This window comes from Vibrio sp. 10N.261.54.A5, assembly GCF_041471145.1.
Classification (GTDB): Bacteria; Pseudomonadota; Gammaproteobacteria; order Enterobacterales; family Vibrionaceae; genus Vibrio; species Vibrio crassostreae_C.
In genome coordinates this window covers 57,316-172,658 of record NZ_JBFRNU010000023.1, presented here as the reverse complement: position 1 = coordinate 172,658, position 115,343 = coordinate 57,316, and the positions used below count along the sequence as shown (strand labels likewise).

Here is a 115,343-nt window from a genome sequence, read left to right as displayed (position 1 = left end):
TGTCGGCTTAGATTACGAGAGTAGTGATGCTGCGGATTATACTAAGTACTTATAATGTGAGCTTACAAAAAAGGAGCCATAATGGCTCCCTCTCGATTTTAATTATTCTTCCCAAACCACCAATTTATCTTTCGGCCAGTTATGACCAACTTCATGGTATTTCTGCTCAAGGATATGTCGCTTGATTTTGAGAGTCGGGGTTAACACGCCATTCTCAATGCTCCATGGTTCCTTAATCATCAATACACCTTTGATCTTCTCGTGTGAACCAAGCTGCTCGTTCATTTTCTCGATAACGCGCTTTGTCGTTTTCTCATAGCGAGCTCGATCGAAATTAGGGAAGTCATGCGGTACCACAAGTAGGATTGGACCAGGTAGGCCAAGACCTATCAAACACATCATTTCTACGCGGCTGTACTCAAACAGTTTGTTTTCGATTGGTACAGGGGCAACAAACTTACCTTTAGCGGTTTTAAAGGTATCTTTCTTACGCCCACGAATCGTTAGGTAACCTTCACTATCGATATCACCGATATCACCGGTATGAAGCCAACCATCCGAGTTAAAAGACTCTTGGGTTGCAATATCATTCTTGTAGTAACCAGAGAATAAGCCTTTGCCTCGAACTAGAATCTCTTCATCTTCAGCTATTTTGAGTTCGATCCCTGGACCTGCATTACCAACCGTACCAATTTTATCGGCTCTGAATGGGTAGTTGAGCGTGCTGTAGGCGAAAGACTCTGTCATGCCCCATGCCTCGGTAATGTGCAGGCCAACACTCTCATACCATGCGAGTAGAGCGGGTGATACAGGTGCAGAACCACATCCAAGAACGCGAGCTTGGTCTAACCCTAAGCCATCAGCAAGTTTCTTCTTAATGATGTTGTTGATAAACGGAATCTTCAGTAAGAAGTTCAGTTTCTTCTGTGGCAATTTGTCTTGGATCCGCTGCTGGAACAGAGTCCATAAGCGAGGAACTGAAATAAACAGCGTAGGGCGATGCATTTTCACATCATCAATAAAGGTGTCTAAAGATTCAGGGAAAGCCGTAACCACGCCCCCCATTACTGAAGAACCAAAGATGTAAACGCGTTCTGTAATATGAGCAAGCGGTAGGTAAGAAAACAGGCGATCGCCAGGTTGGATCCCAATATGGTCAATCAACCTTTGAACAGACCAAGTAAACGCGCCGTAGGTGAGCATTGCGCCTTTTGGTAACCCTGATGTACCCGATGTATAAACAAGTGACATCAGCTTATCGTCGTGATGCTGAGGGCGTTTGGTTGATGGTTCATGTGTCTCAATGAGCTTCTCGAAAGTGTGTTGGCACTTCGCTGCGCTGTCGTATGGCAGTGAAATACTCACCAAGCTCGGATTGTCATCAAGTACTTTTTGAGTGGCTTTAGGATCGTCAAGCTTACCCGCAATCACAATTTTACTTTCACTATGCTCAATACAGTACTGAATGGTATCTGCACCCGCTGTTGGAAAGATTGGGACGCTGACAAAATCTCCTAACATCATTGCAAGATCGCAGATGAACCACTCTGCACAGTTTTTTGATACGAGAGCGACTCGATCGCCTGGTTGGGCTCCGAGTCCTTCTAATGCTGACGCCAATTTCAGTGCTTTGTCGGCTACTTCTTTATAAGTAAATTCGACAAATTGGCGGTTAATAATCTGTTTCAAATAGACTTCATCTGGGCGATCTTCTGCCCATTTTAAAATCATGTCATTGGGTGTAGGGAGAGCTGTTGCTTGTTCTTGGCTAAACTCGTTAGGCTGAATCATTGTCTAACTCCATGTTTTTCGCTAAGTTATTTTTGGTTATTTTTGTTAAAATCATGTTAAATGTACCATGATTTTTTCTTTTAGGGAGTAAAATTAGCGTTTTCTGTTATCTGTGCAGGCACGTCTGTAGCTTGCAGGGGTTACGCCCGTCCTTTTCTTAAAAATTCTTGAAAAATACGACACATCCTTGTAGCCACATTGATAAGAAATTACAGCTATTTTTGATTCGGTATCCGCCTCAATCAACTTTTTGGCTAACAGTATTCGTTTATCGCACACAAAGTCTCTAAAGCTTACTCCAAAGTGTAGATGAAACTTTTTAGAAAAATAGGTTGCTGAACAGTGACATTTTTCAGCTATGTCCGTTTCTCTTATTTCCTTGTTAATGTTATCCATAACAAAATTAACAACTTCAGAAGTAAACTGCTTGGTCGGCTCCTGGTTGTTGCTATTCATGTCTCTATCGAGGTCGAAGTGTGCTTCAAAGATATGCTGTGTTTTACTCTTTAATTCTTCCAAGGCACTGGTCAGATGATTGTTACTCGTTTCTATAATGAAAAATATATTCTTATGATTTCGAATGATATTAGGTATCTCAAATGGAGAAATTAAAACTATCCGCTTGTTTAGGTTTTTACAAATAGATAATGCCATGGTAAGTAATTGAATTTCACTTTCTCTATTTAAAATGAAAAATACAATTCTTACATCTAAGTTACTGATAACTGATATATCTTGTTGAAAATTTTCCACAGGGAAGTAGCGACTAATTTTATTTATAATAATTGAATTAAACTCGCTATCTATATCTGATAGCAGTGGTGTTATTAATTTCATTTCTACTAAACCTGTATCATATATAAAGGGCCAGATGTGAAAATTTAGAAATAAGGGAGTTATTACAGAGATTAGAAGTACAACAAAAAAGTGCAAGTAAATGGCAAAAAAATCCTAACCGAATGTGTGACTCACCTCTAGATTTACTTTACAGGTAAACGAAGCCTGTTATGAAAATCAAGGAGAGGTTGTCATGGGTAAGTTTTTGAATAATTGCAAAGAATTCATGAAAGATGAAGAAGGGTTGACTGTAATCGAGTATGTAATCGGTGCAGCATTATTGGTTTTAGGCTTAACAACTGTATTTTCTGGCCTAGGTAATACTCTGGCAAATAAATTAAACGCTATTGTTGCTAACGTTGGTAACACTACGAGTAGTGGTTGATACGATCATGGATAAGAAAAGAGCAAGACAGCAAAAAGGGCTTACTACGGTCGAATACGTGATTGGTGCTGCTTCACTTGTTCTTGCTGTTGGATTTATTTTTTCTGGAATGGCAACAGCCTTACTTAGTAAGTTCCAGAGTATTATATCGAGTGTATAAATAGAAAATATGATTAATGAGCCTTCTGCTTTTTGGGCGCTGCTAATTGCAGTTTCGGTATACGATGTTGAGAAGCATCGTATACCTAATAAAATATTGATACTTCTTTTGTTTGTTTATTTTTTGTCAATGTTTGATAGCAATTATACGTTGGGCTTTTTCTTGTCTTCATTAGCAGGGTTTGCAGTACTTTTTGGGTTTGGTTTGCTTTTGTATTTTATGAGAGCAATGTCTGCAGGTGATGTGAAGTTATTGGGCGTTGTTGGAATGTATCTTGGGTGGGGACAAATACTTGATGCATCGTACTTTATCTTACTTGCTTCTGGGATGATCGGATCCTTTTATTTACTGTATAACTACGCTAACTCAAGTAGTGTCAGCATTAAAGGTTATTTCCAAAATAAACTTATTTTATTGAGTGGTGTTTCACCAGTCAAAGATGAGCGTACTAATTTTCATAATCGATACTTAAATAAAGTGACAATGCCTTTTGCCCCCTCTGTTGTCATAGGATTAGCGATGTATAGCTATTTTAATTAAAGCTGTTGTTGGTAAGCTTTGTGGAGAGGAATAATATAATGGATATTATAGGGCATACGGCTTCAACAACATTAAAACCGCAAATATCAGCTCCTGTTGTCCCAACATCACTTGATACGTTGGGAATTCCTGAAGTCGTGATTGAAAATCTCGTACTTAAGCATTTGTCTGCATACCCTAAATCGGACGTTTTAGAACTTTCCAACCATATATGTGTTGTGACTCATATTGTGGAAAGTGCTTTGGCGGTATTGAGGAAAAAATCTCTAATTGAGGTTTTTCAACCTACCTCAGATCTTTCTCTCTCATCTGCATCACATAGTCATGTTCGTTATTCTCTCTCAGAGAAAGGGCTAGAAGAAGCCGATTTAGCTTTCAAGCGTGATGCTTATTTAGGTCCAGCCCCAGTTTCTCTTGAGCAATATAGTGAGGTGGTCAAGCAGCAAGACCTTAGGGCTGAGCTCGTGACTCGTCCACATGTCGAGGCGGCGTTAAGTGATGTCTATGGCATCGATAAAATGATTTCCGTCCTAGGGCCGGCAATAAACTCAGGGCGAGCCCTTTTGTTATATGGGCATGCTGGTACTGGTAAAACCTTTGTTGCTAGCCGTATTGTCAACGCTTTGCACACTTCGGTGTTTATTCCTTATGCCGTCTATGCGCTTGGCAATATCATCAAGGTTTTCTCTGCACAACACCATAAACCTTTAGATAGAAACGGCAGTACCAAAGCTATCTCGCTAAAAGATCAATACGATAAGCGCTGGCTTAACTGTGAGAGACCGAATATCCAGGTCGGTGGTGAGCTCACCATGGATATGCTTGAGGTGAATCACTCAGAAAACAGTCGAGTCTGGTTAGCCCCGGTACAGATGATGGCAAACAATGGAATTTTCGTGATAGACGATCTTGGCCGTCAACCTATGCCTGTAGACACATTGCTGAATCGATGGATAGTGCCGATGGAGTACGCTTTTGATTATCTATCGCTGCCCAACGGTCAGCAAATTACGATGCCATTTGTATTAACTCTTGCCTTTTCTACCAATCTAAACCCCAAGAAAATAAGCGATCCTGCCTTTTTACGTCGTTTAGGTTACAAGATTGAATTCAAGCCACTTAATCAGCGAGATTATGAAGCTTTATGGATGAGCGTCGTTGCTGATAAAGAGGTCGAGCTTCAAGACGGTTTTTTTGAGCGTTTGTCTCAAATGCACACGCTGCTTAAGGTGCCACTTTTCCCATGTTTACCGAAAGATCTCGTTGGTATAAGCAAAGATATTCTTTCGTTTGAGCAGCTACCACCTGTTATCACATTCGATATTCTTTCCATGGCATGGGAAGTTTATTTTACCTCTGATGGACACGAGGAAGAGAATAATGAATAAGAGTCAAGTTTTCCTACTGTTTTTACTGTCCGTAGTATTCGGCTTAGCGGCTGTATTTTTTGCTAAGCAGTGGATGGATGATCAAGTTCAGCCAACCGTTGAAGTTGAAACGGTCGAGCGTCACCCCGTTGTTGTCGCCTCACAAGAAATCGAAGCTGGAACCATAATTGAAGAGCAGTATTTAACGACGAAGTTGATGGAAGTTGATTGGATCAATGAAAACAACTATTCGGATCAATCTGAGCTAATCGGTAAGGTTGTCGCTAATACCATTTATGCCGGAGAGGTGCTTCACAAGTTACGATTTACTGTACCAGGAGAAGGGTCAACGCTTGCAGCTCTTATCCCTGAAAATAAACGTGCGGTAACGATACGTGTTGATGATGTTATTGGTGTGGCAGGTTTCTTATTACCGGGTAACAAGGTTGATATTCTCAATACGGTTTCTTACGGAAAAAATTCTGCAGCTACTCAAACGGTTCTTAAAGATATTAAGGTTTTGGCTGTAGATCAAACGGCTAAAACGAATGAAAACAGTCCAATTATTGTACGAGCGGTAACTCTTGAGATGACGCCGAAAGAGGCCGAGAAACTTCTCACGGCTAAAAGCAAAGGCAGTATTCAGCTGACTTTGAGAAACCCACATGAAGTTGAGAAAAAAGTGGTTCGTCGATATGTGCCTAGACCAAGTGTCACCATTATCAAAGGTACAGAAACATCTAATGTGCGCGTCAAGGATTGAGGTGAAATATGAGAATATTAATTGCGTGTGTTTTGAGCCTAATTTGTATTTCGACGGCCAGTGTTGCGGCGTTACAAACGGGAAAAACAGTCACGGTTCCACATCATAAATCTACGCATGTCGTGCTGTCGGGAAAAGCGGCGAAGGTTTCTCTTGGTGATCCTGAAGTTTTAGATATTGTAATTTTAAAATCAAATGAAGTGTTTTTAATTGGTAAAAAATTAGGTGCGACAAACCTAATGGCTTGGGACTCTCGAGGTCGGTTGATTGAGTCTATTAACATTGAGGTTACTCATGATCTTAATAGTTTAAAGGCGAAGTTATATGAGTTCCTTCCTGATGAAACTATCGAAGTACATAGTGCGCAAAACCGTTTGTTGCTGAGCGGTCAGGTGAGCAACCAACAGCAGATGAATGTCGCGATGAGAATTGCAGAAACTTACTCCTCCGGGCAAACCGCAGATGAGTCAAAAGAGAGTGGTAGTGAGCAAGCTGCGGCGACTGGGGTCATCAACTTAATGTCGATTGGTGGTGCTCAGCAAGTCATGCTAGAGGTCACTGTCGCTGAAGTGCAAAGAAGCTTAGTTCGAAAATTCGATGCTAACTTCCATTTCTTCCAAACCAGTGGTTCTGATTTTTCATGGGGAGCGTCTTCTGTGCCTGCTGGTGTATTGGGTGCAACGCCGATTTTTGATATTCCCACCTCAACAGATTATGGGATTTTAGGTTCTTTTATCGATAGCAATACATTGTTTACCTTTGCTTTGGATGTTGCAAAGCAGAATGGTGTAGCCAAAGTTTTGGCTGAGCCGAATCTAACCGCGTTAAGTGGTTCAAAAGCTGAATTTTTAGCGGGCGGTGAGTTCCCAATCCCTGTGCCTGATGAAGACGGCATCACCATTGAATACAAAGAATATGGTGTAGGGCTGAAATTCATCCCAACGGTTCTTAGTGATAAAAAAATCAACCTGAACTTGGCTGTTGATGTGAGTGAAATTGCGAATAGTAGCTCGCTAACGATTGATCCTGGTACTACCAACGCGACTTACTTCATTCCACCTATTACGCGTCGTAGTGCATCTTCAACTCTTGAGTTAGCAGATGGCCAGACTATCGGTATTGCAGGTTTACTGAGTGAGAATGTGAGAGATATCAGCAACAAGATGCCAGGCTTTGGTGATGTGCCGATTTTAGGGCAGCTTTTCAACAGCCAAGAGTATGTATCTGGCGAAACCGAACTGGTTATTCTTGTGACTCCAAGGCTTGCCAAGCCAATCGACCGCACGAAAGTGACATTACCAACAGATGCTTTCGTCGACCCTAATGACTTGGAATATTATTTGTTAGGCCGAAGCGCTTACATTGCTGAACCGTCTGAATCCACTTCAGAGCAATCTCAATCAGCACAGGCCGTATCGCCAACCGACGGCGGTAGTGAAGGCTCATTTGGTCATGATTTATAAGGAGATAGATATGATTAGAATAATGATGGTCTTTCTCGTGATGGTGCTAGTTGGCTGTGCTAATGATGCCCGTTTGGGACATTCAGTAGCACTAGTGAAAACAGAACAAACATATAACCCTAATGCGACCCAAGAGAATCTACTCGAAGTACCGGACGGTACAGGGGAGCGGATGCAGGCTGGTTACGACCGATATGTTGGCAGAGGTGAAAATGATCTGTCCGGAAGCAGTAGTAGCCAGATCCTAGAAGAGTTTAACTAAATCTGGAGGTACTCACATGTTGTATCGAGTATCACAAAGCCCCAAAAAGCAACAAGGCTTAGTCGTAGTCATGATTACAGCCGCTTTGTTGGTTTTTTTAGCTGTCTCAGCGTTAGCTGTAGATATCAACCATATGGTTGTGAACAAAACACGGTTACAAAATGCGGTAGATTCAGCTGCTTTAGCTGCCGCAACTATTTTGGATAATAGTAAGGATAAAGATGCAGTAGATGCCGAGGTTGGCACTGCATTAAATGCCATGGCTGGCTCGACGGGAAACCACGAGTTTGATTTTTCAACCGCTTCAATCAGTATCGATTACTCTAATGATCCTCAAGACTTTACGGGCACGGCTACTTTTGGCATCGACGATGATGTTTATGTGCGTGTTCGAGTAGATTCATTGGGTATGAGTGAATTCTTTATTCAATTATTTGGCCTTGATAAAGAGGTATCTGCTAGTGCTGTTGCGGGCCCCAGTTCAGGGCAAGAAGTTGTAAATAACGTTGTACCAATAGGTGTATGTATTGGTGATGGGACATCTGACAATGATATAGATCCTGAAGATGGCTTTCATGATGTAACTGGTGAAGAAATAACGAATGTTTTTGGCTATGAAGTCGGTACCGTTCATGCTTTGAAAGTTGGAGATAACAAACTATCTGAAATGGGTAATGGAAATTACCACCTATTGGACTTTGGCTCTGGTGGTAAAACGGTAAAAGAAGGTCTAGGGGGGGACTATAGTTATCCTGTTGCAATAGGTGACGATATAACCACCAAACCAGGAGGAACGGTTGGTCCTACCGGTGATGGCTTAAATACTCGATTTGGTGATTATGGTGGAGGATTATCGGCATCAGATTACCCCACTGATTATGTAACGACTGAGCCTACTAATGAGATTACGATCGATGCTAGTACGGGAGATATCGATTTTGACGGCAGTTATACCTATGCTCAATATGAATCAGCGACTAACACATGCATAGCTAATAATGGTTCTGGGTGTGCGGCTAATGGTGTTGCTTGGCGTCGTATATTACCTATACCTATGGTGGATTGTTCAGGTAAAAGTGGCGGTGCGACTGAATTTACGGTGAACAAAATTGGTTGTTTCTTCTTGCTACAAAAAGCGCCGACCAATAACTCAGGAACGCCTGCAGTTTTTGGTGAATTTATACACTCTTGTAGCGTAGCTAGCGGATCTGGCAGTACTAACTCGACTACGGAAGGGACATACAAAATCGTATTGTATAAGGACCCAGATAGTGGGGAGTCGTAACCATGAAACTATTCAATAAATTACAGGGTGGTTTTGCAGCCATTGAGGTGGTTATAGCGACCCCGGTATTACTGTTCTTTCTGATATTGGTGCTGGAATTTGGCAATATTTTAGTCCATTACAATGTGATATCTAAATCTGTGCAAAACGGTGCTCGTTACGCAGTTAGTGAAGTCTATGGAACGATCGGTGGAACTATTGCGCCGACTTCCGAAATTCAAAATGTGGTGGTTTACGGACAGAATAGTGTAGGGACTGCGGTGTTATCTTCATTGACGACTGCAGATGTTACCGTTACGCCACCGTCAGGAGATAGTTATGTACGGGTAAGTGTTACCTATGATTATGTTCCACATTTCTTGTCTATTCCCTTTTCCTCGGAGAGTTTTTCGATTCCGTTAAGCGTCACTTCGGTTATGAGGGTGCTGTGATGAGAAAGTCAAAAAGGTGTATTGAAGGGCTTGCTATCATAGAGTTCACATTAGTGTCATGGCTGATTTTTCTCTTGATTTTTATAATCTTGGCATTGGGTGCCTATATGTTTTCGTTGCAGATGGTAAGTGAAGCCACGAGGAAAGCAGCAAGGTTAGCAACGGTTTGCTATGTAGCAGATAGAGATAATATTGCCGCAATGGTTGTGGGAGATATTCCTCTTGTAGGATTTACCGCTGCCAATTTAGAAGTTGCTTATTTAGATATTGATGGGAATGAAATTACGTCAGGTTACGACACTGATCCAGTATTTAGTACCATTAAATTTGTAAGGGCGAGTGCAACTGGATATGGCGTTCAGTTAATCGGAGATTTGAGTTTTTTTGGTACTAGTGGGTATCTTACAGCTCCTTCGTTCGAAACTATTTTGCCAGCTGAGAGTTTAGGAGTTGTTAGAGCTGATTCCGAAACAAGGAATAGATGTCCATGAGTTATTTTATACAGGAGTTGTAGCATGGGGGAAGCAATTAAAATAACGCCAAATGAGAGTGATATTGTGCGTTTGAAAACAAACCTTAAGGTCTGGTTAATATACAGCTCAGAAGGTTTTCTTTCACATATGAGTCTTGAATTAAAGAAATGTCGAAATGTACATGTTACATCATTTTCTCTCGCAGCAATGAGCGAGGAATACCTAAAAAATGCTGATGTTCCAGAGCTTATCTTTGTAGAAGCAAGTGGAAGTTGGGCACAAAAAATGGTGGAGTTACAGGGGTATGATTTATCGCTCGAGGATAAGGATTTATCTTTAGTTGTACTCGGGGACGAAAGTGATAACGGGTCATTAAAAATTGCGCTTCGCTTAGGAGCCTCAGATTTCTTATCTCATAATGTCACTATTTCAGACTTACTCCCTTTGCTTAAGAAAACGGCTTCCGAAAAGCTTGAAAACTCCAGTTATGGAGAGTTTATCTTGTTTTTGAACACCAAGGGAGGGATGGGAGCAACCACTTTAGCGTTAAATACCGCTATTGAGATGGCTAATCAACACCCAAATGAAGTTCTCTTACTCGATATTGATCTCCAATTTGGAGTAATTCCTGATTACTTAAATATTATTCCCACCTACAGCGTTTCTGATGCAATAAATAGCGCGAATGACCTAGATGAAATCTCCTTAGGTACTTTGGTCAATAAACATGAATCTGGTCTTCATGTTCTAAGCTTTAAACATGAAAACAATGCTGATGATTTCGAGCAGGCACAAAAAATAGGCAGACTGCTGCCTATATTGCGCCGTTTTTACCCTTATGTGGTGATCGACCTATCTAGAGGGTTAGATCATGTATTTGCATCTGCTATATCACCTGCAACGAAAGTGCTTCTGGTTTTACAGCAGAGTTTAGTGTCAGTAAAAAACACAAGTAGATTAATTAAGTCTCTGAAGTTTGAGTACGGCTTACAAAGCGACGCAATAGAGGTAATCCTTAACCGTTACGAAAAACGACATTCTATAAAGTTAAAAGACATTGAGCAGGCGGTGGGCAATCACGACATCCACCTGATGCCTAATGATTTTAAAGTGGCACTAGAGAGTGCCAATTTGGGGCAACCGTTAGTTCAGTCGAGAAAGAAAAGCTCAATTACTCGTTCTATCATCGATTTGTCTCACGTTCTTTCACCACCAGAGCAAGAAGAAAAAGGCTGGTTGAAAAAGTGGTTTTCATAACGGGTAGATGAATAGTGAACACGAGGGATTGTGATGTTCTTTAAACGAAAAAATGTAAATCCAGAGTTTGAAAAAAGAGTAGAACAGATTTCGCATGACTCAGAAGATACCAACCCTGTTGAGCGTTTATCCAGTGTTGATACGTCTAGTCAATCTCGCAGTTCTGAAGCGAATGTAGAAAAGGAAAAGGCGATTGATGAAGCTCGAAAAGTGTTAGAGCAAGAGTTATCAATCAAACACTTTTTTCATAAGCAACTGCTTGAGACCCTAGATTTAGGATTACTCTCAAGTTTGGAAAAAGAGCGGGCTAAGGTTGACTTGCATGAAGCCATTTTACAGTTGATGGCTGACGATGGTAGTCATGCGCTGAGTGCTGAAGGGCGAAAGCGGGTTATAAAGCAGATAGAAGATGAGGTGTTTGGTCTTGGGCCGTTGGAGCCTTTACTCGCTGACCAAACCGTTTCAGATATCTTGGTCAACGGTCCTAAAAGCGTTTATGTCGAGCGAAGAGGTAAACTTGAAAAGACGCCGTATACTTTTCTTGATGATCGCCACTTAAGAAATATCATTGACCGTATCGTAAGCCAGGTTGGTCGCCGAATCGATGAAGCATCACCTATGGTAGATGCGCGCTTGGTTGATGGCTCACGTGTGAACGCTATTATCCCTCCTCTCGCACTTGATGGCCCTTCTGTTTCTATCCGCCGTTTTGCTGTGGATCGCTTAACGATGGATAACCTTATTGACTACAATTCAGTTTCACCCCAAATGGCTAAGTTTGTTGAAGCTGCAGTAAAAGGCGAGCTCAATATATTGATTTCAGGTGGTACAGGTTCAGGAAAAACCACCACGTTAAACATATTCTCTGGCTTTATTCCACGTGATCAACGAATAATTACCATTGAGGATTCTGCGGAGCTTCAACTTCAACAACCTCATGTTATTCGATTGGAAACTCGCCCAGCAAACCTTGAAGGTAAAGGCGAAATCAACCAGCGAGAACTCGTAAAAAATACCCTGCGTATGCGCCCCGACCGAATCGTGGTTGGTGAGGTTCGTGGTAGCGAAGCGGTTGATATGCTGGCTGCGATGAACACGGGCCATGATGGATCTCTTGCTACTATTCACGCGAATACCCCCCGTGATGCTTTGAGCCGTGTCGAAAACATGTTCTCGATGGCTGGGTGGAACATATCAACCAAAAACTTACGAGCTCAAATAGCTTCGGCTATCCACCTCGTCGTACAGATGGAACGACAAGAAGATGGTAAGCGTCGTATGGTGAGCATCCAAGAGATCAATGGTATGGAAGGTGAGGTGATTACGATGTCGGAAATTTTCCGTTTCCAACGTCAAGGTATTGATGAAGATGGCAATATTATCGGCTATTACACAGCAACGGGGGTAGTTCCTCAATATCATGACCAGTTAGTCAAACGTGGACTCGACCTGCCTTTCGAGCTCTTTACTGAGACTCACGGTTAAGGAGAGGTTATGGATAATGTAAGCGTTTCATTAGGTCTGTTATTCATTGCGGTGCTTTTTATCTCTCAAGCTTTGTTATTACCTGCTGCAGGGAAAAAAGCGAAGCATAAAGAGTTGTCTCGGCGTTTGAAGGAGGCGCAACGTAATATCGATGAAGAGAGTCTATCTTTATTAAAAGAACATTATAACAAAGAATTATCTCCTATAGACCGTAAGTTAATAGTTATTCCATACTTTGCTGGATTAAAAAAAATGTTGGAATTAGCTGGTTTTAAATTAGCATTGAGCCGGTTTTTACTTATTGTTTCTCTTTGTGGTGTCTTGCTCACATTGATATCAATAATGACCAATCAAGAATGGTTTATTAGTTTAGCAGCATTCATTTCTGTTTGGGTTATATCTTATCTGTATGTACAAAATCGAGTGGCTTATAGAATGGCTCGATTCGAAGAGCAACTTCCAGAGGCTTTAGATATTATCCGACGAGCACTGCAAGCAGGGCAACCGCTTGTTCAATCATTTAATGAAGTTGGTGAAGAACTTCCTGAACCTATCGGTGCTGAGTTTAAAAATACCTACAACTTACTTAATTACGGTTATGACTTACGTTTAGCTATTTTACAGATGGCAGAGCGAGTTCCCACCGTATCAATGTTGGCTTTTTCTAGTGCAGTAATGCTACAAAAAGAAACTGGGGGGAATCTATCAGAGAACCTGCAAAAGGTATCTGAAGTACTAAGAGCCCGCTTTAAGTTAGAAAGGAAAGTAAAAACGCTCTCTGCTGAAAGCCGTCTGTCAGCATGGATCTTAACCTTATCCCCTTTTGGTTTATTTTTTGCCTTAAAGGTAGCCAGTCCTGAATATATCGAGCCACTTTACAAAGATCCTCGCGGTCTATCGATGGTCAGTGTCGGTATTGTTCTCTTGGCGATCGGAGCCTTGTGGATTAAAAAGATCATCAGTATAGAGATTTAACTTATGGAATTATTAAATATTGAAGTCTGGAAGCAGATGTTAGCAGAGTTTGGGATCAGCTCTCAGGCTGTTATCTATGCGATGATTTTGCTCACTACTGTCTTATTAACATTGACTATTGGGTTCTTGTTTTTAGGTGCTAGATCTCCTTTAGATAAGAAGCTAAGACAAATATCTGAAGAGGGGAGTACTGGTGGTCGAAAACCTTATGATTTTTCTAATACGTTAGAATCATTAAGCCCCTTTATAAGTAAAGGTAATAAAAAGGACAATGAAACTTACTCAGAAAAGCTGATGCATGCTGGGTTCCATGAGAAGAGCTCGTTATCAGTTTTCTACGCGTTGAAGGTTTTATCTAGTTTAATAGGCATCGTCGCTGCTTTTATGGTCTATTACATATCGTTGGGTGGAGATTACAATAATTTACTCATCATGACTTGTGTTTTTCTCGGAACATTTACGCCAAATATTATTCTGAACAAGTTACAAAAAGAGCGTCAGAAAAAAATAAGAAATGGTGTCCCTGATGCGCTTGATCTTCTTGTTGTGTGTACCGAGTCTGGGCTTGGTTTTAATGCAGCCCTTGGACGTGTCGCATCTGAGATCTATGTCTCTCAGCCGGAACTTGCGGATGAACTAGAGACTGTGTTTGCTAAAATCCAAGCGGGTGTCACTATGCCTGATGCGCTTAGACAGCTTATCGAGCGAACCGGTTTAGTCGAATTGGAAGGGTTGGTTTCTTTGCTTTCTCATGCATCGAGAATGGGCGGTAGCTTAGCGCAAACGCTTCGTGATTATACTGAAGACTTTAGAGATAAACGTCAGCAAGCCGCTGAAGAAATTGCGGCGAAAATACCGACCAAAATGTTATTTCCTATGCTGATTTTTATTTGGCCTTGTTTTTTCATTGTTGCACTTGGCCCAGGACTACTTATCGTAATGGACGCATTGAGTGCGCCGGGAGCAAGTTTATGATGTTATACAATAAGTTCCTTCTACTTTTCCTACCAATACTACTACTCGGTTGTGCATCATCTGATGAGCCAACGAATCAATTTGATGCAGAACTGTATTCCGGTAAACCGATAGATACGTTAACGAATGATGACCCTCCTTTGAGTGAGAAAGAAGCGATCATGCGTGGTGATGTAGCATTAAGGGACAACAACATCGATCTAGCCTTGTATGAATACATCCGCTCTCTGTCTTTTCCTGAGCAAGAGTTTCACGACAAAACGCTGTTTACTATAGGTAAAATCCATTCATCTCGTGGCAACTCGGCGCTTGCCGAGAAAGCGTATTTGGCGGCCTTAGATTTCAATCCAGCACATACCGAGGTACTGGAGGAATTAGGCGTTTTGTATACGAAGCAGCGACGAACGGATGAAGGTCGAAGTTATTTCTTTAAAGCGATTAATGCCGACCAAGTTCGTTTGAAAAGCAGTGAAACGATTAAAAACCACCAAGCGTTAAGCCAAAGTGAAGTCGCTAGCTTGAAGGTTGACAGTATGTCTCCTGCATCAGCATATATGGGAATTGGTGTGTTGGAAGATGTCGACGGAAAGCATCAGATAGCTCAAGAGTACTTCAAAAAGTCACTGCAGATAGACAAAAACTCATTCAAAGCTCTGTTGAATATGGGCTACTCCCATTACATGTACGGCAATTACAAGGAAGCGTATCAGTACACGCGTTCAGCTCTAGAGTTAGAGCCAAATAGTGAGAAGGCCCAAAACAATCTAGCCCTCATTTATCTGGCTTCCGGTGATGTTAAGAAAGCCACTAATATGTTTATGCGACATATGGATACGCCTGAAGCGTTGAATAATGTAGGGTATTTCCTAATATTACAAGGTAAGCCGGATGAAGCCGTTCCTTACCTTCAGCAAGCAATAGACAAGAAACCATCGTATTACAGAGTTGCGAACGAAAACTTAAACAGAGCACTAGCGGAAGTGAGAGAGATGGAGCAATAGTCGTTTAAATTTTGGCTCAGTGAAAAGGATATTCATGTCGCCTAAAAGTGAGAGTTTTAATAAAGATATCATTGTTATCTCTGTCATTTGGCTAGTTTGTGCCACAGTGATCTTTATTTACAAGTGGGAGAGTGTTTCAGCTCTTAACCTGAATGATAATGACGACTATATGCGTTTCGTTCAATTTCAGGATTGGATGGCAACTGGACATTGGTACCTAGAGCCAATGAATAATTTTAATGCCGCTGATGGCATTGTTATTCATTGGTCTCGCTTTCCTGATTTAATCTTATCGCTCGTAGCTTTTCCATTGTTGTTTATCGTCGATGATAATCTTGCTTATACAATATCCATTTCTCTTGTCCCTCTGCTTTACTTGCTACTTTTTTCGCTGTCATGCTTTTACCTAGCTGACCACCTCTTCGGTGCCAAGTATCGCTTTATTAGTATGATGTTTGCGATTTCTTCGCCTTCAATTATCCATTTTTTACCCGGTTCTATTGATCATCATAATATTCAGCTGGTCTTCGCGGTCCTATTTCTAGCTTTAACGCCATTGAATCATGAGCAGTTGCGCCATGCGTGGCGTGTGTATGCGCAATCTATCTTGCTGTCTCTATCTTTATGGACGGGGCTTGATAATGTTTTGCTATTCATGTTTTTTTTCGCGATTTACACCGTGTATTACGGTCTTGTTCGCCATGAGTGGTTTGGCTATATCTCTAAGTTGTATGCGAGTTCCGCTCTGTTTGGGATTTGTGCGGTTTTATTAAATCGGCCTTACGATGAGTTTTTCGTTTTTAAGTACGACGAAATATCATTTGTTCTCATCATCCTTTTCTTCTGTGGCTGGCTTTTCGTTAATGTTTATCATCGGTTTATGAATGAAGATAACAGTCTACTGCAAAAGGTTTTTCTGTTCGTATTTCTAGCTGTTCTATTTTTAATCCCAGTGGCAGTGCTTTATCCATCACTCAGCAGTGCGTTGTTAATTGATTACCCTCCAATACTTAAAGTCTATTGGTTAGACCAAGTGACGGAAGCGAAATCGGTCGTTAGATATGTCGCAAGTCATGGTTTTTTCTCGATAGAGAATTACGCTTTGCTCGTGATTCCTGCCACTTTGTATCCACTTTTTAAGCGTAAAAATCACCACTGCTCAATTTTGTATCTCATCTTTATGTTCAATTTAGCCCTTGCGATCTTTTGGCAGATTAGAGTCATGAGGTTGTGTTTTGTGCTAGCGGCTCCCCTCCAAGCATACGTGATTCTTCAGTTAGCAGATTACATCCGTTCCTCCATCATAAAAGCAGCGGTTATTACTTCTGGAGCACCACTAGCGGTCGCCTTTGTCATTCTCGCGTTGTCGCCAACCGAAGAAATTACAACTACTCTTGATCAAAAGGAGCAATCTCTGAAGATTCATAAGGTGTTAAAAGATAACGATATAAATTCGCACACCATACTTTCAGGGATTGAAACGGGGGCTCCAGTGTTGGCAAAAACGGATAATCGAATTATTGCTGCTCCTTACCATCGAAATATTGTTGGGAACCAATTTCTTATTGAAGTAATGCTAGAGGAAGATCTGAGCTTAGCCGAACGGAAAATCATAGAGAAAAGCATCGATATCATTGTTATTGGCAATGATCCGCATTTGTTGATTTTAAAGGACTCGGCTAGCGAGGAGGCATTGATCAATAAGCTGTACAGCTCAGATACGCCAACTTGGTTAGATGTTGTGTACGACAATATTGAAAATGGGTACCGAGTGTTTCGAGTCAGGGAGAGCTCATGAAGAATCAAACCATAGCGGTGTTACTCCCGTGCTATAACGAAGCCGGAGCGGTTGGAAAAACGGTGGCTGACTTTCAACGTGCACTACCAAGTGCGACGGTTTATGTGTACGACAATAACTCTACTGATGGCACGGTCGAAGAGGCGCTGCAAGCTGGTGCTGTTGTTCGCCATGAGTATCGTCAGGGCAAAGGTGAAGTTGTGCGACGGATGTTCTCAGATATTGATGCTGATATTTATATTATGGCTGATGGTGATGATACCTACGACGCCTCCATTTGCCCTACACTGATTGAACAACTGGTTACTGAACAGCTCGATATGATCATTGGCAGTCGAGAGCGCTCTTCCGAGGCTTATCCTGCAGGACATATTTTGGGTAATAAGATGTTTTCGACTCTGATAAATAAAGGGTTCAATGCTCAATTGAATGATGTTTTCTCTGGCTATCGAGTGATGAGTCGCCGGTTTGTAAAAACGGTTCCTATTTTCAGTGATGGCTTTCAAATTGAGACGGAACTAACCGTGCATGCATTGCACCATAATATGTCGATCAAAGAAGTACCCACTCATTACCACTCAAGGCCTGAAGGCACGGCGAGTAAGCTGAATACATTGAGTGATGGGATCAAAATCCTCAACTTTATTTTGTTCCTGCTACGAGACGTAAAGCCGATGTTTTTTTTCGGTGCTTTGTCGGTGTTGCTTTGCTTTATCTCATTGGGATTAGGGGTTCCCGTTATTATCGATTTTATTGATACCGGGCTCGTTGAAAGAGTCCCAACAGCTATTCTGTCTAGTTCAATTGCACTTATCGCGGTGATGTCTTTCTTTTGCGGCTTGATACTCGACAACGTGTCGCGCGGCAGACGAGAGATGAGGATCCTTTCAATATTAAGAAGTCACGATCACAAGCCATCTCAATAGGATTCAGGAATGAGAATAAACAAGGATGAAGACAAGGAGTGGCTCGATTATTTGTCCCGTTTCAGTGATGAATATGACGAGCGAGTCTACGAAAGCAGTACAACAGGCTATGTGATGAGGGCGGGTCATATAGCGTGTGAGAAGCCTTTCAGTAACAGAGAGCATTTCTCGAAGGTGCTAGAAGTGGGTTCAGGAACGGGTGAACACTTGAGACATGTTCAGCATAGTTTTGACGAGTATACGGTCAGTGATGGCGATTCTGCCGCACTTGAAGTGGCAAAAAGGCAACTCAGTAACACCAGTACTTATGACAAGCTCGTTTTTAATGTAACGAATGCACGAGCGTTAGACTTTGAAAGCAACTGCTTTGATCGTGTTATTGCGACACATATATTGGAACACCTTTATGAGCCTCATCTTGTGATTAAAGAATGGCTTAGGGTATTAAAGCCGGGCGGCACTTTGTCCATTTTGATTCCTACAGACCCAGGTATTGCATGGAAGGTTGGTCGTTATATGACGACAAGAAAACTTGGAGTGAAAAAGGGGTGGAACTACGATTACATTATGGCGAGAGAACATGTTAATCCCTGCAATAATTTGATCGCCTTTTTAAAGTACTATCTCCCTGATAATAAACACTCTTTTTGGCCGTTAAGCCCAATCCCGCTAATTGATTGCAATTTGTTTTTTAACTTCCATGGAATCAAGCCTGCTAGTTAAAGGTTCGACGGCTCCTATCGTTCAGTCGTAAGCAAGAAGTTAGGTATTCACTAACTTCTTGCTTCGGTTAGATCTTTAGTTAACAAAGCCAGTAAGAGCGCCGAATAGCATAAACATGCCGACAAGCCCTACGATTGGCATCTTGACCGTTTTCAGTAGCCACACACCTATGATGATCAGAGCGAAGTCTAAACCGCCACTCACCGCACTTGTGAAGATTGGCTGATACAGAGCCGCAAGTAGTAACCCGACTACCGCCGCATTCACACCAGTAAGAGCGCCTGCCACTAAAGGTTTGCTTGCAATCGCCTGCCAGTTCTTCAGTACACCCAGTAGTAATAAGAAGCCCGGTAAGAACACAGCAATCGTTGCGAGTAGTGCGCCAGTGATCGGTGCCGATGGCATCAATACATAACCTAAGTAAGTAGCAAGTGTAAACATAGGCCCTGGTACTGCCTGTGCTGCTGCATAACCTGTTAGGAAGGCATCTTGAGACAGTTGGTCACCAATACCATTTTGTAGCAACGGAAGTACCACGTGGCCGCCACCGAATACTAAGCTACCTGCTTGGTAGAACAAGCCAAATACTTCAATGCCTTGAGAGTAAGCACTGAATAGAGGCAGACCAACCAGTAAAGCAACGAAAATCACCAGAGGCGTTACCGATATTTTTTGCGTTGAAGGTATCGTTTTGAGCTCTTGAGACGTCAAGAACTTACTGCCAACCATTGCTGCAAATAGAAGCACTAAAACTTGAGGCCAGATGCCTGGAATCAGTAGTAGTACAATCGCGGTAATCACACATAAGGCGGTCGCTATCTTCGATTGGCAAAAGTTCTTGTACATACCAAAGGTTGCATCAGCTACAACCACTACCGCTAATAACTTAAGCCCGTGAATGATTGAATTGAAAAGTGGATCTTCCAATAGCTGGTTGCTGACTAACGCCAATATCAGCATCAGAATCACAGATGGGGAAGTGAAGCCGACAAATGCAGCAATAGCACCTGTTAATCCACCTTTCTTGTAGCCGACCGCAAAGCCAACCTGACTTGAACCTGGGCCCGGTAGAAATTGACTAAGAGCGACAATCTGCCCGTACTCTTCGTCGGACAACCAGTTCAGTTTCTCAACAAAGGTTTTACGGAAGTAGCCAATGTGTGCCGCTGGTCCACCGAAGCTAATCCAGCCAAGCCAGAAAAAGGTTTTAAAAATTGAAAGCATGATCGATTCCAGATAAATGTTTAGCGTAATTTAGGTGGAGTTGAACTATGATTCAAATTAATTGTTTTAATTATAATTATGAATGATATGGGATTGATTTGTGGCTGATTTTAACTGGAAAGGGGTCGACCTTAACTTGTTGATTGCACTGCAGGCTTTGTATAAAACGAATAGCGTGAGTAAGGCTGCTGAGCGTTGTTATGTCAGCCAATCTGCGATGAGCCATAGCTTACAAAGGCTACGAAAGTTGTTTGATGACCCTTTGTTTGAGCGTGTAGGTAGCAAGATGGAGGCGACCGACCGAGCCATTGAACTATCAAGTACCGTGGACGCGCTACTGAATACCATCCAGTCTGAAGTTCTGTTATCTAAATCGTTTGATGCAGAGACTTATAAAGGGACTTGGAAGATTGGTCTCACTGATTATGCCGAGCAGATGTTCGCTCCAATATTGTTTGACCTGATTAAGCAATCCTCTCCTTATTCTCAAGTAGCGTTGTTCAATGTAAACCTGAGTAACTACCAGCAAGTCTTTGACGATGCCAAGCTTGATATGACGATAGGCAGCTTTGGTGAGGTACCAAAGCAATATCGAACAAAGCATTTGTATACGGAGCAACATGTTTGTTTACTTGATCAATCGGTTCTATCTATTGAGGAGCCGATGTCGCTAGAACAATTTGTTGCTGTCGAGCACGCGCTTGTTTCCCCTGCAGGGGCTTTAAAGACGGGAGTGGACACTCGTTTAGGTGAACTCGGCTTAAGCCGGAAAGTCGCGATATCTTCCAGTAACTTTTTAACTGTTAAACGACTCATTCGTGGCAGAGAACTATTGTGTATTGTCCCCAAGCTAGTCGCGCGCAAGGATATTGATAGTGAAGAAACCTTACTAGCTGTGAAGCCACCTATTGATGTTCCAGATTTTGATATCCAGCTTGTTTATAGAAAGGCAAAGCATTTAGATGATAAAAATAAACTACTTAGAAAGTTGATTACTAATGCGATCTCATCTGTGATTTCCGAATAGTTTATTGTGTCGGTTAATCGTCAAATTCATATGAATTAATTTTAGAAAAATCCGGTTTATTATAAGAACCCGACTATACTTAATTTACGACTCAAGGCAGTCGTAAAGAATAGGCTTTTTGATTTACCTAAGTAAAAAAATTGGTTATATCCTCATGATATAGCTTAAAAAACTACCAGGCTAAACGGACTTAGTTGGTCTTAAAGCGCTAGCTCCCCCTAGCGCTTTTTCTTTTATGTCGATTCTGGCAAAAGGGTCTGAATTCTTTTCAGCAGTTGCTCGATCTCTTGTTTTTCATAGTGAGCCGTCACCTTAGGTTGGCTGCTTTCTCTTGGGAGTAATGCAGTTTCGATATGGTGCTGCAGTAAAGCATCTTGTGAGTTAGCGTTGAGCTTCTCTGCAAGTACCACAGCTTGTCGACCAATCGTGGTGAAGTCTTGTTTGATGGTGGTCAGTGGTGGATTAAAAAACGCACTGTCCTCGATGCCATCAAAGCCGACGACCGCAACCTTGTCAGGGACTGGAATCTGCAGTTCTTGCAGTGCGCGTAAAACCCCTAATGCCATTTGATCACTGGCGACCAACACAGCATCAAATGGGATTTGTTTCGCAACGGCGTCTCGAATGCCAAGGTAGCCACTTTCCGCTTGCCAGTTTCCTTGATGTTGAAACTGTACCTGACAGTTTGCATCTGATAGCACACCCAACCAACTCTGAAGACGGATTTGTGAGGCACTGGATTCGTTAGGCCCGCTGATCAACAAGTATTCAGAGCGACCATTTTCAATAAGATGCTGAGCCGCCAGCTTTGCGCCCTCGGCGTGATCGCCGCATATATAGTTAACTTGGCTGTTAGAAGGGACATCAATGAAGATGAGGTTCAAGTGTTGATATTGTTCTACCAGCAATTCGGCGTCTGCACTCTTTAAAGGCACATTGAGAATGATGCTGTCGACCTGTTGAGCCATCAGTTCACGAATAGCCTCGCGGGTGTTGGTGAGGTTCGGTTCGGATACTACAGAAAAAGCGGTGCCATACCCCATATCGTGAGCCTGCATTCGTACACCGTTAGCGATCATTGCGGCGCCATGCAGTGCCATATCGAGCGTCACTAACCCTATGCTGGTGGACTTGGAACGGCTGAGCATTTGAGCCCCTTTATTGGGCACATATCCAAGCTTCTTTATCGCAGCATTCACTTTGTTTCGAGTGGATTCTGCGACATCTTGCGAACCGTTCGTCACCCTTGATACTGTTTGAGTCGATACGCCAGCCAGCTTCGCCACATCTTTAAAAGTTACACTCATCACACCGTCCATCGAATATTCCCGTCGTTCGATGAGCTTATCCAATTTAGCGAAATGAAACTCTGCTCCCTTTCAAAAAAATGTCATTTGAAACATTAAATATGTTTCCGGAAACAGTCGATCTTGTGCAAATTTTAGCAACGAATAAGTGTTTTTAGATCACGTTATTTAGCCTTTTTAGTACTAATTTCAGTCTTCAAGTTCACTATTAATTTTAGTTTATGTTTACGAAAACAATATGAGATTGGCTATGAGCGAATTTATTCATCTAACAAGTAAAAACCACAGTTTGATCATCAAATCGGGCCGTACTCCAGAGGTTCTTCACTGGGGCGCAAAGATCGCCAGTATTGATGAAGATCTTTTGTTATCAACCGAGAGACCGATCTCTCAAGCACGCCTTGATGTCGATGTACCGCTTTCTCTTTGTCCTGAATTGGGTAGCGGTCATTTTAATGCGCCGGGAATAGAAGGGCATCGTGATGGTTTTGATTGGGCACCCGTTTTTAATACCGTCCGCGTGGAAGCTCAGGTTCAGCAAGCCACTTTTGTTCTAGAAGACACCGTGTCTAAGCTTGAATTGACGGTTGAAATTAAACTGGATTACGAATCGGATGTGGTTCAAAAGCGCATCACAGTAACCAACAAAGGGGGCAGTAAATACTATTTAAATAAGCTGTCATCAACGTTGCCGCTGCCAAACCACGCCAATGAATTGATGACGTTCCATGGTCGTTGGTGTCATGAGTTCCAAACGCAACGTCAGCGTTTTGAGCATGGTGGCTTCATGCAAGAGAACCGTCGCGGCCGTACTTCACATGAAAACTTCCCTGGCATGTTTGCAGGAACGCAAGGTTTCTCAGAACAGAATGGTTTGGTGTGGGGCTTCCATTTAGGTTGGAGTGGTAACCACCAAATGCGTGCTGATGTTCGCAGTGATGGCCGCCGCTTTGTACAAGCGGGAGAGTTATTGTTAGCGGGTGAATCGATTCTAGAACCAGAGGCTACTTACCAGACACCTTGGCTCTATGGCTGTTACAGCAACTCTGGTTTGAACGGTATTGCTCAACGTTTTCAGCAGTTTGTTCGTGACAACATTATTCAATTCCCTACCGATAAACCTCGCCCTGTGCACTTAAATACTTGGGAGGGCATCTACTTCGACCATAAACCGGAATACATCATGCAGATGGCAACCGAAGCCGGCGCAATGGGTGTTGAACGATTCATTATTGATGATGGTTGGTTTATTGGTCGTGATGGCGAACGAACGGCCTTAGGCGATTGGTATCTCGATGAAGTGAAATACCCAAATGGCTTAGAACCTGTGATTGAACACGTTAACCAACAGGGGATGGAGTTCGGGTTGTGGGTTGAACCTGAGATGGTCAGCCAAGACTCAAACCTATACCGTAACCATCCTGATTGGGTCCTAGGTTTGCAAGGTTATCATCAACCGTCTGGTCGTTGGCAGTATGTTTTAGACTTGCAGAATGAAGCGTGCTTTGACTACTTGTTCTCTCGCCTTGATACGCTTCTGACTACGTACAATATCGGCTACTTAAAGTGGGACATGAATCGTGAATTAGTTCAGCCGGGCCACCAAGGTAAGGCGGCGGTGCATGGTCAAACTGAAGCCTTGTATCGTCTCGTTGATCAACTGAATCAAGCACACCCTAAGGTCGAGATTGAATCTTGCTCATCAGGCGGTGGTCGCATTGATTTTGAAATCCTTAAAAGAACACATCGATTCTGGGCATCCGATTGTAACGATGCATTGGAACGACAAGCCATTCAAAAAGGCATGAGCTACTTCTTCCCACCAGAAGTTATGGGTGCGCACATTGGCCCTGCTGAGTGCCATTCAACCAATCGTCGTCACAGTATCAATATGCGTGGTGTCACCGCTTTGATGGGGCACATGGGCGTTGAACTTGACCCGGTTAAAGAGTCGCAACAAGAGAAGCAAGCTTTCTCTCACTACATCTCTCTGCATAAGCAGTTCCGCCATATTTTGCACTCAGGTCGTAGTTTCCGCATGGATCCCGCGGACAAAAACCAGAACATCTATGGGGTGCAGAATGATGATGAAATGCTGATCACCGTGTGTCAGTTGGCCATGCCTGAATACGCTCTGCCATCACCACTTCGTATTAGCTGCGTGGAAGACAGTGCGCTGTATCAAGTGAAGTTAGTGGAGATGCCACAAACCAGTTTCCAACTCATGAAGCAACGCCCTCAATGGTTAGATAAAACTCTGACTTTAAGCGGCGATAACCTCAAAGAGATTGGATTGACCTTACCTATTCTCGACCCAGAGTCTGCCTTGATTGTGCATCTAAAAAAGATGTGAATCTCTGACTCTGAGTACCCCTACAAATAAAAATCTAAATATAAAAATTATAATCGGCAGCGAGGTATTGCTGCCGCAATAACTCAACTTAAGGAAAACAAAATGTCTATTACCGTTCTGTTGTCATTTTTGTTATTTACTGGGTTTGTAGTCGCGTTTACCTACAACAAAGTGAAAAATGACAAAAACACCTCACAAGATGGTTTCTTTCTTGGCGGAAGAAGCTTAACCGGTGGCTTAATTGCCAGCTCACTTATCTTAACGAACTTGAGTGCCACCAGTTTCGTGGGCATGAGCGCACAATCTTACACCCACAACATGAGTGTCATGGGTTGGGAAGTGGCTTCTGGTGTCACCTTGGTGATTATTGCTTTAATGTTAGTTCCTCGTTATTTGAAACAAGGTATCACCACCATTCCTGATTTCTTAGAGAGCCGCTACGACATGTCGGTGAAGAAGTTTGTGACGTTACTTTTCTTGTGCCAATACGTGATCAACATTTTGCCTACCACACTTTACGCGGGCGCTGTTGTTTTGGGTGAAATCTTCGATGTTCAGGCCCTGCTAAATATTTCAGAGTTTAGTTCAATTGCACTGATTTCGGCGACGATTGGTCTACTTGGCTTCTTTTACGCGATTTATGGTGGCCTAAAGGCGGTTGTAATTGCAGATACCATTAATGGTGTAGGCTTGATTGTCGGCGGCATGATGATCCCTGTATTTGGTTTAATGGTGTTGGGCGAGGGGAGTTTCGGTGCTGGCTTAGATATTCTGCTTTATGCCGCGCCAGAGAAGCTCCAATCGGTGGGTACAGAAACCGATCCACTGCCGTTCTCAACATTGTTCACAGGTCTGCTTTTGGTGAACTTGTATTACTGGGGTACTGACCAATCTATCATTCAACGCGCATTGGGTGCTAAGAACCTGAAAGAAGGTCAGAAAGGTGTAATCCTTGCCGGTGCGATTAAGGTCATCTCTCCGCTGTTTTTGATCATTCCGGGTATCATTGCTTTCCATATGTTTGGCGCTGATGCGGGTAATCCAGACACCATGTACACCCGTTTAGTTAATGAAGTTTTGCCTAAGCCGCTAGTGGGCTTCTTCGTTGCGGTGATGTTTGGTGCGATTTTGAGTACCTTTAATGGTGTGTTGAACAGCTCAACGACTCTGTTTGCATTGAACGTGTATAAGCCGCTATTCGGACAAGGTAAAACCGATGAAGAGCTAGTGGGTAAAGGGCGTATTTTTGGTGTCGTGATTGCGATTATCTCGGTATGTATCGCACCATTCATCATGTACGCACCAGAAGGTTTGTTCCAATATCTACAAATGGTGGCAGGTTTCTTCAGTGTGCCAATCTTCACTATCGTGTTTGTCGGCTATATCTCTAAACGTGTACCAGCTGTAGCGGCGAAAGTGGCGTTGGTGGTGTTTGTAAGTTCTTACGCTGCAATGCAGTTGGTGTTCAAAACTCCGATTCACTTCCTACATCAATTAGCGATTCTGTTCGTGGTATGTACCGCGTTGATGTTCATCATTGGTTACTTTATGCCGCGTGAGTCTGAGTACGTGATGCCAGTCAATGAGAATATTGATGTGACACCTTGGGAGTTCCGTTTCGAGGCTTCGGCTATTATTCTTTACATGGTGCTTGGTGCTTACGTTATGTTCTCGGATGTGGGTTTTGTATCGGACGATCCAACCATCATGCAAGTTTATGGCGTGTGTGGCATTGTTATGTTGCTCGGTATTTTTGGACGACTAGCAAAGCGAAAGAAAGCACTTGCGACCGCGTAGATGAGTTCGGGTAATTAAAAACGAAAACGCCGCTCTTTGGAAATAGGAGCGGCGTTTTTCGATCTTGTGAAGATAAATGGAAGGCTAAAAAGTCTAAAAAGAGAATCGAGTCCATTTCTTAGCTCGCCAGCGATAGGCCATGATGATTCCACGGAACCACTCGTCCATCGCGATTGCCATCCAAGCACCCAATACGCCATAACCCCAATGCACGCCAAGCAAATAGCTCATGGCAACCCCAATGCCCCACATGCTGAGAATGCCCATTTTGATCGGGAATTTAATGTCGCCAGCAGCCTTTAGACAAGAGATAAAGATAAGGTTAAATACTCGTCCAGCTTCAAGAATGATGGAACCTGCAATCAGTGCCGCCGTTAGCGCAATGATCTCTGGATCTTGCGTGAACAGATCGAGAATTTCGAAACGGAACACATACACCATGCAGGTGATCGCGGTTGACGCGATAAAGCCAACCACAAAGTAACGTTGCACGCGCTTGGTAATCTCGTCGATCCAACCCTTACCAATGTAATAGCCTGTTTGGATTTGGCTGCCTTGACCAATTGCCAGTGCAAACGCAAAAGAGAGGCGAGCGATGTTTTGTGCGTAAGTAAACGCAGCCAGTGAAGACGTACCCATCTGCACTACAAAGAAGGTAATGCTGATCTGAGCCATGTTATAAGAGAGCACTTCTCCAGCGTTCATCGAGCCGATCTTCATGATTTTTTGATAGATGGCTTTCGGCACAGATTTAAACTGCTTCACTGGTAGATAAATCCCTTTGCTTCTGACCACACCAATCAAGATCAACATTCCGATTACTTGGCTAATGACGGTCGCGGTCGCAACCCCTTGCACGCCGTATACAGGCAAACCAAAAGGTTGATATAAGGCACAGTAGTTACCGAATACGTTGATGACACCTGCAATCATATTGATCACCATCGGTGACTTTGAATAGCCATGACTGCGCAAAATAGTGGTGAGAACCACACCTATGGTTACATTGAAGGTGAGAGCACCACTGATGAACAGGTATTCTTGCGCGTACTGTTCGACTTGAGGTTCGAGTTGATAAAGCGGGATAAAATATTCAGCAACAAGAACGGCAATCACACTCAGTAGCACACCGGCAATAATGGCCAGAATGATACTTGCTACACCCACGTGAGCGCTCTCTTGAGTGCGGGAAGCACCATTGTATTGCGCGATTAGAATACCCGTACCACTGCTGACCATGGTCGAGACAATGATCAGGAAAAAGGATATCTGAGAAATAACACCAACGGCAGACACGGCTTTGTCCGAGTATCCCGATAACATGAATACATCACTGGTGTTGAGTGCGGTTCTTAAAAGAACTTCGATAAAAATTGGCCAGGTGAGCGCAACGATTCCCATACGTTTGTTTAGGGTGGAATCAGCATTAGGCATTTAGGTTTTCTCAAAAAAGGGGTAGACGACACTATAGTTTAGCTATTATTTAGTAAACGACTATCAAATTAATGTCCGGAAGGCTAATAAGGATAAATAAAATTCGAATAAGTCTTCAGAATTCAATATTTCAGTGAGGGTGATGAAATTTTTGAATGGGATTTCATAGCAAGAGCACTCTTTGCTTTTTGTGAGTAAAAGCTTGCCTGTGTTAGCTGAGTACAACGAACAGAGTAAAAGGATCATGGTAGGCCAAATGGTCTAAGTGCTTGTTTTTCGCTTACGTTACTTCAGATATAAAAAAGGCACTCAGCGAGAAACTGAGTGCCAAAGTCTGAAATTTATGAGGTTAGATTTTCATTGAATTTCAGAAGACAGGTATAGGTTTTTACTTACTCTGCGTCAGTAAAGAAATCGTTGTATAACATGTATAGGTGGGCAGCACTCCAAGAGAAGTTTGGAGCACCTTGTTGTTCACCGTTTAGCGGGTTGTAGTTCTCACGGATAGGACCGTCTTGTACCAAGCCATCGGCGTGGTCGAAGAATGCGCCTGCCATTTCAATCGCATCGTCACGGTAGCCGTAGCTGTCCATACCTTTTAGGCCGAAGTAGAACTGGTCTACCCATACACGTCCACGCCAGTAAATATCTGGGCCAAATGCTGGGCTAGAAAGCGCTGCTGTGCCCAGTGGAACGTAGGTGTTGAACTCTGAGGTATCTTTCATCACAGAGACCACGGCATCAGCGTGAGCTTGTGTTGCTGCACCGTTGAACAGTGGTGACCAACCCTCAGGGCCTTTACCACGCTCGACAATCGGTTTACCTGCACAGCCATTCGCTAGTGGCTTGTCTTCGATACGAATGTCGTAGAAGAAGTTAGTGCCTTCGTCGAACATACAGGTGTTGATGTAGTTCGATAGGTGCTCTGCTTTTTCACGGAACTCTTTCGCTTCTGCGTCTTTACCTAGAATGTCAGCCATTTCTGCTAGGTACTTGTTATCGCTGTACATGTAGCTTGCTTGGTCAACGGACTCTTGCAGCAATGAATAGCCAAGCAAAGTGCCGTCTTCAGCGCGGTTTTGAGCGAACTCAACATCCCAATCGCTGCGCTTACCACCGTTTGCAACGTATGCGTCTAGCTGGTCTTTATCAATGAAGCCAAATGCGGCTGCATCGTCACGGCCTGATTCCCAAGATGCAGCCGTTTGTGCGGGGCTCTCGATGTAATCGTAGTTGCCTTCTGCTACCACTTTATCCAGTGCTGCTTGTCCTACGACTGTTTCGTGCTTATCGCCACGAACCACGGTGAAGTACATTTCACCTTCAGGTGTGTTGTGTGCTTTGTCACGAGCAGCGCCATACTCTGGAACGCCATTGCCGTTGTTGTCACGGTTGCGTAGCCACCAATCATGGTATGCCACTAGTTTTGGATACATCTCTTGTAGCCAAGCTTCGTCGCTGGTGGTTTTGTAGACTTCCATTACTGCCCATGCTGCTAGGCTTGGTTTGGTATTACGTTCATTCCAGTTACCGCCATCGCCGCCACGTTCTGGACTTAGGTTGTAAGCGAGTAGATCGGGCACGTAACCTTCATCCCAAGGACGAACGGCATCGTCAGCCTGAATTTGGTAAGCGAACATCGCGCGGATGTTATCTTTCGCTACATCTGGGTTGAAGTGAGCCATTGCGTAGGCTTGCTTCCATGTGTCCCAAGGCCAAGTTTGGTTGCCCGAGAACCAACGCGCCGTCACGGATGGTGTCACAGAGTCAAACTCCATCGCACCTGCAGCGCCACGCCAGTTACCGTTTAGGGTTTCCATCGCTTTAACCGCAACACGCTCTTGCTCTGGTGTCGCGTTCGGGTTGGTTAAACCCATCTCAAGATAGCCTTCCCAACGTTCTGCTGATGCGGCTAAGAAGTCGGTAGGGTTTGCCATGATCTTTTTGATTTCAGGCTGTTCCGCTTGCGCTTCTTCTGCCGTTAGAACATGCGAGTATGTGGTGTAGATAGTCGTCGATGCTTCAATGTTTGCCGTTGAAGTAAACGCTAAACCATCAACCGTGGTTTTCGTTGGAATCGACTTGTGAACTTGGTATTCAGACTCACCAGAAGTCAGTAGATCCCATGTCGAACGAACCTTACCGAAGGTCACCTTTAGGCCATCGTCGGTTGCGACGATTTGACGGTCATACTCAGGGTAAGTTTCAGCGATTGTTTTGTCGGTTTGTGCCACGCCTTCTTTGGCGTGCGTCTTTTCTAGCAGTTCACCATCCCACACTAATTCAACCGGTGAGTCGGTAGTGATTTTTGTTTCTAGCAGAGAGGTACGGTTTGAAGCAAAACGCATCGTCATTTCTACAGTCACATCGTCAGATTTTAGTGTCTGAACCAATGCGCCCGGTAGGCTGTAAGCTTCCATAGTGAAAGCCACTTTTTTGCCATCTTTGAACACGCTTAGGCGGTCGAAGTTATCAGCCATGAAGTTGATGTATTCTTCGGTAAGCAGTGCTGTACCTGGGAATCCGCCCATGCCTTCTGCACTGTCTGGCAGTAGGTGACCGTGCCATGCGCCTAGGTCGAAGAATGGGTTAAAGCGTTGGTGGTCATCGAAGTCGTAGTCACGCATGTATTCAGGTGAGCCAGTACGGTCGATAACGTTCTTAAATTCGTTGGCTTGCAGTTGCTCTGTGTCAGAGCCTGAGCCAGAGATTGAGTTTGAAGCACAACCAGTAACGACAAGGGCTGCACCGATAGCGAGAGCTGCGAATGATTTATTCAGTTTCATGATCAATTCCTGTTATTACCAGTAGAAGTATTGCATTGCGAACACCTGAGCGTCGCCGATTTCAGTGTCGCTGCCTACGCCAAAGCGGCTATCGAAAGCAGTCGCAAACGCGCCGTTGCCGTATTCATACCAAACGCCAGCATTGATGTAAGAGGTGATTTCTTTGTCGCCATTGTCACCGTCAAAGTTTGCGTAGTTGTAGGCTGCAGATAGGTAAACGCCTTGTGCCGCTTCGTACCATGCACTGGTTTGAATACCAGACTCGCTACCGAAAGACTCTTGGTTGCCTTTATCTGTATCGTGCCAAACACGAGTGGCGAAGTTTTTGTACTCAGCACCCAATAGCAATAGTTCACCACCATCGTTGTTACGAACTTCACCACCACCCATTAGGGTTAAGTCGTCGGTCAGATCGTATTGAAGGTAACCATTGACCATGGCGTTCTTATCTTTCCATTGGTCTGCGAAGCTGTCGTATTTACCGAAGTGAACAAGAGCATCGTCTTCCGAGAAGTCAGACTCTGGCGCGAAAGAAACGCTGTAGCGAAGCTTGCCTTCTAGGTTTTGAATCTTCACACCAAGGTGCACGTCTCGCGTGTTTGAGATCGCGTAGCCGTATTCAACCGTAGGGTCACCCCACCATTGAACGTCATCTAATGAAGAGTCCATACGACCAATCATGAATTCTGTTTTGTTATCTGTGCGGTAGCCAGCGTAAAAGCGGTTGAAACCACCTTCAAAACCGCCCCAGCCGTGGCCCGTTGCCCAAGCATTGCCTTCGTCATCGGCTTGTACTGTCCAGCCCTCCATATAAGCAAGACCAAACCAATTACCGTGCTCGATAGCCAAGCCAGCTTCAATGTAAGTACCGTCTGCGTAGCGGCCTTTATCATCACCTTCGAGTGCCACGTGACCACCAAGGCCAAGCTCACCATAAAAGTTAAATAGGGTTTCAGTTTCTGTCTGAGGAGGCTGAGTATCACTGTGGTTTGCTGCGGACTCTTCCGCGTGGGCAGTGGTACTTAAGGCAGCAAGAATACAGCTTGTAATAAGAGTGTTTTTAGTAAAACTACTTTTCATTTTAATCACTTCTGTGTCGGGGTTATAAATGAAGGTTCGCAAGCAGTTCTGACTTCTAATATGGGGTGCTCTTCAAGGCGTATTGGTCAGGTTACTTACGATCGCAAAACCAATATTAATGATAATTTTGATGTTTAAAATTAATTAAGTTTAAAAGTGTGATCTATTTTTAGTAAATATTTACTTTGTTTTTATTTTGACTTTCAGTTGAATTTGCAGAGGTATGGCTAGGGTTATAAGTATTCGGGAGGTGAATTGTTTGATGGGTGGTTAGATTGTTGGTTCGAATGTTTTGATTCTTGAATGGCTTTGATTTAATCGAGATGGTTAGTGGAAATGTACCGACAAATAAAAAGGCACTCACCAAATGTGAGTGCCTGAAGTTTAAGTCAGAGTGCCCGAAGTTTAAATCAGAGTGCAGGGTAAACTAAGCGTTCGCCGGTTCAGGTTTTGCTTCTAGTTTTTTCTCTTCTGGAGATAAGCTTTTTTCATATTTTCCGTACTTCCACCACGCGTAGCCAAGGAAGATAACAATCCCGCCCACGTTGTAGAAGATGATGGTCATGATGTCAGCACCTGTTGGGAAGGTTGACGCAAAGAAGCCAACAGTGAAAATGCCGATCAGAATCGAGACCACGGTAATGCCTGTCATACGTGAGCCCATTCTGAAATCACGAGGTAAGTGATCCAACTTCAAACGTAAATTAAGGTACGCGATCATGATGAATAGCGGTGGCAACATCGATGCTGCAGCTGTCATGTTGATAATGGTACTCATCAGATCTTGAACCGTATCGGACGCCAGTGTCGGAATGAACATCAGTGGAATCACAATCAAGAACTGAATCCAAGCCGCACGCTCTGGAACGCCTTGTTTGTTTAGAGCGACCGTTTTCTCACCGAAGATACCTTTAGGGATTTCAGAGAAGAAAATCTTAACGGGTGTTGCCGTCCACATCAGCAGAGAGCCCAGCATCGCCGTGAATGAAACCACACCAACGAAACGGTTCATCAAGATTTCAGACAGGCCAAAGTGTCTTGCTAGCCCTTCAAATACCTGAACTGAGCCGCCTGTGAATTTAAGCTCTTCACGCGAAACAAACACGTTTGCTAACACAGATCCTACCGAGTAAAGCGCACCGATGAAGATACCGGCAATGATGATGACTTTAACGAAAGACTTGTGACCGCCTTTGATGTCGTTAACGTAAACCGCGACCGATTCTGCACCGCCTGCCGCCATGAAGATCCAAGTGATTACGCCAAGGAATGCCCAGTTGAAGCTTGGTGTCATGGCTTCAATGGTGATTGGGTCAGCTGGCTCGATACCGCCTACCAAAGCACCGCCAGATAGCAAGATGTAAGACATCGTTAGCAACAGCATCAGTGATGATGTTAGTGAGGTGATAGGGCCCAGTAATTTCGCACCGTTATTCGAGATATGAGTCGCGACCGCAAACAAAATAGTACTTAGAATTGCGGTGGTCATTGGCGTGAATATGTACTCAAAACCTAAGAACGCATACGACGCGTAAGCGATGATTCTAGGGAGCAGAGAGGTGAAGAAGAACAGGTTAACAAACCAGTAGGTGTAAGCTGAAATAAACGCCCAGCGGCCGCCTAGAGAGCTTTTAACCCAAGAGTAAACACCCGCTTCAGAGTCTTTATTCAGTGACACAAACTCTGCAACGATCAAACAAAATGGCACAAAGTAAAAGATGGTTGCTAGAAAGAACATCGGAGCCGAGGAAAGGCCGATCTCGATGTTGTTATTAATGATGTTATTGAAGCTGTATACCGCCGCGAAGGTCATAGACAGTAGGGCAAATTTGCCTATCGTACTGCGTTTATTTTCGGACATGATGTTCTCCGGTGAATCACGTTGATGATCGTTATAACTTGGTCCTAGAGAGGGAAGCTCTAGGCCGCACTTTTATTGTTATGTTGGTTTGGCAAACACCCGCTTTGTTTTGTCAGGGTTGGCTCATTGTTGTTTTTATAGATTTACGATCGGACTTCTTTGGGGTTTTTTTCTTTGGTATTTCAGTAAACTTATTACCAAAACAAAGAGTTAAAGATTAAGAAGTTCATTGAAGAGATTGCTTGTTTCATGAGCGACGATTTATAAGGCGTGTAGGGGCTTTTTTGTCGCTTTCTTTATATGAATCAGTTTGTCTCTTCAGCAAGAAGATTAAAGATTAAGCGGCGGGAAGTTAATCGAAATTGATCAAATATGTGACCTTGAGTAAATAAATTTAGTTAATGTTTTACCTTGGTTTTTATTTGAGTTTTATTACCTATTAATTGGTGTTTTTCGTGAACTGAAACCTTGACGGAACGCCGTTTTTATTTTTGGGGTTTTTATTTTAATTATCTGATTTAAAACAAAAAAAGCGCCAATTAAGGCGCTTTTAACTAGATGTATAGATTCTGGATTACGACTGCTTAGCCGTTTCTAGCTTTGCTTCTTTACCTGCTTGCTTCTTTTCAAAGCGAGAGATCCACCACCATGCGATACCAGAGAATACCGCTGTCATGAAGACGTTGATGAAGAAGGCTTGAACAAGGTCAACACCTGTCGGGAATGCCGATGCTGTCATGCTCACAATGAAGATACCAATCAGTACCGATACTACTGCCATACCTTGAACTCGAGTACCCATGCGGAAATCACGCGGTGTGTCGTCGTGTTTCAAGCGGAATACAAAGTAGGCCACCATGATGAAGATTGGCGGTAGCATTGCGGTACCTGCTGTTAGATTGATTGCTGTATTCATCATGTCTTGTACAGATTCAGAGCCGAAGCCGTTCACCACAAGCATCACGAATACAAACGCGAACTGCCACCAAGCTGCACGTACTGGCACGCCGTGTTCGTTAAGCTCTGTTGTCTTCTCGCCGTAAACACCTTTAGGGATTTCAGAGAAGTGAATTTTTACTGGAGCTGCTGTCCACATCATCATCGAACCGAACATAGCAACGAATAGGATAATACCGACGAAGCGACCCGTTAGAGATTGTGAAATGTCGAAGTAGTTCGCCATACCTGTGAAGATTTCAACCATGCCGCCAGCGTAGGTCAGTTCATCACGAGCAACGAATACGTTTACTAGAAGAGAGCCCACTGCGTACATTGCGCCGATTGCGATACCTGCACCAATGATAACCTTGATGAAAGACTTGTGACCGCCCTTAACATCGTTTAGGTAAGCGGCTGCGGTTTCTGCACCACCGGCTGCTTGGAATATCCAACACATGATACCTAGCGTTGCCCAGTTGATGGTCGGTGTCATTGCTTCAAGCGTGATTGGTTCTACTGGCTCATGGTTGCCGCCCAGTGCCATTAGTGCACCGATAACGTAGATTGCAAACAGAGCGAATACACCGTAGGCCACGATCTCGGCAATCTTACCTAGCCAGCTCGCGCCTTTGGTTGAGATGTGAGTTGCTGCAGCAAACAGAGCAATCGAGATAGCCGATGTGACGACTGGCGAGAAGGCGTATTCATAGCCCAACATCGCGTAAGACGCATAGGCGATTACGTTTGGTAGCAGGGATACAAACCAGAAAAGGTTTACGAACCAGTATAGGAAGGAACCTAGGTAGGCTGCTTTTGAGCCTAGTGGTTTTTTTAGCCAGTCATACATGCCTGACTCAGAATTTTTATTTGCTGATACGAATTCAGCAATGATGAACACGAACGGAATGAAGTAAATAAGGGTCGCGAGCAAAAAGATAGGGGCTGAACTCAATCCCAATTCGATGTTGTTGTTTACAATGTTGCGAACGTTAAATACCGCTGCAAATGTCATGGAGAGTAGGGCAAATTTGCCTAACTTACCGCGTACAGATTCAGACATAGTGTCCTCCGAGGAATCACGTAATTATAGTCGTTATTTCTCAATGCTTCCTTGTAGGGAGGAAGCATTGAGGCTTTGTTCAGCATGTTGGAGCCTTGAACGGCAAGGCTCGATACATACTGTGAATAGATAGCGTTATTGTTTATTTATTGAGGAAGTAACCGTCTTCAATGGTCACTTTCAGTACCACTTTTCGAACTCGGTTATCACCGTGGAAACGGTAAGCCTGATTGTTGTCAAAGATCGCCACTTGGCCTTCAGCTAGCTCACGAGTTTCACCGTTCCCCATTAGGTGTTCGCGGTCGGTTTCATCGCTATAAGCTTGGATCTGCTCTAGCTCTGATTTCGCTGCGAATTCAACCGTTTCACGGCCTTCTAGGTAGTAGTGCACGTCGAAGTAACGACGATTACCGGTGAAGTTTTCTGTGTTACGAGCCACACCGTCTTCAATCATGTAAGCCAGTGAATCACCAATTGAATACATCACGCCATCTTTGATGTTTCCGATGTTTTCAATCGCTTCTACACAGCGTTGCCATTTACGACCATCGCGGTAGACGACTTTAAATTGTTCTAAGTTCTCTAAAACGATCATCGCTTATGCCTCGTTCAGTTGTGGTTGAGCTTTTGGTGCATTCACCGTAAAAAACTCATCGCCAAAGTTGTGATTGATTAGGTGCTGCGCATCGCAATCGCCTGCTTGGAATGGAATCAGAGTTAAACCGTAGCGGAACTCGTCCATGTAAACGCGGTAAGAATCGAGCACTTCGCTGCCCCAAGAGTTAGAGCCCAAGCCCATCACTTGGTGATCTAGGTTTAACGTGATGTAACCGCTTTTCTCTAGCTCAATGGTGTGTTGTGCTTGGTGCAGGTTTTGGTTGGTGTAGAACCATGCGCTGAAGTTGATTTCTTGCTGTGGTTTTACTGCAATACCATTACCCGCGCGGCTTGAAAGCGCAGCCCAACGAACGTGTTGGCGGTTGCCGTTGTTCTGTGGGAACGGGTAGTTCTCGAACATGTCTGCAACGGTTGATTGGTACACATCAATCATGTTGGCTTGCTTGCTGTCTTGGTAGTTCTCTTCAGGGCCGCGTCCGTAATATTGGACTTGGTCGAAGTCGCCGTTGATGCCCATATCAAAACCAATCACAGGAATTACATGAGGGTACTCACCGTAACGTTCGCCGCTTAGCTCAACGTTCAATTGGCCTTCAGCATTAACTTGGTAGCGATATTCACAACGCATGCCGAAATCGAATACTGGTGGAGCAATGATGCTGGTGGTGGTGATCTCTACCTTGCCATTTACCTGTTCAACGTTAACGCATTCAAGGTCAATGCTACGGAAGTGCTCCTGCATAATTTGCAAGTGTGCAGGCTCCCAGTAACCATCGTGCTCTTGTTTATGGTTATCGATCATTGGCTTGAAGAAGTTGATTCGTGGTTCTGACTTAATCATCTCTTCGCCATTGACCAACCATGACGTCAGCTTGCCGTTCACTTTCGAGAAGTTCAGTGCGAAGTTGTGGCCTTTGATTAGGTAAGCTAAACGAGACTCTTCCACATTCAGTGCTGTCGCATTGTTGTTAGTGAAGGCTTCTAGCTGTGCTGTGTTCTCTTTCACTTGGAATTGATACACCGCGATGTCGTGGTTCGCTTCGCTGTAAGGCGTACGAGAATCCTTGCGCACGGTAAAGTTCACAAACACTTCGCGCTCATCAAGTTGTGGCAAGTTAAGTGTCAGTTCACGGCTCGAGTTTTCTGCCAGTTCTTCAATCTTGATGTGTTGCACAGCAATGGTTTCACCTTCAGCACGGATTTCCGCAGTGATGGTGTAGTCATCGATGTTTGAGAACCAAAGTTTGTTGTCTACTGTGAAGGTGCCGTCTTCAGCATTGAAGTCACGGATCTTCACTGGTGCGATAACCTGCTTGTACTCTTTTAAGCCTGGCCCCGGTGTTTGGTCTGGGTAGATCAAACCGTCCATGCAGAAGTTGTAGTTGTTCGGGTAGTCACCGTAGTCACCGCCGTACTTATAGAACTCAGTACCCGCTTCATCACGCGCTAGAATGCCGTGGTCACACCATTCCCAAACGTAGTGACCTTGAATTGCATCGTGCTTGTAGAACACGTTTTGGTATTCGGTTAAGCCACCTGGGCCATTACCCATTGCGTGTGCGTATTCACAGATAATGCGTGGTTTTTCGTGTGGGAATTCACCGAAGGCATTCATCAGTTGAGCACGTGAGTACATGGTTGAAATGATGTCGACCACTTCAGCATCGCGGTCTTCTTCATAGTGAACCAAGCGGGTGTCATCAATCGCTTTTGCCGCATCGTACATAGAGCGGATATTGCAGCCGTAGCCTGATTCGTTACCTAAAGACCACATGATGATAGAAGGGTGGTTCTTTTGAGCGTGGATATGACGTTCGATACGTTCAACAAACACCGCTTCCCATGCAGCATCGTTAGTGATGCGGCTTAGGTCACCAACGTTAGCAAAGCCGTGTGTTTCAACATCGGTTTCGCCCATAACGAATAGGCCATAAATATCACACAGTTCGTAGAAGCGTGGGTCGTTCGGGTAGTGCGCCGTGCGTACTGAGTTGATGTTGTGCTGCTTCATCAACACTAAGTCTTTCTCTACGCGATCCATGCCAACCGCACGACCTTTTAGGTGGTCGTTGTCGTGACGGTTTACACCGTGCAGCATCACGTATTTGTTGTTGATGTAGAACAGACCATCGCGAACTTTAATGTCGCGGAAACCAACGCGCTGTGGAATCACTTCCAACACCTTGCCGTCACCATCTTTCAGCGTAAGCAACAGTTGGTAAAGGTATGGGTTTTCAGCATTCCATTGAACAGGGTTCACGACATCGATAGAGAATTGAGTGTTCGCATTGCCGCCAGTCTGTTGGTTAGGAACAGTTAAGTTATCTACTGAGCCTTGGGAGATAACTTGGCTGCCATCGAGCAATGCGTACTCAAGAGTTGCGTTAGTCGCTGCTGCTAGGTTTTCTAGAGCAACGTTGCACGAAAGGGTCGCGCTTTGGTAAGCGTCGTCAAAATCAGTACGAACCATTAGGTCTTGAACGTGAAGTTGTTCTTTACCAACAAGGTAAACATCACGGAAGATGCCGCCCGTCCACCACATGTCTTGGTCTTCAATGTAGGTAGAGTCGGCCCACTGCATCACACGAATAGAAAGTAGGTTGTTGCCTGCTTTTACCTGGCTAGAGATATCGAACTCAGCGGTTAGGCGGCTGCCTTTGCTGAAGCCCACGTACTCGCCGTTTACGTAAACTTCGAAGTAAGTTTCAACGCCATCAAATTTGATGATGGTTTGTTTCTCGTCCCAGCTTTCGCCAAGGAAGAAAGAGCGTTGGTATGCGCCGGTTGGGTTGTCTGATGGTACGAAAGGCACATCAATTGGGAATGGGAAACCTTCATCTGTGTATTGAAGATCGCCGTGGCCTTCCATTTGCCACATGTTTGGAACCGTGATGTTGCCCCAGTCGCTCATTTCCTGAGAATAAAACTCTTCAGGAACCAATAGCGGATTGGTGAAGTAGCTGAAATTCCATTGGCCACTCAATAGTTGGAAGTGGCTGCTCAGTTCACGCTGAAACGTTTTTGCATTTTTTTCTGATGCGTATGAGAAGAAGTATGCACGCGGTGCTATACGGTTCTCATGTAAGTTCAGGAAGTTTTCCCAGTTGTTCACGTTGCCTCTCTCTCGGTCTGAATGCAGTTTGCTGACCGACGTTCTTATGCGTAATTGGGTCGTAGTGAATACGAGTATTTTTGGACTGAGGTAATTATTAGTAAAAGTTTTACTAAATGAAATTGGTGAAAACGTTTTACTTTAACTTCATCACGTTTTTTATGGTCTTTTTACGGTGCTGTGTGATCCACTTAAAAGAATGCTATTGGCTGTTTTATGCAGCAGGTTAAAGAGGGGGATATGTGTCGATTGATGTATGTGATGGGCACAAAAAAGGCCACCTTCAACAAAGGCAGCCTTAATTTATCTATTTGATATATTTAATTATTTTGTTGTGTCACGCAGCTTAAGTTTGCTTGGTACATAGACGCGTAATGGGATGGTTCGGCCGTCGCGTACTTTCTCAATTAGCAGGTTAACGCCTTGAATTCCCATTAGTTCAGAGTGAATACGAACAGTCGATAAAGATGGGAAGGTAAATTTAGCTGTTGGGATGTCGTTTACACTGATCAGCGCAATATCTTCAGGAATGTTTAATCCGTGCTCATGAACTGCTCGTAAAACGCCAATTGCGATGGAATCTGACGCAATAAACATGGCTTTAGGGTAGTCGCCCGTCGCGAGCATCTGTTTTGCAAGCTTGTAACCTGATGAGCTAGAGAAGTCACCACGGTAGATGTCTTGCTCACTGACAACGTTCTTGAGGCCACCATATTCAGCAAAAGCGACTTCACGAATATCAGGGGTATTGACGTCGTCTTGGCCACCAATAAAGCCGATGCGCTCATAGCCTTGGTTGATAAAGAAGTTGGTGATCTCTTTGCTGATCAAAGCCAGGTCGATATCGACAGAGTCATAAGGTTCTGAGTGATCGGTAAAATCGACATAACAGATATTATCGCTCAGCTTTTTAGCTTGCTCGATAACCTCTGGTGTCATTCTACCCACCAACAAAACACCTGTGATTGGTGCTGAATTGATCTGTATTTTACTTTCATAACAGTTGGTTAGCTTAACTTCCATCTTTTCACATTGGGTTTCAATCCCGTGGCGAATCGATAGATAGTAAGGGTCGTTAACTTCCGCTTCTTGCTTGTAGTTATACAGTGCTAGGAAGTGATGGTTTTGTTTTTTACTGCTAACGGTTTTTCGTGAGCTGCTGGTTTTGTATTCCAACTTCTCTGCAATTTCAAAGATACGCCTTTTGGTCTCTTCCTTGACGCTTAATGTTGGATCTTCATTGAGAACCCTTGAAACTGTAGCCAATGATACATTCGCTTCAGTCGCGATATCTTTTAACGTTGCCATACTCACTTCCTGTTATTGGAACATTGCGCTGCTTTGAAATTGGTATTTAGTAAAAAAGCAATGCACCTCTTTATTCTACAGACCTATTGTAATCAAACTGGACGTCATTGCATTAACTTTTAGTAAAATAAATGCTCAACTCATCTGTGATGTCTCAAATCTAACTATCTATAATTATCTTATTAAAATTCAATAAATTAGAGGTTAACAGCTATACGTTCTCTCTATGTCATGATCAGTTCCAATGATGAAAGTTAGTGTAAACGTTTACACTTCGTGGTTTTGATCACAGAATTATAGTCAAAATGGCTGCTACTATTTCTGACATACGGTGCTACTGAGCTGAATGTCAGTTCGAGTTAGCCCACGAATGACGACAAAGAGAGGTTGATTGTGAAAGTACTGGTTACGGGCGGCATGGGTTACATCGGAAGTCATACATGCATTCAAATGATACAGGCAGGTATGGAGCCGATCATTGTTGATAACCTTTGCAACAGCAAAGAGCTAGTGCTGAAACGAATCGAATCGTTAACTGGCAAGCGACCAACGTTTTATCTTGGCGACATTCGTGACCAATCTTTTCTAGATGGCGTGTTTTCAGAAAACGATATCCAAGCGGTGATTCACTTTGCTGGCCTGAAAGCGGTAGGGGAGTCGGTGGCTAAGCCTTTGGAGTACTACGATAACAACGTTAATGGTTCACTAGTGTTAGCTCGAAGCATGAAGAAAGCGGGCGTGAAAAGCATCGTATTTAGTTCTTCGGCTACCGTTTACGGTGATCCAGAAGTAGTGCCGATTACTGAAACTTCACCAACTGGCGCGACAACTAACCCTTATGGTCGCAGCAAATATATGGTGGAAGAGTGCTTGAGCGATCTGTTCAACGCGGAGAACGACTGGAGCGTCACTTTACTGCGTTACTTCAATCCAGTTGGCGCACATCCATCGGGCACTATGGGTGAAGACCCACAAGGTATCCCAAATAATTTAATGCCGTTTATTGCTCAAGTAGCCGTCGGTCGCCGTGAAAAACTGGCTGTTTTTGGAAACGATTACCCAACAGTCGATGGCACAGGCGTTCGTGACTATATTCATGTAATGGATTTGGCTGATGGCCACGTAGCAGCACTAAAAGTGGTTGGCGAGAAAGCGGGCTTACACATTTACAACCTAGGTACGGGCAAAGGCTCAAGTGTACTCGAGATGGTTGAAGCCTTCGCACAAGCATCGGGCAAACCGGTTCCTTATGAACTTTGCCCACGCCGCGCAGGTGACATTGCCGAATGTTGGGCAAGTACTGAAAAAGCAGAGCGCGAGCTTGGCTGGAAGGCGACGCGTAGCGTGATGGAAATGACGGCGGATACATGGAATTGGCAGTCGAATAACCCACAAGGTTACTAAAGAACTTTTAAGCTATTGAAAAAATAGAGATTCCAGATATCTCGTGCCTTTATTCTGGAATGACGGATGAGCATAAGGCTATGAAGTGGTGGCCTTTGCACAAATAGCACAACGAGATTACACGTCATTCCCTACAGCGAGGCACGAGCGTGATAGGGAATCTCCTTGTAGAAGAATTATTCATCTTGGTGAATTGACCAAGACACAAAATTTGAGAGCAATCTAAACATGTCAAAAGTTGAATTTAACCCAGTAGACCACCCGCATCGTCGTTATAACCCATTAACGGGTCAGTGGATCTTAGTATCACCGCACCGAGCAAAACGTCCTTGGAGTGGCCAAGATGAAAAACCATCGACTGCGCAGCTTCCTGCGTATGAGAAAGAGTGTTTCTTGTGCCCAACCAATACGCGTATCTCGGGCGACGAAAACCCAGATTACGACGGCACTTATGTATTCAGTAATGACTTCGCGGCGTTGATGCCTGATTCACCTGACGCTCCAGAGTCTGATAACCCTCTATTCAAGACTCAAGGTGTTCGCGGGTTGAGCCGCGTGATCTGTTTTTCTCCGGACCACAGCAAAACGCTGCCAGAGTTACCAGTAAACAAGATTCGCGGTGTTATCGACACATGGAATGAACAGATTGAAGAGCTAGGTAAAGACTACCTATGGGTTCAAGCGTTTGAAAACAAAGGCGAGACCATGGGCTGTTCTCAGCCTCATCCGCACGGTCAGATATGGGCAAACAGCTTTTTGCCCAACGAGATTGAACGCAAAGAGAAATTGTTAAAAGAGTACTTCGAACAACAAGGTTCGAATCTTTTAGTGGATTACGTTGAAGCTGAAATGAAAGACGGCTCTCGCACTGTGGTTGAAACTGAACATTGGATTGCGGTGGTGCCTTACTGGGCGGCGTGGCCATTTGAAACCATGTTGCTACCAAAAACGCACATTCGCCGTATGAGCGAACTGACTGACGAGCAGCGTGATGATTTAGCGCTTGCGATTAAGAAGCTGACCAGTCGTTACGACAACTTGTTCCAATGCTCATTCCCGTACTCAATGGGTTGGCACTATGCGCCGTTCTTTGAAGAAGGCACGGACATCGATCACTGGCAACTGCATGCGTTGTTCTACCCGCCATTGCTACGTAGTGCTTCGGTTCGCAAGTTCATGGTCGGCTACGAAATGCTGGCTGAGTCTCAGCGTGATTTAACCGCAGAACAAGCAGCGCAGCGTCTGCGTGATTTGAGTGACGTTCACTATAAAGAGCAGTAATACGTTGCTTCGTAGATAACAAGCGAGATTCCTGATATCTCGTCCCTCGATTCTGGAATGACGGCAGGTGAAAGGCTGATGTTGTCATTCCCTACCGTGAGAGACGAATGAGATAGGGAATCTAAAAGAATTAAAGTGGTGCCGTGAAGGGGCCATAACCAATTGAACAAAGAGTTTACTTATGTCTGACCTAATCCAAAACGTGAAAGCATCTTTTGAGCAAGTCCTTGGTTACCAAGCGACCCATATTATCCAAGCGCCAGGTCGTGTGAACCTGATCGGCGAGCACACCGACTACAACGATGGTTTTGTTCTACCGTGTGCCATTAACTATCAAACGGTAGTCGCAGCGGCTAAACGTGACGACAACATTGTACGCGTAGTATCAGTGGACTACGGTAATGCAGTCGATGAGTTCGATTTAACTCAAGAGATCACATTCCAACAAGACAAGATGTGGGCTAACTACATTCGTGGTGTGGTGAAGTGCTTAAAAGGTCGCGGCTTTGAATTTACAGGTGCAGACATCTCTGTAACGGGTAACGTGCCTCAAGGTGCAGGTTTAAGTTCTTCTGCGGCACTGGAAGTGGTGATTGGTCAAACATTCAAGGTGCTTTATAACCTAGAGATCAGCCAAGCCGAAGTGGCGCTAAATGGTCAGCAGGCCGAAAACGAATTTGTGGGCTGTAACTGCGGCATCATGGACCAAATGATCTCTGCAGAAGGTCGTGCAAACCACGCGATGCTTTTGGATTGTCGTAGCTTAGAAACTCAAGCGGTTTCAATGCCAGAAGATATAGCTGTGGTTATCATCAACTCAAACAAGAAACGCGGCTTAGTCGACAGCGAATACAACACACGTCGTGAACAGTGTGAAGAAGCGGCGCGCATCTTTGGTGTTCCGGCACTTCGTGATGTGACCATTGAGCAGTTCAAAGCGAAAGAGTCTGAGTTAGATGAAATGGTCGCGAAACGTGCTCGTCACGTGATTACTGAAAATGACCGTACTGTTGAAGCGGCTCAAGCTCTGCGCACTCATGATATGAAACGCATGGGTGAGTTGATGGCTGAATCGCATGCATCAATGCGTGATGATTTTGAAATCACGGTGAAAGAAATCGATACGCTGGTTGATATGGTCAAAGAAGTGATCGGTGAGCAAGGTGGCGTGCGTATGACTGGCGGTGGTTTCGGTGGTTGTATTGTGGCATTGGTTCCACCTGCATTGGTTGATGAAATCAAAACAACCGTTGAGCAGAAATATCAAGCGGCGACGGGTCTAAAAGAATCTATTTATGTGTGCCAAGCGAAAGACGGAGCAGGCTTAGTTGAAGTAATCTAACGGCTTCGAGATTTAATATAGAGCTTACCAAGTAAAAAGATCATGGTAGGCCAAATGCTAAAGCCTTTACTTCAGGTAGAGGCTTTTTACTGGCACTAGAAGGAATTTAGAATGACACAAGAGCAAAACCTGCATCAATCCATGACGCAGACTCCTGCCTATGATGGCCAACCCGCTCAGTTAGTGACGCTATCAAATACGCATGGCATGCAAGTGACATTCATGGATATTGGTGCAACATGGTTGAGCTGTATCCTGCCAGTAAAAGGAAACAAAAGAGAAGTTTTGTTGGGTGTTAACTCAATGGAGAACTTCGATAAACAAGCCAGCTATATGGGCACAACTGTTGGCCGTTATGCTAACCGCATTGCTAATGGTCGTTTCAAAATTGATGGTCAGAATTACAAGCTGGAAACCAACCAAGCGGGCAATACCTTACATGGTGGCCCGAACGGATTTGATAAACGCCGTTGGAATATTGCCGAGCAAACCGAAACGTCAGTGGTGTTTACTCTTGAGTCTGCTGATGGCGACCAAGGATTTCCGGGGAATTTGAATGTGTCGGTGCGTTATGACATCACCGAAGACAATCGAGTTTCCATTAATTACTCTGCAACCACAGACAAGCCGACTGTAGTCAACCTAACGAATCATGCGTACTTCAATCTACTTGGCGCTGAAGCTGGACACGATTGTTTGTCACACATTGTCAGTATCAATGCTAATCAGTTCTTACCGACCAATTCGGTGGGTATTCCGTTAGGTAACCTTAAATCAGTGAAATCGACCAGCTTTGACTTCAATCAGCCTATGATGATCTCAGAGCGTTTGTTGGGCGATGAACAGCAGAAAGCAGCAAAGGGTTACGACCACTCTTTCTTATTGGCTGATGGCTGCAAACGCACTCAATGCGCCGCGACCGTAACCTCACCGGATGCGCTCGTCACACTAAAAGTATTTTCAACCAAACCTGCGATGCAGCTATACACCGGAAACTGGCTTGGTGGCACACCAAACCGAAGTGGTGGCAGCTATGAAGACTACGCTGGTTTGGCGCTAGAAACCCAGTTCTTACCTGACTCTCCTAACCACCCAGAGTGGAAGCAGGACAGTTGTATTCTCAAGCCTGAACAAGAATATAACTACAGTACCTGTTACCAGTTTGAATTTTCGGGGGATTCTTCAAACTAGTACGCTCTAGCTCAAAGCGGTTACGTCAATATCTTTTGTTTGTGAATAGGACGATGTGAATTATCGCGTTGTTCTTGGGGGATGAGCAAAAGTGGCGCTCAACAAGAGTGCGGTTTATTAAGCGCGATTGTTGAGTATCTGAGTAAGGTAGGAAAGCCCTAACAGAAGCGATTCTGTTAGGGCTTTTTTTTGTTTATTGCTTGATGAGTCGACCAGAACCTAGACTTTCTCTACCGAATTACGGCGTACCAGAGTTGGAGAGAACATCATTGGTTCAGTTGAGGTGTTTTCACCTTTGGCTAAGTGCAACGCGAGTCGTGTCGCTTTCTCTGCCATCATCTGAATCGGGTAGCGAATAGTGGTGAGCTTTGGATGAACATAGCGGGCAATCAAACCATCATCGAAACCGATGATCGACATTTTGTCTGGCGCTTGAATACCGTTTTCATCAAGGACAGACAAAGCACCAGCTGCCATGTAATCGTTGTACGCCACAATGCCAGTGATTGGCAGTGACTTAGTCAGAAGGTTAGTCATGGCGTATTCGCCACCGTCACTGGTCGGCGCTGAGTATTCAATATAGCTGTCAGAGAGCGCTATTTTGTAATCTGAGAGTGCCGCTAAGTAACCTTGGATACGCTCATCGGCATCTTCAATGCTATGCGATGAGGCGATACAGGCAATGTTCTTATGGCCATGGCGGATCAGATATTCCGTCGCAAGATACGCACCTTTTTTGTTGTCTAAGAAAATACAGTGGTTGGCAATCTCAGCAATATAACGGTTGATCAGTACTAAGCCTTTGACCTCTTTTGCATAGGCAATCAGTTCTTCGTCGGTGAGGCCTTTAGAGTGGATCACCAGGGCGTCACAACGGCTGTTAATCAGCAATTCAATCGCTTGTCTCTCTTCTTCACGATCGTGCGAGCCATTACCGACAAGGATATGTTTTCCGTTCTCACGAGCGACATTGTCGACAGCCTTAACCAGCGTGCCAAAAAAGGGATCGGAGATGTCACCGACCAATACACCAACAGTGTTCGTGCTTTGGCTTACCAGCGCTCGAGCATTGGCATTCGGTCGATAGCCAAGTTTAGACATCGCTTTAGTTACAGACTCTACCGAGCTTGCACTCGCCTTGGGAGACTTGTTGATCACTCGAGATACGGTTGCAACAGAAACACCAGCTTCCTTTGCTACATCTTTAATTGTTGCCATTTTTAACCTCTATACATTGCTTCATCTATTTAACACCGACAATGATAGTAAGGCAACGAAACTCTCATTTTACTTCCAGTAATGAGATCTTTACCGCTTGTAATTATTAGGCTTAATGCTAGTGTAAACATTTACATTTTACTTAATTTTAGTAAATGATTTAATGAGTGAAAATAAACCAATATAGGAAGTGAGAAATGGATACTGTCTCTTATGGTGACTTTGCTAAGTTAGAAATGCGTGTGGGTAAGATCATTGAGGTTGTGCGTCATGAAAACGCCGACAAGCTTTACATAGTGCAAGTGGATGTTGGTGACAAGACACTGCAAACGGTGACCAGCCTAGTCCCTTACTACACAGAAGAAGAGTTGATGGGTAAGCAGGTTGTTGTTTTGTGCAATCTAGCGAAGGCGAAGATGAGAGGCCACACTTCTGAGTGCATGTTGCTTTGTGCAGAAACGGAAGATGAATCTGAAAGTGTATTGCTAACACCTGAACGTGCGATGCCAGCAGGTATTCGTGTCGTTTAAGCTCACTTTAGGTTGGTGAGTCAATGTGTTCACCAACCTAAATCAACTAGCTGCGTACAGTTAGTATCAAGCCATCAATCACACTGTGATGGTGATCGGAAACCCCAGCAAGGTTGCCGTATTTAGGCTGGTGGCGATCATTTTCTAATGGGTGATGCCAACCTTGTGTGTGTTTAACGAAGTGCGCCGCAAAGCTTTCAGACACCTCTAAACATCCTGCTAATACAGTATCGACGTAGGTTTGAACGATAGGGCTGTTTTCGCAAGGTGCTTCAATCTCGTCTTTGATGTAAACCCAGATCGGTTGATCCTGTTTGAATTCATCTTGGCTTTCTATCTGAGAGGCCTTTAATTCGATACGGTGATAACCACGCTCACGGCGATCAAACTCAGCCAGTGCAATATCATCCACCTCAAGCAACACACCATTCACTTGTCCTTCGCCGAGATTGACGATCAAAGGGGATAAGACATAGCTGTCATCGATCTTGCTCCAATGGCGAATCAAGCCATGAACAATCGCAGGGATCGCTTGCCCTGTCTGACCGGTAAGCTGACGTGAAGATGAGTTGATTAAACTGCCATAACCAAAAATATACATCGCATTCCTTGTCTGAGTTGTTCCATTTAAGTCTAGTCTTACTATATGTGGCGAGATACCAAAAGTCAGTAAGTTTCTATTTATACATGCATGTGTCTTTATGACTCTTTTGGTTGTGTTTTTTTGACTTATTTATTGGCTATTGAATCTCGTGAGTCGCTGTTTTTACTGGTTTTATCTAATTGGCGCGTTTCATGCAATGTGATCTGCATATTGCATCGGATTTGATGCACACAAAATTTGGTTTAGGTAATACCTTGGCCGCTTATCTGAGAATTAGGAGCGAGTTTGTTAAATATCACAGATAAAAGTGTAGAAGACGCGATTCCAGCCTACCTGCGTTTAGGCTTTAGACCTTTCTTCTTTTTAGGCAGTCTCTATGCAGTGATCGCGATTGTCGCTTGGGTCATCATGTTCCAAAACGGTCAGCCTGAGATTTTAAAAGTTCCCGCACTGTGGTGGCACGTGCATGAGATGCTGTTTGGTTTCTCAATGGCGATAGTGGTCGGTTTTGTGTTAACGGCAGTACAAACGTGGACGGGTGTCAATGGCACCAAGCATTATCGATTAGCTGCGCTAGTCGGTTTGTGGCTCGCACCTCGTATTCTGTTTTGGACACCCGCTCCGTTATGGCTGATCTCGTCGGTTGAGGCGCTGTTCTTAATCTTCGCCGCCTACGAAATTGGTTTCCGAGTCGTGAAGTCGAAAGGCTGGAAGAATCTATTCTTTGTGCCACTGTTTATATTGGCTATCGTGGCGAACTTTGCTAGTTACGCGACCATTAAGGGGATGCCTCCATTCCCATCGTCTGCAGTTTGGCAGGCTATGTTGTGGTGGTTTACCTTGCTGTTATCAGTGATGGGTGGGCGAGTGCTCCCATTCTTTACAGCGCGTCGTTTTGATTTCGAAAAAGCGCAGCCCTTGGTTTGGTTGGAATGGTTAGCCAATCTACCTTTGGTTGGCTTATTTGTGTTGAGCTTCTTCCCATTGACCTTTGCTCAAGTCGGCAATGAGTTAATGGTGTTTGCTGGCGTGACTCAGTTAGTTCGCTTTATCCGTTGGAAGCCTTGGACAACCTTGTCTGAGCCTTTGGTGTGGTCGCTGCATGCGGCTTACCTATGTATCCCTCTCAGTTTGCTGTTACGTGGTTTGCTAGATAACCCGTTCGCGAGCCATAACATGCTGCACCTGTTTGCGATTGGCGGTTTGAGTGGGTTAATTCTGGCGATGATCACGCGCGTGACAATGGGACATACTGGCCGTGCTATCTATAAAGGGCCAAGTATGGCTTTGGCGTTCTCGGCTATATTTATCGCGGCACTCGTTCGTAGTTTAGGTGTGACATTCTTCCCGGCGTATTTATTTGAGATGGTCAATATCAGCGCGGGTTTATGGACGTTAGCGTTCGGTCTATTTATCTGGAAATTTGGGATGATGCTGTTAACGCCAAGAGTGGATGGTCACCCGGGCTAAGCCAATTAGTTATCTATTGATATAGATAGGGAAGCTCAGAGCTTCCCTTTTTGATCTTGATAACTCATTAAGTACTCGCAGCAAGGTATTGGCGTACCTGTGTGATGAGATCTTCCTTGGCGTGAGGCGAGATAAAACTGGCTTCGATGGCATTAATACTGAACTGCGCCAATTCGTTTTTGGTCACTGGGTGAGCATTGGCGACGGCGAGGAAGTTATCATTCATATAGCCGCCGAAGTAAGCCGGATCATCGGAATTGATGGTGACGCACAGCCCTTTTCTCAGCAACTCGACGATGTTGTGCTCTTGCATGGTCTCAAACACCTTGAGCTTGGTATTCGACAGCGGGCAGACGGTCAGTGGTGTACGTTTTGCTATTAGCTGTTCCATCAACTCTTCATCTTCTACACAGCGAACGCCATGATCAATTCGGGTAATGCCTAGCAAGCTCAGTGCGTCGCTAATATTTTGTGCTGGGCCTTCTTCTCCGGCGTGCGCGACAGTCAGAAAGCCTTGGTTGATCGCTTCTTGGAATACATGTTTAAACTTCTCTGGTGGATTGCCCTGTTCTGATGAATCTAACCCAACGGCAATGATCTTATCTTTATAAGGAAGGGCTTGTTTGAGTGTTTCAAAAGCGCTGTCTTCATCGAGATGACGCAGAAAGCACATGATCAGTTGGCTGCTGATACCAAGCTCTTGCTCCACTTGATTCAAAGCTCGAGTAATCCCGCCAACGATGACTTCAAAGTCAATGCCGCGTTCAGTGTGAGTCTGAGGGTCGAAGAAGATCTCAGTATGAACCACATTATCTTGCTGACACTTCAACAGATAAGCCCACGTCAGGTCGTAGAAATCTTGTTCATGAATCAGTACGTTTGCACCTTGGTAATAGATATCGAGAAAGGATTGAAGATTGTGGAACTGGTACGCGTCTCGAACTTGGTCTGGGGTCTCAAAGGGAATCGACAGGTTATTACGCTTGGCGAGTTGGAACATCAGCTCTGGCTCTAATGTGCCTTCTATATGTAAGTGCAGCTCAACTTTGGGTAAATTTTTGATGAAGCTATCCATAGCAACTCCTTAGCTATTTTAATTATGAGCGGAGTAGGTGAGACAGTAGAGTCTATAAACCTGAGCAAGCAGGTATCTCTTTCATTTATATCTTTCATTTATCTCTGTTTGAGCATAGTTCATTTCATTGTTGTCGATAAAATTGCACAGAAGTTGATGATGAATCGAGAGTTACGAACCCATTGAAATCCGGCGCAAACGATTTGCAGCATTGGAGTGTGATCCGCTGCAAATATTTGCAGCAATATTCATTGATTTGTGCTCTAATACCGCGCTTACCAAGGGATGGTGTTAAAAGATGCTCACTTAGATGGAGTTATCAAAGTTGACCGATCCCTTAATGATCTCCCTTAGGAAAAAATAGAACATGTCTAAGAACAAAAAATTTGATATCCGCCTTACAGAAAAACGCAACGGTTGGTGTGCAGAGATTACTCGTCAAGTAACGTCTCGCAGCACTACAGTATCTAAGCGTGAGTCTGGTTTCGAAACTGAAGCTCTAGCACAAGAGTGGGCAGAGAAAGAGCTAGCATCTTTCATCGCTAACCAAGCTGAACGTAACGAGCGTAAATCAGAGCAACGTAAAGAGCGTGACGAACTACGTCACACTAAAGAGCTTAAAGCTGAGCAAGCACGTGAAGCGCGCGCTAAAGCTCGTGCAGAAGAGCAACAAGACGCTGAATAATTCAGTGCATGACTAATTTATAGATCCCTTAATTTTAAGATAAGGGATTTGTGAAAAAAAAGCCCCGATACAACTTTTTTCTTTCGAGTTAAAAGTGTTTTGGGGCTTTTTAGTTTGTGGAGTTCTGTTTTATTGTGTTTAAGAGCTCGGTTTGGCTTCTCGCTTTTAACGTCGAGCTCTTAAACTGTTAAGCATTGTCTGATCAGTTATTCAGTGCAGTTAGCCAATCGTCTTCTGCCACTTCTTCAATGTAGCTTTCTACTGATTGTCCTACTTCTTCATCGTCTTGCTTGAAGTAAGCGATGTGGAACACAGCATCACCTTCGTTGACCAAAGGCAGAGTTTGCTGACCAATCACGATACCGCCTTTGGTTGTGATCACTTGGCCTTCTTGGTGACCCAATGGAGAGCTGATGTAAGCAAGGGTTTGTCCTGCTTCAACCTGTTCGCCAAGTCTTACCATGTTACGCAAAATACCGTCTGATTCAGCGCGGATCCAGCTGGTGGATTTACTCAATACTGGCTCTGGTAACTTCTTACGGTTAGGGCGCAGCATGCCGATTTCTTTCATCACTTGATGCACGCCAAGGTAACCCGCACGAATCGCGAGGTGATCAAAACGCAGCGCTTCACCACCTTCGTAAGTTAATACAGGAATACCCAGTTTTTCCGCTTCGCTACGCAGTGAACCGTCGCGCAGTGGAGAATCAATAATCACGGGTGTTGCGAACGCTTTTGCGATGCGCAGTGTCTCAGGGTTCGATAGGTTTGCACGAATCTGTGGCAGATTGGTACGGTGAATCGCGCCCGTGTGTAGATCCAGAATGTAATCACAGTGCTTTGCCACGTTCTCAAAGAAGGTGTAAGCGATACGTGATGTTAACGATCCTTTCTCACTGCCAGGGAAGCAACGGTTTAGGTCACGACGGTCTGGTAGGTAACGAGATTTATGGATAAAGCCAAATACGTTAACGATAGGCACAACAATTAATGTCCCTTTCAGTTTCTTTGGATCAATCGCATTGGTCAGTTGTCGTGCAATCTCAACACCGTTTAGCTCATCGCCGTGGATAGCCGCATTTACCATCAGTGTTGGGCCTGCTTGGCGACCGTGAATAATTTCAATCGGGATCGAAAGTGGAGAATGCGTGTAAAGCTGAGCCGCTTGCAGTTCAATCTCCATTCGCTGTCCTGGCTGAACAGTATAACCAAGTAATTCGAATGGTTGATTAGGTTTTAGTCTTGCCATTTAGGTTGTTCTCAACATGGTGATAATTCGTTAACACGGAATGTAGCAATCGTTGATTTTTAGTACGAATCAATCGCTTTACGGTGACGACAAAAGTTTTTTATGAAGGGGCTTCTGAATTGGTTTCAGTTTTTTATCTGGCTAATTGAAGGGTGTTTAAAATTTTGAATTTTCTGACAATACATTAACTTAGAGCTGATATTTGTCATTCAGTTCGTTGGTATTATCCACCGCCATTTTTTGGCGGCCAAATTCAAATATTGAGATCAAAATGAAAAAAACAATTTCAAAAGTTGTAGCACTAGCAGTGGTATCTGTTGCTCTATCTGGCTGTGTGGGTAGTAACGCAGTAACCGGTTATCTAATGAAGTTTAACGTGAAGGCTGTTGATAACCGTTACGCTCGTGGTGGTTTGAACATGCTACTAGCGCCTGCTTACGGCCTAACAGTTGCTGCCGATTACCTGGTATTCAACTCACTAGAGTTCTGGACTGGTAGCAACCCACTAACTGGTTCTCCGCACATCTTTGATACAAAGACTGATACTTACCTAGACATCAACCACCAACTTGATCCGTCTCTAACGGAAGCGCCAGTGGGTCCTATCACGAGTGCAGATGTGATCGAAAAAGGTCAAATGCAGCAGATTGATGAAAACACGATCCAAATGGACATTACTTACCAGTCTGGTGAGCGTGCGACGTTAATCGGTGTTCGTGATGGCGAGATGGTGACGTACTTCATCGATGGCGAAGTTGTGGCACAAACTTCAATTGATGAGCTAGAAAGCTACGCGGCTTCACGCGCTTAATTGTTTATTTAGTCACAAGTAGTAGCTACAAAGATTAGATACAAAAACAGGTACTCATTGAGTACCTGTTTTATTTTGTCTCAGATAAACGGTGTTTACTGTAAAACACCATTTACTGAACAAACATAGCTTATCGAATTAAGCTTTTTCTGGGATCGCTTCAAGCAATGCAACCATTTGGTTCCAGAATAGCTCAACGGTGTCGATCTTCACTTTCTCATCAGGAGAGTGCGGAAACTTGATGGTTGGGCCGAAAGAAACCATATCCATGTTCGGGTAAGGTTCTTTGAATAGACCACACTCAAGACCAGCATGGATAACCATGATGTTTGGCTTGTGACCGTAGATACCTTCGTACATGTCACGGAAGATATGCATGATTTCTGAATCTGCGTCTGGTTTCCAACCTGGGTAAGCACCAGAGAACGCGATGTTAGCGCCTGCTAGTTCAGCAACAGAGTGAAGCATGCTTTCTACTTGGCTACGACCTGAATCGATAAGAGAGCGGATCAGGCAAAGTACTGTGATTGAGTTCTCTTCTGTTGTGATAACACCTACGTTTAGAGACGTTTCCACAACACCTTCAATCTCGTCACTCATACGAATCACGCCGTTTGGACATGCGTTAAGTGCCGCGATAAAGCGAGCTTGGTCTGCTGACGCAAGTGCGCCCATTTCTACAGAAGCTTCTTCATTGAAAGTCACGATGCAGTCTTCTACTTTACCTAGCTCTGTTGAAAGCAGCTCAGTGTAGTAGTTGTATAGTGAAGCCAGTTTTTCTTGGTTTGCCGCAGGAACAGCAACCGTTACGAAACCTTCACGAGGGATCGCGTTACGAAGGCTACCACCTTTGAATTCGACGATGCGAAGGTCTAGCTCTTTTGCGTGACCCGCTAGGAAGCGAGCAAGCAGTTTGTTTGCGTTTGCACGACCTGTGTGGATGTCACAACCAGAGTGACCGCCTTTTAGGCCTTTTAGCGTTAGCTTACGTGTTACGAAGTCAGCTGGAATCGCATTACGAGCAATTTCAAATGTCATTGCGCCGTCGATACCGCCAGCACAACCCATGTACACTTCGCCTTCTTGCTCTGAATCGGTGTTAAGAAGGATATCGCCTTCTAACCAACCCGCTTCAAGACCGAAAGCACCAGTCATGCCTGCTTCTTCATCTACTGTTAGTAGAACTTCGATAGGGCCGTGCTGGATTTCGTTTGAAGCAAGAACCGCTAGGCAAGAAGCCATGCCCATGCCGTTATCAGCGCCAAGCGTTGTGCCTTTAGCTGTAACCCACTCACCATCAATGTATGGTTGAATTGGATCTTTAGCAAAGTCATGAACTGTGTCTTCGTTCTTTTGTGGAACCATATCGATGTGAGCTTGTAGCACTACACCTTTTTTGTTTTCCATACCCGCCGTTGCTGGCTTTTTGATGAATACGTTACCCGTTGGGTCACGACGTACATCTAGGCCTTGCTCTGTTGCCCAAGCAATAATGTATTGAGCAAGCTCTTCTTCATGCTTAGAAGGGTGTGGGATTGAGCAAATCTTATCGAAGAACTGCCAGATAGGGGCAGGGGATAATTTACTGATCTCAGAATGGAATTCAGACACGGATGACTCCTTTTTTATTTAATAACCATATATTTAGGTTTTGCATGGGGAAAAACCTAGAACAAAAATCTAAAATATGGGTCTGTTTTGATGGCAACAGCATACCACTTGAGCGTTTTGACGAGTAGCGGTTCTAAACCTCAAATAGCTCAAATTTTGAAAGCGATCTTGTCCATCTGATCACAGCTAAGCGCCTTGATGCTTATAAATGGAGCAGGCAAACGTTTGTTTAATTCTATTTTGTAATTTTATTACAAGATAAGTTTGCAAAATAACCGTAAATGGCCAAAAATGTGACGTATAGCAAAAAATACTTGTAATCTTTTTTCTTTAGGGTATATTAATAACCAACTTCTGAGATGAAGAGTAAATGCTCAAAGGATGAGTCCGTTTTATCGCCTCCAAGGAACCGAGAAATCAAATTCGTTTTTTATTGATTTATTAAGGTGATAGTTATGAAAGGTTTACCATCTGCAATGTTCTGGATTAACAGCTCTGTTTACACTAGCAACTTTGCATACCCTACAAGCTTTGGTTACTAATACCGTAAGCATGTAACTCGAACAGTTTTGTTCACCCCTATATATTGGAATTCTTTTACAGCCCTTTTGGTTGACAGATTCTACCGCCACTCAGTTTTGAGTGGCGTTTTTTTTGCCTGCTACTTTTCCAAACCGCTTTCGCTTGTCACTTTCCTTGCTGTTCTGCGTGGTTGTTTTTTAAACGCCGAAATATCAATTTGCGCCTTATTACTGATCCTGTTGAAAAATACATAACTATTGTGAGTTTGAATTCAGAATTTACTGGCTAGATTATCAATGAAAATAACCGATGGTAGAAAAAACAACCAACTAGTTTTAGTGAGTCTATTGTTGTTAATTGTTTGTTTTTAATGGTTATTTATCGATGATATCTTCATTTTTAATCGCTTTGTTTCATACGGCATTCTGATAAATATCGATTAGAGCCTTAATTCTATCTGGAATTTGTTATTTGATAACTTTATAATCCACAGCCAATCGATTACGCAACCGTTTACTTTTTACCCTTATAGGATTCGATAATGTTCGAAAAGCTATTCAAACTCAGTGAAAATGGCACCAATGTGCGCACTGAAATCATCGCAGGTCTAACAACCTTCCTAACAATGGCTTACATCATTTTTGTAAACCCAATGATTCTAGCTGATGCTGGTATGGACCATGGCGCTGTATTTGTAGCAACCTGTTTAGCGGCTGCTATTGGCTGTTTCATCATGGGCTTTGTTGCTAACTACCCAATTGCTCAAGCTCCAGGCATGGGTTTGAACGCATTCTTTACCTACGCTGTTGTAATGGGTATGGGTTATACGTGGCAAGTTGCTCTGGCAGCGGTTTTCGTATCAGGCGTAATCTTCATCTTCTTAAGCATCTTTAAGATCCGTGAATGGATTATCAACTCGATCCCTATGTCTCTGCGTGTTGGTATCTCTGCAGGTATCGGTCTTTTCCTAGCGTTTATTGCGCTTAGCAATGCAGGCATCGTTGTTTCTAACCCAGCAACTAAAGTTTCACTGGGCGACATTACCGCGATTGCTCCTATCCTAGGCTCACTTGGTTTCTTCCTAACGATTGCTCTTGTTCACCGTGGCGTGAAAGGGGCAGTAATGATTGCGATTCTAGCTATCACAGCTCTTGGCATTGTTATTGGTGACGTTCAATACGGCGGCATCATGTCTACACCACCAAGCCTTGCTCCTACATTCATGCAGCTTGATTTCTCTGCTGTATTTGAAATCGGTATGATTTCAGTGGTATTCGCGTTCTTGTTCGTCGATTTGTTCGATACAGCGGGTACTCTGGTTGGTGTTGCAACGAAAGCAAACCTAATCAAAGAAGACGGCAAACTACCTCGCTTGAACAAAGCACTGCTTGCTGACTCTACAGCAACATCTATTGGTGCACTGCTAGGTACATCAAATACTACTTCTTATGTTGAGAGTGTTGCGGGTGTTGCTGAAGGCGGCCGTACCGGTCTAACGGCTGTTGTTGTTGGTATCTTATTCCTACTGGCTCTTTTCTTCTCGCCACTTGCAGGTATGATTCCGGCTTACGCAACATCAGGTGCACTTTTCTATGTAGCAATTCTGATGATGTCTGGCCTAGTTGGCATTGATTGGCGTGATCTTACGGAAGCAGCACCAGTCGTGGTAACATGTCTGCTTATGCCGCTGACGTACTCTATCGCTGAGGGTATCTCACTAGGTTTCATCGCTTACGCTGCAATTAAGCTGCTAAGTGGTAAAGGTCGCGACGTTTCACCTGCTGTGTGGGTAATGTCGGCTATCTTTATTCTTAAATACATTTTCGCTTAATCGTCTAGATTTCTGCTTAATCGCTGAAGAGGCTATGTTTGAAATAGCCTCTAATAACATGACAAAATTATTAGGTTTTATACTATGAGCAACAAATTCGTTATCACTTGGGACAACATGCAGACTTACTGCCGTCAACTTGCTGAAAAGCAAATGCCAGCAGAGCAGTGGAAAGGCATCTGGGCAGTAAGCCGTGGTGGTTTGGTTCCTGGTGCAATCTTGGCTCGTGAGCTAGGTATTCGTCACGTAGATACGATTTGTATTTCTAGCTACGACCACGATCACCAACGTGATATGACAGTAGTTAAAGCACCTGAAGGTGACGGCGAAGGCTTCCTAATCGTTGAAGACTTGGTTGATAGTGGTGACACTGCACGTAAGCTTCGCGAAATGTACCCTAAAGCGAAACTGATCGCTGTATGTGCAAAACCATCTGGCGCTGATTTGCTAGACGAGTACATTGTTGATATCGCTCAAGACACATGGATTGAGCAACCTTGGGATACTAGCCTAAGCTACGTAGAGCCAGTAAATCGCAAGTCAAAATAAGCGTAAACTTAGTTTTTTGAGAAATGACCCTTTATAGGGTCATTTTTTTTTATATTATTAGTGACAACCATTTCTTATTAAGTATCCCAATGTCTGAACCAGAAGAAACGAGCTCGAACCTTTCGGAAACTTTGTTTGTAAAGCACAAGCAAGCGAAAGAGACCTCAATGTTGACACAATACATGCCAAGCTCTGAAGCGCTATTGGATGAGAAACGTGAACAGCAAAACTCATCATGGTATCGAAACCTAAGACGTCTTCAGTGGGTATGGCAAGGCGTTAATCCAATAGAGCAGGAAGCGGTATTGGCTCGCATCGCGTCATCAGATAACTCTCGTACAACCGATGAGTGGCTTGATACGGTCATGGGTTACCGAAGTGGTAACTGGGCATACGAATGGACCAAGCTGGGTATGCAGCATCAAAATCGTTCTAATGAGAAGAATGGTGAAGAGATGGCTGAAGAGCTATTTTCCGCATCGTTGTGCTTCAGTATTGCGGGTTACCCACACCTCAAGAACGACAACTTGGCAGCTCAGGCTCAAGTGTTGGCCAACGCAGCGTATTCTGAAGCGATCAAGCACACTAAGTTGATCGTCAAGCAGATTGATATTCCATACCAAAACAAGAAGATCAAAGCGAACTTGCATCTAACCAAGACAGATAAACCACAACCGGTTGTGATTGTCAGCGCGGGTCTAGATAGCTTGCAAACCGATATGTGGCGCCTGTTTAGGGATTATTTAGCACCTAAGAACATTGCTATGTTAACGGTAGACATGCCATCAATAGGGCACAGTGCACATTGGCCGTTAACAGAAGACTCATCTTGTCTTCACCAAGCAGTGCTGAATGAATTGCCTAACATCCCATGGGTCGATCACCACAAAGTCGGCTTGTTTGGTTTCCGCTTCGGTGGCAATGCGATGGTGAGATTATCTTTCCTCGAGCAACATAAGATTAAAGCGTGTATTTCTTTAGGCGCGCCAATTCACGATATCTTTGTTCATGCAGACAAACTTAAGCAGATGCCTAAAATGCATCTAGATGTGTTGGCTTCGCGCCTTGGTAAAGGGGCGGTCGATATCAATAGCCTTTCTGGGCAGTTGATGGCGTGGTCACTCAAGGTACAAGGTTTGCTGTCAAACAGTAAAACCAGTGTTCCTATCTTGGCATTGGCTCTGGAAGGCGACCCGGTTTCACCGCCAATGGATAATCAACTGGTTGCTATTTACAGTGATTACGGAAAAGCGAAGAAAATCAAAGCTAAGTCAATTACACAAGGTTATGAGCAATCCCTCGAATTGGCGATAAAGTGGCTTGAGGATGAATTATTTAGATGACATTTCTCCTAAATTAGTTAAGCATGAAAAATGTACAAACTAAGTACCTGATACTCAGAGGTCATTTATAAAATCCAAATGCGTAGCTTCTACGTATAACAGTCTGAGTAACGTCATTCTTAACATTGAAAATGGAGATTCAATATGTCAGAAGTGACACAACAACCTACGCATTACCGCTTGTTGAATGTTTTAAAGGCGATCGGGCCTTACTTAAGGGAACCGCAATCAGAAGAAGGCCACTATATCTTTGATTGCTTGTCTGTATGTGTGAACGATAAAAAATCACCAGAAGAACGCGAGTTCTGGGGCTGGTGGCTGGAATTGGATAAGTCGGAAGAGGGATATTCGGCGAAGTACAATATCGGCAAGTACAACATCGATGGTAACTGGGATTCTTTGCCGTTACCTAAAAAGGCGGTCGCTGAGGTCTCTCGAACTCAAGAAGCCTTCCACAAGAAACTGGTTGATGAACTTCAAAGTAAGTTTGAAATCAGTATCCAATTAGACGAAGAGTCTGTCGAATTCGTCTAATTTTAAAGGTTACTCTTCTATATAAAGCAAAAAGGTGCGATTTCGCACCTTTTCTGCTTGTGAATTCCCCTTTTGATTGCTAAAACATCACCTCTTATTTGTTTTATCCATAAAAGACTTCATGACAACAAATCATCAAAGCGGGACAACAACACAGCTTAAAACTGTCGTTGTTAAACTGGGTACCAGTGTCTTAACTGGTGGAACATTGGCATTAGACCGCGCTCATATGGTTGAGCTGGTTCGTCAATGTGCTGAATTAAAAAAACAAGGCCACTCTGTGGTTATGGTTTCGTCTGGTGCAATTGCAGCAGGACGTGAGCACCTTGGTTACCCCGCACTTCCCAACTCAATGGCGAGCAAACAGTTGCTTGCGGCAGTTGGGCAAAGTCAGTTGATTCAAGTTTGGGAGTCTTTGTTTGCTATCTATGGCCTTAAGATTGGCCAGATGCTACTGACTCGTGCTGATCTCGATGATCGCGAGCGTTTTCTTAATGCACGTGACACGATCAACGCACTGGTTGAGCACGATATTATTCCGGTAGTAAACGAAAACGACGCAGTAGCAACCAACGAAATTAAAGTGGGCGACAATGATAACTTGTCGGCCTTAGTGGGTATTTTGTGCGGTGCTGATAAGCTTTTGCTACTAACAGACCAAAAAGGCCTGTTTACGGCTGACCCTCGTAAAGATCCAAATGCTGAGCTCATCAAAGAAGTGAAAACCATTGATGACACGCTGCGTAAGATCGCAGGTGGCAGCGGTACTACGTTGGGTACTGGCGGCATGGCGACAAAACTGCAGGCGGCTGACATTGCTCGTCGCGCAGGCATCGAAGTGATTATTGCTGCGGGCAGTGCTGAAAATGTGGTGTTTGATTCACTGAGTGATAACCCACAAGGCACACGTTTCTTGCCTTTAGCGGAAGCGCTTGAAAACCGTAAACGTTGGATTTTAGCGGGCCCTGCTTCAGCAGGTGACATCGTGGTTGACGACGGCGCAGTAAACGCAGTCAACACCAAAGGCAGTAGCTTGTTGGCGAAAGGGGTTGTTCGAGTTAAAGGCGAATTCTCTCGTGGTGAAGTTACCCAAGTCACAGACAGCAAAGGCAAAGTAATTGCGCGTGGTATCGCCAGTTATTCAAGCCAAGACCTAGCAAAAATTGCAGGCAAGCACAGTAAAGATATTGGCGACATCCTTGGATACGATTATGGGTCAGAAGTCATTCACCGTGACGACCTAGTTGTAATCCAAGAGTAGCTCGTGATGATAAGGTGAATCACCTTTTTGCATCCAAAGACAGACAGAATTTAGGGAGAGTTAAACGTGGATTTAACTAACATGGGTATCGCAGCAAAAGACGCTGCTTTCCACCTAGCGACCGCATCTACGGCGCAAAAGAATAAAGCATTGGCGATTATCGCTGATGAGCTAGAAGCAAACGCAACAACGATTTTAGAAGCGAACGCGAAAGACATCGAATTAGGTCGCGAAGCGGGTTTAACTGACGCACTGCTTGATCGTCTACTTCTTAACGAAGAGCGCTTAACCGGTATCGCTAACGATGTTCGTAACGTGATTAGCCTGAATGACCCAGTTGGCAGCGAAATTGACAGCAAAGTACTAGAAAACGGTATGTCGCTGTCTCGTCGCCGCGTGCCACTTGGTGTGGTGGGTGTTATCTATGAAGCGCGTCCGAACGTAACCATCGATATTGCAGCTCTGTGTCTGAAGACAGGTAACGCAAGCATTCTACGTGGTGGTAAAGAGACGTTTTTCTCGAACATGGAACTGGTTAAGGTTATCCAGTCTGCATTAGAGAAAGCGGAGCTACCAGCCGCTTCTGTTCAGTACATCGAGAAGCCTGATCGTGAACTCGTTTCTCAACTGCTTAAACTGGACGACTACGTGGATATGATCATTCCTCGTGGCGGCGCTGGTCTGCACAAGATGTGTAAAGAGAACAGCACCATCCCAGTAATCATCGGCGGCTTTGGTATCAGCCATATCTTCGTTGATGAAAGCGCTGATCTTGAGAAATCTGTCGATGTGGTCGAAAACTCAAAAGTTCAACGTCCATCGGCGTGTAACTCGTTAGATACACTGCTAGTGCATGAAGCGGTTGCTGAAGCTTTCCTAACTAAGCTGAAACAGCGTTTAGCCGGCAAGGTAACCTTAGTTGCTGATACCAGTGCAAAATCGCTGCTAGCGGGTTTTGAAGACCAACGTGATGCGGTTGAAGGCGACTTTGACACTGAATGGCTAAGCTACACGCTAGGCGTGAAAGTGGTAGCGGATGTGGCAGAAGCGATTGACCACATGCGTGTACACAACGCGAGTCATTCAGATGCGATCATGACCAATAGCTTAGAGAGCTCAGAGCGTTTCATTAACTCTGTTGGTTCTGCAGCGGTTTATGTGAATGCATCAACACGTTTCACTGATGGAGCACAGTTTGGTTTAGGTGCTGAAGTTGCCGTGTCTACTCAGAAATTGCATGCTCGCGGCCCAATGGGCTTAGAAGAGCTGACAAGCTACAAATGGGTAGGTAAAGCGAACTATTTAGTCCGCGGTTAACGCTGGTCGTTAATTTTACTCCTCAGCTCATTTTTGAAATGGCGGTCGAGTAGCAATAATCAATGAATCACCACACAAAAGGGCCTTAATTGGCCCTTTTTCTTTCCTAACGTTTGGCAATTCCGTTACACTGATATTCAATTATTTGGAGGTGATATGCATTGTCCTTTTTGTTCAGAGAACGACACTAAAGTAATCGATTCAAGACTGGTAGCCGATGGCCATCAGGTTCGTCGTCGCCGTCAATGCCTTGCATGTAGTGAACGTTTTACTACGTTCGAATCGGCAGAACTTGTGATGCCTAAAGTCATAAAGTCGAATGGAAACCGCGAACCATTTAATGAAGATAAAATGGTGGGTGGTGTACAGCGCGCCCTAGAAAAACGCCCAGTGAGTGCTGACGCGATTGAACTTGCGATCAGTACGATTAAGTCACAACTCCGTGCAACTGGTGAGCGTGAAGTACCAAGCGAGATGATTGGTAATCTTGTGATGGGCCAATTGAAAGAATTGGATAAAGTGGCGTACATTCGTTTTGCCTCTGTTTACCGCAGCTTTGAAGACATCCGAGAGTTTGGCGAAGAAATCGCTAAATTAGAGGATTAACTCCTCAATCATGTCAAACTTTACTCCCCTAGATTTTCAAATGATGTCGCGTGCTATTCAGTTAGCAAAACGCGGCATTTACACTACTGCGCCAAACCCTAATGTGGGTTGTGTCATTGTACAAACCGACGGTCAGATCGTTGGTGAAGGTTTTCATGCCAAAGCTGGCGAACCTCATGCTGAAGTACATGCCATGCGAATGGCAGGCGACAAAGCAAAAGGTGCGACGGCTTATGTCACGCTAGAGCCTTGTTCTCATTACGGTCGAACGCCGCCTTGTGCTGAAGGTTTGATTAAGGCTCAAGTAGCCAAAGTGATTTGTGCCATGCAGGACCCAAACCCAAAAGTCGCAGGTCGTGGTATCAAAATGCTACGCGATGCGGGTATTGAGGTTGAAATCGGTTTGCTAGAGCAAGACGCTCTCGACTTGAACCCTGCATTTATCAAGCGTATGCAAACTGGCATGCCATTCGTTCAGTTAAAGATGGCCGCTAGCCTTGATGGGCAAACGGCATTGGAAAATGGCCAAAGCCAGTGGATCACATCGCCAGAAGCACGTCGTGATGTTCAGAACTACCGAGCAAAATCAGGCGCTGTGTTGTCAACTAGCCAGACGGTGATTGAAGACAACGCGTCGTTGAATGTTCGTTGGGCAGAGTTGCCAAGCAGTATCAAAGGTCATTACGCTGAAGACGAGCTGCGTCAGCCGATTCGCGTGATTCTTGATCGTCAAAACCAACTGCGTCCTGAACTCAAGTTATTCCAGACTCCAACATCGGTGTTGAGAGTTGCCGAAGCATCTGCTGATATTGAAGTCGCAACCACAGATGCAGGTCAGCTCGATTTGCACGATCTGATGCGTCAATTACCTGCCAATCATATCGACCATATTTGGGTCGAAGCGGGCGCAACATTGGCAAAAAGCTTGATTGAAGAGCAGCTGGTGGATGAGCTAATCCTTTATTTAGCACCTAAACTTATGGGCAGTGACGGACGAGGTTTGATGGGTGCATTAGGGCTCACTTCAATGTCTGACGTTATTGACCTAGAAATTAAAGATGTTCGACAGGTTGGTGTGGATATTCGCATCGTTGCGAAACCCGTATTTCGAAACAGATAGTAACGAAACCACAGTGGAAATAGTTACTCCAACTACATACGTGTCGTTGACAACAAAAAGAGTTTTAAAATGTTTACAGGAATTGTAGAAGCCGTAGGTACATTGAGTGCAATCACTCCCCGCGGAGAAGACATCACCGTAACGGTTAATGTTGGGAAGCTTGATATGGCTGACGTTAAGTTAGGCGACAGTATCGCTACCAATGGTGTGTGTTTGACAGTTGTTGAATATAACGACCACAGCTACAGTGCAGATCTTTCGCTTGAGACCCTGAAAAAAACGGGTTTTGTCGATTACCAAGCGGGCGATAAAGTTAACCTTGAGAAAGCAATGTTACCAACCACGCGTTTCGGTGGACATATAGTGTCTGGTCACGTTGATGGCGTGGGTGAGATTGTTGAACGTAACCAAGTTGGCCGTGCGATTGAATTCTGGGTAGAAATGCCAGCAGAAATCTCAAAATACGTGGCTCAAAAAGGCTCAGTAACAGTTGATGGCATTAGCCTGACTGTGAACGATTTACGTAAGAACGCATTCAAGCTGACTATCGTTCCTCATACTTCTTCAGAAACCACCATCGACCAATTCAATGTCGGTCGTAAAGTGAATCTAGAAGTTGATGTATTAGCACGTTACATGGAGCGTTTACTGCAAGGTCAGCAACAAGAATCTGAGCCTGAATCTCGATTAACGATGGAATTCTTACAGCAGAATGGTTTTGCCTAACCGTTGATACAAAGTGCGTTAAGCGAGACTTTGTAAAGCGAAGCAATATCATCAGGTTTAAATAGTGTCGGTTCTAGGAAGCAGAACCATTTCAAAGGATATAGAACAATGCCAATTAGTACTCCTCAAGAAATTATTGAAGACATTCGCCTAGGAAAAATGGTTATCCTGATGGATGATGAAGATCGCGAAAATGAAGGCGATCTGATCATGGCAGCAGAACATGTGACGCCAGAAGCGATTAACTTCATGGCGATGTACGGCCGTGGTTTAATTTGTCTGACGCTAACCAAAGAGCGTTCAAACCGCATGGGTCTAGCGCCTATGGTTCAAGATAACAACGCACAGTACACCACTAACTTTACTGTTTCGATTGAAGCGGCAGAGGGCGTAACAACGGGTATCTCTGCATCAGACCGTGCAGTGACGGTTCAAGCGGCAGTGGCGAAAGATGCGAAAGCGGCTGACCTTGTTCAACCTGGTCATATTTTCCCACTGACAGCGCAAGATGGCGGTGTTCTAACACGCGCAGGTCACACGGAAGCAGGTTGTGATTTAGCTCGTCTAGCTGGCTGTGAGCCAGCATCGGTTATCGTTGAGATCCTTAACGACGACGGTACTATGGCTCGTCGCCCTGACCTTGAAGTGTTTGCTGAAAAACACGACATCAAGCTAGGCACGATTGCTGACTTGATTGAATACCGCAACAACACAGAAACAACGATTGAGCGTGTAGCACAATGCCATTTACCAACAGAGTTTGGTGATTTCGAGCTGGTGACTTACCGCGATACAATTGATAACCAGATCCACTACGCGATGCAAAAAGGCGACCTATCTGAAGGTACTCCTTTGGTACGTGTTCACCTGCATGACACGTTCACCGATCTGCTTCATTCAGACCGTGGTACTGAACGCAGCTGGTCGCTAGATAAAGCGATGAAGCGTATTGGCGACGAAGGCGGTGTGTTGGTTATTCTTGGCAACGAAGAGTCGTCTGATTCTTTGATTCACAAAGTGAAGACATTCGAAGCGCAAGACAAGAACGAGCAGCCAACTATGGCGAAGAAGCAGGGTACCTCGCGTCGTGTTGGTGTCGGTTCTCAGATTCTTCAAGATCTAGGTGTGCACGATATGCGTCTGCTTTCTTCAAGCACTAAGCGTTACCACGCATTGGGTGGTTTTGGCCTTAACGTTGTTGAGTACGTTTGCGAATAAACCATGCGTTAGCAAGCAGACGTTTCTCTGTTTGTAGCAACATAATTTACCGATGATTTCAGTGGCTCTTTTGGTGATAAATCTTGCCAAAAGAGCAAAGTAGCCAAGTCCGACTCAAAACGTGTTCAACACACAAACTTGGTTACTCGCTGTTCCTATATGCTTGGGATCAGCGCTGCATTATCATCTTTACATTGCCGGTGTCTGTTCTTCTAAATTACCATTAGATATTGCTCACAGTTTTGTGCTAGAATCCGGCGATTCTCACTTGATGAAAATAGTTAAAGGAAGGCTTATGAAAGTGATCGAGGGTGGCTTCCCAGCGCCAAATGCAAAAATTGCTATCGTTATTGCTCGTTTCAACAGTTTTATTAACGAAAGTTTACTTTCTGGTGCAATCGATACTTTAAAGCGTCATGGACAAGTAAGCGAAGACAACATCACTGTTGTTCGTTGCCCTGGTGCAGTAGAACTTCCACTTGTAGCGCAGCGCGTTGCAAAAACAGGTAAGTTCGATGCGATTGTATCTCTTGGTACAGTAATTCGTGGCGGTACACCTCACTTTGACTATGTTTGTAGTGAATGTAATAAAGGTTTGGCACAAGTGTCTCTGGAATATTCTCTTCCAGTAGCGTTTGGTGTTCTTACTGTTGATACGATCGATCAAGCTATTGAACGCGCAGGAACCAAGGCTGGTAATAAGGGTGCAGAAGCAGCACTTAGCGCACTTGAGATGATCAACGTTCTTTCTGAAATCGATTCCTAATGGGGGCCAGTGTGAAACCAGCCGCACGTCGTAACGCACGTCAATTTGCTCTACAAGCAATTTATTCTTGGCAAATTACTAAAGAAAATATTGCTACCGTTGAAGAACAGTTCTTATCTGGTGGTAAGTATGATGAAGAAGAGCATCATGCTGCAGAGCCTGCTCTTGCTATGCCAGAAACAGACGTTGCATACTTCCGCGACCTACTAACTGGTGTTGCTCTTAGCCACATGGAACTTGATAGCAAGCTTCGTCCATTCGTATCTCGCCCTATGCAAGATCTGGATCTGATGGAACTAGCGCTTCTACGTTTAGCTATGTACGAGATGACTCGTCGCGAAGATGTACCATACAAAGTGGTTATCAACGAAGCTATCGAGCTTGCAAAAGTATTTGCAGCAGAAGACAGCCATAAGTTTGTTAACGGTGTGCTTGATAAAGCTGCACCGCACGTTCGTAAGAAATAAGACGTTCGTATATTGAATCTAAAGGTCAGCTTTTATGCTGGCCTTTTTTGTAACTAAATTTCTGTAATATCCATGATTACGGCGATTTTTATGAGACTAAAGATAGGGCATGTGATGTCTGGCGAATTTAACCTGATTGAAAAATATTTTGTAAATCGACAACCACAACGTAAAGACGTTCTTCTGGCTGCTGGCGATGATTGTGCTTTGGTCAAAGCGCCGGGCAATGTTGAGATAGCGATCAGCACGGACACCTTAGTGGCTGGTACCCATTTCTTAGCTGAGGCGAATCCGGCTTGGGTGGCACACAAAGCGTTGGCTTCCAATATCAGTGACCTTGCTGCAATGGGCGCGACGCCTGCTTGGGTGTCTTTTGCTTTAACCATGCCTGAAATCGATGAAGCATGGCTTGCTCCCTTCTGTGACTCCTTTTTTAAACTCGCAGACTACTTTGGTATTCAGTTAATTGGTGGCGACACAACCAAAGGTCCACTAAGCCTGACACTGACGGTACAGGGCTTTGTTCCTGAAGGACGAGCGCTGCGCAGAGATGGCGCGAAAGTGGGCGACTGGATTTACGTAACAGGTAATCTAGGTGACAGCAAAGCTGGCTTAGAAGTGTTACTTAACCCTGAGCAGAACAGAGCGAAGCCCTATGCTGCTGAGCTTGAAGAGAGACATTATGTGAGCGCCCCACGAGTGTTAGCGGGTCAGGCTCTAGTGAACCTTGCTTCATCTGCGATTGATATCTCTGATGGCGTTATTGCTGATTTAAAACATATCCTTAAGCGTTCTCAAGTTGGCGCGAGTATTGATGTAAGCACGCTGCCTATCTCTCCAGAGTTACGTCAGTTCGCTCCTGATATCACTTCAGCTCAGCAGTATGCGCTAACGAGTGGTGAAGAGTACGAACTGTGCTTTACTGTACCAGAAGAGAATAAAGGGTCGCTGGAAAGTGCTTTGTCACACACTGGTACAAAAGTCACCTGCATTGGCCAGATAAGACCTGTAGAATATTTTGAATTACACAATAATGGTGAACCACTAAGCTGGAACTTAACTGGTTACGATCACTTTAAGGTTAATTGATGACAAACCCACTTTCTCTTATTTCTCTTAAAAATCCTTGGCATTTCTTAGCAACGGGTTTTGGCAGTGGCTTATCGCCTATTATTCCCGGCACAATGGGCACGCTTGCGTCAATTCCGTTGTACCTATTGTTGGTTCAGCTACCGTTTCCTGCTTACGTTGCCGTGGTGGTGGTAAGCTGCATTATTGGTATTAAGATCTGCCAAGTAACGTCTGATGATATGGGCGTGCATGACCACGGTTCTATCGTTTGGGATGAGTTTGCGGGCTTTTGGATCACCATGAGCTTAGTGCCTATGCTGAATATCCCTGCCGATGACTGGAAATGGCTTCTGACTGGTTTTGTGCTTTTCCGCTTCTTTGACATGGTAAAACCTTGGCCGATTGGTTGGCTAGATGCGCGAATTCACGGCGGCTTGGGTATCATGATTGACGATATTGTAGCGGGTATTATGGCGGCTATTTCGTTGTATGCCGTGGCACATTTCGCAGGTTGGTTAGTGTGAGTTAACTGAAGGGCTAAGGTTTAGTTGGCGATACACCAAACTAATTAGCAGATACTAAAAAGGTTGACCCTAGGGCCAACCTTTTTTGTTTGCGGAGCTTACGAGCTTACGTATTAAAGCTACTTGGCAAGATAGTCAGTGATAGACTTCTCAATCCCTTTCGCATCTAAGCCAAGCTCTTCATGCAGCTCACCTTGAGTACCTTGAGCAATAAACTTGTCTGGTAGGCCAAGGTTCAATACTGGCATCAGTAGTTTTTCTTGCATCAAGAATTCAATCACACCCGCACCCGCACCACCTGCAATCGCGTTTTCTTCGATAGTCACTAGTACATCGTGGTCAGCAGCAAGTTGTTTGATCAGAGCTTCATCTAGCGGTTTCACAAAACGCATGTCTGCAACTGTAGCATCGATAGCGTCTGCGGTTTGAAGTGCACTTTCAAGGAAAGTACCAAAGCTCAGGATAGCGACTTTCGAGCCATCTTTTGCTTTTTCACTTTCGCGAACGATACGGCCTTTACCAATCTCTAGCGCAGTAAACTCACTTTGAATCTCAGTACCCATGCCGTTACCACGAGGGTAACGAACGGCACTTGGACCTGTGTGCTGGTGGCCAGTGTATAGCATTTGGCGACATTCGTTCTCGTCGCTTGGTGCCATGATCACCATGTTTGGAATGCAGCGCATAAAGCTTAAGTCGAACGCACCTTGGTGTGTTTGACCATCGGCACCGACAAGACCTGCACGGTCAATAGCGAACATAACCGGTAGATCCATGATTGCCACATCGTGGATCAGTTGATCGTAGCCACGTTGTAGGAAAGTTGAGTAGATAGCCACAATCGGTTTATCACCCGCAATCGCCATACCCGTTGCTAGTGTCACAGCGTGTTGCTCAGCAATTGCTACATCGAAGTACTGTTCTGGATACTCTTTCGAGAAACGCACCATACCAGAACCTTCACGCATTGCTGGCGTTATTGCCATTAGCTTAGGATCTTGAGCGGCCATATCACACAGGAAGTCGCCAAAAATCTTAGAGAAAGTTGGTTTAGAGCTGGTGCTCTTAGGCAGACTTGAGTGTGCTGGATCGAATTTCGGTACGCCGTGGTAACCGATTGGATCTTTCTCAGCTGGCTCGTAGCCTTTGCCTTTCTTAGTCATGATATGCAGGAACTGAGGGCCTTTAAGGTCTCTCATGTTCTTAAGCGTTTTAATCAGCTCATTGACATCGTGACCATCAATTGGGCCAATGTAGTTAAAGCCTAACTCTTCGAACATGGTGCCAGGGACAACCATGCCTTTTAGATGTTCTTCTGTACGACGAACCAGCTCTTTAATCGGCGGAACGCCTGATAGCACTTTCTTGCCGCCCTCACGAATTGACGTGTAAAGACTGCCAGAAAGAACTTGAGCTAGGTGGTTGTTTAGCGCACCTACGTTTTCAGAGATCGACATCTCGTTATCGTTCAGGATAACCAGCATGTCATTGTGAATATCGCCCGCGTGGTTCATGGCTTCAAATGCCATACCCGCAGTAATCGCGCCATCACCAATCACACTCACGACTTTACGGTTCTTGCCTTCTTTCTTCGAACTGATAGCCATACCAAGTGCAGCACTGATCGATGTTGAAGAGTGACCAACAGAAAGGGTGTCGTATTCGCTCTCTTGACGCCATGGGAATGGGTGCAGTCCATCTTTTTGACGGATAGTCGACAAGCGGTCGCGACGACCTGTAAGAATTTTGTGCGGGTATGCTTGGTGACCAACATCCCAAACCAACTGGTCAAAAGGCGTGTTGTACACATAGTGCAGAGCAACTGTCAGCTCTACTGTACCTAAGCCTGACGCTAAGTGACCACTTGACTGGCTCACTGAGTTAAGAAGATAGGTACGTAATTCATCACAAAGCTGTGTCAGCGTCTCTTTTGGAAGTAGACGCAAATCCTCTGGCTTATCAGCCAAAGCAAGAGTTGGGTACTTTGATATATCAAGAGTCATAGGTAATGCGCGCTTATTGTCTTAGTTCTTGCGCTCGATGACGTATCGGGCGAACTCTTCGAGTGACTGGGTATTGTATGGGATTGCAGCCAAAGCTTGAAGCGCTTCCTGTAGCAGAGTTTGCGCTTTTTCTTGAGCGCCCTCTAAACCTAGCAAAGAAGGGTAGGTGCTTTTGTTCAATTCTTGGTCAGAACCCTGTGGCTTACCCAAAGTTTCAGTATCGCCAGTGATATCTAAAATATCATCTTGAACCTGGAATGCTAATCCAATGGCGTCGGCGTACTTGTCTAATTGAGGCATCACTTCAAACGCTTTTTCACCAGCAGCGAGAGCACCTAAACGAATCGCACATTTCATTAGCGCGCCCGTTTTATTGCGGTGAACTTCTTCTAACTCTTCTAGCGTGACAGAGCGGTTTTCAGCTTCAATATCAAGTGCTTGTCCAATGCACATACCTTGTGCACCAGAGGCTTCGGCTAGGCGTTGAATCATTCGAACGCGATTGCTTTCACCGTCAGCACTTAATGTACCTTCCGCAAGTATAGTAAACGCGAGAGTTTGTAGTGCATCGCCAGTTAAAATTGCCGTTGCTTCATCGTATTTGATGTGACAAGTCTGATGGCCACGACGCAGTTCATCGTCGTCCATTGCTGGAAGGTCGTCGTGAATCAGAGAATAGGCATGAATACATTCGATTGCAGATGCTGGAGTGTCGAGTTCTTCAGCGGTGCAGCCGAGCATTTCCCCTGTAATGTAGACAAGAAATGGACGTGCGCGTTTACCGCCTAAAAGTAACCCATAACGCATCGCGTTGATCAGGTTCTGATCTTGGTGTGGTAGGCGATCAAGCCAAAGGTTCAGTTGCTCGTTATTACGTGCTTGATAAGACAATAAAGTCTCAATCATAGGGGATCTCATACAATTCGTTATTCTGGTTGTGGGTTAAAGTCACTAAGTTCTGCGTTTTCATCATTTTGCAGTAGGATGCTAACACGCTGTTCAGCATCGTTTAGTTTGCTTTGACCGGCACGAGCGAGGGAGATGCCTCGTTCGAACTTTTTCAGCGCATCATCTAAAGCTAGATCACCATTTTCTAGTTGATCAACCAAGCCATCAAGCTCTTCGATTGCTGCTTCAAAGCTCATATTTTCAGGTTTCTTAGTAGCCATAATAAATCTGCGTTTGGAAAGATGAACGAACGTTACCCTAGGCCGCTGAGATGGTCAAATGTAACCAAGAAATTTTGCTAGAAAGTTCGTTTTTAAGGGGCTTGAACGTACTTTGCTTGAATAACCTTAGCTTTATCGAGTTTATGCGCTACGTATAAGAGCAAAGTAAGCCAATAGTTGGGATTCAAAAACGAAAAGTGTGATACTTAGGCCAAGAATTTACTAAAAGATCTTATAGTCTTGCCGATACAAAGATTATCGTCGACATAGAGCTACAAAAAAGCATGAGGAGTGCTCAGTGGATTTAGCAACCCTAATAGGTTTGATTGGTGGATTTGCCTTTGTAATTATGGCAATGATCCTAGGTGGAAGCCTCGGGATGTTCTATGACACGACATCCATTTTGATCGTAGTTGGGGGCTCAACCTTTGTTGTTCTAATGAAGTTCACCATGGGACAGTTCTTTGGTGCGACTAAAATCGCAGGCAAAGCTTTTATGTTTAAAGCGGATGAGCCTGAAGATCTTATTGCGAAAGTTGTAGAGATGGCTGATGCGGCTCGTAAAGGTGGTTTTTTAGCACTGGAAGAGATGGAAATTAACAACAGTTTCATGCAAAAGGGCATCGATCTTTTGGTGGATGGCCATGATGGAGATGTAGTTCGTGCTGCACTGCAAAAAGACATCGCATTAACCACAGAGCGTCATGAGCAGGGCGCGAAGGTGTTCTCTGCATTTGGTGATGTAGCACCCGCGATGGGTATGATTGGTACCTTGGTTGGCTTGGTTGCCATGCTTTCTAACATGGATGATCCAAAAGCGATCGGCCCTGCGATGGCGGTGGCACTTTTAACCACCCTATATGGTGCGATTCTTTCGAACATGGTGTTCTTCCCAATTGCCGACAAGCTTGCGCTGCGTCGTGACCAAGAGACACTCAACCGTCGTTTGGTTATGGATGGCGTACTCGCGATTCAAGATGGTCAGAACCCACGAGTAATCGATGGTTACCTGAAGAGCTACCTAAACGAAGGTAAGCGTACGATTGATGGTGAACCTGCGTAAGAGGAGTTGAAGATGGATGAAGAAAATCCATGTAAATGTCCTCCTCCGGGATTGCCTCAATGGATGGGGACATTTGCTGACTTGATGTCACTGCTGATGTGTTTCTTCGTACTGCTGCTCTCATTCTCTGAGATGGACGTACTGAAGTTCAAACAGATCGCTGGCTCGATGAAATTTGCGTTTGGTGTACAAAACCGCTTGGAAGTGAAAGACATTCCTAAAGGCACCAGCATCATTGCACAAGAGTTTCGACCTGGTCGTCCAGAGCCGACACCGATTGATGTGATCATGCAGCAGACGATTGATATTACGCAGCAAACGCTTGAGTTTCATGAAGGTGAATCTGAGCGTGCTGGCGGTACCATGCGTGATCAAGGCAAGATGACCGGAGGCAAGTCGCCAGAGGTTTCGACTCACGACAATCAAAACTCTGAGTCAGACCAACAGCAACAACAAGCTGAAGCTCAATCGCAAGAGATGGAAACCTTGATGGAAAGCATCAAGAAGGCGTTGGAGCGAGAGATAGACCAAGGCGCGATTGAAGTTGAAAACCTTGGCCAGCAGATTGTGATTCGAATTCGTGAGAAGGGTGCATTCCCATCGGGTTCTGCTTTCCTACAGCCTAAGTTCCGACCTTTGGTGAGACAGGTTGCTGAGTTGGTGAAAGATGTTCCGGGTATCGTTCGAATCTCAGGGCACACCGATAATCAACGTCTTGATTCCGAGCTTTATCGCTCTAATTGGGACTTGTCATCACAGCGAGCAGTGTCTGTTGCTCAAGAGATGGAAAAGGTGCGTGGTTTCTCTCATCAACGCTTGAGAGTACGCGGCATGGCGGATACCGAGCCAGTCGAGCCGAACGATACTGAATGGCAACGTAGCCTCAACCGCCGCGTTGAAATCAGCATCATGCAGGGCGAGCCGCTTTACAGTGACGAAGTGCCTGTTATTAATGAATAGCCGATACGTGTACACACGGTAGCATGCAGATAGCATCGAAAGCCCAACCTTATAATGAGGTTGGGCTTTTTGTTTGCTGGTCTTCAATGGTTCTCTCTGCGGCATTTATGTCGTTTCGAAACCTGCTACTGTTAATAACAAGCGGTTTAATGATGGTGTTACAGCAAGCACTCTTTTCCTTGCTTCACTTTCTCATGTATAATTCGCGCCCTTAGATTTAGATATGATCTATTCTTGCTTCAAGTGCTGTGTAAATTCTCTAATTTACTTGGCGATGAGCGTTTTCAAAATTTTGAACATTAATGTTGTGAAAGTACTATGAAATTTATTGTTAAGCCCCATCCGGAAATTTTTGTAAAAAGTGAATCGGTGCGTAAGCGCTTCACAAGGATTCTAGAGTGCAACATTCGTAACGTTATTCAACGTCGCTGTGAAAGTGTTGCGGTATTCAACCGTCGCGATCATATTGAAGTGACGTCTGAGAGTGACCAGTACTACGCAGAAGTGTTAGAGGCTCTGACTCACACTCCAGGTATTCACCACTCTCTTGAAGTTCAACAGTCTGAATTCAAAGACTTGCACGATATTTACGAGCAAGTACTAGAACGCAGCCGTGCTGACATTGAAGGCAAGACTTTCTCTGTACGTGCTAAGCGTCGTGGTAAGCATGACTTTACCTCTATTGAACTTGAGCGCTACGTAGGCGGCGGTCTAAACCAAGCAGTTGAGTCAGCGAAAGTTCGACTTAAGAACCCTGATGTAACCGTTAAGGTTGAAGTGGCTAACGACAAGCTAAACCAAGTTCTAGCTCGTCACAAAGGCCTCGGTGGCTTCCCTCTTGGTACTCAAGAAGATCTACTGAGCTTGATCTCTGGCGGCTTTGATTCTGGTGTTTCAAGTTACCTGCACATCAAACGCGGCTCTAAGGTTCACTACTGTTTCTTCAACCTTGGTGGCCCAGCGCACGAGATTGGTGTTAAACAAGTGGCTCACTATCTATGGAATAAATACGGCTCATCTGCAAAGGTGAAGTTCATTTCTGTAGACTTTGAACCTGTGGTTGCTGAAATCCTTGAGAACGTAGAAGACGGCCAAATGGGCGTTGTTCTTAAGCGTATGTTCATGCGTGCTGGTGGTATGGTTGCAGACAAGTTCAAGATCGAAGCGTTGGTTACTGGTGAAGCACTAGGTCAGGTATCAAGCCAAACGCTAACTAACCTGCGTCACATCGACAACGTGACAGATACTTTGATTCTTCGTCCGCTTATCAACTGGGATAAAGAAGACATCATCGACCTTTCTCGTATCATCGGTACTGAAGACTTCGCTAAGGTAATGCCTGAGTACTGTGGTGTTATTTCTAAGAAGCCAACAGTGAAAGCGAAGAAAGGCAAACTGGAAGCAGAAGAAGCTAAGTTTAACTTTGAAGTGCTGGATCAAGTGATCGAGAACGCTCGTGTTATGGATATCCGTGACATCGAGAAAGAGAGCCAAGAGCAAGCGCCTGAAGTTGAACAAGTTCAAGCTGTTGCTGAGCACGCTATCGTTCTTGATATCCGTAGCCCAGAAGAAGAAGACGAAAGCCCATTAGAGATCGAGGGTGTTGAAATTAAACACATCCCATTCTTCAAGCTTTCGACTCAGTTTGGCGACCTAGACCAAGCGAAAGAGTACTTGCTGTACTGTGACCGTGGTGTAATGAGCCGTCTACAGGCACTTTACCTACAAGAGCAGGGCTTCCATAACGTTAAGGTTTACCGCCCATAGTGGTGTGTTGACCAAGCGTTAATCATTTTGCAAAGCCGTTTACTGAAAAGTAAGCGGCTTTTTTATTTTCTATTGTGAATGATTTACAGTAGTCAGACAGAGGCGTGAGTTTGGGCGTGCTATCGTCATGCTCAGCTTTGAAATTTTTGATTGATAGAAAGAGTGTGTTCTAAACGGGTTTATAAGTACCGAAGAAGTGTGAGTATCTTGAAGTATTCTGTTACTTTTTAGTGCAACTCAATGGTGCTATTTGTATGTGTTCAGTTGATTATTTGAGTGGGTGTCTGATTCTGTGATTGGCGATGAAAAATAATAAAGATTAATTAGCACAGCTATTGATAAACTTGTTGTTACATTTCTTTGCACATAAAAAAACACCGCCCATAAGGCGGTGTAAACAAATTTGACAGACAGGTCAAAATAAATACAGGAAGTACATGCCTCGTTTCAGTATAAACTGCAACAAAACATTTGGTAGAACTCTACCCAACTCGAAAAGAACGAGTTTGCAAACACAACATCGCAGGAGCTAAGCCAATTGATTCTAGAGAGAATCAAGCCGTTCAGGCTAGCTGCTGCGGGATGAAATATAGAATTTCTCTGGCTGCTAGGCAATGGACAAATTATAATGTTTCAGATAAAAAAAACTAATGCTTATTTAGAGAGTAACTATGTCTCGTCGATTACCCCCATTAAACTCGCTAAGAGTGTTTGAAGCTGCAGCTCGACACTTGAGTTTTACGCGTGCTGCAGAAGAGTTGTTTGTTACTCAAGCGGCAGTCAGTCATCAGATCAAAGCGCTTGAAGAATTCTTATCTTTGAAGCTGTTTCGCCGAAGAAACCGCTCTTTGCTGCTAACTGAAGAAGGTCAAAGCTACTTCTTAGATATCAAAGATATTTTCACATCACTAGCAGAAGCGACAGACAAAGTGCTGGAGCGAAGTGAGAAGGGCGCATTGACCATCAGTTTACCGCCGAGTTTTGCTATTCAATGGTTGGTACCAAGGCTCGCTGACTTTAATCAGCAAGAGCCTGATATTGATGTAAGAATCAAAGCCGTTGATATGGATGAAGGCTCGCTAACCGATGATGTAGACGTCGCTATCTATTATGGCCGAGGTAATTGGTCGGGGCTTAGAGCCGATAAGCTTTACCAAGAATACTTGATCCCTCTTTGCTCACCTTCCGTGCTGCTAGGAGTAAAACCATTAGAATCTCTCAGTGATTTAGCATGTCATACGCTATTGCATGATACTTCTCGAAAGGATTGGAAACAGTTCGCTAAGCAAAATGGCATCGATGGGGTAAACGTTAATCACGGCCCTATCTTCAGTCACTCAACCATGGTGCTGCAGGCAGCGGCTCACGGCCAGGGCATTGCTCTGGGTAACAACGTGTTGGCGCAGCCTGAAATCGAAGCGGGTCGTTTGATTGCGCCTTTTGATGAAGTGTTGGTGAGTAAGAACGCCTTCTATGTGGTTTGTCATGAGAAACAAGCCGACATGGGTCGTATTGCTACCTTCCGCGACTGGATGCTAGCGAAAGCGCAAAGTGAACAAGAGGACTTACTCGATGAATAACGTCATCATTGATGGTGAAGACAATCCCATCACCTTTATCTTTGCCCATGGTGCTGGCGCAGGCATGGAGCATGAGTTCATGCAGTCGGTAGCCAAAGGGTTAGCCTTTAAAGGGATACGAGTGATTCGTTTCAACTTCCCTTACATGATTAAACGTGCTGAAGATGGTAAGCGTCGTCCACCTGACAGAGCGCCTAAGCTACTTGAAGCCTATCAAGAGATTATTGAGCAGGTTGATGCCGGTAAGCTTGTGATTGGTGGTAAGTCGATGGGAGGGCGTATGGCGAGCCATTTGTCTGAACTTGATAAGGTGGCCGCAATGGCGTGTTTAGGCTTTCCTTTCCACCCACCAGGTAAACCCGAGAAATACAAAGGTGAGCATCTGGCTGAGTTAGCAAAGCCATGCCTCATTTTACAAGGTGAGCGCGATACCTTTGGTAAGCGTGAAGAGTTTGCTGATTTTGATCTGTCTGATTCTATTCGTGTTGAATTTATTCCCGATGGCGACCACAGCTTTAAACCTCGTAAGAGTTCTGGTTACACCGAGCAGCAGAATATTGCGTTAACCGTTGAGAAGTTATCAGCGTTTATCAAAGAGGTACTCAATGAGAAGTAAGTATTTACTCACGTTTGCTGGCATCTCTGGTGCGGTTGCTGTGATGCTTGGCGCATTTGCAGCTCACGGTTTGAAAGCTATCTTGTCTGAATATCTGCTAGGCGTGTTTGAGACGGGTGTTCAGTACCAATTTATCCATACTCTAGCGATATTGGCGTGTGGCGCTCTGCTGCAGATGAAACTTGGCGCTAAATCACAAAAATATTTTTTCATTGCGGCAATTTGCTTTATCATCGGCATCCTTTGTTTTAGTGGCAGCCTTTATGGCTTAGCACTGACAGGAATAAAATGGTTTGGCCCTATCACTCCGTTTGGTGGTCTACTATTTATCATTGGTTGGGGAGTCTTCTCCTTCGCTGCTTTGAATATAAAAGAGGTAACTCAGTGAAACACGTACTACTTTATTGTCGCTCTGGTTTTGAAAAAGAATGTGCTGGCGAAATTCAAGACAAGGCAACACAACTGGAAGTGTTTGGTTTTCCTCGCTTAAAGAACAATACAGGCTTTGTATTGTTTGAATGTTATCAAGCAGGTGAAGCGGACAAGTTGATCAAAGAGATCGATTTCCAATCACTGATCTTTGCTCGTCAAATGTTGGCAGTGGCTGTTGAAATTAAAGACCTGCCAACCGATGACCGTATTTCTCCAATTCTTGAGGCGCTTTCTGAGAAAGAAGGTTTCCCTCGTTGTGGTGATATCCGTATTGAAACGCCAGATACTAACGAAGCAAAAGAGCTTTTGAAGTTCTGCCGTAAATTTACCGTGCCGATGCGTCAAGCTATGCGTGGTAAAGGCCTGATGACTGCGAAAGATAACGCTAAGAAGCCTGTGCTTCATTTATGCTTCATCGCTCCGGGCCACTGTTTTGTTGGTTACTCTTACCCAACGAACAACTCCCAGTTCTTTATGGGTATCCCTCGTCTGAAGTTCCCATCAGATGCGCCAAGCCGTTCTACATTGAAGCTAGAAGAAGCATTCCACGTATTCATCCCTCGTGATGAGTGGGACGAGCGTTTGGCTCCAGGTATGTGGGGTGTTGATTTAGGTGCATGTCCAGGTGGTTGGACTTACCAATTGGTTAAGCGCTCGATGTTCGTTCACTGTGTTGATAACGGCATGATGGCAGACAGCCTAATGGAAACAGGTCAAATTAAGCACCACATGGTGGATGGCTTTAAGTTTGAACCAGACCGTAAGAACGTAACTTGGATTATCTGTGACATGGTAGAGAAGCCAGCTCGTGTTGCACACCTTATGGGGGAGTGGATCATCAAAGGCTGGGCGAAAGAAGCACTGTTCAACCTTAAACTGCCTATGAAAGGTCGTTACGATGAAGTACTGCAAGATATCGAGAACCTGAAAGTGTTCCTTATTGAGAACAAAGTGAAGTTTAAGATGCAGGCTAAGCACCTTTACCACGATCGCGAAGAGATCACGGTTCATATTCAGGCGCTTTCAAACATCTCACCGCACTAATATTTACGTTAGTGTGTCAGTGATAAAAAATGCTCCTTTAAGGGGCATTTTTTGTATCAATATTATCGAGTCACAGCGACTTAAGCGTTTGCTTCGTAACGAATATCTTGCAGGTTGAACCCTAAATCAATATCGGTTTTGAGTGCCGATACTTGCTTACATACACGAGCGGATTCGATGTGTTCGTCGAACTTCTTACGATATTTTTTCGGCAGATCTTCTGATTGATAGGCCGCTTCGATATCTGGGTAAGTGGTCAATATCTCTTTGGCTGCTTTTGGCCCGATACCTGGGATGCCCGGTACTTGGCTTGAGCTTACGCCCGTTAATCCCCAGTAATCCGCCAGTTGTTCAGGTTTAACGCCAAACTCAGCTTCGATAAAGGGTTTATCTAACCAGCGGTGCTGGAAGTAATCTCGGATCTGAAGCGTTGGTGACAACAGTTGGCAGTAGCCCTTATCCGTCGAGACGATGGTGACGGTTTCTCCGTGGTCAGCCACTTTCTTTGCCAGTGTTGCGACGAGATCATCCGCTTCATCGCCATCAGACAGCAGTGAATCAATGCCTAACTCCCACCAAGCTTGTTGAATAGCATCAAGGCCTTTCATCAATGGTTCTGGCATCGGTTTACGATTCTGCTTATAAGCAGGAAGCACATCTGCGCGCCAGCCACGGTCTTGTAAATGGTGATCAAATACCGCGATGATGTGGGTGGGCTTTGATTCATTCAGAATCTTATTGAGAGTGCGAATTGTGGTGGTAATGGTTCTTGCTATATCGGTTGGATCCGGCTGAACAGAGTGCACGCGTCGGATGAGGTTTAAGGCATCGATAATAACAAGATGGATAGACATAAGTTTCCACTAAATAGGCAATAAAAAAGGGGCTGCTAGCCCCTTATAGTAACGTATCACTTGGTGAGTTGAAACGTTGGTAACGTAAACGCCTTAATCACGTGAGGCGATTTTATAGCAAGGCACGTAGTCGGTCCCTCCCGGTAACTTCATTCGATGTTGCTCAACAAAGTCATTCAGCAGTTGGTCCATCTTGGTCATTAGCTCTTTGTCGCCATCAATTAGGAATGGGCCGTGCTTCTCGATCTCCAGAATACCCTCTGCTTTGACGTTACCAGCCACAATGCCTGAGAACGCTTTACGTAAATTAGCGGCTAGGCTTTCTGTTTTTTGGTCCATATGAAGATCAAGCGCCGCCATAGATTCGTGTGTTGGGTCGAATGGCAGTTGGAACTCAGGCTCAATATGCAGTGACCAGTTGTAGCTGTAGGCATCGCCAGTCTCTTTACGGTGAGAGCGCACATCTGGCATCGCTTGTTTCATGATTTTCGCAGCGCGTGCTGGGTCATCAATCACGATTTCATAATGTTTCTGTGCATCAGGCCCTAGAGTTTCACCAATGAACTTATCGATCGAGCGGAAATACGCTTCACTCTCTTTCGAGCCAGTTAGGACAATCGGCATTGGCTGCTCGGCGTTATTCGGGTGCATCATGATCCCTAAGATGTACAGCAGCTCTTCGGCCGTGCCTGGGCCGCCTGGGAAAATGATGATGCCATGCGCCATACGAACGAATGCCTCAAGGCGCTTCTCGATATCTGGCATGATCACCAGTTCGTTTACTATCGGGTTTGGTGGCTCAGCGGCAATGATTGAAGGCTCTGTCAGCCCTAAGTAACGATGATCAGTATAACGTTGCTTAGCGTGACCAATAGCCGCGCCTTTCATTGGCCCTTCCATCGCACCCGGTCCACAACCGGTACAGATGTTCAGCTCACGTAGGCCCAGTTCATTACCCACTTCGCGAGTGTACTGGTATTCAGTGGCATTAATTGAGTGACCACCCCAACACACGATCAGGTTAGGCTCGATGCCCGGCGTAAGTGCGCCTGCATTCCTCAGAATACCAAATACGAGGTTGGTAATGTGAGTGGCATTAGTCAGGTTGAGCCTTTGGTTATCTGCGAGGTGCATGTTGACGTAAACAATGTCACGCAGCACTGAAAATAGGTGTTCTTGGATACCCTTGATGATCTCACCATCGACAAAGGCATGCTCTGGTGGGTTGCTCAGCTCGAGTTTGATACCACGCTCACGTCGCACTACCTCAACATCAAACGATTGATACTTGTCGAGTAGCTCTTTGGAGTTGTCGGTGTGGCTACCTGAGTTGAGTACCGCTAACGTACAGTTACGATACAGTTGGTATAGATCACTAGACGCGGTTTTCTTAAGACGCTCAACCTCAAGTTGAGAGAGTAAATCCATGCTACCGGCAGGGCTGATATGAGTGATCATAGTGCCTCCTTGTTGAAAAGAGCAGGGGACGTTGAAGTGACCCTCTGGCTCGAGAGTGAGAAGCAAACGTTGAAAGTGTTTGGTTAAAGGTAGGAGAGAGTTAACCAGACGAAACGGATACGACAGCGTTGCTTGCCATGAATGCTTGTTAAGCGAATGTTAATCATTAGCTTAGCAAACATTGAGGGAAATGGTATGTGATAAGTATTTGAAAAAATGAAATAAATTAAATCTAGGGCTGGCCTAGTGCCAAACAAGTTGGTTGGTACCGCGTTGTTTTGCTTTATTTAGAGTCTTATTGAGTCGCTCTAGCACTTCTTCAGGTGTATCTGACTCTTTAAACTGAGTACTTGCCGCGCATAAAGTGATCGTGATTTGCTGGTCACGGAATTTAAAGGGCAGGCGGCTTACTTGAGTTTGAATGTTCTGAATCACCTGATGGCAATATTCATCGGTTTGCTCTGGCAGCAATAACACAAACTCTTCACCTGAAAAACGTGCCACAGTATCGGTGGTGCCTGCTTCTTTGGTAATAGTTCTTGCGATGATCTTGAGTGCTTTGTCGCCCGCGGTGTAACCAAAGCTATCGTTAATTGCTTTGAAGTTGTCGATGTCGAGCAGTACTACGCGTAGCGAGTGTTGCGCGCGGATCCAGCGGCGATACTCAAGCTCTAAGCGATCAGTAAAGGCAGTGCGATTGTAAACCTTGGTTAGAGGATCAAGCAGCATACGCTGAGCCTGATCTTCCAAGCGCTTACGGTAATCTTGCGTCACTTCATAGAGTGAATCTAACTGAGTCTTTCCGTAACTCATTCTCTCTATCAGAGCTTGTTCTTTTTGCTCTGCGTGGTTCAGCCTTTCCGAAAGAGAGGCGATTTCACTGAGTAGCGGATTAATTGACAGCTTTAAACTATCAATATCTTTCGCTTTATCTACCGAGCTTTGGCTTCTAGTGACTAGTTCATTTAACTCAGAGTTTAGACCTTGTCGGTGCTCAAAGTAGCTCTGGCTCTGGTCGGCATTTTGGTCTGCCGTTTTGATGCTGGACGCTAAAGAAGAATTAAGCTGATCGATGAATTGTTCAGACTTCTTACGTTCTAGGTTGGTGCCTTCAATAACCAGTTTGAGGATCTGAAGTGTTAGCTCAAGTAGGTTTTGTGTGGAAACACCAAGCAGCAGCTTCGCTCGAATATCGGTAAGCAGATCACCCGATTCACCCTCGAAGTCGAGTTCAGTGATCAGATGTTGTAGTTCGTTTGATAGGTCGGAAAGGAGCTCTTGTTCCGGAGAGTGCGCAGCGTCAGCAAAATGGGTGCGTGAGTTATTCGCCATAATCTTTATGGCACGCTCATAAATACCGAGAAGTTTCATGGCGTGGTCGACTTTCTGACTGCCATTGCATTCGGAGAAGCTAAGTAAGTTTCGTAGGTCGCGTTTGAGCTGTGCTGGAAGGCCAGTTATGCGCTGCAGCGTTTCCCCACTGTGCTTAATGCTATCGTCCAGATACCCGTTCTGTTTATCCATAGCCAACGTTTTCTGCTTAAGCATCCTTTCTAATACTGCCAGTTTTGGGATCATTGAGCTAATGTCTTTTTGCTTTTCTAGCTCTTCCCTAAGGGCAATGAGGTTTTCATCTAAATGGCTGTTACTACCAACACATGCATCACTTAAAGACGTGACGATACGCTTTAGAACTTTCTGTTCTCTAATAAACTTGAACGAGGTGTCTCTTTGCGTCAAACGGACCTGCTCCAACTGAGATTTCAGCTGGTGGAGTTGCGCCTGAATGTCTTTTTCAAGAATGCCCATAGATGTATTTATTAGCGCCGCGTAGACCGATCTCGATCATTTTGATGAAATTCCGTTACATCGATAATAACAAAACTAAAAATAAGGTCACGACTTGCTGCTCTTAACCGCTCGCAAATCAGTCATCTTTTAGCATTTTTTTGATGTTGTCCTCATTCTGGTACGAGGATTGTATTTTTATTAACCCTTGATTAATCGCATGTTTACACGCTTCTCTTATGTTACCAGTTGCAAGGCTCGCTGCTGGTGCATTATCGATAGCTTTTAGATAGACCCATTGGCTACTGCGCTCTTTGAGACTGATCTCACGGGCGAGATTGGTCGACATCAACAATACGTCGAGCAGCTCTTGATCGTTAATTGCGGTGTAAGCGCGTGGCAAGAATGGGTAGTCAGCGATGCCCATACGGACCGTTCGGTTGATGTTTCGCTCTGTTTCGAAGTCATTCACCCAAGACTGAATCTTTCTGAACATGTCCTCAGGCGACAAATCACGGTCCGCGTTTGGCTCGATATAAAGCAGGTTCGCATCCGAGAAGTGGTAGACACGAGCTGGGCCTTCAAGCTTAGATTTTAGGAATTCACCGAAAGCGTCTTCCAGTTCTAGACCGGCTTTGTAACCGTTCTGCGTGTACATATTGCGTAAGAACGGTAAATCAATCATCACGAAGCGTAAGCGGTCGTTGAGTGGCTCATGAATCAATTCGCCAAGTTGCCACTGTTCGAAGGTCTGGCTGGTTTGTTCTAGCGAATTGGACAGCTTGGCATTGAGCATTCTGAGGTTCGGGAGCTTAGATCGTGAGTGCGTAAACAGGTCTGTTCGTAGTGAGTCGACTTCTTTGGCTAAGGTTTGAATGAGGTAGCCACGGCGAAGCACAAAGAAGAACAAGATAATACTGAACAAGAATAGGGCGAACGATATTTTCTGGAACTTGCGATGCTCTAGTTTGTACTTTTCTAGCTCTTGCGCTTGGCCTGCGTAGTGCAGGGTTTGTTCGGCAAATTCTTTCTGTTGACGGAACGCGTCTTCGCCAACACGGTTGAGTTTTTGCTGCTCTAGAGAGACAAGGCTGTTGTATTGCTTGAGGTTTGCCAATGCTTGCTGTGGACGACCTGCCTGTTCATAACCCAAAGAAAGTAAGTAGTACGAGCGTTGTGAAAGGCGCATGTTCTCTATCTGGCGTGAGATCTCAAGTGCACGTGTCGCATGCTTTATCACGTCTTCGCTTTCTTGTAGGTGATACGCTAACCCTGCAGATAACAGTGCAGCACGGCCTTCCAGCTTTGGAATGTCGGTATATTCCAGCAGCTCAAGGGCACGGGTTAGGTACTGTTCTGCTAGAGGGTAGTTATAAAGGCGTAAGTAGGTCGCCGATAGACTTAGTCGGATATCAATGACTTGGTGGATATCTCGGTCAGTGCTTTCGTGATCAAGAACGTTGAAGAAGTGTACCAAGGCAAGGTTATATTTCCCTTGATAGAAGTACACATCCCCCATTTTCTTAAGCACTTGTGCTAAGACAGGCGAGTTTTCAAAGTTGTCATAGAAATCAGCGGCTTGAGATAGGTGTTCTAACGCTTTATCCAACACTTGGCGCTCAAAGAAAAGCTGCGCAAGTAGGCGGTTGACCTTGGCCAAACGTGAACTTAGATTGCCCTCTACTGATTTCCAGTAGCCATACAACAACTCGGATAACGCGTGGTTGTACTCTTTGTGAGTCAGATAAAACTCGCCGACGGAGATATGGTAGTCGATGGTGACTTTTTCAGAGTAACGTTGATCGAGATAGGTTTTGGCTTCTTGATAGAACTTTTCGGCTTCATCGATCTTGTTGTCGTAAGAGGCGATGTCGGCTTTCAACATGATCAAGCGATAGGTAATGCCTTCCGTTAAGCGTAAGGTTTTATTCACCGACTCTAGATTTGTTTCAATGTTAGTGAGCTCTGATTTTGCTTTGGCTGATTTTCTATCACTCAGCCAAAGTAAGCGAACTTTTAGGATCTGAAGATCTATTTTTAGGTAATCAAGCTTATAGGTTTGCGCTAGCTCGGAGGCTTTGTCGATGTGCTGAATCGCAATACGCATATTGCCAAGGTTGTATTCCGCTTTGGCTAAGATCTTATACGCATCGATACTGCTGTTTGGTGTTCGAATCGAGGAGTCTGTCTCTTCGCGAGAAATAGCTGAAGGGCTTTTCTCGCGTTGATCAGAAAGGACACGCAGCGTTAGGTAGCTGTTGGCCATTTGTTTTGCTTGGCTCGGCTCGATCTCAACCAAATTATTGGCTTCATTGAGTAGCGCCGACGAATAAACCGACGCATTGACCGATGTGCTTAAGCTTAAAATAAATAGACTAACAACGTATAACCAACGCATTTCAATGTCCCTTTAAAGATTTGGTAGGTTCAAATAAGTGTGGGTGGTTCTCGCCTGATTATTGGCGAGCCATACGCTTATTGTGGCTTGGTCTATCTTGCTCTGTTGAACGGTATGGGTTGATATCCAGACCACCACGACGTGTGTAACGTGCGAACACAGTTAGCTTCGAAGGTGCACAGTATTTCATGATGTCAGTGAAGATACGCTCAACACATTGTTCGTGGAATTCATTGTGCTCACGGAAAGAAACTAAATAGCGTAGCAGAGCTTCACGGTCAATTTGCTTACCAGAATATGCGATCTCAACGCTGCCCCAATCCGGTTGATTGGTGATCAAACAGTTCGACTTCAATAGGTGGCTGTGCAGTGTTTCTTCAACGTCTTGTTCGCCAGCAGCGCCTTCAAGCAGCGACGCTTCAAAGTCGTAGCTAGTGATTTGGATGTCTTGGTTGTCGATACAGTCACCTTCCATCGTCACGATAGGTTGGTTAGTGTAGTCGGTTACTGAGTTTACATTCACAATCACCGTTTCGCCTGCACATGCCGACAAATCTTGGGTCAGGCGCTCGGTTACTTGATCCCAGTTTTCAAATTGAGTCTGGTTGTAGCTGTTCAGGTACAGCTTGAAAGATTTTGATTCAATTAAATTTGGGCTGGTTGCTGGGATGAAAACTTCACCGACAGCCACTTGTGGTAGACCATTGGTGTTTAGCCACGAAAGCTCGTACATCGTCCAAATATCATGACCAACAAAAGGCAGCTCGCCGTTTAGCGCAAGATCATCGCGATTAAGGCTACGAGGCACTGGTTGCAATAAACTTGCATCGTATTGGTTAGAGTACTCAGTTTTTTGGCCAAGGGTTAAACCCGCTAGCTCTTTTGCGTCAGAATATTTGCTCATACTTTCGTTTCAAATTCGATTAGAATGGGGTCGATTTTACTGAATCCCCCTTACCCTGTCATTAAGTCATCGCTTAATCGGCGCGGAAAGGGCTCGGATTCTATTTATTATTTTGTGTTTAGGAGATTTTCATGACTCAACGTGCTCAAGACGCACTACTTTCTTTTAGTCAGCGATACGTTGACGCGTGGCAGCAGAAACACCAAAGCTTACCTCGTAATGAGGAGTTGGTGGACATCGTATCGCCATGCGTAGAAGAAAAGAGTGGCGATGCCGTGTTGTGGAAGCACTATCCACGTGAGCAATTCGCGGATTTCACCAACGTTGAAACCGGTATTGAGTTGACTCTGCATGAAGACATCAAAACTTTCTACGGCGCACAATTCAGCGCAGATATGAACGCAACTTTCGATGGTAACGAATTGACTCTGTTACAGATTTGGAGTGATGAAGACTTCGAATGCCTACAAGAAAACATTTTGGGTCACCTAGTAACTCAGCGTCGCTTGAAGCTAAAACCAACGGTTTTCATTGCCGCGACCGATGCTGAGCTGGATGTTATCTCTATCTGTAACCTAACGGGTAACGTGATTTTGGAGCGCTTAGGTACCAAAAATCGTGATGTGCTCGCCGAGACATTGGCAGAATTTTTAGAAAAGCTACAACCAGCGGTATAAATAGATGTACGTACTAGAACTTCAATTTGAGTGTTTTGATAACACAACGGTAAGCGCTGTCGACAAGGCGGTTAATGGCTTAATGGATGCACTTCGTTATAACGGACAAGTGTTAGGTCGTGAGTTCCCAATCGTGATGGGCGATGGGGAATTCTATGTTCGCGTTGTGTGCCCGGAGCAAGATAGCTTGCACCCGCGGAATCACTCAGACTTTGTGAAAGTGTGTTTTGATCGCTTGTCTAACGCGAGCCTACTAGCGCCTAAAATGCGTTTGCTCGGTCGAGATCTGAACTCAGAAGAAGTGGCAGAAGATGAAACACCAAGCTGGCAGGTGTTATACACGACATTCGTGCACACCTGTTCACCGCTGCGTAGTGGCGATAGCTTGCTACCAATCCCTTTGTATCGCAATCCACCTACCTTCAATGGCGACCATAAAGCCGTGTTGAAATGGCAGACCGAATGGCAAGCCTGTGATGAAGTACAAATGGGTGGTGGTTGTCGCGCGGAACATGCAACGCTAACCGAGATCAGTGACACGAAGAGTGTGCTGTTTAAACGCGGTTGGGGTCTAAGAGGGCGCATTGAGTATCTGACTAAGGTTCCAACCTACTACTACTTATACCGTGTCGGTGGGATCAGCCTGAAAGATGAAAAAGAGCGCAAATGCCCGCAATGTGGTGGTGAATGGCTGCTAGATGCGCCTATCCACGATATTTTCTATTTCAAGTGTGATGACTGCCGATTGGTGTCAAACATCTCTTGGGATCACCTGAAGTAGTCTTCTTGTAGTTATTTAAGCGTCATGCTTTAGATATCGGAGTGCTATTTAGTGCTCCGATATTTTTTTCCTTTTATATTAAATGTTTAGCACCTTGTATCATCCCCGATGCCGTGACTTCGTTACCTGTCTTAGCTTGATCTTTGTTACTCTCTTATCGTTATCCTTTTCCCCTTTAAATACGCACAGAACGTGATACTCAGCTCTTTCTGTAGCGCCAATGTATTCATTGAAATAATCCAACACCCATCAACTTTTAGTTATCTCAATAGTTATCCTGATCACAATAATCAATCAGTTCTCTTTCAATTTATATTCTGCTCAATATAAATGGGATCGATCCCATGGGAATGTTCCCATTTATAAATAATAACCTGATTCTAGATCTGAAAGGAATGGACGATGAAACTGTTACCTATTGCTGCTGCACTCTCTACTGCTTTACTTGCTCCTAATTTATACGCTGATGAAACCACGCCATTGGAGTTCAATGGCTACATGCGCGGCGGCGTTGGCCTGAGTAATGAAGGCGGCTCAAACAGCAAGTGGGAGGTGAGTAAAGTTGGCCGACTCGGCAACGAAAATGACCTGTATGGTGAGTTTGGCTTTAAGAAAGAAGTGTATGCTGAGGACGACGTTTCATTTTTAGTTGATTCCATGTTGTCGTACTGGCAAGGCCAAGATGAGAATGCCGCGGATAAAAGCGTGGATGTGGTGCAATTGAATGTTCAGGCGGTGGGGCTTTTTGAAGATAAGGACATTGGGATTTGGGCGGGTGAGCGCTACTACCAACGTCATGATGTGCACATCGTTGATAACTACTACTGGGATGTAAGTGGTATTGGAGCCGGCGTTGAACACATCAACCTAGGCCCTGGTAAAGTATCGGTGGCTTTGATTCAAGACACGGTGACTGGCGATGTGTTTGATGGCAAAGAAACCACAGCCATGATTGCTGATATACGTTATGCGGGCATTCCATTGTGGAGCAATGCTGATCTTGAGGTCGGTATTGATATGAACTTCGCCAATGAAAAACAAGGTCAAACGGTGGATGCGGATGACAGCGTAATGCTAACGGCGAGCTTGAATCAAAACCTATCTGGCGGCTTCAACAAAACCATTCTACAGGTTGCTAACTCTGGTTATGCCGAGCAGATGACGACTTTTGGAACGGGTAAAGGCATCGTTCGTGATGCAAACAACAATGACGCCGATGGCTTCCGTTTGATTAACTGGGGCGTGCTTGCGATTGGTGAGAACATCGAGTTTGGCCACACTGTGCGTTATGCCGCGTCAACCGGTGTGGGTGCTAATAATAGTGATGATGACTCTTTCAGTGCCGTCATTCGTCCGCTTTATAAGTGGGACAAGCGCATGCGTACCATCCTTGAAATTGGTGGTTTTGTAGAAACGATTGATAACCAAGATGGGGCAGGTGGTAAATTCACAATCGCTCAGGCTTGGGTTCCACAAGTGGGTTTCTGGTCTCGTCCTGAATTCCGTATCTTCGCCACTTACTTGAATGATGCTGAAAACGACAATGCCTTCGGTGAAGGTAAAAACAGTGAAATGAGTGTTGGTATGCAAGTGGAAGCTTGGTGGTAAGTCGAACTTCCTGGTAAATCCTAACCAATAAAAAGGGGCTGACGTTATGTCAGCCCCTTCGGGTATCTATACAGTGCTGTTATTTAGTTGATTACCAACCTTTAACGACGCCACCTTGGAAGATGTCAGAAGCTGCGTTGTACACTTCTTCAGTTTGGTAAGCTTTAACGAAGTTTTGTACGTTTTCAGCGTTTAGGTTGTCTTCACGAGAAACGATTAGGTTTACGTAAGGAGAATCTTTGTCTTCAACGAATACGCCATCTTTTTGTGGAGTCAGGTTGATAGAGCTCGCGTAAGTTGTGTTGATGATAGATAGAGCAACATCATCAAGAGAACGTGGCAGTTGAGCTGCGTCTAGTTCAACAATCGTTAGGTTCTTAGGGTTACCCACGATGTCGCGAACTGTAGCTAGAAGACCTGCGCCTTCACGAAGTTCAAGAAGACCTTGTTGCTCAAGAAGAAGTAGAGAGCGACCTAGGTTTGTAGGGTCGTTTGGTACAGCAATACGAGCACCGTCTTGGATTTCGTCTACCGATTTCACTTCTTTAGAGTAACCCGCAATTGGGTAAACAAACGTGTTACCAGCGATAGTTAGCTTGTAGCCACGGTCAGCCACTTGCTGATCTAGGTACGGTGCGTGTTGGAATGCGTTGATGTCGATAGAACCATCATCTAGAGCTGCGTTTGGTGTTACGTAATCCGTGAAAGTAACCAGTTCAACGTCTAGGCCGTATTTCTCTTTCGCTACTTTAGCTGCCACTTCAGCAACTTGCGCTTCTGCACCTGCCATTACGCCAACTTTTACTTTAGAAGTATCCACTTCTTTATCACCACAACCTGCTAGAACTAGCGCTGAAGCTGCTGCTGCGATAGTTAGTAAACCTTTAAGGTTAAATTTCATAATAATCTCCTTTTAATAAATCTATTTAATTAGGTTCAGACGACTCTAATCTTTATGTGTGAGTCTTTATCTGTGGTCAACGCGGCGAACTAATGAATCACCGATTGATTGAATAATTTGTACCAGCACAATCAACATCACTACTGTCACAGCCATGATGGTCACATCGTAGCGGTGGAATCCGTAACGAATCGCGACATCACCTAGGCCACCACCGCCTACAGTACCGGCCATTGCTGAGTAGCTCACCAGAGTCACTAGCGTAATCGTTACTGAGTTGATGATAGTCGGTAGTGCTTCTGGAAGCAGAACCTTATTGATGATTTGTGTTGGTGTTGCGCCCATTGATTGGGCCGCTTCCACTAGACCTGTTGGTACTTCAAGTAGTGCACTTTCGATAAGTCGAGCCACGAATGGGATAGCGCCAATCGTCAGTGGAACAATCGCTGCTGTTGTACCGATGAAGGTACCAATCAGCATCTTAGTCAGTGGAATAATCGCAACCATCAAAACTAAGAAAGGTACTGAACGACCCACGTTCACAATCGCACCTAGAATCTTGTTTACTTTGGTGTTCTCTAACAGGCCACCTTTTTTAGTCGTATGCAGAATCACGCCTAGTGGAATACCGACCGCGAAGCCAACAATGCCTGCAACAGCAACCATGTAAAGCGTTTCGCCTGTTGCGCCTAATAGAAGGTTACCGTTAAGGCTGATCCAGTCAGCAATCTCGTTGAAACTAAAGGACATAACCAAGCACCTCTACTTTTACATTGTTGTCGCGTAGGAATTGGATAGCAGCATTATCATCTGCTTCATTACCGAACAGTTCAGCGACCATCATGCCGAACTTCACGCCACCGGCGTAATCAAGGTCAGAACTTAAGATGCTGACATCGATATTGAATTTACGTGCGATTTGCGTCATTAGCGGAGCATCAACCGTTGCACCAGTAAACTCAAGACGCACCAGCGGGTAGCTGCTGTTTACGCGAGTCTCTTGCAAACGTGCTTGGTAATCTTCAGGGATCGTCAGATCCAACGTTGAGCGAATAAACTGATGCGCTAGCTCTGTCTTCGGATGAGCAAAGATGTCACCGACTGTACCTTTCTCTACCAATTCACCGCCGCCAATGATCGCAACCTCGTGACAAATGCTTTTAACCACATCCATCTCGTGTGTAATAAGCAGGATAGTGATGTTCAGCTTGCGGTTGATTTCACGCAGCAGCTCAAGGATAGATTGAGTTGTTGCTGGATCCAATGCGCTGGTGGCTTCATCACATAGCAGTACTTTCGGGTCAGAGGCCAGTGCGCGAGCAATCGCCACACGCTGCTTTTGACCACCACTTAGGTTTGCCGGGTAGGTGTCACGCTTATCAGCAAGGCCAACCAGTTCAAGTAACTCGCTGACTTTCGCTTCAATAATCGCTTTATCTTTACCAGCAAGTTCTAGAGGCAGTGCTACATTGTTAAATACAGTACGAGAAGACAGCAGGTTGAAGTGCTGGAATATCATGCCGATGTTACGGCGCGCTTCGCTAAGTTCTGATTTGCTGAGTTTTGTTAGGTCGATACCGTCAACAATCACTTCACCAGAGGTCGGAGCTTCCAACATATTTACACAACGGATCAGGGTACTTTTGCCTGCACCAGAAGAGCCGATGACTCCAAAGATTTGACCTTGAGGAATGTGGAGGTTGATATCAATTAAGGCATTGATTTCTTTAGTGCCTTGATAAAAAACCTTGTTGACTTGATTCACTTTAATCATAGAGAAACCCGTGCAGGTAGAACAGAATAATATGTCGATAGCTCGCTCGATTTACAGACGATGCTATGGTGTTCTATGATCTAAGTCAATAGATATTTTTACGTCTAGACGGCTAAACGTCGATTGTATGGCTAAGCTAGAAACAAATCGTTAACGAACGCAAAACTAAATAGATAGTGATGAAGCAAATAAAGCGTGTAATAATTAATGATTAATAGAGAGTTGATAGAGAACAAAATTTTGTCTAAACCTGCTGTTTTTTTAGATCGTGATGGAGTGATTAACGTTGATCACGGCTACGTACATGATGAGCATGACTTTGAATACATCGATGGTGTGTTTGAAGCGGCGAAAGCGTTTAAAGATATGGGTTATTTATTGGTGCTATTGACCAACCAATCTGGTATTGCTCGCGGCATGTTTAGTGAAGACCGTTTTCTTTCTTTAACGCAGTGGATGGATTGGAACTTTGTTGATAATGGTGTCGAGCTCGATGGCATTTATTACTGTCCTCACCACGCTGAGCACGGTATTGGTGACTACAAGCAAGATTGTGAATGTCGTAAGCCAAAGCCAGGCATGTTCATTTCTGCTCGTGACTTTCTGAAGATTGATATGGCTAACTCGGTCATGATCGGCGATAAAGCGGAAGACATGATGGCTGCAGAAGCAGCAGGTGTTGGTACTAAAGTCTTGGTAAGAACGGGTAAACCCATCACTGAAAAAGGTGAAGCGTTGGCTAGCGTGGTACTTGATAGCATTAAAGACGTACCCGCTTTCTTAAAAGGCTAAACGTTTTATTTATCACTAAGGTATGGACCTATCATTAGGCACTTACATTAGGTTTGTTCGAACCTGTGAATAGGCTAAGTGTCGTTGACTATATAAAGATGAGGAACGAAGTATGAAAGCTATGTTGGTAGCATCTCTATGTACAGTAGCATTGGTTGGGTGCTCTAAATCAGCAGCCCCTGAGACTGATAGCGCAACATCGAATGATCAATTCGCGACTTATCAATGTGAGTCTGACGTCTCGTTTGATGTGTCTTACCTTGATAATAAAAAAGCGGTACTACGCTTGCCTGATAATGAATACCGCCTGACTCAAGTTCCAGCGGGCTCAGGAACCAAATACATCTTAGATGATGGCACTTCAGAGATGATTAACAGCATCACTTTGCGCACGAAAGGTGACAATGCGCGTCTAGAACTTGGTCGCGTAGTCTATCGAAATTGCCAAAAGTAAGTCATAGTAAGAACTGCTAGTATTTACAAACAGTTAAGTGAGGGAATCTACCCTCACTTTTTCTTCTCTTCCCTTTAACGTTAGACTTTTTATGAGCAAAAAACTCACTATTCTTGATATTGCAAAGCTGTCCGGTGTTGGTAAGTCAACCGTATCACGCGTTCTGACCAATGATCCAAAAGTGAAACCTGAAACCCGTGAAAGGGTGGAAAGAGTAATTCAAGAATCTGGGTACACGCCTTCAAAATCTGCGCAATCGATGCGCGGTGGCAGTCAAAAAGTCATCGGCGTAATCATTTCTCGTCTGGACTCTCCTTCTGAAAACAAAGCGGTAAGTACGATGCTGGCCGAGTTGTATCGAGCGGATTACGATGTCGTGATCATGGAAAGCCAACTTGATAGAGATAAAGCCAATGAGCACCTGCAAGTTCTAAAGCGTCGTAACGTTGATGGCATTATTGTATTTGGTTTTACTGACTGCGATATTCCGGCAATCGAAGCTTGGGAACACAAAGCGGTGGTGATTGCTCTGGATACCGAGAACGTGACGTCGATTAACTATGATAACCAACAGGTGATCAATAGTGCGTTGGTGCATTTATCGGATCAAGGGATCTCTGACGTTGGCTTTATCGGGGTTGATCCTAGTGATAAATCAACCGGTGAACTGCGTCTTAAGGCTTATCTCGATTGGTGTGAAAACACAGGTTCAGTGGCAAACTATCGTACTGGTCAACTTCATCACGAAAGTGCTTATCAGCTGGTGGATGAGGTGTTAACTCCCGCGACTCAAGCGATCGTTTGTGCCAGTGATACGCTGGCTCTTGGTGTAATCAAGCGTCTGCAAGAACTACAACGTGAAGATGTGGTCGTCACCGGCGTTGGTGGCAATGATCTTCTCTCTTTCTTATTCCCACGAGTATTTAGCATTGATCCTGGTTACCAATCTGCAGGTAAGCTGGCTGCTAATCTATTGATCTCTCAGCTTTTAGGCAATTCAGAGATCTCTCATCACACTCAATCTCCGATTCTATAATCCACTCAATTAAGCGAAATTGAACCGCTTAGATTAAAATTAGAGTGTGATCTCTTTCAATTAATGGGACTGTTCCCATTTTAATTTATCATTCATGTGGGCATTATAATAATCGTGATTGGGAATGTTCCCATCAATCTAAATCGAAGTGGTTATAGCTGCATGGTTTAGAAGAGTAATTGAATGAAACCAGGGTGGGGTAGTATGAGTAAGATAGCGAAGCAAGACGTTGCGCGTCTTATCGAGTTAGTCGGTGGCAAAGAGAATATTGCGAGTGTCAGCCACTGTCTAACTCGACTGCGTTTTGTATTGAACGATACGGAACAAGCGAACAAAGCAGAATTAGAGAAGCTTAAACTGGTAAAAGGCTGCTTTACTAACGCAGGTCAATTCCAAGTCGTGATTGGCACTGAAGTTGATGAAGTGTACGCACTTTTGATTGAGCAAACTGGTAAAGATGCATCATCAAAAGATGAGGCGAAGTTGGCTGCTCGTCAAAATATGAACTTCCTTGAGCGTGGTATATCCCATTTAGCCGAAATTTTTGTACCACTGCTGCCTGCCATCATTACTGGCGGTTTGATTCTTGGTTTCCGTAATGTGATTGGCGACATTCGCATGTTCGACGGCAAAACCCTAGTTGAAATCAGTCAATTCTGGGCAACGGTTCACTCTTTCTTATGGTTGATCGGCGAAGCTATTTTCTTCTTCCTTCCGGTTGGTGTGTGTTGGGCAACGGTTAAGAAGCTCGGCGGAACCCCTATTTTAGGCATCACGCTCGGTGTGACCTTGGTTTCCCCGCAATTGATGAACGCTTACATGATAGGTAAATCGGTACCTGAAGTGTGGGACTTTGGCTTGTTCGTGATAGAGAAAGTTGGTTATCAGGCTCAGGTGATCCCTGCGATGTTAGCGGGTGTGGCTCTGGCCTTCATCGAGACCAACCTTAAGCGTATTGTTCCTTCTTACCTGTACCTTGTTGTCGTGCCGTTCGTATCGATTATTTTGTCTGTGATTCTAGCGCACGCTTTCATTGGCCCATTTGGCCGTATGTTAGGCGATGGCGTGGCATTCGCGGCTAAAGCGGCAATGACGGGTGACTTTGCGATTCTTGGTTCAGTAGTCTTTGGCTTCCTATACGCACCTTTGGTTATTACAGGTATTCACCACACAACCAATGCCGTCGACCTACAACTGATGCAAGACTTAGGCGGCACACCAATCTGGCCTTTGATTGCGCTATCAAATATTGCACAAGCTTCAGCGGTTGTTGGCATCATCATCTTAAGCAAACGCGAAGGCGAACGAGATATCTCGGTTCCAGCTGCAATCTCTGCTTACTTAGGTGTAACAGAGCCAGCGATGTACGGCATCAACCTTAAATACAAATTCCCAATGCTGAGCGCAATGATCGGCAGTGCCGCTGCGGCTGCTATCTGTGGTAGTGCAGGAGTGATGGCGAATGGTATCGGTGTTGGTGGCTTGCCAGGCATCTTATCGATTCAACCGCAATATTGGTCTGTTTACTTAATTGCGATGCTGGTGGCGATTGTACTACCCGTCACGTTAACACTGTTCTTCTATAAACGAGCACAGATGAAAGGCGAACTAGAAACCGCCAACGCGTAATGCATTTAATAAGCGATGACTCCAAAGTGAGCCATCGCTTTTTCTCTTAGTTATAGCTTTTTCTTTTAGTTATAACGGCTATTCGACCATGATTCACATGGTGATTTTTATTTTATATTTTCTGGTAAGTGAGTGTTAGAGATGGCGATGACTGAGCATGATGAAAGTTGGTGGAAAACCGCAACCATCTATCAAATCTACCCAAAGAGCTTTTGTGACAGTGGCAGTAAAGGTACTGGCGACATCAAAGGGATCATTTCAAAACTGGATTATCTTAAACACTTGAGTGTGGATGCCATTTGGTTAACCCCAGTTTACGCATCCCCAATGATCGATAACGGCTACGATATTTCAGATTACTACGCGATTAACCCGCAATTCGGCACCATGGAAGATTTCGACCTATTGCTGGCTGAAGCGCACCAACGTGGTATTCGTATCGTGATGGATATCGTGGTAAACCACACCTCAACAGAACATGCGTGGTTTCAGTCAGCATTGGGTGATAAAAACAGCCCATACCGCGACTACTACATATGGAAAGATCCTGTAAACGGCCAAGCACCAACCAACTGGCAGTCTAAGTTCGGTGGTAATGCATGGGAAATGGATGAAGCGACGGGTCAGTATTTCCTACACCTATTCGCGAAAGAGCAAGCCGACCTTAACTGGGAGAACCCGGTTGTACGCGAAGAAGTGAAAGACGTTATCAGCTTTTGGGCAGAAAAGGGCGTTGATGGTTTCCGCTTGGATGTGATCAACCTGATTTCGAAGCAGCAAGACTTTCCTAATGATGATATCGGTGATGGCCGTCGTTTCTATACCGATGGTCCACGTGTACACGAATACCTGAAAGAGATCAGCGAAGCCGTATTTCAGAAGTACGGCAGCGTGACCGTAGGCGAGATGTCTTCAACCACGTTGGAACACTGCCAGCAATACTCAAACGTTGATAACAGTGAGCTATCGATGGTGTTTAACTTCCACCACCTTAAGGTCGATTACACCAATGGTGAGAAGTGGACCAATGCGCCGTTTGATTTCTTACAGCTCAAATCGATCTTTAACCACTGGCAAACGGGATTGAATGGCAAAGGGTGGGGCGCACTATTCTGGTGTAACCACGACCAACCGCGAGTCGTGAGCCGCTTAGGTGATGATCAGCAATATCGTGTTGAGTCGGCCAAGATGTTGGCTGCTTCTGTGCACATGATGCAAGGCACGCCTTATATCTATCAAGGTGAAGAGATTGGTATGACCAACCCTGGCTATACTGACATCAGCCAGTATCGTGATGTTGAGAGTACCAATATGTACGACATCATGGTTAACCGTGATGGTGTGGCTCATCAAGATATGATGGCGATTCTAGCGCAGAAATCTCGTGATAACTCTCGTACACCAATGCAATGGAATAGTGAGCCTTACGCCGGATTCTCACAAGCTCAGCCATGGCTTGATGTAGCGAATAATTACTCTGAGATTAACGCTGAGCAAGCACTGGAAGACAAAGACTCTGTTTTTTATTTCTATAAGAGCTTGATTGAGTTACGCAAACAAGTACCAGTGATTACGGATGGCAGCTATCAAGATCTATTGCCTGAGCACCCGTCGGTATTTGCGTACTCTCGTGAGAGTGAAGGACAAACTCTGCTGTGCATTAACAACTATTATGGTGAAGAGGCTGAATGCGTTTTACCTGAACGTTTTGAGATGGCAAAGGCTAAGAGCTTGTTGTCTAATTATCAAGTGAGCGAGAGTTTAGTGGCGTCTCATCATCAAGTTTTGCAACCTTACGAGACTCGTATTCTTTTGATCGAAGGTTAGCCTTGTTTTTATTTCAATCGGCTTGATTCTCTTCCCCTTAAAGGATTCGGCTGTTAAAAGGCTTTGGAGTGCTCCCCAAAGCCTTTTTTGTTTTAGTGATGGCTGGAATATCGTGCCTCGAGTCTACTTGCTAGAAGTTTGAGCATCGAGTGCCAGCAACGACAGAGCAGGTAATGAACTTTAAGACGCGTAATTCACCGAGTAGCGAGTTGGTTTGTGGTTCATTGCCAATACGATGTTCAATACTGCGGTGCCTAATACAGATACGGCAATCACCCAAGGTGACACGAAGAAGAACGATGCAAACAGAATACACGCATCAATACCCATTTGTGTTTTGCCTACCGAGATACCGTAGCGGTCTTGGATAAACAAGCACAGTACGTTGAAGCCACCCAGACTTGAGCGGTGACGGAATAGGATTAGCATACCTAAGCCCATTAGTAAGCCGCCGGCAACAGCACAATAGATCTCGTTATGAACTTCTAGCGAGATAACTAAGTATAAATGATCGGCAAACACAGATACTAAAGCACCAGAAATCGCACTGCTAATAGCAAAGCTACGGCCGAATCGTTTCCATGCTAATAAATAGAATGGACAATTGGCAACAAAGTACAAAATACCAAAGGTTACAGGCAAGAATTGACTCAAAAGCAGAGCCAAGCCAGTAGTGCCCCCGGTAAGCAGGTTCGCTGACTGTAAAAAGAAGACGCCTAACGCCACTAAAAACGTGCCAGTGAGAATCGCTACCCAATCTTCTTTACGTGAGTGTTTTTCCATCGTTTTTATAATTACCTAACCAATAAAGGCGTGCATAGTAGAGAAAAACCTTAGCTTTCGGTAGCTTGAGGGGCAAAATTAAGGTAAACCTATGTAATCTGCGTTTTACAGGGTGTAAAGCGTAAAATTGACAGTAAGCGCCATCTTTGGTTGGATAAGCCAAATAACCATGATGAATCTTATTTGTGATTATGAAAAAACTGCATGATAAAATTGCAATTAGCTCTTTATGACCTAGATCAAATTATGTAGAATGCGTCACATCAAAACGGTGACGGAAACGTTTGCTTTCGGTCGTTGTGTGGTTTTTTTGAAACTTTCAGTACAATCTGAGTCAGGAGATACAGATGCTTAAGCGTGACATGAACATTGCTGATTACGATGCGGATCTATTCGCAGCTATCCAAGAAGAAACTCTTCGTCAGGAAGAGCATATCGAACTTATCGCTTCAGAAAACTACACAAGCCCACGTGTAATGGAAGCTCAAGGTTCTCAGCTAACAAACAAATACGCTGAAGGCTACCCAGGCAAGCGTTACTACGGTGGTTGTGAGTACGTAGACAAAGTTGAAACTCTAGCAATTGAACGTGCATGTGAACTATTTGGTGCAGAGTACGCAAACGTACAGCCTCACTCAGGTTCTCAAGCAAATAACGCTGTATACATGGCACTACTAAATGCAGGCGATACGGTTCTAGGTATGAGCCTAGCACACGGTGGTCACCTAACTCACGGTTCTCCAGTAAACTTCTCTGGTAAGCTTTACAACATCATCCCTTACGGTATCGATGAAGCGGGTCAAATCGATTACGAAGAGATGGAAAAGCTGGCTATCGAGAACAAGCCTAAGATGATCATCGGTGGTTTCTCTGCTTACTCTCAAATCTGTGATTGGAAGCGCATGCGTGAAATCGCTGACAAAGTAGGTGCTTACCTGTTCGTAGATATGGCTCACGTAGCAGGTCTAATCGCTGCAGGCGTTTACCCGAACCCAGTGCCACACGCTCACGTAGTAACTACAACGACGCACAAAACGCTTGCGGGTCCTCGTGGTGGTCTAATCCTTTCTAACGAAGGTGAAGATCTTTACAAGAAGCTGAACTCAGCAGTATTCCCAGGCGGCCAAGGTGGTCCTCTAATGCACGTTATCGCTGGTAAAGCAGTAGCGTTCAAAGAAGCTCTAGAGCCAGAGTTCAAAGAATACCAAGCACGCGTTGTTGCTAACGCAAAAGCAATGGTTGCTGAATTCCTAGCTCGTGGTTACAACATCGTGTCAGGTTCTACAGAGAACCACCTGTTCCTAGTTGACCTAATCAACAAAGACATCACAGGTAAAGAAGCAGATGCAGCACTAGGTGCAGCAAACATCACTGTAAACAAGAACTCAGTACCAAACGACCCACGTAGCCCATTCGTTACTTCAGGTATCCGTATCGGTTCTCCTTCTATCACTCGTCGCGGTTTCTCAGAAGCAGACGCGAAAGAGCTAGCAGGTTGGATCTGTGACATCCTAGATAACATGGGTGATGAGTCTGTTATCGAAGCGACTAAAGCAAAAGTACTAGAGATCTGTAAGCGTCTACCGGTTTACGCTTAATTTTTCTGGCTCAAATAGCTTAATTTCTGTGTCAAAGGTGCTCATTTACATTCGTAAACTCCGCGCCTTTTCCTTGAACTAAAGCTATTTGATTGAAAAATACGATTTGAAAGGCTCCTGTTGGGAGCTTTTTTTGTTTTTTTGGGTATTACGTTGTCGAGCATGCTCACTTACATTCGTAAGCTCCGCGTGCTCTCCTAGAATTTCAAACAACTACTTTGAAAAATATTGATACTAGAGGCTCCTTAATAGGGGCCTTTTTTGTACTTGGAAGTTTTAAAATTGTTGTCGAGCATGCTCACTTACACCCGTAATCTCTGCGTGCTCTCTTAGAATTTCAAACAACTACTTTGAAAAGCAATGATACTAGAGGCTTCTTTAAAGGAGCTATTTTTTGTATCTGGTGGCTGGTGGATTTGGGATTAAGAGTAAAGAAAAGCGGGTATTAAAAAGGGTTAATGCTTTCACATTAACCCTTTGGTATTTGGTAGTGTCGATTCTACTTTTTGATGCTAAGTAGGGTGCCTGACTTACACTTGAAAGAGTAGTAGTGGCGGCTTTCACTGAACTTACCTAGGCCTTCGCCATCACAGTAGTCGATGTTGATGTCACGCATCACTTCTAATGTGTCTTCGCTGTTCAAAGCGAATTTAGAGCCATCAGAACAGACGATACGAACTCGTTCATCATGGCTTACAGAGTAAATATCGACTTCAGTATTACACAGCTCAAAAGAGGCTTCGCGAAAGTTGTCTTGCTGAGTATTTGAAGCGCAACCTGCGGTGAGTGCGGCTGCGATAACGGCTAAAAGTCCGAGTCTTTTCATTGTTAATCCTTCACTATCATCAAGTTGGGTGATGAGTTTTATATGCTAGTTTGGGTAGCCTATACAACAATACGCTTTGGTTCAAGGCGCGTTCGTTGACTCTAAGATATAAAAGTATAGGTGCATACAGATAATTTATAATGGGTTTGCTGCGTGTTTCCTTATTACGTATCACCAACAAAAAAAGACCAACACAGAGGTTGGTCTTTAAATAGGAAGATTTTTTAAACGACTATCGAAACTGTTTAGCTTCTGGAAGATACTCAAAACCAGCAGACGCGAGCTTAGCGATTAAGGCTGCTTTGTCGATTTCGTAGAAGTTGACCACTCGATCTAAATCACCGCCGAAGTCGTCACGAAGCTTCATGTTGACGATGCTCATCAACATCACTGGATCCATTTTTTCAAAGTTAGCGAGGTTCATATTAGTCCTCGAAATCTGAAATCAGTAAGTTAGCAGCGGCAAAGGCTGCACGTTCACGAGCTTCTTTAGGAAGAGATTCATCTGCAGCAAGGTCATTCAATGTTTTTACCGCGCAGGTGATCGCTTTAGGGATATAGCCTTGGTCGCCACTGCCAATTTGAGAATACAGTTCACGCACCAAATCACAACAATCGTATACTTTCATTTTTATACCTAACCAAATGATAACTGATCTCAATATACACATAGAGATAAGCAAAAACAAAGTGGATCTGATTAAGTTCAGAGTTAGTTTGTCCTTGCTCAATATCTCACTTGGTTAGCTCGCTGCTTAGGCCGTTCTTTACGGCTTCGTTTGGTACTTGCCGATTAGCCAGAGACTTGTTGTTCAAGTTGATAGGTGACTTCATCAGCAAGATTGAGCTGTTTCGCGAGCTCTTTCAGGTACGCCTTTTCCATGAAATTCTGTTCGTCGGCCACAATCAAAGAGGCTAAGTAGATCTCACTCGCCTGTTGAGGTGACGTTGCCAGTTGAGCGATTTCGCTTGGGTCGAGTGGCTTATGCAGTTCTTCAGAGACCAATTTAGTCAGTTGATAATCAGCGCCCATATTCTCGACGGCTTGCTCTATCTTAGCCATCTCTTCTTCATCAACATGGCCATCAGCTTTAGACGCGGCAATCATCGATCGTAGAATCAGCACGCTGTGGTTTGCATCATTTTCATCAAACTGAGCCTGTTCGGCGTTAGGTGTCTGGCCTTGTTTGGACTGGTAGTCGTTGTAGACTTTATAAGCCAAAGCGCCCAGTGCTGCTGCGCCGCCAATCCCAGCCGCTTTCTTACCCATTTTCTTAGTCTTCTTAGAGCCCATTAACGCACCTAACAGTCCTCCGCCAACTGCGCCTGCACCGAAGGCTCCGAGTGTACTTTTACTGCTACTCTTGCTATTGCTGCCTTGAGAAAGGCCACTTAAACTTGAAGACCCTTGTGAAAGTTGCTGAGTACCTTGTTTTACGAGATCTGATTTAAGTGCTTGGTTCAGTAAGCTTTTGATATCCATCGATACCTCCAATGGTGAGCATGTCCAAAAAGTTGATGACACCAATATACGGATTTAAAGATGAACAGGGGATTAACTTACGTTATTTACTCTACTGATAAATAGAAGGGAGTTTGAAGCGAAATGACAGGCACAAAAAAGGCCACCTAACGGCAGCCTTTCAATGTTTATCTAGTCAGTAATCGGATTACTAAGCTAGTTGAGCCTTAAGGTGCTCGATAACCGTGTCCATTGCGATAGCTTCTTTATCACCAGTACGACGGTTTTTGTATTCGAAGTTACCTTCGTCCATGCTGCGATCGCCGATAACGATAGTGTGAGGGATACCCACAAGCTCGATATCTTTAAACATAACACCAGGGCGCTCTTTACGGTCATCGAATAAAACTTCGATACCCATAGCTGTTAATTCAGCGTATAGCTTCTCAGCTGCTTCTTTAACGCGCTCAGATTTGTGCATGTTCATTGGTACGATAGCAACTTGGAACGGCGCTAGTGCGTCTGGCCAAGTGATACCGAATTTATCGTGGTTTTGCTCGATAGCAGATGCAACAACACGTGAAACACCGATACCGTAACAACCCATTTCTAGGATTACGCTCTTACCATCAGGGCCAAGCACGTTACAGTTCATTGCTTTAGAGTAAGTATTACCTAGTTGGAAGATGTGACCAACTTCAATACCACGCTTAAGCTGGATAGTACCTTGACCACATGGGCTTAGGTCGCCTTCAACAACGTTACGTAGGTCTTCAACTTGAGCCAGCTCAACGTCACGACCCCAGTTGATGCCGAAGTAGTGCTTACCATCTACGTTTGCACCAGCGCCAAAGTCGCTCATTACAGCAACAGAGCGGTCAACGATGAATGGTAGCTCTAGGCCAACAGGTCCAAGTGAACCAGGACCTGCACCAACAAGTGCGCGGATTTCTTCTTCAGAAGCCATCTCTAGCGGAGAAGCAACCTGTGGAAGGTTTTCTGCTTTCACTTCGTTAAGCTCGTGGTCACCACGGATGATTAGAGCAATAATATCTGCTTCTACTTCATCAGATGCTTTAACGAATAGAGTCTTAACTGTCTTCTCGATTGCTAGACCGTGCTGCTCTACAAGTTCTGCGATTGTTTTTGCGTTTGGCGTATCAACCAATTCCATCTCTTGAGTAGGCGCTGCAACTTCTTCAGTAGGAGCTAGTGCTTCTGCTTTCTCGATGTTCGCTGCGTAATCAGATTCAGAAGAGAATGCGATTAGGTCTTCGCCGCTTTCAGCAAGAACGTGGAACTCTTGAGAGCCGCTGCCGCCGATTGCGCCAGAGTCTGCTAATACCGGGCGGTATTCAAGGCCCATGCGGTCGAATGCTTTACAGTAAGCATCGTGCATCGCTTGGTAAGACTTTTCTAAGCCTTCTTTGTCGATATCAAAGCTGTACGCATCCATCATAGAGAATTCACGTGCACGCATTACGCCAAAACGAGGGCGGCGCTCATCACGGAATTTAGTCTGGATTTGGTACAGATTTAGAGGTAGCTGTTTGTAAGAGCTGATCTCGTTACGTACTAGACTCGTTACCACTTCTTCAGCTGTTGGGCTAAGAACAAATGGACGAGAGTGACGGTCTGTGAAACGAAGTAGCTCAGGCCCCATCTTTTCAGAACGGCCAGTCTCTTCCCAAAGCTCAAACGGTTGAACTACGGGCATCAAGATTTCAACGGCACCTGCATTATCGATCTCTTGGCGAACGATATTTTCGACTTTACGCAGTACACGTAGACCAGTAGGTAGCCAAGTATATAAACCTGAAGCTAGCTTACGGATCATACCTGCACGTAGCATCAGCTGGTGGCTGATAACTTCTGCGTCGTTTGGAGTCTCTTTCAGAGTAGAAAGAAGGTAGTTACTGGTACGCATTCTATGGTATCCGTTTCATCATTGATAAAAGAAAACTTGCTGTCGTTCGTAACCACAGCAAATCTGATATAGCCGCATATAATATCAGCCTATTTGGGATCTCAAAAGCGTTCAATGTCAGTTACATTGATGAAAAGCGTTTCAACCACGAATTTCACGTTAAGATTGAACAAATTTACCGCATATTCCTTGTTGTCAGGCTTGCCTTTTTTATAGGCAGGTCGCGGATCTTGGCCTAATACTTCTTTGATCACCTGAATGATATGGCGCGCTTGTGGATGGCTTGCGAGCTTACTTTGCGCTTGCTGCGAAAAGTTAACGTCGAGCACTTCTGGTTCATCGGCGGCAAACCCTCCCAATGCATCCGGAATCGAATCTGAATAGGGGATATAAGGCTTGATGTCGATGATCGGTGTACCGTCTACTAAGTCGACGCTGCCGAGATCCAACCAAGTCTGTCCTTTCTCTTGAGACACACCTTTTAGTTCAACCGCAGACATGCCAATTCCATTTGGTCTGAATGTGGCACGTGACGCGAATACACCAATACGTTCATTCCCGCCAAGGCGAGGTGGCCTCACAGTTGGTTTCCAGCCTGCTTCAAGGTTCTTGTCGAACAGAAATAGTAACCAAACATGGCTAAATTGCTCTATATCACGAACAGACTCAAGGCAGTTTGCTGCATCAACCAATCTGACTCTTGAGGTGGATGTGGGTACCAACCTGGGCTGCCTTGGCACAGCGAACTTCTCTTTATAAGGAGACTCAATAAAGCCAACAGGTTTAATGGTGTACATAGCAAGGTGTTCTCTGGTTTCAGTTAAGACGGAAAAATATCATAAAATCGCTTGTTTTTCTTTTGATAATAATTATCATTTGATATGTTATAACGTATCAATTTAATTATTTAGGGAAATACAATGAAACCGAATATCCATCCAGATTACCGTCCCGTGGTTTTTCATGACACCAGTGTCGATGAGTACTTCTTAATCGGCTCAACGCTAAAAACAGACCGTACTATCGAATGGGAAGTCGGCAATACTTGCCCTTACTTCACGATTGAGGTGTCGCCAAAGTCGCATCCTTTCTATACGGGCAAACAACGAGTGCTACATAAAGAGGGACGCGTTGCGAACTTCACTCGTCGTTTTGGTCAATTAGGTAAGGGAGCTAAATAATGAAAGTTGTTAAATCACTTAAAAGTGCGAAAAGCCGTCACCCTGATTGCCAGATAGTTAAGCGTAGAGGGCGTCACTATGTGATCTGTAAATCCAATCCAAGATTTAAAGCGGTTCAAAAATAACCGTCAATATGATGTGACATGTGTGTAAAAACGAGGGGAAAGTCAAACTTCATTCATTTGTCTGTTTTTCTTTTCCTTCGAGAGGAACTTAACCGGATATCGAGTGTGTATTTAACGTACGATGTATTTTATTTTCAAGTGAATCAATGGGTTATATTGTGAGTTATATTTCTAGTGAATGCGTTGTTGTAAATTATAAATCTAGTTTTTGTGTTTAATATAGATTTATTTGCTAATTAATTGTTCAAATAGAGTTAAAAGTCGTCGTTTGTTACACACTTTGTAACATTTTGAATTTCTAATTGATATTTTTGTCGCGTACCCTTCGCTGGCAATTTGAACATCTTTGTCACAATTGCACAGGAATAACTACACAAGGAGGGAACAGATGAGTTCATCTGCTTCAATAAAAAACAACGCACCAAAAAAACCTATTTTCACACGCTTTTTAGACAGCGTTGAATATTTGGGGAACCTTTTACCCCACCCAATCACTCTTTTTGCTATCTTCTGTGTCGCAATCCTAGTTTCTTCAGGTATTGCTGGTTACTTTGAAGTGTCTGTCATGGACCCTCGCCCTGAAGGTGCTAGTGGTCGTGCTGCTGATGGTATGATCCACGTTGTAAGCTTACTTAATGCTGAAGGCTTACAACTCATCGTAACGAATCTAGTTTCGAACTTTGTTGGCTTTGCGCCACTTGGTACTGTACTTGTTGCAATGCTAGGTGTTGCGATTGCTGAGCACTCAGGTCTATTATCTGCGGCAATGCGCGGCATGGTAATGGGCGCATCTCAGCGCATGGTTACTGTAACCGTGGTATTTGCCGGTATTATCTCTAACACGGCTTCAGAGCTGGGTTACGTAGTACTTATCCCTCTTGCAGCAATGCTTTTCCACTCATTGGGTCGTCACCCATTAGCAGGTCTAGCGGCAGCATTTGCTGGTGTATCTGGTGGTTATTCTGCAAATCTACTTATCGGTACGGTTGATCCACTGCTTTCTGGTATCACAGAAACAGCAGCACAAATGCTTGATCCATCTTACTCTGTTGGCCCTGAATCAAACTGGTACTTCATGTTTATTTCGACCTTCTTTATCTCGATTGCCGGCGCATTGGTAACAGAGAAGATTGTTGAACCTAAACTGGGTAAATACAATGTCGAAGACGCGTCTGAAGATCTTTCAAATGACTCAATGGGTAAGCTTACTGCTATTGAGAAGAAAGGCCTTAGATTGGCGGGTGTCGCTGTATTAATCGTGAGTGCGCTTTTAGCTTGGACTGTTGTTCCTGCTGACGGTGTTCTACGTTCAGAGGCGGGCACGATTTCAGGCTCTCCATTCCTGAAAAGTATCGTCGCGTTTATCTTTGTATTCTTTGCTATTCCTGGTTTTGTTTACGGCAAAATTACCGGTTCAATGAAGAATGACCGTGATGTGATTAATGCAATGGCAACGTCGATGTCTTCAATGGGCATGTACATCGTTCTTGTATTCTTTGCTGCACAGTTTGTTGCTTTCTTTAAGTGGACGAACTTTGGTCAAGTGGTTGCTGTAGGCGGCGCAACATTCCTTCAGGATATCGGCCTAACGGGTCCAATGTTGTTCTTCGCATTCATCCTAATGTGTGGTTTCATTAACCTGATGATCGGTTCAGCTTCTGCACAGTGGGCAGTAACAGCGCCAATCTTCGTTCCAATGCTAATGCTAGTAGGCTACGCACCTGAAACGATTCAAGCGGCTTACCGTATCGGTGATTCAACAACCAACATCATTACACCAATGATGAGCTACTTCGGTCTTATCCTTGCCGTAGCAACTCGCTACATGAAGAACCTAGGTATCGGTACACTGATCGCGACAATGTTGCCTTACTCAATGGTATTCATGTTTGGTTGGAGCATCTTGTTCTACCTATGGGTATTCGTATTCGGTCTACCAGTAGGTCCAGGCGCTGCAACGTACTACACGCCTTAGTTGTAGAGTAGGGGAAACCTTCTTCTAATTGATATTAAAAAAACCTGCATTGTTTGCAGGTTTTTTGATTTTTTATGGAGAGATAGAACTAGGCTAAGCTCGGATGAGCCAGCTAGCGTTTGGCTAGAATTCTATCTAAGTGGTTGGCAAACTCACGACGGTCGGTTTGAGAAAGGGCACTTGGTCCACCCGTTTGGATGCCACTTGAGCGCATGGTATCCATAAAGTCACGAATGTTCAGACGCGCTTTAATGGTCTCTTTGGTGTAAAGCTCACCACGAGAGCTGAGTGCTTGCCCACCTTTAGTGATCACTTCGTCAGCCAGAGGGATATCGGATGTAATCACAAGATCGCCGGGTTCAGTGCGCTTTACGATTTCATCATCAGCAATATCAAACCCGCTTGGCACTTGAATTGAGTGAATGTTATTGCGTTTAGGAACGGGAACCAGATGGTTTGCCACAAAGGTACATTCAACCCCTGTGCGCTCAGCTGCGCGTACGATTGTTTCTCGGATAACCTTTGGACAAGCGTCCGCATCAACCCATATCTTCATAGTGTTCTATTTCTCTGTTAGCTTATTTATCGGTCAACTTATTGCTCAGTTGCCTTATTGATCAGTTAGTTTAGCTTCAAGCATGGCAACGCGAGCAGTGAGTTCAAGGATTTGCTTTTCCAGTTGGCTAACACGATCAAGTGCTGGCTCTTCTTGTGTCGCGACTTCAACTTTAGGAACACGATTTGCGCTTTTCCAGCTCTTGATGGTCGTGATTAAAGCGGGCATCGGAACGGATGTGCTCATACGAGCCTTAACTAAAGCAACTGTCGGCTCTTTCCCTTGCGCTTGCAGTCCTTCAAGCACTGATTTCAACTCTTCAGAAACATCTTTTGTCAGCATGTTGATCTCCATTTTTAGTCTTTAGTCATTTTACTCGCTCTGGTGAATGATAGCGAATCATAAAACCGCCCATGGCTTGTGAGAGATCTCTTACAAAGGTTGTGAGATAACACGAATACATCGCTAGAGAGATTGATGTGCACATGGTTAAGGTGTTGAATTTTAATTGTTTTATATAATTAACAACTTTCTTGAATTCAAAATGTGATGCAAATCTATTGTCCGAAATCCTAAATCGCGTAAATTAAACCTTGTCGGAAGGATTCTGACACGGAACAGGAAAGCACCAAGGATTTGGTTATCTTCAGGATGAAGATTTGGTTACTTAGGATTGAGTGATCAAGCATGGAGCGTAAGGACATTGTAGGGATACAGTCAGTTAACAGGAAGTTAGCTGCAACGGAATGACAATGGACACCTTTAGGATTAAAGGGTTGGATTAGCATCAGGACGATGTAAAGGACACCGCTCACGGAACAAGTGATGTGCGCTAACTAGGATTGTTAGCTTTCAGGATGATTGGACACCGCTAGGACGGCGAAGTAAAGGAAAGAGCTGAAGGATTACAGCCACTATTATGGATGATGCATGGAGCATTAATTAGTAGCCGGACTGCTGCGAGTAAGACCCTAGCCCTGACACTTCGGTGTCGGGGCTTTTCTTTTCCTAAGGCTTTTTCTCTATCTAGGGGCTCTCTTTAATTCAGGAGCTTTTATCTAAGCACGCGACATCTGCTTTTCTGCTAATGGTCAACACAAGGAGTGTTTTATGACGATAGCAACCTCAAGAACGCTGTTGGTACCTTATACCGAGCAGTTAGAACATGACTTTATCAAGTTGAATTGCTGCCCCATCAATCGTGCTGAAATGAACGGGCCGCATTCTATTGCCTCTGCAAAACACCTATTTCAAGAAATACTGAACGACAACGTTGGTTTTTGCCGAGCCATTATCCACAACCAAACCCGCGAATACCTCGGGCATTTGTTTGTTTCGTCTGAAGAAGGGAAGCATGAACTGGGATTTATTCTGGACAAGGAGTTTTGGAATCAAGGCCTTGCTAGTGAAGTGCTAAAACCTTTCTTTAGTTTGGTTTGTTTTGAAGAACACCTAACGAATGTTGTCGCGACCGTTAATGTTGGTCATAACCCATCAATTAAGTTACTTGAAAAGTTAGGCTTTGCATTTAAAGAGACCAAACAAGATCAGTTTGGCCCTTATCATGAATATAGTTATACCGCGTATTGCGACGTTACATTCTATGAGGCTGTAGCTCAAACCGCATAGAACGGAAGCCCACCATGGTCAGTTTCCCTTGGTACAGGTCATCACCTAACGCTGAAAACTCAAATTGATACACGGTGTGCCAGCGCCAAATGGTGGTGAGCTCATGGCGCATCTTAAGTTTATGACCACTAAAGGCAACACTTAATAGCTGTAAGTCGAGCTCTTTACATTTTCTCGCAATGGCAGCTTTCGCAAGCTCGGACTGCCTGCGCTGTTGCCAAAACAGAAAGCAAAAGAAGCACAGCATCAAAATAGCCAATAAGTTATCTATCATTTAATCCATACTTCCTTTTATCTCTCTATTCCGTTCGTGATTTGAGCTTTTTGTTATGAGCTACTGAGCTGTTCTGTCTGGTATCTATTGCGACTTAGCCGCTTGTTGTAATTCTACAAGTGCATTGGCGAGTTCTGGTGATGGGTTCGAGTTCAATAATGGTAAAAATACCATTCTCAGTGTCGGAATCATCACTAAATCTGCAAATAACTGATTGAACAAGTTTTGGTTGCCCGTTTGTGCGAGACGCAGCAAGAACTGCTCAGCAATCGCAGGATCTTGCAGTGCGTGCCAGCTGCGACCAGCCAAACCAATCAATACTTCTTGGTGGCTTAAGCGCGGGCTAGCCAGAACTTGGTTAATTACGGCGTTGGTTGTGCTTTGCTCTGCGCCAGAAAGGGCACGTACCAGTGCTGACAGTAAGAACAGATCTGGCTCTTGACTGTTAATCTCATTCTCTGCCATTTCTTGTAAGCGTTGAGCGAGCTTGTCATTGATTTGCGTATGCTCAAGCGCCCCGAGAGTCGCGTATAGAGGTTCTGAAGGCAGCTTATTCAATGCTTTGCGAATCGCGACACCATTTTGTTGGCTGCCTAAACGAGCACACATATCAGTGATGCCTTGTAGGCCAACGGTTTTCCAGTTGTCCCAGCCTAGATCGCCTGTGAAGTAGTGTTGAGCGTGTTCGTAGTATTGGCTCGTTGCAAGGTCTAAACCTGCTCTTACTTGGCTATGGAACACGGCCATTTTGTCTTCTGAAGGCTTGAAGGTATATGGGTTGTTTGACAGCTTTTGTTGTTGCTCTTCGCTGATCTCACCGTTCAAACGTGTGCCCATCGCTTCGATAACAAACTTAAGGAAATTGCCGACATCACCTTGATGTAATAGGCCTCTTTCGTCCAGTTTGAATTTTAGGAACCAGATCCAAGGTTGCTTGTGTTCGTTCCAGTAACTAATCGCTAAGTGAGCTTGTTTCTGAAGTGGAAATGGGTACGGCTGTTTCCCTTGCTCAACATCAGAGAATAAGGTGTTGTCGATCTTCTGAATACGGCGACCTAGGTCGTAGATATCGTACTGGCAACCGCTATTCTTTAGTAACTGAGTGAGCGTGTGAATCGTTTCCATAGTAATAAAGCTCCTAACTTTCTTTCCTAAATAGATGGTACTCTATGCCCCAATTTCAAGGTCACTAGATAAATAACTTGGTGAAAAATGACAGCAGCCACAAAGTTACCTCTTTTACTTCAACAACTAGAAGAACAAATGCGCCAATGTTCGCTATGGAGCACGCTTCCGCCTTCGGATGAAGCTCTGGCGAGCGTTGAACCTTTCGGGATTGATTCGTTACAACCGGAAGAGTGGTTGCAGTGGATCTTTATCGTTAAGATCAACGCAATGATGGATGCCCAAATGAGCCTACCGAAAGGCTTTGCTATCCATCCTTATTTTGGTGAAGTGTGGAAAAATGAGGCAGACAAAGTCGAACTGCTAGTGACAATTCAGAGCATTGATGAGGTATGTGCGTAATGTTAGAGATCATTTATCAAGATGAGTACTTTGTCGCGGTGAATAAGCCCGCTGGCATGCTAGTGCATCGTTCATGGTTGGATAAACACGAAACGCAATTTGTTATGCAGACATTGCGCGATCAAATTGGTCAGCATGTATTTCCATTACACCGCTTAGACAGACCGACATCGGGTGTGTTGGTGTTTGCGTTGTCGAGTGAGGTTGCTTCACAGGTGATGCCAATGTTCGCTAATCATGAGATGCAAAAAACCTATCATGCGATTGTCCGTGGTTGGATAGAAGAGGGCGATACGCTCGATTATGCACTTAAGGTTGAGCTGGATAAGATCGCAGATAAGTTCGCGAAAGAAGACAAAGAAGCGCAAGAGGCAGTGACAGTCTATGAACCGCTAGCAAAAGTAGAAGTGCCATATTCAACAGGACGCTTTCCTACGAGCCGCTACTGCTTGGTTGAGATGATGCCAAAGACAGGTCGCAAACATCAGCTGCGTCGTCACATGGCTCATCTAAGACATCCGATTGTCGGTGATACTTCACATGGTGATGGTAAGCACAATCGACTGTTCCGTGATGATTTAGATTCGCATCGTTTGTTGTTGCACGCTTCTGAGCTTCGCTTTATCCATCCTTTCACAAAAGAAGAGTTGGTGATGAAGGCCAACCTTGATGAAACTTGGCTAAGGTTGTTTGAAACCTTTGAGTGGGATACTAACTTAATCGATGCTCAAACTTGCTTGTCTAAGTAAGTCTCGCGTGTTTAGGCAATCTCCAGTCTAAGTGAATAGAGAAAATAGAATAAAAAACAAAGGGCTGATAGTGATATCAGCCCTTTTTGTATCTGTATAACCTTAACGGCATAACTAATGTTGGTTAGTTAACAGTAATAGTTAGTCGCGGGATCATTTTAGCTTTTCTAGATCAGCTTCGATCTCAGCGATCTTGCTTGATACCACTTTCTCTAGATGGCGTAAGTCGGTAAGGATCTTCTGCTTCACATCCACCTCAGCCGTTGGCGTCGGTTTGGTGATTTTGTTGAGTTCATCAATCACAAGAGTGAGGTTGCGGTTAATCTCTGTCACTTCTTTGTATTGATTATTGCCACCGCTAACAAGCACACTTTTTACTTGTCGTGGGTACTTAAATTTAACGCTTTTCGCGAACAGTTCCCCTTTCTGCTTACGAAAGTAAATCTTCAGGATATCTTTGTGCGCTTCTTGGCGAAGGGAGTAACGTTCAATCTGTTTAGGTTCGTGGATACCTAAGCCAGTGAGGTTTGGATACATAAGCGACCTCTAGGTTATGAATGTAATACTTTTATGTAATTGACTTGATCAATGTAGCAGCCTAACGACGAGCTAGATAGTTGATATCTGTGAATTGATTGTAAGTTGTGGGCAAGATCGCTCTCTATCTTTGCCCACACTTATTTGGTTATTAAACCTGTTTTTAGACTGAATTCGCTTTCTAAGGTGCGAGTTCAGAAACGTGCTCGGTTAATCGTTCTCTTAGTGCCTGTTCTTGTTCTTCAGACAGCCTTCCTCCCGCTTCACTGGTCAGAATAAACAGATCCTCTGCTCGCTCACCTATGGTGGTGATTTTGGCACCGTGCAAGTTGATGTCTAGCTCCGCAAAGGTTGCACCGACTTGAGCCAATAACCCCGGCGTATCAAGAGCTCTTAACTCCATCAAGGTACGTTTCTTGCTCTTGGTTGGTAGGAACTCAACTAAGGTTTTGACCTTAAAGTGTTGCAAGTTACGTGGCGTGCGACGCGTCTTAATCTTAGTCGGGCGGCCATCAGTCAATACATGAGTCAGATGTTTAGCAACGGCTTTGTGTCTTGCTTCATCAATCGCTTCGCCGTGCTGGTCTAGTACGATAAAGGTATCCAAAACATGACCATCTTTGCTAACCATGACCTGCGCGTCATGAACGTTAAAGTTACGTCTGTCGAGTTCGGCAACCACGGTCGCAAACAGTGCTGCTTGGTCTTTACAATAAACGAACACTTCTGTGCCACCGCGCGTCGCTTTCTTACTGATCAGCACTAACGGTTGGCTTGGGTCTTCTAGGCGAAGTAAGTGCTCACAGTGCCAAGCGATTTGTTTATGTGTGTGACGCAAGAAATAATCGGCCTTAAAGCGTTGCCACAACACTTCAATCTCACGAGCGGTGAAGCCTTCTTTACGCAGCAGTGCTGATGCCATTTGTTGGTTGTGACGAATACGGTCTCTGACATCGACAGGGTTTTCCAAGCCGCGGCGCAGTGCTCGCTGCGTTGAGTGGAACAGCTCAGCTAACAGGGTTCGTTTCCAACTGTTCCATAGCTCAGGGTTAGTCGCACAGATATCGGCAACGGTTAAACAAACCAGTAGCTCGAGTGATTCTTCATCACGCACTTTTTTTGCGAATTCGGTGATCACATCTGGGTCGTAGATATCACGACGTTGAGCCGTTACTGACATCAATAGGTGATTTTGTACCAACCACGCGACTTGTTTGGCTTCAGGCTTCGATAGCCCGTGTTCAATACAGAAAGAGTAAGCCTCAACCGCACCTATCTCAGAGTGGTCTCCGCCGCGGCCTTTGCCGATGTCATGGAAGATAGCGGCAAGGATCAGCAACTCTTTCTTCTGTACTCGAGGATAGACTTCACAGCAGATAGGGTGCTTATCGTGGTTTTCGATTTGACCAAAGCGGTTGATGTGCTTGAGCAGGCGGATACTGTGCTCATCCACGGTGTAAACATGGAATAGGTCAAACTGCATCTGACCAACGATCTGGCTCCACTGCGGTAAGTACGCAGAGAGCACGCCCAATTTGTGCATTAAGCTA

The 115,343-nt window shown here is 44.5% G+C and carries 106 protein-coding genes (1 of these 106 running past the window's edge); 65 read left to right on the top strand and 41 right to left on the bottom strand.

The features are described from left to right. Nucleotides 1-102: 102 nt before the first annotated feature. Both AB4329_RS07825 and AB4329_RS07820 read right to left on the bottom strand, forming a co-directional pair. A complete protein-coding gene (locus tag AB4329_RS07825; protein WP_372099621.1) occupies nucleotides 103-1,791 on the bottom strand; it encodes an AMP-binding protein in 1,689 nt (562 codons plus the stop codon). Nucleotides 1,792-1,884: 93 nt separating this feature from the next. After that, the gene (locus tag AB4329_RS07820; RefSeq protein WP_372137962.1) at nucleotides 1,885-2,628 is read right to left on the bottom strand and encodes a helix-turn-helix domain-containing protein; all 744 of its coding nucleotides are present in this window, start codon (nucleotides 2,626-2,628) and stop codon (nucleotides 1,885-1,887) included. Nucleotides 2,629-2,821: 193 nt separating this feature from the next. On the opposite strand from AB4329_RS07820, the gene AB4329_RS07815 reads away from it, so the two are divergent. From AB4329_RS07815 to AB4329_RS07730, 18 genes are read left to right on the top strand one after another with little or no spacing between them, the layout of a single operon-like run. Further along, a complete protein-coding gene (locus AB4329_RS07815) occupies nucleotides 2,822-3,013 on the top strand; it encodes a Flp family type IVb pilin (RefSeq protein ID WP_102319919.1) in 192 nt (63 codons plus the stop codon). A 7-nt stretch (nucleotides 3,014-3,020) separates the two neighbouring features. Beyond that, a complete protein-coding gene (locus AB4329_RS07810) occupies nucleotides 3,021-3,173 on the top strand; it encodes a hypothetical protein (protein WP_198594302.1) in 153 nt (50 codons plus the stop codon). Nucleotides 3,174-3,182: 9 nt separating this feature from the next. After that, entirely contained in the window at nucleotides 3,183-3,713 is a 531-nt protein-coding gene (locus AB4329_RS07805) for a prepilin peptidase (protein ID WP_061032534.1), read from the top strand. Nucleotides 3,714-3,751: 38 nt separating this feature from the next. Beyond that, a complete protein-coding gene (locus tag AB4329_RS07800; protein ID WP_102319920.1) occupies nucleotides 3,752-5,101 on the top strand; it encodes an AAA family ATPase in 1,350 nt (449 codons plus the stop codon). Then, nucleotides 5,094-5,843, top strand: a complete 750-nt coding sequence (cpaB, locus tag AB4329_RS07795) for a Flp pilus assembly protein CpaB (RefSeq protein WP_059020093.1) — start codon at nucleotides 5,094-5,096, stop codon at nucleotides 5,841-5,843. The genes AB4329_RS07800 and cpaB overlap by 8 nt, the downstream gene beginning before the upstream one ends. Nucleotides 5,844-5,851: 8 nt before the next feature. Next, complete coding sequence (locus AB4329_RS07790) at nucleotides 5,852-7,306, top strand: type II and III secretion system protein family protein (protein WP_102319921.1); 1,455 nt, start codon at nucleotides 5,852-5,854, stop codon at nucleotides 7,304-7,306. Beyond that, a complete protein-coding gene (locus AB4329_RS07785; protein ID WP_061032538.1) occupies nucleotides 7,296-7,568 on the top strand; it encodes a hypothetical protein in 273 nt (90 codons plus the stop codon). The genes AB4329_RS07790 and AB4329_RS07785 overlap by 11 nt, the downstream gene beginning before the upstream one ends. Before the next feature lie 16 nt (nucleotides 7,569-7,584). Continuing rightward, nucleotides 7,585-8,853 carry a Tad domain-containing protein gene (locus AB4329_RS07780; protein WP_102319922.1) on the top strand — a complete coding sequence of 423 codons (1,269 nt, stop codon included), beginning with the start codon at nucleotides 7,585-7,587 and terminating at the stop codon, nucleotides 8,851-8,853. 2 nt (nucleotides 8,854-8,855) lie between these two features. Beyond that, nucleotides 8,856-9,284 carry a TadE/TadG family type IV pilus assembly protein gene (locus AB4329_RS07775; protein WP_050652461.1) on the top strand — a complete coding sequence of 143 codons (429 nt, stop codon included), beginning with the start codon at nucleotides 8,856-8,858 and terminating at the stop codon, nucleotides 9,282-9,284. After that, nucleotides 9,284-9,775 carry a TadE/TadG family type IV pilus assembly protein gene (locus AB4329_RS07770; RefSeq protein WP_102319923.1) on the top strand — a complete coding sequence of 164 codons (492 nt, stop codon included), beginning with the start codon at nucleotides 9,284-9,286 and terminating at the stop codon, nucleotides 9,773-9,775. The genes AB4329_RS07775 and AB4329_RS07770 overlap by 1 nt, the downstream gene beginning before the upstream one ends. 24 nt (nucleotides 9,776-9,799) lie before the next feature. Beyond that, nucleotides 9,800-11,014: an AAA family ATPase gene (locus AB4329_RS07765; RefSeq protein WP_102319924.1), complete on the top strand. Its 1,215-nt coding sequence runs from the start codon at nucleotides 9,800-9,802 to the stop codon at nucleotides 11,012-11,014. A gap of 33 nt (nucleotides 11,015-11,047) precedes the next feature. After that, nucleotides 11,048-12,499, top strand: a complete 1,452-nt coding sequence (locus AB4329_RS07760; protein WP_102319925.1) for a CpaF family protein — start codon at nucleotides 11,048-11,050, stop codon at nucleotides 12,497-12,499. Nucleotides 12,500-12,508: 9 nt separating this feature from the next. After that, a complete protein-coding gene (locus tag AB4329_RS07755; RefSeq protein WP_102319926.1) occupies nucleotides 12,509-13,474 on the top strand; it encodes a type II secretion system F family protein in 966 nt (321 codons plus the stop codon). 3 nt (nucleotides 13,475-13,477) lie between these two features. Further along, nucleotides 13,478-14,449: a type II secretion system F family protein gene (locus AB4329_RS07750; protein WP_102319927.1), complete on the top strand. Its 972-nt coding sequence runs from the start codon at nucleotides 13,478-13,480 to the stop codon at nucleotides 14,447-14,449. Continuing rightward, nucleotides 14,446-15,450 (top strand): lipopolysaccharide assembly protein LapB, encoded by a 1,005-nt coding sequence (locus AB4329_RS07745; protein ID WP_102319928.1) that lies wholly within the window; start codon nucleotides 14,446-14,448, stop codon nucleotides 15,448-15,450. Before AB4329_RS07750 ends, AB4329_RS07745 begins: the two co-directional genes overlap by 4 nt. A 34-nt stretch (nucleotides 15,451-15,484) precedes the next feature. Then, nucleotides 15,485-17,248: a hypothetical protein gene (locus tag AB4329_RS07740; protein WP_372137960.1), complete on the top strand. Its 1,764-nt coding sequence runs from the start codon at nucleotides 15,485-15,487 to the stop codon at nucleotides 17,246-17,248. Continuing rightward, nucleotides 17,245-18,174, top strand: coding sequence for a glycosyltransferase family 2 protein (locus tag AB4329_RS07735; RefSeq protein ID WP_372112682.1), 930 nt, complete (start codon nucleotides 17,245-17,247; stop codon nucleotides 18,172-18,174). Before AB4329_RS07740 ends, AB4329_RS07735 begins: the two co-directional genes overlap by 4 nt. A 9-nt stretch (nucleotides 18,175-18,183) precedes the next feature. Further along, the gene (locus AB4329_RS07730; protein ID WP_017065822.1) at nucleotides 18,184-18,897 is read left to right on the top strand and encodes a class I SAM-dependent methyltransferase; all 714 of its coding nucleotides are present in this window, start codon (nucleotides 18,184-18,186) and stop codon (nucleotides 18,895-18,897) included. A gap of 75 nt (nucleotides 18,898-18,972) precedes the next feature. On the opposite strand, the gene chrA is transcribed toward AB4329_RS07730, so the two are convergent. Continuing rightward, entirely contained in the window at nucleotides 18,973-20,121 is a 1,149-nt protein-coding gene (chrA, locus tag AB4329_RS07725; protein ID WP_372137958.1) for a chromate efflux transporter, read from the bottom strand. Between the two features lie 100 nt (nucleotides 20,122-20,221). Between chrA and AB4329_RS07720 the strand changes: the two genes are divergently transcribed. Continuing rightward, nucleotides 20,222-21,148, top strand: coding sequence for a LysR family transcriptional regulator (locus AB4329_RS07720; RefSeq protein WP_102319933.1), 927 nt, complete (start codon nucleotides 20,222-20,224; stop codon nucleotides 21,146-21,148). 233 nt (nucleotides 21,149-21,381) lie between these two features. Here the strand turns inward: AB4329_RS07720 and AB4329_RS07715 are convergent, their stop codons facing one another. Then, nucleotides 21,382-22,455 (bottom strand): LacI family DNA-binding transcriptional regulator, encoded by a 1,074-nt coding sequence (locus AB4329_RS07715; RefSeq protein ID WP_372054916.1) that lies wholly within the window; start codon nucleotides 22,453-22,455, stop codon nucleotides 21,382-21,384. A 250-nt stretch (nucleotides 22,456-22,705) separates the two neighbouring features. Between AB4329_RS07715 and AB4329_RS07710 the strand changes: the two genes are divergently transcribed. Further along, nucleotides 22,706-24,808 (top strand): alpha-galactosidase, encoded by a 2,103-nt coding sequence (locus tag AB4329_RS07710; protein WP_102319934.1) that lies wholly within the window; start codon nucleotides 22,706-22,708, stop codon nucleotides 24,806-24,808. Nucleotides 24,809-24,910: 102 nt separating this feature from the next. Then, entirely contained in the window at nucleotides 24,911-26,605 is a 1,695-nt protein-coding gene (locus tag AB4329_RS07705) for a solute:sodium symporter family transporter (RefSeq protein WP_102319935.1), read from the top strand. Between the two features lie 93 nt (nucleotides 26,606-26,698). Here AB4329_RS07705 and AB4329_RS07700 read toward each other — a convergent pair whose 3' ends face one another. The 8 genes from AB4329_RS07700 to ebgR all read right to left on the bottom strand — a co-directional run bounded on the left by AB4329_RS07700 (nucleotide 26,699) and on the right by ebgR (nucleotide 40,803). Beyond that, nucleotides 26,699-28,039: an MATE family efflux transporter gene (locus tag AB4329_RS07700; RefSeq protein WP_017060807.1), complete on the bottom strand. Its 1,341-nt coding sequence runs from the start codon at nucleotides 28,037-28,039 to the stop codon at nucleotides 26,699-26,701. Nucleotides 28,040-28,431: 392 nt separating this feature from the next. Beyond that, nucleotides 28,432-30,825 (bottom strand): alpha-glucosidase, encoded by a 2,394-nt coding sequence (gene ygjK / locus AB4329_RS07695; RefSeq protein ID WP_136973742.1) that lies wholly within the window; start codon nucleotides 30,823-30,825, stop codon nucleotides 28,432-28,434. Between the two features lie 15 nt (nucleotides 30,826-30,840). After that, nucleotides 30,841-31,905 carry a protein YgjJ gene (gene ygjJ, locus AB4329_RS07690; protein WP_004734431.1) on the bottom strand — a complete coding sequence of 355 codons (1,065 nt, stop codon included), beginning with the start codon at nucleotides 31,903-31,905 and terminating at the stop codon, nucleotides 30,841-30,843. A 427-nt stretch (nucleotides 31,906-32,332) separates the two neighbouring features. Continuing rightward, nucleotides 32,333-33,766, bottom strand: a complete 1,434-nt coding sequence (locus AB4329_RS07685) for an amino acid permease (RefSeq protein WP_017069519.1) — start codon at nucleotides 33,764-33,766, stop codon at nucleotides 32,333-32,335. A gap of 574 nt (nucleotides 33,767-34,340) precedes the next feature. Then, entirely contained in the window at nucleotides 34,341-35,765 is a 1,425-nt protein-coding gene (locus tag AB4329_RS07680; RefSeq protein WP_017063320.1) for an amino acid permease, read from the bottom strand. A gap of 142 nt (nucleotides 35,766-35,907) precedes the next feature. Then, nucleotides 35,908-36,360 (bottom strand): beta-galactosidase subunit beta, encoded by a 453-nt coding sequence (locus tag AB4329_RS07675; RefSeq protein ID WP_017066026.1) that lies wholly within the window; start codon nucleotides 36,358-36,360, stop codon nucleotides 35,908-35,910. 3 nt (nucleotides 36,361-36,363) lie between these two features. After that, a complete protein-coding gene (gene ebgA / locus AB4329_RS07670; RefSeq protein WP_372125707.1) occupies nucleotides 36,364-39,495 on the bottom strand; it encodes a beta-galactosidase subunit alpha in 3,132 nt (1,043 codons plus the stop codon). Between the two features lie 324 nt (nucleotides 39,496-39,819). Beyond that, complete coding sequence (gene ebgR, locus AB4329_RS07665) at nucleotides 39,820-40,803, bottom strand: transcriptional regulator EbgR (RefSeq protein WP_017069515.1); 984 nt, start codon at nucleotides 40,801-40,803, stop codon at nucleotides 39,820-39,822. Nucleotides 40,804-41,196: 393 nt separating this feature from the next. Here ebgR and galE point away from each other — a divergent pair, with 393 nt between their 5' ends. The 4 genes from galE (at nucleotide 41,197) to galM (ending at nucleotide 46,021) form a co-directional block, all read left to right on the top strand. Then, a complete protein-coding gene (galE, locus tag AB4329_RS07660; RefSeq protein WP_371720860.1) occupies nucleotides 41,197-42,207 on the top strand; it encodes a UDP-glucose 4-epimerase GalE in 1,011 nt (336 codons plus the stop codon). A gap of 228 nt (nucleotides 42,208-42,435) precedes the next feature. Continuing rightward, nucleotides 42,436-43,488 carry a UDP-glucose--hexose-1-phosphate uridylyltransferase gene (locus AB4329_RS07655; protein ID WP_052878877.1) on the top strand — a complete coding sequence of 351 codons (1,053 nt, stop codon included), beginning with the start codon at nucleotides 42,436-42,438 and terminating at the stop codon, nucleotides 43,486-43,488. 181 nt (nucleotides 43,489-43,669) lie between these two features. Beyond that, a complete protein-coding gene (gene galK, locus AB4329_RS07650) occupies nucleotides 43,670-44,830 on the top strand; it encodes a galactokinase (RefSeq protein WP_372137957.1) in 1,161 nt (386 codons plus the stop codon). Nucleotides 44,831-44,941: 111 nt separating this feature from the next. Continuing rightward, entirely contained in the window at nucleotides 44,942-46,021 is a 1,080-nt protein-coding gene (gene galM, locus AB4329_RS07645) for a galactose-1-epimerase (RefSeq protein ID WP_061038698.1), read from the top strand. 219 nt (nucleotides 46,022-46,240) lie between these two features. Here galM and AB4329_RS07640 read toward each other — a convergent pair whose 3' ends face one another. After that, a complete protein-coding gene (locus AB4329_RS07640; protein WP_017066816.1) occupies nucleotides 46,241-47,239 on the bottom strand; it encodes a substrate-binding domain-containing protein in 999 nt (332 codons plus the stop codon). A gap of 197 nt (nucleotides 47,240-47,436) precedes the next feature. On the opposite strand from AB4329_RS07640, the gene AB4329_RS07635 reads away from it, so the two are divergent. Continuing rightward, nucleotides 47,437-47,769: a tRNA-binding protein gene (locus AB4329_RS07635; protein WP_017060796.1), complete on the top strand. Its 333-nt coding sequence runs from the start codon at nucleotides 47,437-47,439 to the stop codon at nucleotides 47,767-47,769. A 46-nt stretch (nucleotides 47,770-47,815) separates the two neighbouring features. Here AB4329_RS07635 and AB4329_RS07630 read toward each other — a convergent pair whose 3' ends face one another. After that, entirely contained in the window at nucleotides 47,816-48,370 is a 555-nt protein-coding gene (locus AB4329_RS07630; protein WP_017060795.1) for a gamma-glutamylcyclotransferase family protein, read from the bottom strand. A gap of 288 nt (nucleotides 48,371-48,658) precedes the next feature. Between AB4329_RS07630 and AB4329_RS07625 the strand changes: the two genes are divergently transcribed. Continuing rightward, nucleotides 48,659-49,843: an NnrS family protein gene (locus AB4329_RS07625; RefSeq protein WP_136973734.1), complete on the top strand. Its 1,185-nt coding sequence runs from the start codon at nucleotides 48,659-48,661 to the stop codon at nucleotides 49,841-49,843. A 67-nt stretch (nucleotides 49,844-49,910) separates the two neighbouring features. Here AB4329_RS07625 and AB4329_RS07620 read toward each other — a convergent pair whose 3' ends face one another. Then, the gene (locus tag AB4329_RS07620) at nucleotides 49,911-50,918 is read right to left on the bottom strand and encodes an adenosine deaminase (RefSeq protein ID WP_017069510.1); all 1,008 of its coding nucleotides are present in this window, start codon (nucleotides 50,916-50,918) and stop codon (nucleotides 49,911-49,913) included. Between the two features lie 367 nt (nucleotides 50,919-51,285). Here AB4329_RS07620 and AB4329_RS07615 point away from each other — a divergent pair, with 367 nt between their 5' ends. Further along, nucleotides 51,286-51,603 carry a DUF3622 domain-containing protein gene (locus AB4329_RS07615; protein ID WP_017069509.1) on the top strand — a complete coding sequence of 106 codons (318 nt, stop codon included), beginning with the start codon at nucleotides 51,286-51,288 and terminating at the stop codon, nucleotides 51,601-51,603. A gap of 202 nt (nucleotides 51,604-51,805) precedes the next feature. Here the strand turns inward: AB4329_RS07615 and AB4329_RS07610 are convergent, their stop codons facing one another. Then, nucleotides 51,806-52,852, bottom strand: a complete 1,047-nt coding sequence (locus AB4329_RS07610) for a succinylglutamate desuccinylase/aspartoacylase family protein (protein ID WP_017060792.1) — start codon at nucleotides 52,850-52,852, stop codon at nucleotides 51,806-51,808. A gap of 271 nt (nucleotides 52,853-53,123) precedes the next feature. On the opposite strand from AB4329_RS07610, the gene AB4329_RS07605 reads away from it, so the two are divergent. After that, nucleotides 53,124-53,663 carry a DUF3332 family protein gene (locus AB4329_RS07605; protein WP_017066819.1) on the top strand — a complete coding sequence of 180 codons (540 nt, stop codon included), beginning with the start codon at nucleotides 53,124-53,126 and terminating at the stop codon, nucleotides 53,661-53,663. A gap of 138 nt (nucleotides 53,664-53,801) precedes the next feature. On the opposite strand, the gene AB4329_RS07600 is transcribed toward AB4329_RS07605, so the two are convergent. Continuing rightward, nucleotides 53,802-55,274 carry an aminoacyl-histidine dipeptidase gene (locus AB4329_RS07600; protein ID WP_372137956.1) on the bottom strand — a complete coding sequence of 491 codons (1,473 nt, stop codon included), beginning with the start codon at nucleotides 55,272-55,274 and terminating at the stop codon, nucleotides 53,802-53,804. A gap of 1,063 nt (nucleotides 55,275-56,337) precedes the next feature. On the opposite strand from AB4329_RS07600, the gene AB4329_RS07595 reads away from it, so the two are divergent. The 14 genes from AB4329_RS07595 to pgpA all read left to right on the top strand — a co-directional run bounded on the left by AB4329_RS07595 (nucleotide 56,338) and on the right by pgpA (nucleotide 69,129). Further along, nucleotides 56,338-57,627, top strand: a complete 1,290-nt coding sequence (locus tag AB4329_RS07595; RefSeq protein ID WP_017060789.1) for an NCS2 family permease — start codon at nucleotides 56,338-56,340, stop codon at nucleotides 57,625-57,627. An 84-nt stretch (nucleotides 57,628-57,711) separates the two neighbouring features. Then, on the top strand, nucleotides 57,712-58,176 hold the full coding sequence (tet(34), locus tag AB4329_RS07590; RefSeq protein WP_009847475.1) for an oxytetracycline resistance phosphoribosyltransferase domain-containing protein Tet(34): 465 nt from the start codon (nucleotides 57,712-57,714) through the stop codon (nucleotides 58,174-58,176). Nucleotides 58,177-58,265: 89 nt separating this feature from the next. Beyond that, nucleotides 58,266-59,519: an esterase FrsA gene (gene frsA, locus AB4329_RS07585; protein ID WP_017060788.1), complete on the top strand. Its 1,254-nt coding sequence runs from the start codon at nucleotides 58,266-58,268 to the stop codon at nucleotides 59,517-59,519. Between the two features lie 144 nt (nucleotides 59,520-59,663). Further along, nucleotides 59,664-60,053: a sigma factor-binding protein Crl gene (gene crl / locus AB4329_RS07580; RefSeq protein ID WP_017060787.1), complete on the top strand. Its 390-nt coding sequence runs from the start codon at nucleotides 59,664-59,666 to the stop codon at nucleotides 60,051-60,053. Nucleotides 60,054-60,129: 76 nt separating this feature from the next. Then, on the top strand, nucleotides 60,130-61,314 hold the full coding sequence (gene proB / locus AB4329_RS07575) for a glutamate 5-kinase (protein ID WP_372132578.1): 1,185 nt from the start codon (nucleotides 60,130-60,132) through the stop codon (nucleotides 61,312-61,314). 66 nt (nucleotides 61,315-61,380) lie between these two features. Next, complete coding sequence (locus AB4329_RS07570) at nucleotides 61,381-62,631, top strand: glutamate-5-semialdehyde dehydrogenase (protein ID WP_017060786.1); 1,251 nt, start codon at nucleotides 61,381-61,383, stop codon at nucleotides 62,629-62,631. A gap of 156 nt (nucleotides 62,632-62,787) precedes the next feature. Next, on the top strand, nucleotides 62,788-63,237 hold the full coding sequence (gene nrdR, locus AB4329_RS07565; protein WP_004734394.1) for a transcriptional regulator NrdR: 450 nt from the start codon (nucleotides 62,788-62,790) through the stop codon (nucleotides 63,235-63,237). Nucleotides 63,238-63,277: 40 nt separating this feature from the next. Next, nucleotides 63,278-64,357 (top strand): bifunctional diaminohydroxyphosphoribosylaminopyrimidine deaminase/5-amino-6-(5-phosphoribosylamino)uracil reductase RibD, encoded by a 1,080-nt coding sequence (gene ribD, locus AB4329_RS07560; protein ID WP_017060785.1) that lies wholly within the window; start codon nucleotides 63,278-63,280, stop codon nucleotides 64,355-64,357. 69 nt (nucleotides 64,358-64,426) lie between these two features. After that, entirely contained in the window at nucleotides 64,427-65,083 is a 657-nt protein-coding gene (locus AB4329_RS07555) for a riboflavin synthase (protein WP_010436361.1), read from the top strand. Between the two features lie 108 nt (nucleotides 65,084-65,191). Then, the gene (gene ribBA / locus AB4329_RS07550) at nucleotides 65,192-66,301 is read left to right on the top strand and encodes a bifunctional 3,4-dihydroxy-2-butanone-4-phosphate synthase/GTP cyclohydrolase II (RefSeq protein WP_372137954.1); all 1,110 of its coding nucleotides are present in this window, start codon (nucleotides 65,192-65,194) and stop codon (nucleotides 66,299-66,301) included. 295 nt (nucleotides 66,302-66,596) lie between these two features. Beyond that, nucleotides 66,597-67,067, top strand: coding sequence for a 6,7-dimethyl-8-ribityllumazine synthase (gene ribE, locus AB4329_RS07545; protein ID WP_004741508.1), 471 nt, complete (start codon nucleotides 66,597-66,599; stop codon nucleotides 67,065-67,067). Continuing rightward, complete coding sequence (gene nusB, locus AB4329_RS07540) at nucleotides 67,067-67,534, top strand: transcription antitermination factor NusB (RefSeq protein WP_004734399.1); 468 nt, start codon at nucleotides 67,067-67,069, stop codon at nucleotides 67,532-67,534. The genes ribE and nusB overlap by 1 nt, the downstream gene beginning before the upstream one ends. Before the next feature lie 114 nt (nucleotides 67,535-67,648). Further along, nucleotides 67,649-68,623, top strand: coding sequence for a thiamine-phosphate kinase (gene thiL, locus AB4329_RS07535; RefSeq protein ID WP_017066823.1), 975 nt, complete (start codon nucleotides 67,649-67,651; stop codon nucleotides 68,621-68,623). Next, a complete protein-coding gene (gene pgpA, locus AB4329_RS07530; RefSeq protein WP_017060782.1) occupies nucleotides 68,623-69,129 on the top strand; it encodes a phosphatidylglycerophosphatase A in 507 nt (168 codons plus the stop codon). The genes thiL and pgpA overlap by 1 nt, the downstream gene beginning before the upstream one ends. A gap of 119 nt (nucleotides 69,130-69,248) precedes the next feature. Here the strand turns inward: pgpA and dxs are convergent, their stop codons facing one another. From dxs to xseB, 3 genes are read right to left on the bottom strand one after another with little or no spacing between them, the layout of a single operon-like run. After that, the gene (dxs, locus tag AB4329_RS07525; RefSeq protein ID WP_017066824.1) at nucleotides 69,249-71,132 is read right to left on the bottom strand and encodes a 1-deoxy-D-xylulose-5-phosphate synthase; all 1,884 of its coding nucleotides are present in this window, start codon (nucleotides 71,130-71,132) and stop codon (nucleotides 69,249-69,251) included. Nucleotides 71,133-71,153: 21 nt separating this feature from the next. Beyond that, nucleotides 71,154-72,038 (bottom strand): (2E,6E)-farnesyl diphosphate synthase, encoded by an 885-nt coding sequence (gene ispA / locus AB4329_RS07520; RefSeq protein ID WP_372137953.1) that lies wholly within the window; start codon nucleotides 72,036-72,038, stop codon nucleotides 71,154-71,156. A 20-nt stretch (nucleotides 72,039-72,058) separates the two neighbouring features. Further along, on the bottom strand, nucleotides 72,059-72,301 hold the full coding sequence (gene xseB / locus AB4329_RS07515; RefSeq protein WP_004734405.1) for an exodeoxyribonuclease VII small subunit: 243 nt from the start codon (nucleotides 72,299-72,301) through the stop codon (nucleotides 72,059-72,061). Nucleotides 72,302-72,599: 298 nt separating this feature from the next. Between xseB and pomA the strand changes: the two genes are divergently transcribed. The 7 genes from pomA (at nucleotide 72,600) to rlmM (ending at nucleotide 79,763) form a co-directional block, all read left to right on the top strand. Further along, the gene (pomA, locus tag AB4329_RS07510; RefSeq protein WP_017060778.1) at nucleotides 72,600-73,364 is read left to right on the top strand and encodes a flagellar motor protein PomA; all 765 of its coding nucleotides are present in this window, start codon (nucleotides 72,600-72,602) and stop codon (nucleotides 73,362-73,364) included. 12 nt (nucleotides 73,365-73,376) lie between these two features. Further along, on the top strand, nucleotides 73,377-74,324 hold the full coding sequence (locus tag AB4329_RS07505; protein ID WP_017060777.1) for a flagellar motor protein MotB: 948 nt from the start codon (nucleotides 73,377-73,379) through the stop codon (nucleotides 74,322-74,324). Nucleotides 74,325-74,642: 318 nt separating this feature from the next. Further along, nucleotides 74,643-76,091, top strand: a complete 1,449-nt coding sequence (gene thiI, locus AB4329_RS07500) for a tRNA uracil 4-sulfurtransferase ThiI (protein WP_029235325.1) — start codon at nucleotides 74,643-74,645, stop codon at nucleotides 76,089-76,091. Between the two features lie 671 nt (nucleotides 76,092-76,762). Beyond that, nucleotides 76,763-77,671: a transcriptional regulator GcvA gene (locus AB4329_RS07495; RefSeq protein ID WP_012604639.1), complete on the top strand. Its 909-nt coding sequence runs from the start codon at nucleotides 76,763-76,765 to the stop codon at nucleotides 77,669-77,671. Beyond that, the gene (locus AB4329_RS07490; RefSeq protein ID WP_372137951.1) at nucleotides 77,664-78,287 is read left to right on the top strand and encodes an alpha/beta fold hydrolase; all 624 of its coding nucleotides are present in this window, start codon (nucleotides 77,664-77,666) and stop codon (nucleotides 78,285-78,287) included. Before AB4329_RS07495 ends, AB4329_RS07490 begins: the two co-directional genes overlap by 8 nt. Further along, complete coding sequence (locus tag AB4329_RS07485) at nucleotides 78,277-78,675, top strand: DUF423 domain-containing protein (RefSeq protein WP_102319950.1); 399 nt, start codon at nucleotides 78,277-78,279, stop codon at nucleotides 78,673-78,675. The genes AB4329_RS07490 and AB4329_RS07485 overlap by 11 nt, the downstream gene beginning before the upstream one ends. Beyond that, nucleotides 78,672-79,763, top strand: coding sequence for a 23S rRNA (cytidine(2498)-2'-O)-methyltransferase RlmM (gene rlmM / locus AB4329_RS07480; RefSeq protein WP_017070491.1), 1,092 nt, complete (start codon nucleotides 78,672-78,674; stop codon nucleotides 79,761-79,763). The genes AB4329_RS07485 and rlmM overlap by 4 nt, the downstream gene beginning before the upstream one ends. A gap of 80 nt (nucleotides 79,764-79,843) precedes the next feature. Here the strand turns inward: rlmM and xni are convergent, their stop codons facing one another. The 5 genes from xni to queF form a co-directional block, all read right to left on the bottom strand. Continuing rightward, nucleotides 79,844-80,617: a flap endonuclease Xni gene (gene xni, locus AB4329_RS07475; RefSeq protein ID WP_372137949.1), complete on the bottom strand. Its 774-nt coding sequence runs from the start codon at nucleotides 80,615-80,617 to the stop codon at nucleotides 79,844-79,846. 93 nt (nucleotides 80,618-80,710) lie between these two features. Further along, a complete protein-coding gene (gene ppnN, locus AB4329_RS07470; protein ID WP_372083585.1) occupies nucleotides 80,711-82,075 on the bottom strand; it encodes a nucleotide 5'-monophosphate nucleosidase PpnN in 1,365 nt (454 codons plus the stop codon). Between the two features lie 243 nt (nucleotides 82,076-82,318). Further along, the gene (locus AB4329_RS07465; protein WP_017069497.1) at nucleotides 82,319-83,884 is read right to left on the bottom strand and encodes a GGDEF domain-containing protein; all 1,566 of its coding nucleotides are present in this window, start codon (nucleotides 83,882-83,884) and stop codon (nucleotides 82,319-82,321) included. Between the two features lie 118 nt (nucleotides 83,885-84,002). Beyond that, nucleotides 84,003-86,261, bottom strand: a complete 2,259-nt coding sequence (locus AB4329_RS07460) for a tetratricopeptide repeat protein (RefSeq protein ID WP_102393215.1) — start codon at nucleotides 86,259-86,261, stop codon at nucleotides 84,003-84,005. A 58-nt stretch (nucleotides 86,262-86,319) separates the two neighbouring features. Then, nucleotides 86,320-87,165: an NADPH-dependent 7-cyano-7-deazaguanine reductase QueF gene (queF, locus tag AB4329_RS07455; RefSeq protein WP_017060768.1), complete on the bottom strand. Its 846-nt coding sequence runs from the start codon at nucleotides 87,163-87,165 to the stop codon at nucleotides 86,320-86,322. A gap of 131 nt (nucleotides 87,166-87,296) precedes the next feature. Here queF and syd point away from each other — a divergent pair, with 131 nt between their 5' ends. The 3 genes from syd to AB4329_RS07440 all read left to right on the top strand — a co-directional run bounded on the left by syd (nucleotide 87,297) and on the right by AB4329_RS07440 (nucleotide 90,231). Then, a complete protein-coding gene (syd, locus tag AB4329_RS07450; protein WP_050633962.1) occupies nucleotides 87,297-87,842 on the top strand; it encodes a SecY-interacting protein in 546 nt (181 codons plus the stop codon). 4 nt (nucleotides 87,843-87,846) lie between these two features. Continuing rightward, on the top strand, nucleotides 87,847-88,623 hold the full coding sequence (locus AB4329_RS07445) for a Zn-ribbon-containing protein (protein ID WP_017060766.1): 777 nt from the start codon (nucleotides 87,847-87,849) through the stop codon (nucleotides 88,621-88,623). A gap of 402 nt (nucleotides 88,624-89,025) precedes the next feature. Next, nucleotides 89,026-90,231, top strand: coding sequence for a carbohydrate porin (locus AB4329_RS07440; protein ID WP_372137948.1), 1,206 nt, complete (start codon nucleotides 89,026-89,028; stop codon nucleotides 90,229-90,231). Nucleotides 90,232-90,322: 91 nt separating this feature from the next. Here the strand turns inward: AB4329_RS07440 and AB4329_RS07435 are convergent, their stop codons facing one another. From AB4329_RS07435 to metN, 3 genes are all read right to left on the bottom strand, one after another. Then, nucleotides 90,323-91,132 (bottom strand): MetQ/NlpA family lipoprotein, encoded by an 810-nt coding sequence (locus tag AB4329_RS07435; protein ID WP_017060765.1) that lies wholly within the window; start codon nucleotides 91,130-91,132, stop codon nucleotides 90,323-90,325. A 66-nt stretch (nucleotides 91,133-91,198) separates the two neighbouring features. After that, on the bottom strand, nucleotides 91,199-91,882 hold the full coding sequence (locus AB4329_RS07430) for a methionine ABC transporter permease (RefSeq protein WP_017060764.1): 684 nt from the start codon (nucleotides 91,880-91,882) through the stop codon (nucleotides 91,199-91,201). After that, nucleotides 91,872-92,906 (bottom strand): methionine ABC transporter ATP-binding protein MetN, encoded by a 1,035-nt coding sequence (gene metN, locus AB4329_RS07425; RefSeq protein WP_017060763.1) that lies wholly within the window; start codon nucleotides 92,904-92,906, stop codon nucleotides 91,872-91,874. The genes AB4329_RS07430 and metN overlap by 11 nt, the downstream gene beginning before the upstream one ends. 207 nt (nucleotides 92,907-93,113) lie before the next feature. Between metN and gmhB the strand changes: the two genes are divergently transcribed. From gmhB to treC, 5 genes are all read left to right on the top strand, one after another. Beyond that, on the top strand, nucleotides 93,114-93,698 hold the full coding sequence (gmhB, locus tag AB4329_RS07420; protein ID WP_372137946.1) for a D-glycero-beta-D-manno-heptose 1,7-bisphosphate 7-phosphatase: 585 nt from the start codon (nucleotides 93,114-93,116) through the stop codon (nucleotides 93,696-93,698). 112 nt (nucleotides 93,699-93,810) lie between these two features. Next, the gene (locus tag AB4329_RS07415; protein ID WP_372137944.1) at nucleotides 93,811-94,152 is read left to right on the top strand and encodes an MliC family protein; all 342 of its coding nucleotides are present in this window, start codon (nucleotides 93,811-93,813) and stop codon (nucleotides 94,150-94,152) included. 91 nt (nucleotides 94,153-94,243) lie between these two features. Continuing rightward, on the top strand, nucleotides 94,244-95,188 hold the full coding sequence (gene treR / locus AB4329_RS07410; RefSeq protein ID WP_017060760.1) for a trehalose operon repressor TreR: 945 nt from the start codon (nucleotides 94,244-94,246) through the stop codon (nucleotides 95,186-95,188). A 204-nt stretch (nucleotides 95,189-95,392) separates the two neighbouring features. Beyond that, nucleotides 95,393-96,817, top strand: a complete 1,425-nt coding sequence (gene treB / locus AB4329_RS07405) for a PTS trehalose transporter subunit IIBC (protein WP_022570656.1) — start codon at nucleotides 95,393-95,395, stop codon at nucleotides 96,815-96,817. Between the two features lie 141 nt (nucleotides 96,818-96,958). Continuing rightward, nucleotides 96,959-98,644, top strand: a complete 1,686-nt coding sequence (gene treC, locus AB4329_RS07400; protein WP_372137943.1) for an alpha,alpha-phosphotrehalase — start codon at nucleotides 96,959-96,961, stop codon at nucleotides 98,642-98,644. A gap of 180 nt (nucleotides 98,645-98,824) precedes the next feature. Here the strand turns inward: treC and AB4329_RS07395 are convergent, their stop codons facing one another. Then, nucleotides 98,825-99,427, bottom strand: coding sequence for a YitT family protein (locus AB4329_RS07395; protein WP_017060757.1), 603 nt, complete (start codon nucleotides 99,425-99,427; stop codon nucleotides 98,825-98,827). A 347-nt stretch (nucleotides 99,428-99,774) separates the two neighbouring features. Here AB4329_RS07395 and glyA point away from each other — a divergent pair, with 347 nt between their 5' ends. Beyond that, entirely contained in the window at nucleotides 99,775-101,025 is a 1,251-nt protein-coding gene (gene glyA, locus AB4329_RS07390) for a serine hydroxymethyltransferase (protein WP_017066387.1), read from the top strand. Nucleotides 101,026-101,524: 499 nt separating this feature from the next. Here the strand turns inward: glyA and AB4329_RS07385 are convergent, their stop codons facing one another. The 6 genes from AB4329_RS07385 to tsaA form a co-directional block, all read right to left on the bottom strand. Then, nucleotides 101,525-101,851 carry a hypothetical protein gene (locus AB4329_RS07385; RefSeq protein ID WP_017072003.1) on the bottom strand — a complete coding sequence of 109 codons (327 nt, stop codon included), beginning with the start codon at nucleotides 101,849-101,851 and terminating at the stop codon, nucleotides 101,525-101,527. A gap of 232 nt (nucleotides 101,852-102,083) precedes the next feature. Further along, nucleotides 102,084-102,275 (bottom strand): DUF4250 domain-containing protein, encoded by a 192-nt coding sequence (locus AB4329_RS07380; protein WP_004738555.1) that lies wholly within the window; start codon nucleotides 102,273-102,275, stop codon nucleotides 102,084-102,086. Nucleotide 102,276: 1 nt separating this feature from the next. Then, nucleotides 102,277-102,480: a YaeP family protein gene (locus tag AB4329_RS07375; RefSeq protein ID WP_008222923.1), complete on the bottom strand. Its 204-nt coding sequence runs from the start codon at nucleotides 102,478-102,480 to the stop codon at nucleotides 102,277-102,279. Nucleotides 102,481-102,644: 164 nt separating this feature from the next. Continuing rightward, nucleotides 102,645-103,334: a tellurite resistance TerB family protein gene (locus tag AB4329_RS07370; RefSeq protein WP_017063352.1), complete on the bottom strand. Its 690-nt coding sequence runs from the start codon at nucleotides 103,332-103,334 to the stop codon at nucleotides 102,645-102,647. Between the two features lie 190 nt (nucleotides 103,335-103,524). Then, nucleotides 103,525-105,240: a proline--tRNA ligase gene (locus tag AB4329_RS07365; protein WP_010436451.1), complete on the bottom strand. Its 1,716-nt coding sequence runs from the start codon at nucleotides 105,238-105,240 to the stop codon at nucleotides 103,525-103,527. 101 nt (nucleotides 105,241-105,341) lie between these two features. Continuing rightward, a complete protein-coding gene (tsaA, locus tag AB4329_RS07360) occupies nucleotides 105,342-106,037 on the bottom strand; it encodes a tRNA (N6-threonylcarbamoyladenosine(37)-N6)-methyltransferase TrmO (protein ID WP_102428247.1) in 696 nt (231 codons plus the stop codon). A 123-nt stretch (nucleotides 106,038-106,160) separates the two neighbouring features. On the opposite strand from tsaA, the gene AB4329_RS07355 reads away from it, so the two are divergent. The 3 genes from AB4329_RS07355 (at nucleotide 106,161) to AB4329_RS07345 (ending at nucleotide 108,521) form a co-directional block, all read left to right on the top strand. Beyond that, the gene (locus AB4329_RS07355) at nucleotides 106,161-106,421 is read left to right on the top strand and encodes a type B 50S ribosomal protein L31 (RefSeq protein WP_136982694.1); all 261 of its coding nucleotides are present in this window, start codon (nucleotides 106,161-106,163) and stop codon (nucleotides 106,419-106,421) included. After that, entirely contained in the window at nucleotides 106,421-106,546 is a 126-nt protein-coding gene (gene ykgO, locus AB4329_RS07350) for a type B 50S ribosomal protein L36 (RefSeq protein ID WP_010436457.1), read from the top strand. The genes AB4329_RS07355 and ykgO overlap by 1 nt, the downstream gene beginning before the upstream one ends. 388 nt (nucleotides 106,547-106,934) lie before the next feature. Further along, entirely contained in the window at nucleotides 106,935-108,521 is a 1,587-nt protein-coding gene (locus tag AB4329_RS07345; RefSeq protein ID WP_010436458.1) for an AbgT family transporter, read from the top strand. A 112-nt stretch (nucleotides 108,522-108,633) separates the two neighbouring features. Here AB4329_RS07345 and AB4329_RS07340 read toward each other — a convergent pair whose 3' ends face one another. Further along, entirely contained in the window at nucleotides 108,634-109,077 is a 444-nt protein-coding gene (locus AB4329_RS07340; protein ID WP_017063355.1) for a YaiI/YqxD family protein, read from the bottom strand. A gap of 54 nt (nucleotides 109,078-109,131) precedes the next feature. Continuing rightward, nucleotides 109,132-109,419: a hypothetical protein gene (locus AB4329_RS07335; RefSeq protein ID WP_017069390.1), complete on the bottom strand. Its 288-nt coding sequence runs from the start codon at nucleotides 109,417-109,419 to the stop codon at nucleotides 109,132-109,134. A gap of 768 nt (nucleotides 109,420-110,187) precedes the next feature. On the opposite strand from AB4329_RS07335, the gene AB4329_RS07330 reads away from it, so the two are divergent. Continuing rightward, entirely contained in the window at nucleotides 110,188-110,706 is a 519-nt protein-coding gene (locus AB4329_RS07330) for a GNAT family N-acetyltransferase (protein ID WP_017060749.1), read from the top strand. On the opposite strand, the gene AB4329_RS07325 is transcribed toward AB4329_RS07330, so the two are convergent. Together AB4329_RS07325 and AB4329_RS07320 are read right to left on the bottom strand one after the other, a co-directional pair. Beyond that, nucleotides 110,672-110,980: a DUF3301 domain-containing protein gene (locus tag AB4329_RS07325; RefSeq protein ID WP_017060748.1), complete on the bottom strand. Its 309-nt coding sequence runs from the start codon at nucleotides 110,978-110,980 to the stop codon at nucleotides 110,672-110,674. The two genes, AB4329_RS07330 and AB4329_RS07325, sit on opposite strands and share 35 nt — an antisense overlap. An 84-nt stretch (nucleotides 110,981-111,064) precedes the next feature. Further along, complete coding sequence (locus AB4329_RS07320; protein ID WP_017060747.1) at nucleotides 111,065-112,105, bottom strand: DUF3549 family protein; 1,041 nt, start codon at nucleotides 112,103-112,105, stop codon at nucleotides 111,065-111,067. Between the two features lie 87 nt (nucleotides 112,106-112,192). Between AB4329_RS07320 and AB4329_RS07315 the strand changes: the two genes are divergently transcribed. After that, nucleotides 112,193-112,507 (top strand): YqcC family protein, encoded by a 315-nt coding sequence (locus AB4329_RS07315; RefSeq protein WP_017063358.1) that lies wholly within the window; start codon nucleotides 112,193-112,195, stop codon nucleotides 112,505-112,507. Further along, complete coding sequence (gene truC, locus AB4329_RS07310; protein ID WP_017060745.1) at nucleotides 112,507-113,256, top strand: tRNA pseudouridine(65) synthase TruC; 750 nt, start codon at nucleotides 112,507-112,509, stop codon at nucleotides 113,254-113,256. The genes AB4329_RS07315 and truC overlap by 1 nt, the downstream gene beginning before the upstream one ends. Nucleotides 113,257-113,409: 153 nt before the next feature. Here the strand turns inward: truC and AB4329_RS07305 are convergent, their stop codons facing one another. Next, the gene (locus AB4329_RS07305; RefSeq protein WP_004734354.1) at nucleotides 113,410-113,793 is read right to left on the bottom strand and encodes a DUF3461 family protein; all 384 of its coding nucleotides are present in this window, start codon (nucleotides 113,791-113,793) and stop codon (nucleotides 113,410-113,412) included. A gap of 181 nt (nucleotides 113,794-113,974) precedes the next feature. Continuing rightward, nucleotides 113,975-115,343, bottom strand: the 3' portion of a protein-coding gene (glnD, locus tag AB4329_RS07300) for a bifunctional uridylyltransferase/uridylyl-removing protein GlnD (RefSeq protein ID WP_017060744.1). It continues 1,253 nt past the right edge of the window; only the last 1,369 of its 2,622 coding nucleotides appear in the window; its start codon lies off the right edge, out of view — the gene reads right to left on this strand; the stop codon is at nucleotides 113,975-113,977.

Excerpts from the sequence above, each read along its gene's own strand:
- AB4329_RS07685 (WP_017069519.1), bottom strand. The coding sequence starts at position 33,766 with ATGTCCGAAAATAAACGCAGTACGATAGGCAAATTTGCCCTACTGTCT.
- nusB (WP_004734399.1), top strand. The coding sequence starts at position 67,067 with ATGGGGGCCAGTGTGAAACCAGCCGCACGTCGTAACGCACGTCAATTT.
- AB4329_RS07340 (WP_017063355.1), bottom strand. The coding sequence starts at position 109,077 with ATGAAGATATGGGTTGATGCGGACGCTTGTCCAAAGGTTATCCGAGAA.
- thiI (WP_029235325.1), top strand. The coding sequence starts at position 74,643 with ATGAAATTTATTGTTAAGCCCCATCCGGAAATTTTTGTAAAAAGTGAA.
- AB4329_RS07610 (WP_017060792.1), bottom strand. The coding sequence starts at position 52,852 with ATGGCAAGACTAAAACCTAATCAACCATTCGAATTACTTGGTTATACT.
- AB4329_RS07760 (WP_102319925.1), top strand. The coding sequence starts at position 11,048 with ATGTTCTTTAAACGAAAAAATGTAAATCCAGAGTTTGAAAAAAGAGTA.
- thiL (WP_017066823.1), top strand. The coding sequence starts at position 67,649 with ATGTCTGGCGAATTTAACCTGATTGAAAAATATTTTGTAAATCGACAA.
- ribBA (WP_372137954.1), top strand. The coding sequence starts at position 65,192 with ATGCCAATTAGTACTCCTCAAGAAATTATTGAAGACATTCGCCTAGGA.
- AB4329_RS07485 (WP_102319950.1), top strand. The coding sequence starts at position 78,277 with ATGAGAAGTAAGTATTTACTCACGTTTGCTGGCATCTCTGGTGCGGTT.
- ribD (WP_017060785.1), top strand. The coding sequence starts at position 63,278 with ATGATGTCGCGTGCTATTCAGTTAGCAAAACGCGGCATTTACACTACT.
- AB4329_RS07415 (WP_372137944.1), top strand. The coding sequence starts at position 93,811 with ATGAAAGCTATGTTGGTAGCATCTCTATGTACAGTAGCATTGGTTGGG.
- AB4329_RS07810 (WP_198594302.1), top strand. The coding sequence starts at position 3,021 with ATGGATAAGAAAAGAGCAAGACAGCAAAAAGGGCTTACTACGGTCGAA.
- ebgR (WP_017069515.1), bottom strand. The coding sequence starts at position 40,803 with ATGGCAACGTTAAAAGATATCGCGACTGAAGCGAATGTATCATTGGCT.
- xni (WP_372137949.1), bottom strand. The coding sequence starts at position 80,617 with ATGTCTATCCATCTTGTTATTATCGATGCCTTAAACCTCATCCGACGC.
- AB4329_RS07395 (WP_017060757.1), bottom strand. The coding sequence starts at position 99,427 with ATGGAAAAACACTCACGTAAAGAAGATTGGGTAGCGATTCTCACTGGC.
- tsaA (WP_102428247.1), bottom strand. The coding sequence starts at position 106,037 with ATGTACACCATTAAACCTGTTGGCTTTATTGAGTCTCCTTATAAAGAG.
- syd (WP_050633962.1), top strand. The coding sequence starts at position 87,297 with ATGACTCAACGTGCTCAAGACGCACTACTTTCTTTTAGTCAGCGATAC.
- AB4329_RS07655 (WP_052878877.1), top strand. The coding sequence starts at position 42,436 with ATGTCAAAAGTTGAATTTAACCCAGTAGACCACCCGCATCGTCGTTAT.
- ppnN (WP_372083585.1), bottom strand. The coding sequence starts at position 82,075 with ATGATCACTCATATCAGCCCTGCCGGTAGCATGGATTTACTCTCTCAA.
- ispA (WP_372137953.1), bottom strand. The coding sequence starts at position 72,038 with ATGATTGAGACTTTATTGTCTTATCAAGCACGTAATAACGAGCAACTG.
- frsA (WP_017060788.1), top strand. The coding sequence starts at position 58,266 with ATGTCTGAACCAGAAGAAACGAGCTCGAACCTTTCGGAAACTTTGTTT.
- AB4329_RS07825 (WP_372099621.1), bottom strand. The coding sequence starts at position 1,791 with ATGATTCAGCCTAACGAGTTTAGCCAAGAACAAGCAACAGCTCTCCCT.
- xseB (WP_004734405.1), bottom strand. The coding sequence starts at position 72,301 with ATGGCTACTAAGAAACCTGAAAATATGAGCTTTGAAGCAGCAATCGAA.
- gmhB (WP_372137946.1), top strand. The coding sequence starts at position 93,114 with ATGATTAATAGAGAGTTGATAGAGAACAAAATTTTGTCTAAACCTGCT.
- AB4329_RS07605 (WP_017066819.1), top strand. The coding sequence starts at position 53,124 with ATGAAAAAAACAATTTCAAAAGTTGTAGCACTAGCAGTGGTATCTGTT.
- chrA (WP_372137958.1), bottom strand. The coding sequence starts at position 20,121 with ATGCTTTCAATTTTTAAAACCTTTTTCTGGCTTGGCTGGATTAGCTTC.
- dxs (WP_017066824.1), bottom strand. The coding sequence starts at position 71,132 with ATGACTCTTGATATATCAAAGTACCCAACTCTTGCTTTGGCTGATAAG.
- AB4329_RS07615 (WP_017069509.1), top strand. The coding sequence starts at position 51,286 with ATGTCTAAGAACAAAAAATTTGATATCCGCCTTACAGAAAAACGCAAC.
- AB4329_RS07465 (WP_017069497.1), bottom strand. The coding sequence starts at position 83,884 with ATGGGCATTCTTGAAAAAGACATTCAGGCGCAACTCCACCAGCTGAAA.
- AB4329_RS07595 (WP_017060789.1), top strand. The coding sequence starts at position 56,338 with ATGTTCGAAAAGCTATTCAAACTCAGTGAAAATGGCACCAATGTGCGC.
- AB4329_RS07555 (WP_010436361.1), top strand. The coding sequence starts at position 64,427 with ATGTTTACAGGAATTGTAGAAGCCGTAGGTACATTGAGTGCAATCACT.
- treB (WP_022570656.1), top strand. The coding sequence starts at position 95,393 with ATGAGTAAGATAGCGAAGCAAGACGTTGCGCGTCTTATCGAGTTAGTC.
- pgpA (WP_017060782.1), top strand. The coding sequence starts at position 68,623 with ATGACAAACCCACTTTCTCTTATTTCTCTTAAAAATCCTTGGCATTTC.
- AB4329_RS07315 (WP_017063358.1), top strand. The coding sequence starts at position 112,193 with ATGACAGCAGCCACAAAGTTACCTCTTTTACTTCAACAACTAGAAGAA.
- AB4329_RS07345 (WP_010436458.1), top strand. The coding sequence starts at position 106,935 with ATGAGTTCATCTGCTTCAATAAAAAACAACGCACCAAAAAAACCTATT.
- cpaB (WP_059020093.1), top strand. The coding sequence starts at position 5,094 with ATGAATAAGAGTCAAGTTTTCCTACTGTTTTTACTGTCCGTAGTATTC.
- ykgO (WP_010436457.1), top strand. The coding sequence starts at position 106,421 with ATGAAAGTTGTTAAATCACTTAAAAGTGCGAAAAGCCGTCACCCTGAT.
- AB4329_RS07765 (WP_102319924.1), top strand. The coding sequence starts at position 9,800 with ATGGGGGAAGCAATTAAAATAACGCCAAATGAGAGTGATATTGTGCGT.
- nrdR (WP_004734394.1), top strand. The coding sequence starts at position 62,788 with ATGCATTGTCCTTTTTGTTCAGAGAACGACACTAAAGTAATCGATTCA.
- AB4329_RS07320 (WP_017060747.1), bottom strand. The coding sequence starts at position 112,105 with ATGGAAACGATTCACACGCTCACTCAGTTACTAAAGAATAGCGGTTGC.
- ygjK (WP_136973742.1), bottom strand. The coding sequence starts at position 30,825 with ATGAAACTGAATAAATCATTCGCAGCTCTCGCTATCGGTGCAGCCCTT.
- AB4329_RS07375 (WP_008222923.1), bottom strand. The coding sequence starts at position 102,480 with ATGAAAGTATACGATTGTTGTGATTTGGTGCGTGAACTGTATTCTCAA.
- AB4329_RS07700 (WP_017060807.1), bottom strand. The coding sequence starts at position 28,039 with ATGCCTAATGCTGATTCCACCCTAAACAAACGTATGGGAATCGTTGCG.
- truC (WP_017060745.1), top strand. The coding sequence starts at position 112,507 with ATGTTAGAGATCATTTATCAAGATGAGTACTTTGTCGCGGTGAATAAG.
- AB4329_RS07710 (WP_102319934.1), top strand. The coding sequence starts at position 22,706 with ATGAGCGAATTTATTCATCTAACAAGTAAAAACCACAGTTTGATCATC.
- AB4329_RS07805 (WP_061032534.1), top strand. The coding sequence starts at position 3,183 with ATGATTAATGAGCCTTCTGCTTTTTGGGCGCTGCTAATTGCAGTTTCG.
- queF (WP_017060768.1), bottom strand. The coding sequence starts at position 87,165 with ATGAGCAAATATTCTGACGCAAAAGAGCTAGCGGGTTTAACCCTTGGC.
- AB4329_RS07460 (WP_102393215.1), bottom strand. The coding sequence starts at position 86,261 with ATGCGTTGGTTATACGTTGTTAGTCTATTTATTTTAAGCTTAAGCACA.
- treR (WP_017060760.1), top strand. The coding sequence starts at position 94,244 with ATGAGCAAAAAACTCACTATTCTTGATATTGCAAAGCTGTCCGGTGTT.
- galK (WP_372137957.1), top strand. The coding sequence starts at position 43,670 with ATGTCTGACCTAATCCAAAACGTGAAAGCATCTTTTGAGCAAGTCCTT.
- AB4329_RS07620 (WP_017069510.1), bottom strand. The coding sequence starts at position 50,918 with ATGGATAGCTTCATCAAAAATTTACCCAAAGTTGAGCTGCACTTACAT.
- AB4329_RS07770 (WP_102319923.1), top strand. The coding sequence starts at position 9,284 with ATGAGAAAGTCAAAAAGGTGTATTGAAGGGCTTGCTATCATAGAGTTC.
- crl (WP_017060787.1), top strand. The coding sequence starts at position 59,664 with ATGTCAGAAGTGACACAACAACCTACGCATTACCGCTTGTTGAATGTT.
- AB4329_RS07640 (WP_017066816.1), bottom strand. The coding sequence starts at position 47,239 with ATGGCAACAATTAAAGATGTAGCAAAGGAAGCTGGTGTTTCTGTTGCA.
- AB4329_RS07730 (WP_017065822.1), top strand. The coding sequence starts at position 18,184 with ATGAGAATAAACAAGGATGAAGACAAGGAGTGGCTCGATTATTTGTCC.
- AB4329_RS07800 (WP_102319920.1), top strand. The coding sequence starts at position 3,752 with ATGGATATTATAGGGCATACGGCTTCAACAACATTAAAACCGCAAATA.
- metN (WP_017060763.1), bottom strand. The coding sequence starts at position 92,906 with ATGATTAAAGTGAATCAAGTCAACAAGGTTTTTTATCAAGGCACTAAA.
- AB4329_RS07490 (WP_372137951.1), top strand. The coding sequence starts at position 77,664 with ATGAATAACGTCATCATTGATGGTGAAGACAATCCCATCACCTTTATC.
- AB4329_RS07790 (WP_102319921.1), top strand. The coding sequence starts at position 5,852 with ATGAGAATATTAATTGCGTGTGTTTTGAGCCTAATTTGTATTTCGACG.
- AB4329_RS07675 (WP_017066026.1), bottom strand. The coding sequence starts at position 36,360 with ATGATCGTTTTAGAGAACTTAGAACAATTTAAAGTCGTCTACCGCGAT.
- AB4329_RS07355 (WP_136982694.1), top strand. The coding sequence starts at position 106,161 with ATGAAACCGAATATCCATCCAGATTACCGTCCCGTGGTTTTTCATGAC.
- AB4329_RS07635 (WP_017060796.1), top strand. The coding sequence starts at position 47,437 with ATGGATACTGTCTCTTATGGTGACTTTGCTAAGTTAGAAATGCGTGTG.
- AB4329_RS07780 (WP_102319922.1), top strand. The coding sequence starts at position 7,585 with ATGTTGTATCGAGTATCACAAAGCCCCAAAAAGCAACAAGGCTTAGTC.
- AB4329_RS07820 (WP_372137962.1), bottom strand. The coding sequence starts at position 2,628 with ATGAAATTAATAACACCACTGCTATCAGATATAGATAGCGAGTTTAAT.
- AB4329_RS07705 (WP_102319935.1), top strand. The coding sequence starts at position 24,911 with ATGTCTATTACCGTTCTGTTGTCATTTTTGTTATTTACTGGGTTTGTA.
- AB4329_RS07305 (WP_004734354.1), bottom strand. The coding sequence starts at position 113,793 with ATGTATCCAAACCTCACTGGCTTAGGTATCCACGAACCTAAACAGATT.
- AB4329_RS07680 (WP_017063320.1), bottom strand. The coding sequence starts at position 35,765 with ATGTCTGAATCTGTACGCGGTAAGTTAGGCAAATTTGCCCTACTCTCC.
- AB4329_RS07370 (WP_017063352.1), bottom strand. The coding sequence starts at position 103,334 with ATGGATATCAAAAGCTTACTGAACCAAGCACTTAAATCAGATCTCGTA.
- AB4329_RS07630 (WP_017060795.1), bottom strand. The coding sequence starts at position 48,370 with ATGTATATTTTTGGTTATGGCAGTTTAATCAACTCATCTTCACGTCAG.
- AB4329_RS07430 (WP_017060764.1), bottom strand. The coding sequence starts at position 91,882 with ATGTCCTTTAGTTTCAACGAGATTGCTGACTGGATCAGCCTTAACGGT.
- AB4329_RS07325 (WP_017060748.1), bottom strand. The coding sequence starts at position 110,980 with ATGATAGATAACTTATTGGCTATTTTGATGCTGTGCTTCTTTTGCTTT.
- ribE (WP_004741508.1), top strand. The coding sequence starts at position 66,597 with ATGAAAGTGATCGAGGGTGGCTTCCCAGCGCCAAATGCAAAAATTGCT.
- AB4329_RS07385 (WP_017072003.1), bottom strand. The coding sequence starts at position 101,851 with ATGAAAAGACTCGGACTTTTAGCCGTTATCGCAGCCGCACTCACCGCA.
- AB4329_RS07445 (WP_017060766.1), top strand. The coding sequence starts at position 87,847 with ATGTACGTACTAGAACTTCAATTTGAGTGTTTTGATAACACAACGGTA.
- AB4329_RS07440 (WP_372137948.1), top strand. The coding sequence starts at position 89,026 with ATGAAACTGTTACCTATTGCTGCTGCACTCTCTACTGCTTTACTTGCT.
- AB4329_RS07815 (WP_102319919.1), top strand. The coding sequence starts at position 2,822 with ATGGGTAAGTTTTTGAATAATTGCAAAGAATTCATGAAAGATGAAGAA.
- AB4329_RS07330 (WP_017060749.1), top strand. The coding sequence starts at position 110,188 with ATGACGATAGCAACCTCAAGAACGCTGTTGGTACCTTATACCGAGCAG.
- AB4329_RS07380 (WP_004738555.1), bottom strand. The coding sequence starts at position 102,275 with ATGAACCTCGCTAACTTTGAAAAAATGGATCCAGTGATGTTGATGAGC.
- AB4329_RS07495 (WP_012604639.1), top strand. The coding sequence starts at position 76,763 with ATGTCTCGTCGATTACCCCCATTAAACTCGCTAAGAGTGTTTGAAGCT.
- AB4329_RS07435 (WP_017060765.1), bottom strand. The coding sequence starts at position 91,132 with ATGAAATTTAACCTTAAAGGTTTACTAACTATCGCAGCAGCAGCTTCA.
- AB4329_RS07365 (WP_010436451.1), bottom strand. The coding sequence starts at position 105,240 with ATGCGTACCAGTAACTACCTTCTTTCTACTCTGAAAGAGACTCCAAAC.
- AB4329_RS07335 (WP_017069390.1), bottom strand. The coding sequence starts at position 109,419 with ATGCTGACAAAAGATGTTTCTGAAGAGTTGAAATCAGTGCTTGAAGGA.
- glyA (WP_017066387.1), top strand. The coding sequence starts at position 99,775 with ATGCTTAAGCGTGACATGAACATTGCTGATTACGATGCGGATCTATTC.
- treC (WP_372137943.1), top strand. The coding sequence starts at position 96,959 with ATGGCGATGACTGAGCATGATGAAAGTTGGTGGAAAACCGCAACCATC.
- AB4329_RS07755 (WP_102319926.1), top strand. The coding sequence starts at position 12,509 with ATGGATAATGTAAGCGTTTCATTAGGTCTGTTATTCATTGCGGTGCTT.
- AB4329_RS07715 (WP_372054916.1), bottom strand. The coding sequence starts at position 22,455 with ATGAGTGTAACTTTTAAAGATGTGGCGAAGCTGGCTGGCGTATCGACT.
- AB4329_RS07740 (WP_372137960.1), top strand. The coding sequence starts at position 15,485 with ATGTCGCCTAAAAGTGAGAGTTTTAATAAAGATATCATTGTTATCTCT.
- AB4329_RS07745 (WP_102319928.1), top strand. The coding sequence starts at position 14,446 with ATGATGTTATACAATAAGTTCCTTCTACTTTTCCTACCAATACTACTA.
- AB4329_RS07735 (WP_372112682.1), top strand. The coding sequence starts at position 17,245 with ATGAAGAATCAAACCATAGCGGTGTTACTCCCGTGCTATAACGAAGCC.
- galM (WP_061038698.1), top strand. The coding sequence starts at position 44,942 with ATGACACAAGAGCAAAACCTGCATCAATCCATGACGCAGACTCCTGCC.
- AB4329_RS07750 (WP_102319927.1), top strand. The coding sequence starts at position 13,478 with ATGGAATTATTAAATATTGAAGTCTGGAAGCAGATGTTAGCAGAGTTT.
- AB4329_RS07785 (WP_061032538.1), top strand. The coding sequence starts at position 7,296 with ATGATTTATAAGGAGATAGATATGATTAGAATAATGATGGTCTTTCTC.
- AB4329_RS07775 (WP_050652461.1), top strand. The coding sequence starts at position 8,856 with ATGAAACTATTCAATAAATTACAGGGTGGTTTTGCAGCCATTGAGGTG.
- ygjJ (WP_004734431.1), bottom strand. The coding sequence starts at position 31,905 with ATGAAAAGTAGTTTTACTAAAAACACTCTTATTACAAGCTGTATTCTT.
- AB4329_RS07505 (WP_017060777.1), top strand. The coding sequence starts at position 73,377 with ATGGATGAAGAAAATCCATGTAAATGTCCTCCTCCGGGATTGCCTCAA.